Source organism: Nocardia tengchongensis, assembly GCF_054781395.1.
Genome location: NZ_BAAGUM010000017.1, coordinates 571,954 through 685,414, shown reverse-complemented (window position 1 = coordinate 685,414; position 113,461 = coordinate 571,954). Strand labels below are relative to the sequence as shown.

General features: G+C 69.5%; 102 protein-coding genes (2 of these 102 running past the window's edge). 42 read left to right on the top strand and 60 right to left on the bottom strand.

The window, feature by feature from the left end; translation table 11 throughout:
* A protein-coding gene (locus ACYVKL_RS34170; RefSeq protein WP_379166905.1) for an NAD(P)H-dependent oxidoreductase crosses the window boundary here: on the bottom strand, positions 1-355 show its 5' portion. 212 nt of this gene lie to the left of the window's left edge; 355 of the gene's 567 nt are visible here — the first part of the coding sequence; its start codon is at positions 353-355; the stop codon falls past the left edge of the window.
* Positions 356-565: 210 nt separating this feature from the next.
* Here ACYVKL_RS34170 and ACYVKL_RS34165 point away from each other — a divergent pair, with 210 nt between their 5' ends.
* Positions 566-1,144, top strand: a complete 579-nt coding sequence (locus ACYVKL_RS34165; RefSeq protein ID WP_379167902.1) for a TetR/AcrR family transcriptional regulator — start codon at positions 566-568, stop codon at positions 1,142-1,144.
* A gap of 29 nt (positions 1,145-1,173) precedes the next feature.
* A complete protein-coding gene (gene nadE / locus ACYVKL_RS34160) occupies positions 1,174-2,010 on the top strand; it encodes an ammonia-dependent NAD(+) synthetase (RefSeq protein ID WP_379166907.1) in 837 nt (278 codons plus the stop codon).
* A 34-nt stretch (positions 2,011-2,044) separates the two neighbouring features.
* On the opposite strand, the gene ACYVKL_RS34155 is transcribed toward nadE, so the two are convergent.
* The 3 genes from ACYVKL_RS34155 to moaA form a co-directional block, all read right to left on the bottom strand.
* Positions 2,045-2,443, bottom strand: coding sequence for a DUF1003 domain-containing protein (locus ACYVKL_RS34155; RefSeq protein ID WP_379166909.1), 399 nt, complete (start codon positions 2,441-2,443; stop codon positions 2,045-2,047).
* Between the two features lie 90 nt (positions 2,444-2,533).
* Positions 2,534-2,776 (bottom strand): MoaD/ThiS family protein, encoded by a 243-nt coding sequence (locus ACYVKL_RS34150; protein WP_379166911.1) that lies wholly within the window; start codon positions 2,774-2,776, stop codon positions 2,534-2,536.
* Positions 2,769-3,827 carry a GTP 3',8-cyclase MoaA gene (moaA, locus tag ACYVKL_RS34145; RefSeq protein WP_379166913.1) on the bottom strand — a complete coding sequence of 353 codons (1,059 nt, stop codon included), beginning with the start codon at positions 3,825-3,827 and terminating at the stop codon, positions 2,769-2,771. The genes ACYVKL_RS34150 and moaA overlap by 8 nt, the downstream gene beginning before the upstream one ends.
* Before the next feature lie 107 nt (positions 3,828-3,934).
* Between moaA and ACYVKL_RS34140 the strand changes: the two genes are divergently transcribed.
* From ACYVKL_RS34140 to ACYVKL_RS34130, 3 genes are read left to right on the top strand one after another with little or no spacing between them, the layout of a single operon-like run.
* On the top strand, positions 3,935-5,140 hold the full coding sequence (locus ACYVKL_RS34140) for a molybdopterin molybdotransferase MoeA (RefSeq protein ID WP_357193219.1): 1,206 nt from the start codon (positions 3,935-3,937) through the stop codon (positions 5,138-5,140).
* A 33-nt stretch (positions 5,141-5,173) separates the two neighbouring features.
* The gene (moaCB, locus tag ACYVKL_RS34135; protein ID WP_379166916.1) at positions 5,174-6,202 is read left to right on the top strand and encodes a bifunctional molybdenum cofactor biosynthesis protein MoaC/MoaB; all 1,029 of its coding nucleotides are present in this window, start codon (positions 5,174-5,176) and stop codon (positions 6,200-6,202) included.
* The gene (locus ACYVKL_RS34130; RefSeq protein WP_379166918.1) at positions 6,195-6,614 is read left to right on the top strand and encodes a molybdenum cofactor biosynthesis protein MoaE; all 420 of its coding nucleotides are present in this window, start codon (positions 6,195-6,197) and stop codon (positions 6,612-6,614) included. The genes moaCB and ACYVKL_RS34130 overlap by 8 nt, the downstream gene beginning before the upstream one ends.
* 69 nt (positions 6,615-6,683) lie before the next feature.
* Here ACYVKL_RS34130 and ACYVKL_RS34125 read toward each other — a convergent pair whose 3' ends face one another.
* Positions 6,684-8,030: a nucleobase:cation symporter-2 family protein gene (locus ACYVKL_RS34125; RefSeq protein WP_379166920.1), complete on the bottom strand. Its 1,347-nt coding sequence runs from the start codon at positions 8,028-8,030 to the stop codon at positions 6,684-6,686.
* Positions 8,031-8,188: 158 nt separating this feature from the next.
* Here ACYVKL_RS34125 and pucL point away from each other — a divergent pair, with 158 nt between their 5' ends.
* The gene (gene pucL / locus ACYVKL_RS34120) at positions 8,189-9,109 is read left to right on the top strand and encodes a factor-independent urate hydroxylase (RefSeq protein ID WP_379166923.1); all 921 of its coding nucleotides are present in this window, start codon (positions 8,189-8,191) and stop codon (positions 9,107-9,109) included.
* Here the strand turns inward: pucL and ACYVKL_RS34115 are convergent.
* Positions 9,091-10,791, bottom strand: coding sequence for a helix-turn-helix domain-containing protein (locus ACYVKL_RS34115; protein WP_379166925.1), 1,701 nt, complete (start codon positions 10,789-10,791; stop codon positions 9,091-9,093). The genes pucL and ACYVKL_RS34115 overlap by 19 nt on opposite strands.
* 61 nt (positions 10,792-10,852) lie before the next feature.
* Here ACYVKL_RS34115 and ACYVKL_RS34110 point away from each other — a divergent pair, with 61 nt between their 5' ends.
* The 3 genes from ACYVKL_RS34110 (at position 10,853) to ACYVKL_RS34100 (ending at position 16,432) form a co-directional block, all read left to right on the top strand.
* On the top strand, positions 10,853-11,935 hold the full coding sequence (locus tag ACYVKL_RS34110; RefSeq protein WP_379166927.1) for a CobW family GTP-binding protein: 1,083 nt from the start codon (positions 10,853-10,855) through the stop codon (positions 11,933-11,935).
* 604 nt (positions 11,936-12,539) lie between these two features.
* A complete protein-coding gene (locus tag ACYVKL_RS34105) occupies positions 12,540-13,103 on the top strand; it encodes a putative glycolipid-binding domain-containing protein (protein ID WP_357193207.1) in 564 nt (187 codons plus the stop codon).
* Between the two features lie 83 nt (positions 13,104-13,186).
* Entirely contained in the window at positions 13,187-16,432 is a 3,246-nt protein-coding gene (locus tag ACYVKL_RS34100) for a carboxyl transferase domain-containing protein (protein ID WP_379166929.1), read from the top strand.
* Positions 16,433-16,454: 22 nt separating this feature from the next.
* Here ACYVKL_RS34100 and ACYVKL_RS34095 read toward each other — a convergent pair whose 3' ends face one another.
* From ACYVKL_RS34095 to ACYVKL_RS34070, 6 genes are all read right to left on the bottom strand, one after another.
* On the bottom strand, positions 16,455-18,029 hold the full coding sequence (locus ACYVKL_RS34095) for a flavin-containing monooxygenase (protein ID WP_379166931.1): 1,575 nt from the start codon (positions 18,027-18,029) through the stop codon (positions 16,455-16,457).
* Between the two features lie 154 nt (positions 18,030-18,183).
* Positions 18,184-19,179: a sulfate/molybdate ABC transporter ATP-binding protein gene (locus tag ACYVKL_RS34090; protein WP_213557256.1), complete on the bottom strand. Its 996-nt coding sequence runs from the start codon at positions 19,177-19,179 to the stop codon at positions 18,184-18,186.
* Complete coding sequence (cysW, locus tag ACYVKL_RS34085; RefSeq protein WP_213557257.1) at positions 19,176-19,985, bottom strand: sulfate ABC transporter permease subunit CysW; 810 nt, start codon at positions 19,983-19,985, stop codon at positions 19,176-19,178. Before cysW ends, ACYVKL_RS34090 begins: the two co-directional genes overlap by 4 nt.
* Entirely contained in the window at positions 19,986-20,885 is a 900-nt protein-coding gene (gene cysT, locus ACYVKL_RS34080) for a sulfate ABC transporter permease subunit CysT (protein WP_379166933.1), read from the bottom strand.
* 35 nt (positions 20,886-20,920) lie between these two features.
* Positions 20,921-21,958: a sulfate ABC transporter substrate-binding protein gene (locus ACYVKL_RS34075; RefSeq protein WP_379166935.1), complete on the bottom strand. Its 1,038-nt coding sequence runs from the start codon at positions 21,956-21,958 to the stop codon at positions 20,921-20,923.
* 189 nt (positions 21,959-22,147) lie between these two features.
* Entirely contained in the window at positions 22,148-22,237 is a 90-nt protein-coding gene (locus tag ACYVKL_RS34070; RefSeq protein WP_343223262.1) for an Ms4533A family Cys-rich leader peptide, read from the bottom strand.
* A gap of 126 nt (positions 22,238-22,363) precedes the next feature.
* On the opposite strand from ACYVKL_RS34070, the gene ACYVKL_RS34065 reads away from it, so the two are divergent.
* The gene (locus ACYVKL_RS34065) at positions 22,364-23,410 is read left to right on the top strand and encodes a M48 family metallopeptidase (RefSeq protein WP_379166937.1); all 1,047 of its coding nucleotides are present in this window, start codon (positions 22,364-22,366) and stop codon (positions 23,408-23,410) included.
* 55 nt (positions 23,411-23,465) lie between these two features.
* Here the strand turns inward: ACYVKL_RS34065 and ACYVKL_RS34060 are convergent, their stop codons facing one another.
* Positions 23,466-23,717, bottom strand: a complete 252-nt coding sequence (locus ACYVKL_RS34060) for a hypothetical protein (RefSeq protein WP_379166939.1) — start codon at positions 23,715-23,717, stop codon at positions 23,466-23,468.
* A gap of 128 nt (positions 23,718-23,845) precedes the next feature.
* Positions 23,846-24,082 (bottom strand): hypothetical protein, encoded by a 237-nt coding sequence (locus ACYVKL_RS34055; RefSeq protein ID WP_213557261.1) that lies wholly within the window; start codon positions 24,080-24,082, stop codon positions 23,846-23,848.
* A gap of 171 nt (positions 24,083-24,253) precedes the next feature.
* Here ACYVKL_RS34055 and ACYVKL_RS34050 point away from each other — a divergent pair, with 171 nt between their 5' ends.
* Complete coding sequence (locus ACYVKL_RS34050; RefSeq protein ID WP_379167904.1) at positions 24,254-26,152, top strand: glycoside hydrolase family 15 protein; 1,899 nt, start codon at positions 24,254-24,256, stop codon at positions 26,150-26,152.
* Between the two features lie 58 nt (positions 26,153-26,210).
* Here the strand turns inward: ACYVKL_RS34050 and ACYVKL_RS34045 are convergent, their stop codons facing one another.
* The 3 genes from ACYVKL_RS34045 to lepA all read right to left on the bottom strand — a co-directional run bounded on the left by ACYVKL_RS34045 (position 26,211) and on the right by lepA (position 32,615).
* On the bottom strand, positions 26,211-28,025 hold the full coding sequence (locus ACYVKL_RS34045; protein ID WP_460773848.1) for a P-loop NTPase family protein: 1,815 nt from the start codon (positions 28,023-28,025) through the stop codon (positions 26,211-26,213).
* Positions 28,022-30,259: a hypothetical protein gene (locus ACYVKL_RS34040; RefSeq protein ID WP_379166943.1), complete on the bottom strand. Its 2,238-nt coding sequence runs from the start codon at positions 30,257-30,259 to the stop codon at positions 28,022-28,024. The genes ACYVKL_RS34045 and ACYVKL_RS34040 overlap by 4 nt, the downstream gene beginning before the upstream one ends.
* A 505-nt stretch (positions 30,260-30,764) precedes the next feature.
* A complete protein-coding gene (lepA, locus tag ACYVKL_RS34035; protein ID WP_246598032.1) occupies positions 30,765-32,615 on the bottom strand; it encodes a translation elongation factor 4 in 1,851 nt (616 codons plus the stop codon).
* 157 nt (positions 32,616-32,772) lie between these two features.
* Between lepA and ACYVKL_RS34030 the strand changes: the two genes are divergently transcribed.
* Positions 32,773-33,354, top strand: coding sequence for a type II toxin-antitoxin system PemK/MazF family toxin (locus tag ACYVKL_RS34030; protein ID WP_379166945.1), 582 nt, complete (start codon positions 32,773-32,775; stop codon positions 33,352-33,354).
* A gap of 64 nt (positions 33,355-33,418) precedes the next feature.
* On the opposite strand, the gene ACYVKL_RS34025 is transcribed toward ACYVKL_RS34030, so the two are convergent.
* The 4 genes from ACYVKL_RS34025 to ACYVKL_RS34010 all read right to left on the bottom strand — a co-directional run bounded on the left by ACYVKL_RS34025 (position 33,419) and on the right by ACYVKL_RS34010 (position 37,765).
* On the bottom strand, positions 33,419-34,198 hold the full coding sequence (locus ACYVKL_RS34025) for an aquaporin (RefSeq protein ID WP_379166947.1): 780 nt from the start codon (positions 34,196-34,198) through the stop codon (positions 33,419-33,421).
* Between the two features lie 63 nt (positions 34,199-34,261).
* Positions 34,262-35,104 (bottom strand): transglutaminase family protein, encoded by an 843-nt coding sequence (locus ACYVKL_RS34020; RefSeq protein WP_379166949.1) that lies wholly within the window; start codon positions 35,102-35,104, stop codon positions 34,262-34,264.
* Positions 35,101-36,072, bottom strand: a complete 972-nt coding sequence (locus tag ACYVKL_RS34015) for an alpha-E domain-containing protein (protein ID WP_379166951.1) — start codon at positions 36,070-36,072, stop codon at positions 35,101-35,103. The genes ACYVKL_RS34020 and ACYVKL_RS34015 overlap by 4 nt, the downstream gene beginning before the upstream one ends.
* Before the next feature lie 73 nt (positions 36,073-36,145).
* Positions 36,146-37,765, bottom strand: coding sequence for a circularly permuted type 2 ATP-grasp protein (locus ACYVKL_RS34010; protein ID WP_379166953.1), 1,620 nt, complete (start codon positions 37,763-37,765; stop codon positions 36,146-36,148).
* 208 nt (positions 37,766-37,973) lie between these two features.
* On the opposite strand from ACYVKL_RS34010, the gene rpsT reads away from it, so the two are divergent.
* A complete protein-coding gene (gene rpsT, locus ACYVKL_RS34005) occupies positions 37,974-38,237 on the top strand; it encodes a 30S ribosomal protein S20 (RefSeq protein WP_213557269.1) in 264 nt (87 codons plus the stop codon).
* A gap of 220 nt (positions 38,238-38,457) precedes the next feature.
* On the top strand, positions 38,458-39,207 hold the full coding sequence (locus ACYVKL_RS34000) for an LGFP repeat-containing protein (RefSeq protein WP_246598033.1): 750 nt from the start codon (positions 38,458-38,460) through the stop codon (positions 39,205-39,207).
* 18 nt (positions 39,208-39,225) lie between these two features.
* Here ACYVKL_RS34000 and holA read toward each other — a convergent pair whose 3' ends face one another.
* From holA to ACYVKL_RS33945, 11 genes are all read right to left on the bottom strand, one after another.
* Positions 39,226-40,200 carry a DNA polymerase III subunit delta gene (gene holA / locus ACYVKL_RS33995; RefSeq protein WP_379166956.1) on the bottom strand — a complete coding sequence of 325 codons (975 nt, stop codon included), beginning with the start codon at positions 40,198-40,200 and terminating at the stop codon, positions 39,226-39,228.
* Between the two features lie 49 nt (positions 40,201-40,249).
* Positions 40,250-41,809 (bottom strand): ComEC/Rec2 family competence protein, encoded by a 1,560-nt coding sequence (locus tag ACYVKL_RS33990; protein WP_379166959.1) that lies wholly within the window; start codon positions 41,807-41,809, stop codon positions 40,250-40,252.
* Entirely contained in the window at positions 41,806-42,981 is a 1,176-nt protein-coding gene (locus ACYVKL_RS33985; protein WP_379166961.1) for a ComEA family DNA-binding protein, read from the bottom strand. The genes ACYVKL_RS33990 and ACYVKL_RS33985 overlap by 4 nt, the downstream gene beginning before the upstream one ends.
* Before the next feature lie 114 nt (positions 42,982-43,095).
* Complete coding sequence (locus tag ACYVKL_RS33980; RefSeq protein ID WP_379166963.1) at positions 43,096-43,938, bottom strand: DegV family protein; 843 nt, start codon at positions 43,936-43,938, stop codon at positions 43,096-43,098.
* A complete protein-coding gene (octT, locus tag ACYVKL_RS33975) occupies positions 43,935-44,738 on the bottom strand; it encodes a diglucosylglycerate octanoyltransferase (protein WP_379166965.1) in 804 nt (267 codons plus the stop codon). The genes ACYVKL_RS33980 and octT overlap by 4 nt, the downstream gene beginning before the upstream one ends.
* Positions 44,728-45,378: a histidine phosphatase family protein gene (locus tag ACYVKL_RS33970; protein ID WP_357195808.1), complete on the bottom strand. Its 651-nt coding sequence runs from the start codon at positions 45,376-45,378 to the stop codon at positions 44,728-44,730. Before ACYVKL_RS33970 ends, octT begins: the two co-directional genes overlap by 11 nt.
* Positions 45,379-45,383: 5 nt before the next feature.
* Entirely contained in the window at positions 45,384-45,806 is a 423-nt protein-coding gene (gene rsfS, locus ACYVKL_RS33965) for a ribosome silencing factor (protein WP_213557273.1), read from the bottom strand.
* Positions 45,807-45,855: 49 nt separating this feature from the next.
* The gene (gene nadD / locus ACYVKL_RS33960) at positions 45,856-46,488 is read right to left on the bottom strand and encodes a nicotinate-nucleotide adenylyltransferase (RefSeq protein WP_357193171.1); all 633 of its coding nucleotides are present in this window, start codon (positions 46,486-46,488) and stop codon (positions 45,856-45,858) included.
* 95 nt (positions 46,489-46,583) lie between these two features.
* The gene (locus tag ACYVKL_RS33955) at positions 46,584-48,035 is read right to left on the bottom strand and encodes a vWA domain-containing protein (RefSeq protein ID WP_379167906.1); all 1,452 of its coding nucleotides are present in this window, start codon (positions 48,033-48,035) and stop codon (positions 46,584-46,586) included.
* A gap of 49 nt (positions 48,036-48,084) precedes the next feature.
* The gene (locus tag ACYVKL_RS33950; protein WP_379166969.1) at positions 48,085-48,969 is read right to left on the bottom strand and encodes an AAA family ATPase; all 885 of its coding nucleotides are present in this window, start codon (positions 48,967-48,969) and stop codon (positions 48,085-48,087) included.
* Between the two features lie 71 nt (positions 48,970-49,040).
* Complete coding sequence (locus ACYVKL_RS33945) at positions 49,041-50,309, bottom strand: glutamate-5-semialdehyde dehydrogenase (protein ID WP_379166971.1); 1,269 nt, start codon at positions 50,307-50,309, stop codon at positions 49,041-49,043.
* Positions 50,310-50,369: 60 nt separating this feature from the next.
* Here ACYVKL_RS33945 and ACYVKL_RS33940 point away from each other — a divergent pair, with 60 nt between their 5' ends.
* The 6 genes from ACYVKL_RS33940 to ACYVKL_RS33915 all read left to right on the top strand — a co-directional run bounded on the left by ACYVKL_RS33940 (position 50,370) and on the right by ACYVKL_RS33915 (position 55,448).
* On the top strand, positions 50,370-51,887 hold the full coding sequence (locus tag ACYVKL_RS33940) for an MFS transporter (RefSeq protein WP_379166974.1): 1,518 nt from the start codon (positions 50,370-50,372) through the stop codon (positions 51,885-51,887).
* Positions 51,884-52,231 (top strand): GNAT family N-acetyltransferase, encoded by a 348-nt coding sequence (locus ACYVKL_RS33935; protein ID WP_379166977.1) that lies wholly within the window; start codon positions 51,884-51,886, stop codon positions 52,229-52,231. Before ACYVKL_RS33940 ends, ACYVKL_RS33935 begins: the two co-directional genes overlap by 4 nt.
* 15 nt (positions 52,232-52,246) lie before the next feature.
* A complete protein-coding gene (locus tag ACYVKL_RS33930; protein ID WP_379166979.1) occupies positions 52,247-53,116 on the top strand; it encodes a ribokinase in 870 nt (289 codons plus the stop codon).
* 43 nt (positions 53,117-53,159) lie between these two features.
* Positions 53,160-53,690, top strand: a complete 531-nt coding sequence (locus ACYVKL_RS33925; protein ID WP_213557277.1) for a PadR family transcriptional regulator — start codon at positions 53,160-53,162, stop codon at positions 53,688-53,690.
* 131 nt (positions 53,691-53,821) lie between these two features.
* On the top strand, positions 53,822-54,685 hold the full coding sequence (locus tag ACYVKL_RS33920) for an SDR family NAD(P)-dependent oxidoreductase (protein WP_379166981.1): 864 nt from the start codon (positions 53,822-53,824) through the stop codon (positions 54,683-54,685).
* A gap of 16 nt (positions 54,686-54,701) precedes the next feature.
* A complete protein-coding gene (locus tag ACYVKL_RS33915; protein ID WP_379166983.1) occupies positions 54,702-55,448 on the top strand; it encodes a short-chain dehydrogenase/reductase in 747 nt (248 codons plus the stop codon).
* A 3-nt stretch (positions 55,449-55,451) separates the two neighbouring features.
* Here ACYVKL_RS33915 and ACYVKL_RS33910 read toward each other — a convergent pair whose 3' ends face one another.
* Complete coding sequence (locus ACYVKL_RS33910; RefSeq protein ID WP_379166985.1) at positions 55,452-56,027, bottom strand: TetR/AcrR family transcriptional regulator; 576 nt, start codon at positions 56,025-56,027, stop codon at positions 55,452-55,454.
* A 113-nt stretch (positions 56,028-56,140) separates the two neighbouring features.
* Here ACYVKL_RS33910 and ACYVKL_RS33905 point away from each other — a divergent pair, with 113 nt between their 5' ends.
* Positions 56,141-57,859, top strand: coding sequence for a nitroreductase family deazaflavin-dependent oxidoreductase (locus tag ACYVKL_RS33905; RefSeq protein ID WP_379166987.1), 1,719 nt, complete (start codon positions 56,141-56,143; stop codon positions 57,857-57,859).
* Between the two features lie 52 nt (positions 57,860-57,911).
* Here ACYVKL_RS33905 and ACYVKL_RS33900 read toward each other — a convergent pair whose 3' ends face one another.
* Positions 57,912-58,280 (bottom strand): nuclear transport factor 2 family protein, encoded by a 369-nt coding sequence (locus tag ACYVKL_RS33900; protein WP_357193151.1) that lies wholly within the window; start codon positions 58,278-58,280, stop codon positions 57,912-57,914.
* Between the two features lie 123 nt (positions 58,281-58,403).
* Here ACYVKL_RS33900 and ACYVKL_RS33895 point away from each other — a divergent pair, with 123 nt between their 5' ends.
* The 3 genes from ACYVKL_RS33895 to ACYVKL_RS33885 all read left to right on the top strand — a co-directional run bounded on the left by ACYVKL_RS33895 (position 58,404) and on the right by ACYVKL_RS33885 (position 62,959).
* Positions 58,404-61,670 carry an ATP-binding protein gene (locus ACYVKL_RS33895; protein ID WP_379167908.1) on the top strand — a complete coding sequence of 1,089 codons (3,267 nt, stop codon included), beginning with the start codon at positions 58,404-58,406 and terminating at the stop codon, positions 61,668-61,670.
* Positions 61,654-62,055: an SRPBCC family protein gene (locus ACYVKL_RS33890; protein WP_379166989.1), complete on the top strand. Its 402-nt coding sequence runs from the start codon at positions 61,654-61,656 to the stop codon at positions 62,053-62,055. The genes ACYVKL_RS33895 and ACYVKL_RS33890 overlap by 17 nt, the downstream gene beginning before the upstream one ends.
* Before the next feature lie 64 nt (positions 62,056-62,119).
* On the top strand, positions 62,120-62,959 hold the full coding sequence (locus tag ACYVKL_RS33885; protein WP_379166992.1) for a class I SAM-dependent methyltransferase: 840 nt from the start codon (positions 62,120-62,122) through the stop codon (positions 62,957-62,959).
* On the opposite strand, the gene ACYVKL_RS33880 is transcribed toward ACYVKL_RS33885, so the two are convergent.
* From ACYVKL_RS33880 to ACYVKL_RS33855, 6 genes are all read right to left on the bottom strand, one after another.
* Positions 62,950-63,981 carry a zinc-binding dehydrogenase gene (locus ACYVKL_RS33880; protein WP_379166994.1) on the bottom strand — a complete coding sequence of 344 codons (1,032 nt, stop codon included), beginning with the start codon at positions 63,979-63,981 and terminating at the stop codon, positions 62,950-62,952. The two genes, ACYVKL_RS33885 and ACYVKL_RS33880, sit on opposite strands and share 10 nt — an antisense overlap.
* 41 nt (positions 63,982-64,022) lie before the next feature.
* Positions 64,023-64,901 (bottom strand): VOC family protein, encoded by an 879-nt coding sequence (locus ACYVKL_RS33875; RefSeq protein ID WP_379166996.1) that lies wholly within the window; start codon positions 64,899-64,901, stop codon positions 64,023-64,025.
* Between the two features lie 37 nt (positions 64,902-64,938).
* Complete coding sequence (locus ACYVKL_RS33870) at positions 64,939-66,021, bottom strand: 2Fe-2S iron-sulfur cluster-binding protein (RefSeq protein ID WP_379166998.1); 1,083 nt, start codon at positions 66,019-66,021, stop codon at positions 64,939-64,941.
* Between the two features lie 133 nt (positions 66,022-66,154).
* Positions 66,155-66,400, bottom strand: coding sequence for a hypothetical protein (locus tag ACYVKL_RS33865; RefSeq protein ID WP_213557288.1), 246 nt, complete (start codon positions 66,398-66,400; stop codon positions 66,155-66,157).
* 11 nt (positions 66,401-66,411) lie between these two features.
* Positions 66,412-67,557 carry a 3-ketosteroid-9-alpha-monooxygenase, oxygenase component gene (locus ACYVKL_RS33860; RefSeq protein WP_379167000.1) on the bottom strand — a complete coding sequence of 382 codons (1,146 nt, stop codon included), beginning with the start codon at positions 67,555-67,557 and terminating at the stop codon, positions 66,412-66,414.
* Positions 67,558-67,666: 109 nt separating this feature from the next.
* Positions 67,667-68,161 (bottom strand): flavin reductase family protein, encoded by a 495-nt coding sequence (locus ACYVKL_RS33855; protein ID WP_379167003.1) that lies wholly within the window; start codon positions 68,159-68,161, stop codon positions 67,667-67,669.
* Between the two features lie 247 nt (positions 68,162-68,408).
* Between ACYVKL_RS33855 and ACYVKL_RS33850 the strand changes: the two genes are divergently transcribed.
* The 4 genes from ACYVKL_RS33850 (at position 68,409) to ACYVKL_RS33835 (ending at position 73,180) form a co-directional block, all read left to right on the top strand.
* Positions 68,409-69,242, top strand: a complete 834-nt coding sequence (locus tag ACYVKL_RS33850) for an IclR family transcriptional regulator (protein WP_343223264.1) — start codon at positions 68,409-68,411, stop codon at positions 69,240-69,242.
* A 37-nt stretch (positions 69,243-69,279) separates the two neighbouring features.
* Positions 69,280-69,897: a PadR family transcriptional regulator gene (locus ACYVKL_RS33845; protein ID WP_357193134.1), complete on the top strand. Its 618-nt coding sequence runs from the start codon at positions 69,280-69,282 to the stop codon at positions 69,895-69,897.
* Positions 69,898-69,999: 102 nt separating this feature from the next.
* Positions 70,000-71,808: an MFS transporter gene (locus tag ACYVKL_RS33840; RefSeq protein WP_379167005.1), complete on the top strand. Its 1,809-nt coding sequence runs from the start codon at positions 70,000-70,002 to the stop codon at positions 71,806-71,808.
* Between the two features lie 151 nt (positions 71,809-71,959).
* Positions 71,960-73,180 (top strand): bifunctional 3,4-dihydroxy-2-butanone-4-phosphate synthase/GTP cyclohydrolase II, encoded by a 1,221-nt coding sequence (locus tag ACYVKL_RS33835; protein WP_379167007.1) that lies wholly within the window; start codon positions 71,960-71,962, stop codon positions 73,178-73,180.
* Here ACYVKL_RS33835 and ACYVKL_RS33830 read toward each other — a convergent pair whose 3' ends face one another.
* The 3 genes from ACYVKL_RS33830 to ACYVKL_RS33820 are packed head-to-tail and all read right to left on the bottom strand — an operon-like array spanning position 73,181 to position 76,016.
* A complete protein-coding gene (locus tag ACYVKL_RS33830; protein ID WP_379167009.1) occupies positions 73,181-74,230 on the bottom strand; it encodes a hypothetical protein in 1,050 nt (349 codons plus the stop codon).
* A gap of 29 nt (positions 74,231-74,259) precedes the next feature.
* Complete coding sequence (locus tag ACYVKL_RS33825; RefSeq protein WP_379167011.1) at positions 74,260-75,402, bottom strand: erythromycin esterase family protein; 1,143 nt, start codon at positions 75,400-75,402, stop codon at positions 74,260-74,262.
* Between the two features lie 17 nt (positions 75,403-75,419).
* Complete coding sequence (locus tag ACYVKL_RS33820) at positions 75,420-76,016, bottom strand: TetR/AcrR family transcriptional regulator (protein WP_379167013.1); 597 nt, start codon at positions 76,014-76,016, stop codon at positions 75,420-75,422.
* Positions 76,017-76,070: 54 nt separating this feature from the next.
* Here ACYVKL_RS33820 and ACYVKL_RS33815 point away from each other — a divergent pair, with 54 nt between their 5' ends.
* Complete coding sequence (locus tag ACYVKL_RS33815; protein WP_379167016.1) at positions 76,071-76,919, top strand: alpha/beta fold hydrolase; 849 nt, start codon at positions 76,071-76,073, stop codon at positions 76,917-76,919.
* A gap of 76 nt (positions 76,920-76,995) precedes the next feature.
* Positions 76,996-77,925, top strand: a complete 930-nt coding sequence (locus ACYVKL_RS33810; protein ID WP_379167018.1) for an alpha/beta hydrolase fold domain-containing protein — start codon at positions 76,996-76,998, stop codon at positions 77,923-77,925.
* A 3-nt stretch (positions 77,926-77,928) separates the two neighbouring features.
* Here the strand turns inward: ACYVKL_RS33810 and ACYVKL_RS33805 are convergent, their stop codons facing one another.
* A complete protein-coding gene (locus ACYVKL_RS33805) occupies positions 77,929-78,300 on the bottom strand; it encodes an MmcQ/YjbR family DNA-binding protein (RefSeq protein ID WP_379167910.1) in 372 nt (123 codons plus the stop codon).
* Between the two features lie 156 nt (positions 78,301-78,456).
* Between ACYVKL_RS33805 and ACYVKL_RS33800 the strand changes: the two genes are divergently transcribed.
* Complete coding sequence (locus tag ACYVKL_RS33800) at positions 78,457-80,760, top strand: ATP-binding protein (protein WP_379167020.1); 2,304 nt, start codon at positions 78,457-78,459, stop codon at positions 80,758-80,760.
* 32 nt (positions 80,761-80,792) lie between these two features.
* Entirely contained in the window at positions 80,793-81,422 is a 630-nt protein-coding gene (locus ACYVKL_RS33795) for a hypothetical protein (protein ID WP_379167022.1), read from the top strand.
* On the opposite strand, the gene ACYVKL_RS33790 is transcribed toward ACYVKL_RS33795, so the two are convergent.
* From ACYVKL_RS33790 to ACYVKL_RS33765, 6 genes are all read right to left on the bottom strand, one after another.
* Positions 81,423-81,947 (bottom strand): DinB family protein, encoded by a 525-nt coding sequence (locus ACYVKL_RS33790; protein WP_379167024.1) that lies wholly within the window; start codon positions 81,945-81,947, stop codon positions 81,423-81,425.
* 88 nt (positions 81,948-82,035) lie between these two features.
* Entirely contained in the window at positions 82,036-82,890 is an 855-nt protein-coding gene (locus ACYVKL_RS33785; protein ID WP_213557303.1) for an alpha/beta fold hydrolase, read from the bottom strand.
* Entirely contained in the window at positions 82,890-84,050 is a 1,161-nt protein-coding gene (gene hsaA / locus ACYVKL_RS33780) for a 3-hydroxy-9,10-secoandrosta-1,3,5(10)-triene-9,17-dione monooxygenase oxygenase subunit (protein WP_379167026.1), read from the bottom strand. Before hsaA ends, ACYVKL_RS33785 begins: the two co-directional genes overlap by 1 nt.
* Positions 84,051-84,167: 117 nt before the next feature.
* Positions 84,168-85,955, bottom strand: coding sequence for an alpha/beta hydrolase (locus tag ACYVKL_RS33775; protein WP_379167028.1), 1,788 nt, complete (start codon positions 85,953-85,955; stop codon positions 84,168-84,170).
* Positions 85,956-86,253: 298 nt separating this feature from the next.
* Complete coding sequence (locus ACYVKL_RS33770; RefSeq protein WP_379167030.1) at positions 86,254-87,204, bottom strand: LysR family transcriptional regulator; 951 nt, start codon at positions 87,202-87,204, stop codon at positions 86,254-86,256.
* A gap of 87 nt (positions 87,205-87,291) precedes the next feature.
* A complete protein-coding gene (locus ACYVKL_RS33765; protein WP_379167032.1) occupies positions 87,292-88,800 on the bottom strand; it encodes an FAD-dependent oxidoreductase in 1,509 nt (502 codons plus the stop codon).
* 166 nt (positions 88,801-88,966) lie between these two features.
* On the opposite strand from ACYVKL_RS33765, the gene ACYVKL_RS33760 reads away from it, so the two are divergent.
* The 5 genes from ACYVKL_RS33760 (at position 88,967) to xylB (ending at position 96,043) form a co-directional block, all read left to right on the top strand.
* Positions 88,967-91,357, top strand: a complete 2,391-nt coding sequence (locus ACYVKL_RS33760) for a PEP-utilizing enzyme (RefSeq protein WP_379167034.1) — start codon at positions 88,967-88,969, stop codon at positions 91,355-91,357.
* Positions 91,358-91,509: 152 nt separating this feature from the next.
* The gene (locus ACYVKL_RS33755) at positions 91,510-92,424 is read left to right on the top strand and encodes a tyrosine-protein phosphatase (RefSeq protein ID WP_379167037.1); all 915 of its coding nucleotides are present in this window, start codon (positions 91,510-91,512) and stop codon (positions 92,422-92,424) included.
* A 96-nt stretch (positions 92,425-92,520) separates the two neighbouring features.
* On the top strand, positions 92,521-93,528 hold the full coding sequence (locus ACYVKL_RS33750) for a glycoside hydrolase family 172 protein (protein WP_379167038.1): 1,008 nt from the start codon (positions 92,521-92,523) through the stop codon (positions 93,526-93,528).
* A 103-nt stretch (positions 93,529-93,631) separates the two neighbouring features.
* The gene (locus ACYVKL_RS33745) at positions 93,632-94,639 is read left to right on the top strand and encodes a zinc-dependent alcohol dehydrogenase family protein (protein ID WP_379167040.1); all 1,008 of its coding nucleotides are present in this window, start codon (positions 93,632-93,634) and stop codon (positions 94,637-94,639) included.
* Between the two features lie 15 nt (positions 94,640-94,654).
* On the top strand, positions 94,655-96,043 hold the full coding sequence (xylB, locus tag ACYVKL_RS33740) for a xylulokinase (RefSeq protein ID WP_379167042.1): 1,389 nt from the start codon (positions 94,655-94,657) through the stop codon (positions 96,041-96,043).
* Here the strand turns inward: xylB and ACYVKL_RS33735 are convergent.
* Complete coding sequence (locus ACYVKL_RS33735) at positions 96,034-96,204, bottom strand: ribbon-helix-helix domain-containing protein (protein WP_213557310.1); 171 nt, start codon at positions 96,202-96,204, stop codon at positions 96,034-96,036. The genes xylB and ACYVKL_RS33735 overlap by 10 nt on opposite strands.
* 169 nt (positions 96,205-96,373) lie before the next feature.
* Between ACYVKL_RS33735 and ACYVKL_RS33730 the strand changes: the two genes are divergently transcribed.
* On the top strand, positions 96,374-96,889 hold the full coding sequence (locus ACYVKL_RS33730; protein WP_379167044.1) for an OsmC family protein: 516 nt from the start codon (positions 96,374-96,376) through the stop codon (positions 96,887-96,889).
* A 27-nt stretch (positions 96,890-96,916) separates the two neighbouring features.
* The gene (locus ACYVKL_RS33725; protein ID WP_379167046.1) at positions 96,917-98,224 is read left to right on the top strand and encodes a bifunctional o-acetylhomoserine/o-acetylserine sulfhydrylase; all 1,308 of its coding nucleotides are present in this window, start codon (positions 96,917-96,919) and stop codon (positions 98,222-98,224) included.
* Positions 98,225-98,296: 72 nt separating this feature from the next.
* Here the strand turns inward: ACYVKL_RS33725 and ACYVKL_RS33720 are convergent, their stop codons facing one another.
* From ACYVKL_RS33720 to ACYVKL_RS33695, 6 genes are all read right to left on the bottom strand, one after another.
* Positions 98,297-99,946 carry a hypothetical protein gene (locus tag ACYVKL_RS33720; RefSeq protein WP_379167048.1) on the bottom strand — a complete coding sequence of 550 codons (1,650 nt, stop codon included), beginning with the start codon at positions 99,944-99,946 and terminating at the stop codon, positions 98,297-98,299.
* 119 nt (positions 99,947-100,065) lie between these two features.
* On the bottom strand, positions 100,066-100,335 hold the full coding sequence (locus tag ACYVKL_RS33715; RefSeq protein ID WP_379167049.1) for a TMEM175 family protein: 270 nt from the start codon (positions 100,333-100,335) through the stop codon (positions 100,066-100,068).
* Positions 100,336-100,368: 33 nt separating this feature from the next.
* Positions 100,369-101,844 carry an FGGY-family carbohydrate kinase gene (locus tag ACYVKL_RS33710; RefSeq protein ID WP_379167051.1) on the bottom strand — a complete coding sequence of 492 codons (1,476 nt, stop codon included), beginning with the start codon at positions 101,842-101,844 and terminating at the stop codon, positions 100,369-100,371.
* A gap of 1 nt (position 101,845) precedes the next feature.
* Positions 101,846-103,264: an L-fucose/L-arabinose isomerase family protein gene (locus ACYVKL_RS33705; RefSeq protein WP_379167053.1), complete on the bottom strand. Its 1,419-nt coding sequence runs from the start codon at positions 103,262-103,264 to the stop codon at positions 101,846-101,848.
* A 106-nt stretch (positions 103,265-103,370) separates the two neighbouring features.
* Positions 103,371-104,210: a glycoside hydrolase family protein gene (locus ACYVKL_RS33700; RefSeq protein ID WP_379167055.1), complete on the bottom strand. Its 840-nt coding sequence runs from the start codon at positions 104,208-104,210 to the stop codon at positions 103,371-103,373.
* An 82-nt stretch (positions 104,211-104,292) separates the two neighbouring features.
* Entirely contained in the window at positions 104,293-105,012 is a 720-nt protein-coding gene (locus ACYVKL_RS33695) for a TSUP family transporter (protein ID WP_379167057.1), read from the bottom strand.
* Between the two features lie 213 nt (positions 105,013-105,225).
* On the opposite strand from ACYVKL_RS33695, the gene ACYVKL_RS33690 reads away from it, so the two are divergent.
* Both ACYVKL_RS33690 and ACYVKL_RS33685 read left to right on the top strand, forming a co-directional pair.
* Positions 105,226-106,677 carry an HNH endonuclease signature motif containing protein gene (locus ACYVKL_RS33690; RefSeq protein WP_379167059.1) on the top strand — a complete coding sequence of 484 codons (1,452 nt, stop codon included), beginning with the start codon at positions 105,226-105,228 and terminating at the stop codon, positions 106,675-106,677.
* Positions 106,678-107,181: 504 nt separating this feature from the next.
* Positions 107,182-108,207 carry a winged helix DNA-binding domain-containing protein gene (locus ACYVKL_RS33685; protein WP_379167061.1) on the top strand — a complete coding sequence of 342 codons (1,026 nt, stop codon included), beginning with the start codon at positions 107,182-107,184 and terminating at the stop codon, positions 108,205-108,207.
* Here ACYVKL_RS33685 and ACYVKL_RS33680 read toward each other — a convergent pair.
* Together ACYVKL_RS33680 and ACYVKL_RS33675 are read right to left on the bottom strand one after the other, a co-directional pair.
* A complete protein-coding gene (locus ACYVKL_RS33680) occupies positions 108,204-108,977 on the bottom strand; it encodes a tyrosine-protein phosphatase (protein ID WP_379167062.1) in 774 nt (257 codons plus the stop codon). The genes ACYVKL_RS33685 and ACYVKL_RS33680 overlap by 4 nt on opposite strands.
* A gap of 16 nt (positions 108,978-108,993) precedes the next feature.
* The gene (locus tag ACYVKL_RS33675) at positions 108,994-111,159 is read right to left on the bottom strand and encodes a pyruvate, phosphate dikinase (RefSeq protein ID WP_379167064.1); all 2,166 of its coding nucleotides are present in this window, start codon (positions 111,157-111,159) and stop codon (positions 108,994-108,996) included.
* A 500-nt stretch (positions 111,160-111,659) separates the two neighbouring features.
* Here ACYVKL_RS33675 and ACYVKL_RS33670 point away from each other — a divergent pair, with 500 nt between their 5' ends.
* Complete coding sequence (locus ACYVKL_RS33670) at positions 111,660-113,270, top strand: FadD3 family acyl-CoA ligase (protein WP_379167067.1); 1,611 nt, start codon at positions 111,660-111,662, stop codon at positions 113,268-113,270.
* On the opposite strand, the gene ACYVKL_RS33665 is transcribed toward ACYVKL_RS33670, so the two are convergent.
* A protein-coding gene (locus tag ACYVKL_RS33665) for a Dabb family protein (RefSeq protein ID WP_379167069.1) crosses the window boundary here: on the bottom strand, positions 113,271-113,461 show its final stretch. Its footprint extends 409 nt past the window's final position; 191 of the gene's 600 nt are visible here — the last part of the coding sequence; the start codon falls outside the window, past its right edge — the gene reads right to left on this strand; its stop codon occupies positions 113,271-113,273.

Sequence of the window (113,461 nt, the reverse complement as noted above, 5' to 3'; positions counted from 1 at the left end):
TGATGGACGCCGACACCACGGCGACCGGCAGGCTCTTCAGCGCGCCCGCGCCGTACGGCCGCGACGCCCAGTCGATGGCGTTCTTCAGCACGGCCGGCAGGGTGCCGTTGTATTCGGGGGTCACCAGCAGGGTGGCGTCGGACGCGGCGACCGCGTCCCGCAGCGCCTGCGCGGCGGCCGGGACCTGGCCCTCGACGTCGAGGTCCTCGTTGTAGAAAGGAATGTCACCGAGGCCTTCGTAGATGGAGAGCTCGACGCCTTCGGGGGCGGTCTGCACCGCGGCCTCGGCGAGGCGGCGATTGATCGACGCGGCGCGAAGGCTTCCGACCAGAACGAGGATGCGGGTCTGCGACATGATGATCACTCCAAGGGTTACTGATTCAGCGGTGGATCTTTCGATAGACTGTAACCGGACCTCAGTCCGCTTACATTCCCGGGTAGGAGCCGACAGCCTGTGACACGCGACACGTCCGCCGATGACGTCGTACCGGCACTGCCGAACATCGCGCTGCCGATCGAAGCCGTCGGCACCCAGCGGCCACCGCCGCACTCGGTCCCGCTGCTCATGCCCGGCAGCAGCCACGAACGCAGCGACGCCGCCCGCAACCGCCAGCTCCTGCTCGACGCCGCCGAGACCCTGGTCCGCGAACAGGGCGCCGACGCGGTCACCATGGACGCGGTCGCCAAACTCGCCGGGGTCGGCAAGGGCACCGTCTTCCGGCGCTTCGGCAACCGAGCCGGGCTGATGCTGGCGCTGCTGGACCAGTCCGATCAGAAACTGCAGTGGGCCTACATGTTCGGGCCCCCGCCGCTGGGACCGGGCGCGCCCGGCGTCGAGCGGCTCATCGCCTACGGCCGGGCCCGGCTGGCCACCGTCGAGGTGGAAGGCGACGTCCGCAAGAACGCCGCGATCGGCGGACAGTACGGCGGCCCGCCCTACAACATCGCGAAAACCCATGTCTCCCTGCTGCTCCGGGAGGCCGGAGCCCCCGGCGACATCGGCCTGACCGCGGACACGCTGCTGGCGACGCTCGACGCCGGACTGGTGCTGCACCAGATTCGGCAGCTGCGCTACACGCCCGAACAGGTCGGCGACCACTGGGAGACCCTGGTCCGGCAGGTGACCGCGCCCATCGATCGGTAGTCGCGACGCCCGTTCAGTAGAGTGTGCCCATGGGGAACCTGCGCGCACAGATCATCGCCGAATTGGGCGTCCTGCCGTCGATCGAACCGAAAACCGAAGTGCGGCGACGCATCGACTTCCTCAAGGAGTACCTGAGTTCCACCCCCGCGACCGGCTTCGTGCTCGGCATCAGCGGAGGCCAGGACTCCACCCTCGCCGGCCGGCTCTGCCAGCTGGCCGTTGAGGAACTGCGCGCCGAGGGCCGCGACGCCACCTTCGTGGCGGTCCGCCTGCCCTACGGCGTCCAGTTCGATGAGCAGGACGCCCAGATCGCCCTGGAATTCATCCAGCCGGACCGCTCGGTCGTGGTGAACGTCAAACCCAGTGCCGACGCCGCCGCCGGGGAAGCCGCCACCGGAATCCTGGAGCTCCACGAGGAACCCCGCCTGCGGGACTTCGTGCGCGGCAACATCAAGGCCCGCGAGCGGATGCTCCTCCAGTACGCCATCGCGGGCCAACTCAACCTGCTGGTCGTCGGTACTGATCACGCAGCCGAAGCCGTCACCGGCTTCTTCACCAAATACGGCGACGGCGGCGTGGACATCACCCCGCTGACGGGTCTGACCAAGCGCCAGGGCGCGGCGCTGCTGCAGGAACTCGGCGCGCCGCCGAGCGTGTGGCAGAAGGTCCCCACCGCTGACCTGGAGGACGACCGCCCGTCGCTTCCCGATGAAGAAGCCTTGGGTATGAAGTACTCCCAGATCGACGATTACCTGGAGGGCAAGCCCGTCGGTCCCGAGGTCTCCGAGAAGCTCGAGACCATCTTCCGCAATACGCGCCACAAGCGCGCTGTCCCGGTGACCCCGCTCGAGACCTGGTGGAAATAGCTCCCCGGCGAATGACTCGAGCAGCGCGAGCGGCTCATTTCTGGTCCTGGTCCTCGACGAGGCGGCGGTGCAGTTCCGCCGTCATGACGTGAATCGCCCGGGTCAGTTCGGTATTGGTCTTGAGTTCGAGTTCCTGCTCCCGGAAATCGTGATCGGCCTTGGCCTGCTGGAAGTCGGCCTGGCGGTTCTGGCCGATCATCACGAAGGTGGACAGAAAGATCGCTTCCAGCGACACCACCAGGGTCAGGGTGGGCCAAGGGCTCTTCTCGATGACGATCATCCAGACCGCGAAGCCGACCGCGTGCAGGTAAACGAAGTTCATCGAGCCCGCGAACTTGGTGATCCAGTCGGCCACGCGCAGCTGGACGCTGGCAGCGCGCTCGGCCTGGGCCTTCTCGAAGGCGGGGTGCCGGAGTTTGGGGGCGTGCGTCATTCGGATGGGTCTCCTGGCGAGCGCGTGCGGGGACCGGCGAATACTAGCGCCCAGCAGTGCGATTCACCGCAGTGCGCCGCCGCGTGATGACTAGCCGCCGGCGAAGGGCGGTAGGACGTCGACGCGCGAGCTCAGCGGTGTGGCGGCGTCCCGGGTGAGTTCGTCGCCGATCAGGTAGGCGCAGACCTTGAGCATCGGGTCCAGCTTGGGGCCGTAGGCGGCCGAGAGCGTGGTGCGCAGATCCGCGATGGTCGCCCCGGACGGCAGGTCCAGGGTTTCCTTGTCCTTGCCGACCGCATCGGCGATCGCGGCGAAATAGCGGACCTCAACCACCGATGGCTCCCATCGTTCGGGTGGGCGGGACGAAGCCGGCGGCGTCGATACCGTGCCCGGCCGATTTGTTCCACATGGCGCCGCGCCACAGGGCGGCGATATCGGCGTCGGTCGCGCCGGACCGCAAGGCGCCGCGAATGTCGTACTCCTGATCGCTGAACAGGCAGGACCGGATGCGGCCGTCGGCGGTCAGCCGGGTGCGGTCGCAGTCGCCGCAGAACTTGCGGGTGACCGAGGCGATGATGCCGACGGTGGCGGGGCCGCCGTCCACCAGCCAGCGTTCGGCCGGGGCGGACGGGTCCTCGCGCCCGGTCTCGACCAGGGAGAAACGCTTGCCGAGCACGTCCAGCAGTTCGGCCGCGGTGATCATGTTGGCGCGCGCCCACTCGTGATCGGCGTCGAGCGGCATCTCCTCGATGAACCGCAGTTCCGCACCCACCTCCAGGCACCACTGCAGCAGATCGGCCGCGCCGTCGAGGGTTTCGCGCATCAGCACCGCGTTCACCTTGAGCGGGGTGAGCCCGGCGGCGATGGCGGCGCGAATGCCGGCCTGCACCGAGGCGAGGCGGTCGCGGCGGGTCAGGCGGTGGAAGCCGTCCCGGTCCACGGTGTCGAGGGAGATATTGATGCGCTTCAGTCCGGCATCGGCCAGCGCCTGGGCCCGATGCTCGAGCCCGACGCCGTTGCTGGTCATGGCCAGCGGCGTATCCGGCAGTGCCGCATGGCATCCGGCGATGATGCGTTCCAGATCGCGGCGCATGAGCGGCTCGCCGCCGGTGAAACGCACCTCGTGTACGCCGAGTTCGCGCACCGCCAGCGTCACCAGGCGCACGATCTCCTCGGGAGCGAGCAGTTCGTCGGCGGGGATGGCGGGCAGGCCTTCCTCGGGCATGCAGTAGGTGCAGCGCAGCGAGCACTTCTCGGTGATGGACACCCGCAGATCCCGCGCCACCCGGCCGAAGCGGTCGAGCAGGACGGGGGTGTCCGGGCGGCCGTCGATGTCGGGCCGCCCGGTTCGCACAGCGGGCATACCCATCGCGACCACGGTCATTGGACCATTATTGCCTGGTCCGCAAGTCTTCGTAGATTCCTACGAGCGGGGCCCCCTGATCAGCCGGTCACGGCCTGGAGGATCCACCCGCGTATAGGCTCACGACTATGAGTTCCCGGCACGCGACCGCCCCGGCCCGACCCGTCGACGACCATCGCCGGCGCATCGAGGACGCGCTGCGCCCGCTGGCCGGTCGGGTCGCCGAGACCGTCCCGATCGCCGCCGCGTTGGGCCGGCGGCTCGCGGTCGACGTGTCCGCGCCCCTGGATCTGCCGGTGTTCCGGAACTCGGCCATGGACGGCTACGCGGTGGCGGCCGAATCGGTGGCGATCGTGCCCGCGACCCTGCCGCTGGCCGGCGTGGTCGCGGCCGGGAACACCGAGGGGCTGGTCCTGCCCCCGGGCGCCGCCGTGAAGGTGATGACCGGCGCGCCCGTGCCGCCCGGCGCGGACTGCGTGGTGCCGGTCGAGCACACCGAATCCGACGGCGTCACCGTGACGATCCGAACCAGCCGTGCCACCGGCGATTTCGTGCGCGAGCCCGGCACCGACGTGCGTGCCGGACAGTTGCTGGCCGCCGCGGGCACCCTGCTGCGGCCCCGGCACATCGCGGCGCTGGCCGCGGTCGGGCTGGGCGAGCTGTCGGTGACGCGGCGGGTGCGGGCCGCGGTCCTCACCACCGGCGACGAACTGCGCCCCGCGGGCGCGGTGCTGCTGCCGGGACAGATCTTCAACTCCAATGGCATCGCGCTGGCCGCGGCCCTGTCCGACAACGGCGTCGAGGTGGTGTCGGTGGCGCATTCCACCGACGAGCACGCCGAGTTCCGGCTGCGGCTGGCCGAGGCGGTGGCGCAGGCCGACGTGGTGTTCACCTCCGGCGGCGTCTCCATGGGCGACTTCGAGGTCGTGAAGGAGGTGCTGTCGGCCCAGGGCGGCGAATTCGGTTCGGTGGCACTGCAACCCGGCGGCCCGCAGGGCCTGAGCACGGTCGACGGCGTGCCGGTGCTGAGCTTCCCGGGGAATCCGGTGAGCACCATGGTGTCGTTCGAGGTGTTCGCCCGCCCGATCCTGCGCGAGCTGGCGGGCCTGCCCGCACTGCCGATCACCGAACTACCGCTGCTGCAGGCGGTCCGCTCCCCCGCCGGGAAGCGGCAGTTCCTGCGCGGCAAGCTGACCGAGGGCGGGGTTGCGCTGGTGTCGGGTCAGGGCTCGCATCTGATCGCGGCCATGGCCCACGCCGATGTGCTGATCGACATTCCGGCCGCCGTCACCGAAGTGCCCGCGGGCACGATCGTCGAGGTCCGGCCGCTGTGAACACCCCCGATCCGCTGTGCCAAGGTGGTGGACATGAGTGAGTTGTCGCATGTCGACCGTGAGGGTCGCGCCCGCATGGTCGACGTGAGCGCGAAGGCCGACACCGCCCGCATCGCGGTCGCGGCGGGTGAATTGCAGACCACCGCCGACGTCATCCGCCTGGTCCGGGCCGACGACATGCCCAAGGCCGACGTGCTCAGCACCGCCCGCATCGCCGGCATCAACGGAGCCAAGAAGACCTCCGAACTCATCCCGCTGTGCCATCAGCTGGCGCTGTCGTCGGTCAACGTGAGCTTCGGCTTCACCGACACCACCATCACCATCGAGGCCACCGCGAAGACCAAGGGGCCCACCGGAGTCGAGATGGAGGCGCTGACCGCGGTGGCGGTCGCGGGACTCACGCTGCACGACATGGTGAAGGCGGTGGATCCGGCGGCCACGCTGAACGGGGTCCGGCTGGTCACCAAAGAGGGTGGCAAGCACGGACATTGGGTGCGACCCGAAGCCGAACAGCACGCCGGGCACCACCACGAGAAGCACGCGGCGCACGAGAAGGCCGCTGTCTCGAAGGCTCCGCTCGCGGGCGAGGGCCGCACAGCCGCGGTCGTGGTCGCCTCGACCGGTGTCGCCGCCGGCACCCGCACCGACACCACCGGCCCAGTCCTCGCCGAATGGCTTGCCGCGCAGGGTTTCTCGGTGCGCGGACCACTGGTCTTCGCGGACTCCGACATCACCTACGGCCTCGAGGACGCCCTGTCCCGGGAGCCGGACCTGATCGTCACGACCGGCGGCACGGGGGCTTCCCCTACCGATGCCACCCCGGAAGCGACGCTCGCCCTGCTGGATCGGGAACTGCCGGGGGTGGCCGACGCCATCCGCCAGGCGGGGACCGCGAAATTCCCGCTCGCGGCGCTGAGCCGGGGCGTGGCCGGACTAGCCGGGCGCACCGTGATCGTCAATCTGCCCGGTTCGCCGGGCGGGGTGAAGGACGGCATCGCCGTCCTGACACCGCTGCTCGAACATCTGCTGGCCCAGGTGGCCGGAGGAGGCAACCATGAGTGAGCTGCTGGCCCGGATCAGCGATCAACCGCTGAATCCGGCCGAGGTCGAGCAGGCCGTGGACGGTCCGCACCACGGGGCGGTCGTCGTGTTCACCGGCAAGGTGCGCGATCACGATGGCGGGCAATCGGTTTCGGCACTGGAGTACTCCGCCCACCCGCAGGCCGAACAGTTCCTGCGCAAGGTGTGCGAGGAGGTGGCCCAGACCTCCGGCCTGCCGGTCGCCGCGGTGCACCGCGTCGGCGACCTGACCATCGGCGACCTCGCGATCGCCGTGGCCGTGGCCGCCCCGCACCGCGCCGAGGCCTTCACCACCTGCGCCGAACTGGTGGACCGCATCAAGCACGAGGTCCCGATCTGGAAGCGTCAGATGTTCGCCGACGGACTCTCCGAATGGGTCAACGCCTGCGGGTAGGACAACTCTCGTAGCTCTCAGGGGCTTCCCTGAAACCCCTGTCACGAGACTCCGGGGCTTCCACCCGGTTCACGGTGCGTGTGCTGGAGCCGCGGGTGCTGTTGCACCGCGGGCGATCTCACCCAACCTGGAGTGGTTGAAGAGCAGGTTCAGGGTGAAGGCCGTGGCCGCGGCGAGACTGATGCCGCTGTTGAGCAGGATCTGGGCCGATGACGGGAACTTGTCGAACATGCCCTTGGTGAGGACCGGCACCAAGCCCACACCGATCGAGACGGCGATGATGGTCAGGTTCACGCGGTCGGTGAGATCGGCCTTGCGCAGGGTGTCCACGCCGATCACCGCGATGGTCGCGAACAGCACCAGGCCGACGCCGCCCACGACCGGCTGCGGGACCGCGGCGACCAGCGCGCCGAAGCGCGGCACCAGGCCGAGGATCACCAGGATCGCGCCGCTCACCGCCGTCACGTAGCGGCTGTGCACGCGGGTGGTGGCGACCGCGCCGACATTCTGGTTGAAGACGGTGTCCACGAAGGAATTCAGCACGCCGGCCAGCACCGCGGAGAGACCGTCGCCGACCAGGCCGCGCGCCACATCGGCTCGGGTCAAGGACTTTCCGGTGATCTCGCCCAGGGCCAGCATGCTGGCGGTGGACTCGGCGAACACCACCGCCATCACGATGGTCATGGCCACCACGGCGGTGACCGGGAACTGCGGGGCGCCGAAATGGAACGGGTGCGGGGCGCCCAGCCACGCCGCGCGGGATACGCCGTCGAGCTTGACCAGGCCCATGGGAATGGCGATCACGATGCCGACGATCAAGGCGATCAGTACGCCCAGCTGCGACCACACGCCCCGCCCGAGCACCGTGCACACCAGCGCCACCGCCAGCACCGCCGCGGCCAGCGCGATCCGGGAGGGCGCGGCGAAAGTCGCAGCCTTGGGATCGCTGCCCACGATCAGGCCGCCCGCCACCCCGATCAGCGAGATGCCGACCACGGTCAGCACGGTGCCGCTCACCAACGGCGGGAAGAATCGCACGATCGACGCGAACGGCCAGGCCAGCGCGATACCGATGACGCCGCCCAGCAGCATGGACCCGTACATCGCCTGCAGCCCGTAATCCTTGGCGATCAGGATCATCGGGCTCATGGCCACGAAGGTCGCGCCGGTGACGATCGGCAGCCGCGCACCCGCGAGCTTCCCCAGCCCGAGGCTCTGCACCACGGTGATGATGCCCGCGACCAGCAGGTCGGCGCTGATCAGCAGGGCGACGGTCGGCTTGTCGAGCTTGGCTGCCGCACCGAAAACCAAAGGCACCGTGACGCATCCGGTGTACATGATCAGCACGTGCTGCAGGCCGAACACGAGCAGGCGATGCCAGGGCAGCCGTGTGTCTACGGGATGTGGCGATGTCATGGTTCGTCACGCTAGGTAGTCCCCCGTGCGCGGGCCTTTGTCCGTTCGGCCAAACGTCGCGGTCCCGGCGTCCGGTGTTTTGTCCGCCGAACCAGCGTGTGCGGCGGTCCCGGTGGGTCATGGTGAGGCACAGTGATCAGCGACCACGGGAGGCGTCCATGACCGAAACCGGCGGCCGGATCGTGCTCGGCCCGCATCAGTACGGGAAGGCCGAGAACCGGGTGGTGCGGATCTACCGCGACACCGCCCGCCACGAGATCCGGGACCTGAACGTGTCCTCGTGCCTGCGCGGCGCGTTCGACGACGCGCACACCGTCGGCGATCAGGGCTCGGTGCTGCCGACGGATTCGCAGAAGCAGACCATCTACACCTATGCCAAGAGTCACGGCGACGGCAGTATCGAGGACTACGGGCTGGCGCTGGCCCGGCATTTCGCCGACGAGTTCGAGCCGGTGGAATCGGCCCGCATCGAGATCGAAGAGTATGCGTGGCAGCGGGTTCCGGTCGGCGGCAGCGGCCACGACCACACCTGGACGCGGGTCGGGCCGGAAGTGCGGACCGCGGCCGTCACGGTCGGAGGGAGCGGCGCGGACCGCCGCGAATGGGTGATCGGCGGCGTCAAGGACCTGGTGATCCTCAAGTCCACGGGCTCGGAGTTCGCGGGCTTCCTGACCGATCCGTTCACCGTGCTGGAACCCGCCTACGACCGGATCCTGGCCACCAGCCTCGACGCCCGCTGGCGCTTCGCCACCGCGCCCGGCGACTGGGACGCCGCCTACCACGGGATTCGCGCGGCACTGGTGGAGACGTTCGCGACGCTGCACTCGAAAGCTTTGCAGCAGACCCTGTTCGAGATGGGCAAGGCCGCGCTGGAGGCGTATCCGGGCCTGGCGGAGATCCGGTTCTCGGCCCCCAACAAGCATCACTTCGCGTACGACACCGGGCGTTTCGGCGTGCCGAACAACGGCGAAGTGTTCCACGCCGACGACCGCCCCTACGGCCTGATCCAGGCCAGTGTCCTGCACGAGGGCGCACCCGACGCCGGGATCGCCTGGGACGCCTACACCGGCGCGGTCTGACCCGACAGCGTCCGCACCGCCAGGTACAGGTCCAGCCGATCGTCCATGCGCCCGAGATCGCGCCCGGTCAGCTCCTCGATCCGGCCGATCCGGTAGCGAACGGTATTGAGGTGCACATGCATTCGGTCCGCCGCCTGCCGCCAGGACCCCTCGCTGCCGAGGAACGTCTCCAGCGTCTCCAGCAGTCCGGCCCCGTGCAGCCGGTCGTATTCCAGCACCGGACCCAGCACCCGTTCCGCGAACCGCCGCTGCAGCCCGCCCGGGACCGCGGTGAGCAGGCCCACCGCCGAATCGATGTCGGCGACCCGCACCGCGACCGGGCCGCTGTCGTCGCGGGCCGCGGTGGACGCGGCGGCCGCCGCGCCGATCGCACCCGCCAGACTCTCCTCCGGCTGCCGCGCGCTCACCCCGATGGCCAGTCGAATACCGCTGAGCGCCGGGGCGATTCGACCGATTCGCCGCCGCACCACCGCCGCCACCCCGGCTTGCGGGGCGGCCGTCACGCCGACCAGCCTGCCCTCGCGGTCGAGCGCGGTGACGAGGTCCGGCAGCGCATCGTGCATTGCCGTGCGCACCGCCATCGATCCGGCTGCCGTGTCGGTCCCATCCCATAACCGGTGTGGGGCAGTGGAACTCGAGTCGGTGACCGAGCCGACAGCGAATCGCGAATCCCGACCCTCCGTCGTGGTGCCCGGCGCGGCAACCGGCGCACCCGCCCGGTCGATGGCGCCCGCGACACCGCCCGGGCGCACGCGACGCTGCGGCGCCACGGGTTTCGGCTCGGCCTCGGCGACGTGGATCTCGCACACGATGGCCGACTCGGTGCGGCCGGGCTGCTCGGTGAACGGCATCGGGAAGCGGTCGGCCAGTTCCCAATCCAGGTGCTGCCGGTCGGCGCGGCGCTGGCGGTAGAGCTCGGCTACGGCGGCCAGGTCGGCGCCATAGGGGTCGAGTTCGGGGGCGGAGGGGCGGATCACCAAGTACCAGGCGGTGATTCGATCGCCCGCGCCCACCTGGTGGACCCGCAGGGCCCCGGCGGTGACGGCGGGCAGGCGGGGTGCGGTGAGGGCGGTGGCGAGGATGCGGTCGATCTCGGTCTCGGCGAGTTCGCCGGTGCCCGCGAGCACGGTGCCGGTCGCGGTCAGCAGCCAGGCCGAGACCTGTTGTTCGGTGGCGAAATCCGCGACCAGGGTCTCGATCGCGGCTCCGGCGGCGACCGCGGAGAGCAGCTTCCGCTGGCGGTCGGCCCGCGATTGCACGCGCCGCCAGCGCACTTCGGCCGCCTGCTCGGCCAGGTATTCGATGATCCGGCTGAAGGGCACGCTCTGCGGCGCGGACAGCAGCGGCAGGCCGTGGCGGCGGCAGGCCTCGACCACGTCCGGCGGCACCAGGCCGTGCAGCGCCTGTCCGGCCACCACGCCGGCGACCCCGGCCCCGGCCAGCAGGCCCACGTAGCGGTCCGAGTCGGTGGCCGCCTGCCGCCACACCAGGCCGGTGCAGACCAGCGCGCCGGGCGTCACGAACGGCCGGGGATCGGGCATATCCGTCGCGCAGACTCGCGCGACCGGCCGATCCAGCTCCCCCTCGTCCCCGTGCAGCAACCGCATGCGCAGTTGCGGCGCATCGAGAATGTCGCGCACCCGCACGGCGCACCTCCCGTGGTCGGTCCGAATGTTCGTCACGGTAGAAGCCGGTTGTTGCCACCCCGTTTCCGGTGAATCACACATCGGTAGGGTGGTCGCCGTGAGTCGGCGCATTCCAGTACTGATCGTGGCCGGGTTCCTCGGCGCCGGGAAGACGACGCTGCTCAACCGGCTGTTGCGCACCCGCAACGCGCGGATCGGGGTGGTGGTCAACGACTTCGGCGCGGTGAACATCGACGCCATGCTGGTGGCGGGGCAGGTCGACGCCATGGTGTCGCTGGGCAACGGGTGCGTGTGCTGTGCCGTCGACGTGAGCGAACTGGACGGACTGTTCGATCGGCTGGCGCATCCCAAGCAGAAGATCGACGTCATCGTGGTGGAGGCCAGCGGGCTGGCCGAACCGCGGAATCTGATTCGCATGGTGGTGAACAGCGACAACCCGCGGATCCGCTACGGCGGACTGGTCGAGGTGGTCGACGCCGAGCACTTCCCGCAGACCCGGGAACTGCATCCGGAACTGACCACGCACCTGCGCATGGCGGACCTGGTGGTGCTGAACAAGTCCGACCGGGTCGAAGCCGACGCGCTGGAACGACTCCGGTCCGAGATCGCCGAGCTGGTCGGACCGGTGCCGGTGTACCCGACCAGCCGCGGGCGCATCGACCCCGGCCTGCTGTTCGACCTGCCGAACCGGCCGGCGGGCGCCCCGCGGGTCGGCGAACAACTCAGCTTCGACGAACTCCTGCTCGACGAGACCGCGCACGACCACGGCGACCACTGCCACGACGGCTGCTCGCACGAGCATCGGCACCTGCACGACGACTACGACAGCGTGTCCTTCACCTCCGACACCGACCTCAACCCGCGCGAACTCGTCGCGCTGCTGGAGAATCCGCCGTCAGGACTGTTCCGCGCCAAGGGCGTGCTGGCCTTCGCGGTCCCCGAGGACCCGCGAAAGTTCGTGCTGCACATGGTCGGCCGCCACATCACCCTCGAGCCCACCGGCTGGGCCCGCCACGAGCCCCGGGTCAGCAACCTGGTCCTGATCGGCTCCGGCCTCGACGGCGACGACGTCACCGCCCGGCTGCGCGCCACCGTCCACGCCGCCGCCGACCCCCTCGACGATCACGCTCTCCTCCCCGTCTGGCGCTACGTCGACCAGGCGCTTGTCGGCGAGAGCTGATTCGGCTTCCAGTTCCGCCCGCAGCTCGGCCACCTCGGCGGCCAGCTCGTCGCGCATCACCTCACGCTCGGCCAGCGCGGCCCGCATGGTGTCGACACTGTCGTTCATGGCCGCCAGCCGCTGATCGGCGCCCTTCAGCAGCCACTCCACCACGTCCCGGCGACCGACCGCGGCGCTCGCGGCGCGCACCCAGTCGACCGCGAACTCCACCCACTCCTGCGGCTTGGGCACGTCCTTGGGTTCGTCCCACCCCTTGCGCTGAGCCGCCTTGGTGGACAGCACCAGCTGCGCCTTCTTGCCCCGGCCCGGCGAGTTCATCTCCGCCATGGACAACTTGCCCGCGCTGGTCACCACGGCGGTGAACCGGTACTTACCCGCGAGGTGCATGCGCAGTTCGGCGGTGCCGCGGCCGTCGGAGTCCATGGCCCCCAGCCACGGCCCGTCCGCCGCCTCGATGATGGCCGCCAGAATCTCCAACTGCCCGACACCGCGGCGCAACCGCGCCGCGGCGGTCCGCAACGCGCCCGGCGTGGCCGTCATCTGATCCCAATGCATGCCCCGAACATATCCCCACCGCAGGACGCCGCCGTGATTGACTGGCCGAGTGAACGAGTTCCCGGCAGTGGCCTCGTGGCGGCATCGCGGCGCCCGGACCGGATTCGAGGTCGCGTTCTTCGGCGAGGACGAACGCGGGCTGCTGGCCCGCGGCACCACCACCGCCACCGAGAACGGCGAGTCCTGGATCGTCGATTACGTTGTGCTGCTGGACGCCTCGTGGACTACCCGATCGGCCCGCATCACCGGGCGCGGCGCGCACGGCGTCCGCGTCGTGGAACTCGAGGCCGACGGGCGGGGACGGTGGACCGTCGACGGCACGCCCGCGCCGCACCTGAACGGATGCCTGGACCTGGACCTCGAATCCTCGGCCATGACCAATACCTTTCCGGTGCACCGGCTGCGGCCCCTCGGCGACAGTCCGGTGGCCGCGCCCGCGGCCTACGTCCGGGCCGCGGATCTGACCGTGACGCGACTCGAGCAGACCTACTGCCGGATCGGGGCGCGCCATATCGCCTACACCGCGCCCGATCTGGACTTCGCCTGCCGACTGACCTATGACGCGGACGGGCTGATCTCGGACTATCCGGGTATCGCGGCCCGGGTCCAGTAACCGGGCGCGGTAACCGAACCCAGGAAACAAGCGAGGCGGCTCGTTTTCGCCGCGGGCGGGCGCCGGTGCCCTAGCCTGGCGGCGTGCGAGTTGTGGTGGCGAATCGTGGTGAGGTCGCGGTCCGGGTGGTGCGGACGGCGCGGGAACTCGGATACCCGACGGAGGTGCTGCACACCGCCGCGGACACCGCGAGCCTGGCGGTGCGGCTCGCCGACCGGGCGCTGGCGGTGCCAGGCAGCGGGGCCGCGGGATACCTGGACATCGATTCGGTGGTGCGGGCCGCGGCCGCCTGCGGGCCCGACGCGCTGGTGCATCCCGGCTACGGGTTCCTCAGCGAGAGCGCCGATTTCGCGGCCGCCTGCGCGGCGGCCGGACTCACCTTCGTCGGGCCGTCGCCGGAGGTGCTGCGGATCTTCGGCGACAAGGTCGCCGCCCGCGCGGCAGCCGAACGCGCCGGAGCGACCGTCCTGCCCGCGACGCCGGCGGGCGCCGGAGCCGACGAGATCGCCGCCCTACTGGCCGGCCACCCCGGCGGCGTCATGGTGAAGGCCGCGGCGGGCGGCGGCGGACGCGGCATGCGACCGGTGACCGACCCGGCCCGGTTGACCGAGACCATCGAACGCTGCCGCGCCGAGGCGCTCGCCGGCTTCGGCGACGACCGCGTCTACGCGGAGGCGCTGGTGACCCGGGCCCGCCACATCGAGGTACAGGTGGTGGCGGACGGGCTCACCGCCGTCGCGCTGGGTGACCGGGACTGCAGCGTGCAGCGGCGACGGCAGAAGCTCATCGAGATCGCGCCCGCCCCGGATCTGCCCGCGGCGGTCCGGGATCGGATACAGCGCGACGCGGTGCGCATCGCCGAGACCGTGGGCTGCCGCGGCGTCATCACCGTGGAGTTCCTGGTGGAGGGCCCGAATGTGTGGTTCCTGGAGGTGAATCCGCGACTCCAGGTCGAGCACACCGTCACCGAGGCGGTCACCGGCGTGGATCTGGTCGCGCTGCAACTGGAGCTGGCGCAGGGCCGGACCCTGGCCGAACTCGACCTGCCCAAGAGCGAGCCGCGCGGCTACGCGGTGCAGGCGCGAGTCAACGCCGAACTGCTCGCCGCCGACGGCGCGGTGTGGCCCAGCACCGGCGTCATCGACCGCTTCGACGCCCCGACCGGCTCCGGCGTGCGCGTCGACACCGCCGCCCAGGTGGGAATGCGCCAAGGCGTGCAATTCGATTCACTGCTCGCGAAGATCATCGCGCACGCCCCGACCCACGACGCCGCGCTGCGCCGCTGCTCGGACGCACTCGCGGAAACGGTGATCGGCGGCGTCGACACCAACCTGCACCTGCTGCGCGCAGTCCTGGCCGAACTGCGCGAACTCGGCGCACCGGGTGACGCGAGCGGTACCGTGACCACGGAGTGGTTCGAGTCGCGGCTCGGCGATTTACGCTCGCGCGCCGAGACTTTCGAGGACCCGACCGCGCCCGGATCGGTGGATGCCGCACCCGGTGCGGAGCCCGCCACATCGCACGACTCCGCCGGTATCGCCGCCGCGGCCGGATTCGAGCTCGCCGACGGAGAGCAGGCATTGCGGTCGCCGATGGGCGCGACCGTGGTGTCACTGGCGGAACCGGGGACGGTCGTGGCCGCCGGAGCCGAGGTCGCGGTGCTGGAAGCCATGAAGATGCAGCACGTGCTGCGCGCGACCGAGCCGCTGCGGGTGCTGCGGCACGCCGTCGCGCCCGGCGAGGTGGTGGACCCGCACGCCGTGCTGCTCACCTGGGTGGCGGCCGATCACGACGGCTCGGTCGTGGAATCGACCGTGGTGGACCTGGATTCGATCCGGGCCGACCTGGCCGAGGTCCTGGACCGCCACGAGATCACGCTGGACGCCAGGCGGGAGACCGCCGTCGCGAAGCGGCATCGGCTGGGGCGGCGGACGGCGCGGGAGAACATCGCGGATCTGGTCGACGCGGACAGCTTCGTCGAGTACGGGGCGTTGGCGGTCGCCGCGCAGCGCAGTCGGCGCGGGCTCGACGATCTGATCGCCAATACCCCGGCCGACGGATTGATCGCGGGGGTCGCCACGATCAATGCCGATCGATTCGGCCACGATCGCGCCCGCGCGCTGGTCATGTCCTACGACTACACGGTGCTCGCGGGCACCCAGGGCATGCGCAATCACGCGAAGACCGACCGCATGCTGGAACTGGCTCGGGAGCAGCGGCTTCCGGTGGTGTTCTGCACCGAGGGCGGGGGCGGACGGCCCGGCGACACCGACCACGGCGGCATCTCGGGGCTGGACGTCACCACCTTCCGGGCCATGGGCGCGTTGTCGGGGCAGGTGCCGCTGATCGGCATCGTGTCGGGGCGCTGCTTCGCGGGCAATGCGGCGCTGCTGGGCATGTGCGATGTCGTGATCGCCACCCCCGACGCGAATATCGGCATGGGCGGTCCGGCGATGATCGAGGGCGGCGGGCTGGGGGTGTACGCGCCCGAGGACATCGGGCCGATCGAGGTGCAGCGGCGCAATGGCGTGGTGCACGTCGTGGCCGCCGACGAGGCCGAGGCGGTTGATGTCGCCCGCCGCTACCTGTCGTATTTCCAAGGGGCCGCGGCGGAGTGGGAGGCCCCGGACCCGCGCCTGTCCCGGCACGTGGTGCCGGAGAACCGGCTGCGGGCCTTCGACATTCGCGCCGCCATCGCCTCGGTGGTGGACGTCGGCTCGGTGCTGGAACTGCGCCGGGACTGGGGCGTGGGCATCGTGACCGCGCTGGTGCGGGTGGAGGGCCGCCCGTTCGGGCTGATCGCCAACGACTGTCATCACCTGGGCGGGGCCATCGACGCACCGGCCGCGGACAAGCTCTCGGCCTTCCTCCAGCTGTGCGGCGCGCACGGCCTGCCCATCGTCTCGCTGTGTGACACACCGGGTTTCATGGTCGGCCCCGAGGCGGAGGAGCACGCCACCGTCACCAAGTTCAGCCGCCTGTTCATCGACGCCGCCGCCCTGGACGTCCCGTTCGGCACCGTGATCCTGCGCAAGGGGTACGGACTGGGCGCGCAGGCCATGGCGGCGGGCTCGTTCCGCGCGCCGCGGTTCGTGATCGCCTGGCCCACCGGTGAGATCGGCGGCATGGGTTTGGAGGGCGCGGTCCGGCTGGGCTTCGCCAAGGAGCTGGCCGCCATCGAGGACCCGAGTCAGCGGCAGGCGGCGTTCGAGGCGCTGGTCCAGGCTGCCTACGACGCGGGTAAGGCCCTCACCGCCGCAACGGTTCTCGAACTCGACGATGTCATCGACCCCGCCGACACCCGGCGGTGGTTGCGGACGCTGCGCTGAGCATCCGCGCTGTGCCCGACGCTCACGCGGATCCCCCGAGTAAACGCCGCAGGCAGGCGTAGACGACCGTGAGCGTGGCGACTCCACCGAGCGAATGGCCCGCGCTCACATAGCGCGGACGGCGCAGGCGAAGCCTCCCGCGGCGGGCCTCACGCGCCCGCAGGCGTTCCTCGGTGAGGTCGGCGTAGCGGCCCGGCAGGAAGGTGTCGAAGTACTCGGACACGAAATTGTCGGTGCGCCGCACCGGCAATCGCATATCGCCCATCAGGTCGTCGATGTGGTGGGAGACGTAGGGCCCGACGTAATAGCCTTCCGGCCGCGCCGGCATGACCTCGGCCAGCCAGGCGGCGACCCGGTCGATCTCGCGATGCATCTCGGCGGCGGGCGGCAACTCGAGCTCGCCGAGGAAGTGCTGGGACAACCAGTGCGCGGACACCTCCGCGGAGAGCTGGCAGGCGGTGGAGGCCCCGTACCCGACGAATCCGAGGCGCGGATGCTCCGGCGGCAGGATGTGCCGGTACAGCAGGAATCGGCCGTCGGCGCGGACGTCGGTGCGTAGCTCGCGGTCCAGGAACGGCAGCGACTGCCGCCAGCCGGTGGCGAACACCACCAGGTCCGCGGCCAGTCGTTCACCGCTGTCGAGGGCGAGCTCGGCGGCGCCGGTGCAGCGCGCGATGTGGCCGCGCCGCAATCGGATCCGGCCCCGTCTGGCCTCCCGGTAGAACTCCTCGCACACGCCGCTGTTCTCGATACCGCCGGGCAGCGGCGGCTCGGGCACCATGATCCGGGGCATCCGCAGCGACAGCCGCATCAGCAGTTTCAGGTACCGCCAGAACAGCTCGGTGAGTGGTCTGCCCGGGCCGTGCAGCAGCCGCTCCACCCGGTTGAGCCGGTGATAGCGGAAGAACGCCTCGGAGAACCGATTGAGGTACAGCTGATCCGAGGGCTGCCCGCCGATGAACCGCGGCAGCATCGGATAGGGCTTGCGGAACACCAGGGTGCAGTCGCGGGCCTGCCCGGCGGCCCAGGTGGCGCAGTCCAACGCGGATTTGCCCGCGCCCACGACCACCACGCGGCGGCCTGCGAAGGCGGCGGGCTCCAGGGCCTGACTGGAGTGGGCGATCACGCCGCGAAAGAGGTTGCCGTCCCGAATATCTGGAATGTTCGGTTCGGAGAAGGTGCCGGCGCACACCACCACGAAATCGAACGACAGCATCTCGACCCCGTCGGGCCCGACCACCTCGACCTCGAACCCCTTACGCGCCTCGGACACCCGGATCACTTCGGTGCCCAGGCGTAGGTACCGGTTCAGTCCGAAGCGGTCCACATACGAGGCCAGATATGCGCGCACCTGCCCGGCGGTGGGGAAGACATCGGCCGATTCGGGGTACGGGTGATCGGAGTAGGCGTAGGTGGCCCGGGAGTTGTTGGTGCGCAGGCCCGGATAGGCGCGCGACTCGATCCAGACACCGCCCGCGGCGGTCTCCTTGTCGAAGACGACGACGTCGAATCCGTCGTCCCGCAGCACCTTCGCCGTCACCAAGCCGGCGATACCGGCCCCGATGATCCCGACCCGTCCGCCACCCGCACTCGTCACGTCCGCTTTATCCCCTCTGGAACGAACAGGCACAGCCGGGCCACACGCTACGGCAGCGTGTGACCCGGCGTGCCTTCGCCAGAGCAACTCGCCTGGTTTGCGACGAGTTGGGCGTGTCGCGACTTCTGACCGAAATCGCTTATACGGGACGCATTTACGAGACCGGGAGCTCCGGGATCCGGGTGGCCCGGGCGTACACCGTCTCGCCCTCGGCCAGGTGCAGCGCCTCCGCGTCACCACGGGTGACCTGCGCGGTGAACAGATCACCGGTGGCCGCGTTGCGCAGCTCCACGCGCACCTCGAAGCCCAGCCGCACCACGCGCTCGACCGTGGCGCGGGTGACGCCCGCGGAATCCGCGGTGCCCTCGTGCGCGGCCAGCGCCATGCTCGGATCCCGGCCGACGCGAATATCGTGCGGCCGCACCAGATGACCGTTCAGCTTGGCCACCGCGCCCAGGAACGACATCACGAATTCATTGGAGGGCCGGTCGTACACGTCCTCGGGGCTGCCGACCTGCTCGATGCGGCCCTTGTTCATGACCGCGATCCGGTCGGCCACGTCCAGGGCCTCCTCCTGGTCGTGGGTGACCAGCAGGGTGGTGACGTGCACCTCGTCGTGCAGCCGACGCAGCCAGGTCCGCAGGTCCGCACGGACTTTCGCGTCCAGCGCACCGAACGGCTCGTCGAGCAGCAGCACCTGCGGGTCGACCGCCAGCGCGCGGGCCAGCGCCATGCGCTGCCGCTGGCCACCCGACAGCTGCGCCGGATACCGGTGCTGGAAGCCGTCCAAGCCGACGATCTCGAGCAGGTCGTCGACCTTCTTCTTGATCTCGCCCTTGGGCCGCTTGCGGATCTTGAGGCCGAAGGCCACATTGTCGCGCACCGTCATGTGCTTGAACGCCGCGTAATGCTGGAAGACGAAACCGATATCGCGTTTCTGCGGCGACACATTGGTGACGTCGCGGCCCGCGATGGTGACAAGGCCGCCGTCGAGCGTCTCCAGCCCCGCGATCGAGCGCAGCAGCGTCGACTTACCCGAACCCGACGGGCCCAGCAGCGCGGTCAGCTCACCCGGGCGGATGTCGATGCTGACATCGTCGAGCGCGGCGAAAGTGCCGTACCGCTTGTTCGCATTGGTCACGGTGATCATTTGGCAGTGCCCCGCTTGCGTTCGAGGAGGGTCATGAGCAGAAGGACAACGAGGGCGATGCCCATGAGCAGGGTCGCCGCGCAGTACGCGCCGAAAGTGTTGTGATCGTTCACATAACGCCCGTTCACCAGCAGCGTGAGGGTCTGTGACTTTCCGGGCAGACCGGTGGACACCATGATCACCGCGCCGAACTCGCCGAGCGCACGCGCCACGGTGAGCACGATGCCGTAGGTCAGGCCCCAGCGGATGGCCGGCAAGGTGATGCGCCAGAACGTCTGCCAGCCCGACGCGCCCAGGGTGGCCGCGGCCTGCTCCTGATCGTCGCCGATCTCGTGCAGCACCGGCTCCACCTCGCGCACCACGAACGGCAGCGTCACGAAGATGGTGGCGATCACCATGCCCGGCAGATTGAAGATGATCTTCAGCCCGTGGCTGTCCAGCCCGCCGAACCAGCCGTGGGCGCCCCACAGCAAGATCAGCGAAACACCCACCACCACCGGCGAAGTCGCCATCGGCAGATCGACCACGCCCTGCAGCAGATTGCGGCCCGGGAACCGGCCGCGCACCAGGGCCAGCGCCACGATCACACCGAAGATCACATTCACCGGCACCGTGATCGCCACGATCTGCATGGTGAGGTTGAACGCCGAGATGGCAGCGGGCGTGGAGATCGAATCGAAGAACGCGCCGATGCCGTGCTCGAAGGTGCGCATCAAGATGATCCCCAGCGGCACCACCAGCAGCACGAAGATGTAGGCCAGCGCCACCGTGCGCAGCGAGATCCGGGTCCAGAAACCGAGTTTCATCTACGACTCCCGATCCCGGCGCGCGAGCCGTTCGGAGGTGACCCGCAGGACGAACAGCGTGGCCAGCGAGATCGCCAGCAGCACCACCGACACCGCCGCCGCGTTCACCGGACGATCCACCTCGATCTGCTGCTGGATGTACTGCGAAGCCATCTGCGTCTTCTTCGGAATGCCGCCGCCGATCAGCACCACCGAGCCGTACTCGCCGATCGCGCGCGCGAAGGCCAGGCCCGAACCGCTCACGATCGCCGGCGCCAGCGTCGGCAGGATGATGGTGCGGAAGGTGGTCCAGTTGTCCGCGCCCAGCGACGCGGCCGCCTGCTCCACATCCTTGTCCGCCTCGATCAGCACCGGCTGCACCGCGCGCACCACGAACGGCAGCGTCACGAAGGCCAGCGCCACCACCAGACCCGGCTGGGTGGCATTGAGGTGGATGTCGAACGGCGACTGCGGGCCGTAGAGGGCCAGCAGCACGATGCTGGCCACGATGGTGGGCAACGCGAACGGCAGGTCGATGAGCGCGTTCACCACACCCTTGCCCGGGAATTCGTCGCGGACCAGCACCCAGGCGATCAGGGTGCCCATCACCACGTTGATCAACGTGACGACGATCGACACCAGGACCGTCACCTTCAGCGCGTCCAGGGCCGCGGGCGCGGTCACCGCGTCCCAGAAACCGGACCAGCCGTTCTCCAGGGACTTGGCGGTCAGCGCCGCCAGCGGCAGCAGCACGATGATGCTGAGCCACAGCACCGAGGTGCCGATGCCGAGCGGACCCACCGACCCGGTCACCCGGAACCAGGACCGAATCCGGCCCCTACCCGCCGTCGGGCGGGGTTTGTCGTCTACCGAAACGCCGGGACCGCCCTCGGTCCCGGCGTTCGAGCTGCTGTCACTCACAGTGTCGAGTATCGCTTGTGTCGCAGGTCACCCGGCTACTTGGTGGCCTTGTCGTAGATCTGCGCCACCGAACCGGTGTTCGGCGTGAACAGCTCCTTGTCCACGGTCTTCCAGCCGCCGAGGTCGTCGATGGTGTACAGCTTCTGCGGAGTCGGGAAGCTCTTGGCGTTGTCGGCGCGCACCTGCGGGTCGACCGGACGGAAACCGGCCTCGGCGAACGCCTTCTGGGCGTCCTTGGTGTAGAGGAAGTCGCGGAAGGCGATGGCGTTCTTCAGGTTCTTGGAGTTCTTGAGCACCGCGACCGGGTTGTCGATGCGGAAGGTGGTGTCGGGCACCACGTGCTCGATCGGGTCACCCTTCGTCTCGGAGAAGATGGCCTCGTTCTCGTAGCTGAGCAGCACGTCGCCGGTGCCCTGCAGGAAGGTGTCGGTGGCCTCACGACCCGACTTGGGCTGCACGTGCACGTGGCCCAGCAGCTGGGTCAGGTAGTCCAGACCGGCCTGCGCGTTCTTGCCGCCCTCGCTCTTGGCGGCGTAGGGGGCCAGCAGGTTCCACTTGGCCGCACCCGAGCTGAACGGGTTGGGGGTGACCACCTCGATGCCCGGCTTGAGCAGGTCGTCCCAGTTCTTGATGCCCTTCGGGTTGCCCTTGCGGACGGCGATGACGACCACCGAACCGAACGGGACGCCCTTGTTGGCGTCGGCGTTCCAGCCGGCGTCCACCTGACCGGAATCCACCAGGCGGGTGATGTCGGGCTCGACCGAGAAGCTCACCACATCGGCCTCGGCCCCGTCCTTCACCTTGCGGGACTGATCGCCCGAGGGACCGTAGGAGGCCTGGAACTGGGTGCCCTTGCCGGCGTCGGTCTTGTTGTAGACCGGAATCACCTTGTCGTAGGCGGCCTTCGCGACCGAGTACGCGAACAGGTTGATGTTGCCGCCGCCACCGGCCGCCGCACCCTCGTCCTTGGTGTCGGATGCGCCGCCGCTGCACGCGGTGAGCACGGTGGCCGCGACCGCGGTGAGAGCGACGGCGAAAGTAGATCGGCGAGAGAGACGAATATTGCGGGACATCGGCGTGGACCTTTCGGGCTACCCGCCGGTGGGACCTCGACCGGCGGGAATGAACGTTGCCGTAGACCCGTCGCGGAGGGATTCCAAGACGGTGGCGCTCCGGCCCTGAGGCCGCCGGGGGGACGAACACGAACTGCGAAAATGCGCGCGCCAAGTCTACTCAGACGTGCAGCAGTGCCCGATCGGCGATCAGCGACAGTGAATGTCCGCGACCGCGAGGCAGCCCACAGCGATCAACGCCAATTCATGGCGGATCTGGGGAACAACGCTCGACAGCACTCCGCGACTTTAACAGAGCAGCACGTCAGGCCGCTAATCTCCGGCGGTTTGAAATCGTCTCGAGCGCAACCCTGGTCGCACACGGCAGACTGTATCGAGTCGCTACCGAATCCGACGGGGGAATTCATGACCGCGCCCGCCCGCATCCGCCGGGAGTTTCCCGGCATCTCCACTCGCGCCTGGGAGCACCCGGCCGACCGCACCGCACTGGTCGGTCTACGGCAGCTCAGTGGCTTCGACACGCTGCTGCGCACGCTGTCCGGCCTGCTGCAGGAACGCCAGCACCGGCTCATGTACCTGGCGACCGCGGTGCGGGTGGACGAACGGCAGTTCAAGAACATCGACCAGCTGCGCGCGGACGCGGTGAAGATCCTCGACGCGCAGCGCACGCCGGAGATGTACGTGCTGCAGGAGCCGAACGCCAACGCCTTCACCATCGGCATGGACCGCCCCTTCATCGTGCTCACCACCGGCCTGCTGGACCTGCTCGACCCCGAGGAGCTGCGCTTCGTGGTCGGCCACGAGCTCGGGCACGCGCTGTCCGGGCACGCGGTCTACCGGACCATGCTCATGCACCTCATGCGGATCGCCGACGGCATCGGCTGGATGCCGGTGGGCGGCTGGGCGGTTCGCGCGATCGTGGCGGCGCTGATGGAGTGGAGCCGCAAGTCGGAACTGTCCGGGGACCGGGCGGGGCTGCTGGTCGGGCAGGACGTGGAGGCGTCGGTGCGGGTGCACATGAAGCTCGCCGGCGGCTCCCGGGTGGACGAGATGAGCCACGCCGCGTTCCTGGCCCAGGCCGACGACTACGACCGCGCCGGCGACCTGCGCGACGGCGTGCTGAAACTGCTGAACCTGGAACTGGCCAGCCACCCGTTCTCGGTGCTACGGGCCGCCGAACTGCGGCGCTGGATCGCCAGTGGCGAATACAACCGGGTCCTCGACGGCCAGTACCCGCGCCGCGAGCAGGACAAGGAAGCCCGCATCAGCGAGGAGATCAAGCACGCGGCCCGGTCGTACAAGGAGAGCTTCGACCAGTCCGAGGACCCCCTGATCCGCACCGTGCGCAACCTCAGCCGCGATGTCGGGGCCACGGTCGGCACCGTGGGTCAGGAAGTCGGAGAGACACTCTCGAAGATCGGGAAACGGATCCGCGGCCAGGCATCCGAATGAGATCGGGGTCCGGGGGCAAGCCCCCGGACCCCTGCCGGTGCAGCCCGTGGGCTGCTTACTCGTCGCCCTCGACGACGGGCGGGGTCTCGAGCAGGTCGAGGATCCATTCCTCGGTCGCGCTCTCGGCATCGTCCTCGTCGGGGCGGATGCGGTTGCTGAGGCGGACGCCCAGGCCCAGCGCCTGGGCGGCCTTGACCATCTCGAGGGCCTCTTCAGGACCGCAGTAGTGGGTGGCGATCAAACGGGGCTCGTCCTCGAATTCATCTTCGGACAGCACCAGTTCCAGGCCTTCATCGGTAGTCGACATGGGTCAGCACAGTACGCCCAGAGTTCGCCGACGCGGTACCGAAACTCGCTCAGCGAGTGAACAACCAGGCGACGAGTACGAGAACAAGCAGTGCGATCAGGGCGAGCTGGACGCGTGAACGCGGCATATCAGGCAGCTTCCTTCCGGATGCGGCGCGGCTGCGCGGCGGGGACCGTGGCCTCACGGGCGGCGATCCGGTCGCGGCCGAGCACCCGCAGCACCAGCCGCAGCGTCCGGTCGAGCAGATAGGCGATGGCCAGGCAGACCGGCACCATGGCGGCCAGCACCACCGCGAACTGGGGAACGAATGGCAGCCCTGCCACCCACAGTTCCACGCCGTCCCACCATCCTGCGATCGCATGCACGACCCCAGCCTAGGCCGCGAACATCATGGTGGACGATTCGGGCTGTTCGGAACGATCATTGATGCTATGGAGTCGTACGACGAACCCGAGTCGACCGAAGCCCCGCGGGACCCGCTGGCCACGACGGACCCATCTCCGTCCGACGCCTTCCTGCCTTCCGCGGTGGGCGGCATGCATCATTCCGTGTATCCGCCCATCGACGACTACGCCTTCCTGTCCGACTGCGAGACCAACTGCCTCATCGCCCGCAACGGCGCGGTGGAGTGGATGTGCGTGCCGCGCCCGGACTCCCCCAGCGTCTTCGGGGCCATGCTGGACCGCAGCGCCGGGCACTTCCGGATCGGCCCCTACGGCCGCAATGTGCCCGCCGCGCGCCGCTATCTGCCCGGCGGCCTGATCGTCGAGACCACCTGGCAGACCGAGACCGGCTGGCTCATCGTGCGCGACGCGCTCGTCCTGGGCCCGTGGCACAACAATCGCTCACGCAGCCGCAGCCACAAGCGCACCCCCATGGACTGGGATGCCGAGCACATGCTGCTGCGCACCGTGAAATGCGTCAACGGTGTCGTCGAGCTGGAGATGAGCTGCGAGCCCGCATTCGACTATCACAACGGCCCGGCCCTCTGGGAGTACAGCGGCAACGTCTACGAACAAGCAAGTGCCAGTAGCAATATCGAGGGCTGCCCGACACTGACGCTGACCACCGATCTGCGACTGGGCCTGGAAGGCCGGGAGGCGCGCGCCCGGACCCGGATGAAGGAGGGCGACGAGGTCTTCGTCGCACTGTCCTGGTCGGATCTGGAACCACCGCACACCTTCGCCGAAGCGGCGGACAAGATGTGGCAGACCACCGAATGCTGGCGTCAGTGGATCACGCTGGGGCGCTTCCCCGATCATCCGTGGCGCGGGTACCTGCAGCGCAGCGCGCTGACACTGAAAGGCCTCACCTACGCGCCGACCGGGGCGCTGCTCGCCGCCGCCACCACATCGCTCCCGGAAACCCCTGGTGGCGAACGGAATTGGGACTACCGCTACACCTGGGTGCGCGACTCGTCGTTCGCCCTGTGGGGCCTGTACACCCTCGGCCTGGATCGCGAGGCCGACGACTTCTTCGCCTTCCTGCACGACGTCACCACCGACGACGAGGGCAAACCCACACCGCTGCAGGTGCTCTACGGCATCGGCGGGGAACGCGAGATCACCGAATCCGAACTCCCCCACCTGTTCGGCTACGACGGCGCGCGGCCGGTGCGCATCGGCAACGGCGCCTACAACCAGGAACAGCACGACATCTGGGGCACCATCCTGGATTCGGTGTACCTGCACGTGAAATCGCGGCAGCAGGTGCCGGAAACCCTGTGGCCCATGCTCGAACGACAGGTGCACGCCGCGATCGAGAACTGGCGCAACCCTGATCGCGGGATCTGGGAAGTCCGCGGCGAGCCGCAGCACTTCACCTCCTCCAAGGTCATGTGCTGGGTGGCCCTGGACCGCGGCGCGAAACTGGCCGAGCTGCATGGGGAAATGGACTACGCCAAGAAATGGCACGACATCGCCGACGAGATCCGCGCCGACATCCTCGACAACGGCGTCAACGCCGAGGGCGTGTTCACCCAGAGCTACGGCAGCGACACCCTCGACGCCTCACTGCTGCTGGTGGTGCTGACCCGCTTCCTGCCGCCGAGCGACCACCGGGTGCGCGCCACCGTGCTCGCCATCGCCGACCACCTCACCGAGAACGGCCTGGTGCTGCGCTACCGCACCGAGACCACCGACGACGGACTGTCCGGCGAGGAGGGCTCGTTCACCATCTGCTCGTTCTGGCTGGTGTCGGCGCTGGTGGAAATCGGTGAGCTGCAACGGGCCCGGCAGCTGTGCGAGCGGCTGCTCGGCTACGCCAGCCCGCTCAAGCTCTACGCCGAGGAGATCGACTCGCGCACCGGACGGCACCTGGGCAACTTCCCGCAGGCGTTCACCCACCTGGCGTTGATCAATGCCGTCATGCACGTGATCCGGGCCGAGGAGTCCCGGCACACCGGACAGTTCCATCCGGCGCACCCGGGACGCTGAACCGCCCTGCGGGACAAGGGAATCGGCCGCACCCGCGGCCGATTCCATTCTTGCCGAGTCAGTACGCGCGATGCTCGCCGATGGCGTCGGCGTGCTCGCGGATGTCGCGCAACCGGACCAGCGCGCGGTCGATCTCGGTGAGCCGCGCCTCGCGGCCCGCGCCGGAACCCACCGTGGCCGCCTCCTCCGCCGCGCGCAGCGAGGCGTCCACCGAACGCAGGGTGGCCGTGGCGATCTCGGTGAAGTGATCGCGCAGGCTGCGTTGCACCGCGCGCAGCCGGTAGCGGGATTCCTTGCTCACCTGGAAGATCACGTCGTCCATCAGCCGCGCCACCGCCACCTTGGCCTCGGACTGGCGGCGCTGGCGGCGGGCCTTGCGGTCGTCCCACAAGGCGTTGAGGCCCAACAGGATCGCCGCGCCGCCGGAGTACCAGTTCACCAGCGACATGTGCAGCAGGCTGGTGATCAAGCCGACCATGAGCAGGCCGCCGTAGGAGCCGCGCAGCGCGGTCAGCACCTGACCGGTGATGCCGCGTTTGGCGCTGTCCAGCTTGTCCAGCGCGGCCACCGGTTCCAGCACCGCGCCGACGTCGCCGGGATTGTCCAGCTTGAGATCCGGAGTCGGGATACCGCTCTCGGGGAACTTGGCGGCCACCTGCTCGGCCAGCTCCACCGACCGGTAGTGGGCGATGACGAAGTTCTCCTCCACCGCCTCGCAGATCTTGGCGTCCAGATCGGCGCCGAAGTCGTTCCAGCCCTTGGACGGATCGCCCTTCATGATGTCGGCGTCGGCGTCGCGGATCAGGCTGCGCAGCCGGTGCCGCAGATCGTGTTCGGTGTCGGCCATCAGCTCGCCCGCACCGTCGGCGAGGGTGACCTGCCAGTTGGCGGTGCGCTGCCGCAGCTGCTCGGCCTCCTCGCGGGTGCGGCGCAACTGCTCGGTGACGACGGTCAGCCGGCGCGGATCGCGCAGCGTCTCGGCCTCGCTGCGCAACGCCAGCGACAGATGGTCGGTGATGAGCCCGATATCGCGCACCGCGGCCTGCACCGCGACCGCGTCGGCGCGGCCCAGCACATGCGAGCGCAGATGGTCGAGCAGTTGCGGCACACCGGATTCCAGATCCAGCTGCCCGTCGCCGGTCGCGACGGCGTGCGCGTGCACCCGCGCCGAGGCAGGGGCGACCGCGAAGGCCAGCGCGGCGTCGTCGAGCAGCTGCCGGTCGTGCTGCTGCACCTGCGGCCACTGCGGATACTGGTCGATCTTGTTGAGCACGCAGACGACCGTCGGGCACACCTGCTCGATGCGCTGCAGCTGCTCGATCTGCGCGGGCGTGAACGGGGCGCGCGCGTCGGCCACGTACAACACCGCGTCCGCGGCCGCGATCAGCGACCAGGTGGCCGGGGAATCCCCGGGCGAGCCCGGCGCGTCCAGCACCACGAAGCCCTCGGCCAGCAGCGGACTAGGCTGCGTGAACTCGGCCCGGATGACCTCACCGGAGGCCAATTCCGCCAGCGCCGCATGCGGATCCACCGCGGTGCGCTGCGCGGTACCACCCGCACCGGCCCGCACCAGGGTGGCCGCGGGCTGCGGACCGTACTCGGCGATCACCGGGACACTGGCCTGGCCGTCGGTGGCGCTCACCGCGGCCCCGACCAGGCTGTTCACCAGCGTGCTCATCCCGGACTTGGATTCGCCCACCACGACCAGCCGCACCCGCGGATCGGCCAGGCGCGCCCGGGCGATGCCCAGCCGCCCCGAAAGATCGAGGCGACCGGACGCGTGGGTCAGTTCCAGCAGCCGATCGAGCAACTCGACCAGCGGACCCAGCGCATCGGTATTCTTCACCGCTACCTGATGACTCGCCGCGCTCACAGGAGCAGCATGTGATCGCCCGGACCGTGCGCCGGGACACCGGCATCGGCGTAACCGGCGTCCACGCCGAGACCGGAGAACAGACCGGCGGCGTGCAGGCCCCCGTCGTGCACGGTCAGCAGCGAATCATGCACCGCGAGCGGCGCATCCTGCACCGGCAGCACCGAATCATGCACCGGGACGAAGGCGGAGATCGGCTGCGCGTGCAGACCGGAGTCGGTCCGGTCCGCCATCGGCTTCACCTGGGCGGGCGGATCGATGTGCGGCGGGGTGGTGATCGGCGACGGCACGTTCGGAGCCGGAGCCACCGTCGGCGCGGGCGCGACCGAAACAGTGGGCTGCCCACCGTGATCCGGCACGCTCGGCACGGTCGGCGCCACCGTCGGGACGGTCGGGCGCGGCGCGACGGTCACCGTCGGCTGATGTGAGCCGGGATCGTCACCGGGCACGGTGACCGGCGGCACGGTGGGACGGGTCCCGGTGTCGTCGATCGGGGTGTGCGGCTTGGGGGTGATATCGGTGTCGCCGGTGTTCACCGGCGGGGTCACGGGCGCGATGGTCGACGGCGAGCCCAGGCCCTTGGTCAGATCGTCCAGACCCGGAATCTTGGTCGGGATCGCGGGCACGGTCAGCGCCGGGCCGGGATCGGCCTTGACCGGCGTGGGGGCGTGCGGCGCGGCGGTCACCGGGGTGGGCGCGGGTACCGGCTTGTTAGCCAGCGTCGTCGGATGCTGACCCGGGGTGCCGGGGTCACCGGCGGCGAGCACCGGCGCACGACCGTGGTCGAACAGCGCGGGGGCCACCGACGCGGGCGCGGTCAGCGGCGACGGACCACCGTGCGACAGCAGATTCGCGATCGGCTGGTTGGCGGCGTCGGGCTGAATGGTGGTCTGCAACGGCGTCACCGCGACCGGCTGGGCCACCGTCACCGGCGCGACCGGGACCGCGGCGGCGGGCGGCGCCGACACCGGCGGCACCGCGGCGGGCACCGACGGCACCGGCTGCGGGGCCGGCGCGGGCGCGATCGTGGTGAGCGCGATCGGATTCGACGGCGCGGGCGCGACCGGCGCCGCGGCCGGCAACCCGGACGCGGGCGACGACGCCACCGGAGCGGTCGAGGACGCCAGCGGCGTACCCGACGGCGCGACCGGCGAACCCGTGCCCGGCGCACCGGAACCGGGCGCGACACCGGACGGCGCATCGGAAGACCCGTGTGCCGGAACAGCATTCACCGCGGCGGGAGTGGCGGCGCCGGACTTGTCGGCGGGCTGACCGGACTGCGCCGCGGGCGTACCCGGCACGGCGGACGAACCGCCGCCGTTGGGCAGGGTGGTGTTCTCGGGGATGTGCGAAATCCCCTGTCCCAGTTGCTGGTTGTAGGAGTCGAGCTGGTGCCCGACCGCACCGACACCCAGGTCGGCCTTCAGATTGGAGTGGAACCACACGCCGTCCAGGCCGATGTGCGCGTCGAAAGCCCAATCGGTGCCGAGGAACACGCCGGTGCCCTGTCCGGCCGTCGCGCCGACGCCGTCGAACGCGCCGGAGTGGTCGGGAAGCGCGGTCTGGTGATCGGGTACCAGACCCGTCGCGCCCATCCCGGGCAGGTGCATGGCGTCGGAGCCGGGCAGCGCGAAACCGGGCAGACCCTGACCGAAGCCGGGCAGGCCGAATCCGGGCTGCTGCGGCTGCTCCAGCGACGGCAGTTCCGGACGATCCTGGGCCGGTTCGACTTCGGCGGCCGGGTCGCTGTCCATCGGCAGCCCCCAGCCGGGGCGCGGGCCGTAGGTCGGGAAGGCGGACAGGCTGGAGTCGGCGTCGGGCAGGCCGATGCCGTGGAACCCGCCGCCCGCCGGCGTGCCGCCCGGGATCGCATCGAAGGACAGACCGGCATCGGTGCCGTGGTATTCGCCGAGCGGGCCGAAGACGCCATTCACCGGCGCGACCACGGGACCGTGGTGCTGGGGCAGGGAATCCACGGTCAGGTCCGGGAAGGTGACGGTCGGGCTGGGCACGTTCGGCTGCGGGTCCTCGGCCTGCGACCAGCCCACGTTCTTGCTGTCGTGATCGATGGCCGGAGTTCCGCCGCGACTGCCGCCGGCCGCGATGAGCGCGCCGCCCGTGACGTACGCGCCACCCCGAGCCACGCGCGCGACGCCGTTGGCAATGCGATAGGCGGCGTCCCCATCGTTGTCATCGGCACCGGAAGCATCGTCGAAGGGCAGATCACGTGTCATGCTGGCTCCGCTCTCAGGGCTCCGGCGGCACCGCACGCGGGCCACCGAACCAAACTCGTTTCACACCCTATTTCCGGATAACCGGTCTGTCACATCCACCAGGTAGGCGATGGTGTGCTCAACGGTGTGCCACACAGCTTGTCATCCGGCATATCTGTACGGAAGCCCCATTTTCGGTGTGCATACCGAACCTTGCATCTGAGCGGCCGCCCCCGACTTCCCACACCCTAACCCCAACCCGCCCTTATCCAACACGAACTCGGCGTGCCGACACGGTCGGGGTCGCCCAACCGCCGTGATCGCAACCGCCATCGCGGCCGGGTCCGGGGCCGCGGCCAGGGCCAGGGCCGGGGCCGGGGCCGGGGCCGGGGCCGGGGCCGATGATCGCGTGGCGTCGGCGATGCCGGCCTCGCGCACGCGACCGAGCACGGACACCCACCCGCACCTAGTACTGTGCCCCGCTCCCAAAGGGAGTGGGGCACGGGAGCCCGGAGAGTCGGGGCTACTACTTCTTCTTGTTGTCCGACGCCGAGTCGGTCGAGAGCGCGGCCACGAAGGCTTCCTGCGGCACCTCCACGCGACCGATCGTCTTCATCCGCTTCTTGCCTTCCTTCTGCTTCTCGAGCAGCTTGCGCTTACGGCTGATGTCACCGCCGTAGCACTTGGCGAGCACGTCCTTGCGAATCGCCCGAATGTTCTCGCGCGCAATGACCTTCGAGCCGATGGCGGCCTGGATCGGCACCTCGAACTGCTGGCGCGGGATCAGTTCGCGCAGCTTGGTGGTCATCTTGTGGCCGTAGGCCTGGGCGGCATCCTTGTGCACGATGGCCGAGAAGGCGTCGACCGCCTCGCCCTGCAGCAGGATGTCCACCTTGACCAGCGCCGACTGCTGTTCGCCCGCCTCCTCGTAATCGAGCGAGGCGTAGCCGCGGGTGCGCGACTTCAGCGAGTCGAAGAAGTCGAAGATGATCTCCGCCATCGGCAGCGTGTACCGCATCTCGACGCGGGTCTCCGACAGGTAGTCCATGCCCAGCAGCTCGCCGCGGCGGGACTGGCACAGCTCCATGATGGTGCCGATGAACTCGCTCGGCGCGATCACGGTGCAGCGGGTGACGGGCTCGTAGATCTCGCGCACCTTGCCCTCGGGCCAGTACGACGGGTTGGTGACGACATGCTCGGTGCCGTCCTCCATGACCACGCGGTAGATCACGTTGGGGGCGGTGGAGATCAGGTCGAGGCCGAACTCGCGCTCGAGCCGCTCGCGGGTGATCTCCATGTGCAGCAGGCCCAGGAAGCCGCAGCGGAAGCCGAAGCCCAGGGCGACAGAGGTTTCCGGCACATAGGTCAGCGCGGCATCGTTGAGCTGCAGCTTGTCCAGCGCGTCACGCAGGTTCGGGTAGTCCGACCCGTCGACCGGGTACAGACCGGAGTAGACCATCGGCCGCGGTTCGCGGTAGCCGGTCAGCGCCTCGGTCGCGCCGTCGCGCTGCGAGGTGATGGTGTCACCGACCTTGGACTGCCGCACGTCCTTCACACCGGTGATTAGGTAGCCGACCTCACCGACGCCGAGGCCCTGGGTGGGCTTGGGTTCGGGCGAGACGATGCCGATTTCCAGCAGTTCGTGGGTCGCGCCGGTGGACATCATCTTGATCTTCTGGCGCGGGGTGAGCTTGCCGTCCACCACACGCACATAGGTGACGACGCCGCGGTAGGTGTCGTACACCGAGTCGAAGATCATGGCGCGCGCCGGGGCGTCGGCCTCGCCGACCGGCGGCGGCACCACGCGGACGGCCTCGTTCAGCAGTTCGGCCACACCGACACCGGTCTTGCCGGACACCCGCAGCACGTCCTCCGGCTCGCAGCCCACGATGTGGGCGAGCTCGGCGGCGTAGCGGTCCGGGTCGGCGGCCGGCAGGTCGATCTTGTTGAGGACCGGAATGATCGTCAGATCCTTGTCCATGGCCAGGTAGAGATTGGCCAGGGTCTGCGCCTCGATGCCCTGCGCGGCGTCGACCAGCAGGATCGCACCCTCACAGGCCTCGAGCGCGCGGGACACCTCATAGGTGAAGTCCACGTGCCCCGGGGTGTCGATCAGGTGCAGAACATAGTCCTCACCGTCGACATTCCACGGCAGCCGCACGTTCTGCGCCTTGATGGTGATGCCGCGTTCCCGCTCGATATCCATGCGGTCCAGGTACTGGGCGCGCATGGCGCGCTCCTCGACCACACCGGTGAGTTGCAGCATGCGGTCGGCCAGGGTCGATTTCCCGTGGTCGATGTGCGCGATGATGCAGAAGTTCCTGATCCGGCTGGGATCGGTGAACGTCTTGTCGGCGAAGCTGCTAATCGGAGTCACTCCTCGGCATGGCGAAACAGCGGCATGTCAACCAGCAAGTCTACGGTGCTGGACGGGATGTCCTCGCCCCGGTGTTCCCCGCGCGCGAACGACGCGTCCCCGCAGGCGAATCCGGTGCGGATGAGATTCGGCTTGTCCGCCGTTAGGCTGCGGGACTATGGCCGGAAGGTGGAACGCTCTGGGGAAGCAGTTGGGGATCGTGGCTAAGGAGCAGGGTGCTCAGCTCGTCACGCAGCAGGCCCCGAAGTTGATCGGACGGGTGCGGCAGTCGACGATGTGGGGTCGTGCGCTCGAAGCGGTGGGGGCGCCGCGCAAGGGGCCGGGGGTGAATGTGCGGCCGACGTCGTCGGCGGGGGTGCCGTCGCATGAGCGCGCTCGCATGATCGTCTACAGCCCGCAGCTGGACGGGCGGGCCGACCCGGGCGAGATCGTGTGGACCTGGGTGCCCTACGAGGAGGACCCGGACAACGGGAAGGACCGTCCGGTGCTGGTGGTCGGCCGCGAAGGCGGCACCCTGCTCGGGTTGATGCTGTCCTCCAATTCCGATCACGCGCATCACGGCAACTGGGTGGGTATCGGCAGCGGCGCGTGGGACCACGACGGACGCGACAGCTGGGTGCGGCTGGATCGGGTGCTCGACGTCCCCGAGATGGGCATCCGCCGCGAGGGCGCGATCCTGCCCCGCAAGACCTTCGACAAGGTGGCGCACCGGTTGTGCGCCGAATACCACTGGCACTAGCGCCTTCCCGGAAAACGCACCGGCCCCCGCTCCGGAACGGAACGGGGGCCGGGAACGATCCGGCTCAGCTGATCATGTTGCGGGAGCGGCCGAACATCAGGCTGTAGACCAGGGCGCCGAGCGCGCCGCCGATCAGCGGGAACACGATGAACGCCCACAGCTGCGCGGCCGCGCCGTCCTGATAGAAGGCCACCGCGATGCTGCGGGCCGGGTTCACCGAGGTGTTGTCCACCGGAATCGAGATCAGGTGGATCACGGCCAGCGTCAGGCCGATCGACAGACCCGCGAGCGGCACATCCGACAGCTGATCGGTCGACGCCAGCACCACGAACACCAGCAGCGCGGTCAGGATCACCTCGACGGTGATCGCCGCCGCCAGGCCGTAGCCGTTGATGGTGATCTCACCGAGCGTCAGCTTGGACGGGCTGTGCGCACCCCAGCCGTTCGCGCCCAGGCCGTCCTTGGCGCGGTCGTAGGAGGGCAGGTTCTTGGCGACGGCGTAGATGACCGCGCCGCCGATCAGGCCGCCGATGATCTGCGCGACCCAGTAGGCCGCCGCGACCACGATCGTCACCCGCCCCAGCAGCAGCTGACCGACGGTGACCGCCGGGTTCACGTGGCAACCCGAGATCGGTCCGATCGAATACACCAGGAACAGCAGCGTCAAGCCGAAGGCCAGCGCCACACCGAGCGCACCGACCCGGCTCCCGGCCAGCACCGCGGTGCCGACGCCACCCAGGACCAGCACGAAGGTGCCGAGCGCCTCGGCGAACACCTTGCGCCCCAGGGTGGGTGGTTGTAGATCGGTTAGGTCCTCGGCTACTTCCTGAGCTGTGGGAGACATCGGCTACCTTCCGCTTGCATGGACAACGCACCGACAAGAGCAAGCGGCGCGCGCCGGAAAACGTCAGGCCAGGCGGGTTATTTCCACCACCACTTCGAGATCCGTCGAGCCGCTTCCGCTGAAGATACCTTTCAAGGGGGGCACATCCGCGTAATCACGTCCGACACCAACTGACACGTGTTGCTCCGTGACGGCGATGTTGTTGGTCGGGTCGTAGCCCCACCACTGCCCGGTCCAGGCCTCCACCCAGGCGTGCATCTGGCCCGCCACGGTGTGGCCGACCTCGGCCGCCGGATCGGGATGCAGATAGCCCGAGACGTACCGGCTGGGAATCCCCATGCCGCGCAACAGCAGCAGCGTGAGGTGCGCGTAATCCTGGCACACGCCTTGCCGTTCGGCGAAGGCCTGCACCGCGGACGTGTGCACCGAGGTCGTCCCGGCCAGATAGTTCATCTCCCGGTGCACCCACTCCGCCGCCCGGACAACCGCTTTGGCCGGCGGCACGCCGCGGGCCAGCTGCTTGGACACCGTTGCCAGCCGGCGATTGCGGGGCACGAACTCGGTCGGGTTCAGCAGTTCGTCGAAGCGGTCGCCGATGCCGTCGTCGCGCAGTTCCTCCCAGGACAGCTCCTCGGGCGGGCCCGCGAACGGCTCGGTCTCGACCACGGACGCGCTGGTCACCTCCAGTTCGGTGTGCGGGGCGTGCAGGTCGAAGGCGGTCACCGCGGTCCCCCAGTAGTCGATGTACCGGTAGGACCGGGTCGAGGGCACGGTGTCGACGCGATTGAGGATCACGTTCTGCCTGCTGTCGGCGCGCGGCGTGAGCCGGGCCTCGTTGAACGACCGGGCGACCGGCGCGTCGTACACGTATCCGGTGGTGTGCACCACCCGCATGCGCCAGCTCATGCCGGTTCCTCCATCCGCTCGGAGTTGCGGCCGTGCAACCCCGTCCACGCCACCCACGATTCGGCGTGGAAGTACTGCAGCGCCACGGCTTCCCCCACGTCGCGGCAGGTCTGCTGCAGCCACAGCAGCCGGCTCGGCAGGTCCTCGAGCAGCACCGTCGAGGGCAGGAACTCCAGTTCGCTGCGCGCCCGGCCGAGCAGCCGATGCGCCTCGTGGCGGGCCGCGAACCGGCTGTTGGGCCGCTGATCCAATTCCTGCAGGCACGCCTCGGCCACCCGCAGCGAATGGAACACCGACCGCGGGAACAGGCGGTCCAGCAGGATGAACTCGGCGATCTGATTGGCGTCCAGCACGCCGCGGTGGGTGCGCAGGTAGGGGTCGTGGGCGCCGGCCGAACGCAGCACCGTCACCCAGGCCGGGGACGAGGTGCGGTCGCCGGCGCGCGAATGCAGCAGGCGCACGGTCATGTCGACGCGTTCGATGGACCGGCCCAGCAGCAGGAACCGGTACCCGTCGTCGCGACTCAGGGTGGAATCGGAGAGTCCGACGAACATGGCGGCCCGGTCGGTGATGTAGTGGCAGAACTGGTGCGGCCCCAGCGCCCGCGCCGCCCGCTCGGCCGCGGCCAGGCCGTTGAAGGTGGTGTTGAGGCACTCCCACATCTCGGTGGAGGTGACTTCCCGTGCGCCCCGCGCGTTCTCGCGGGCCCGGCCGATGGAATCGACGATCGAGCCGCCGTCGCGGCCGAAGGCGACCAGCTCGGTCACCGACCAGACATCCAATTCCTGCTCGACCTCGGGCGGCTCGATGCCCAGGACCCGCAACAGAACTCGCGAGGTCCGATCCGGATCGACGGTCGCGTCCTCCAGCAGTTGATGCACCGCGACGTCCAGAATGCGCGCCGTGTATTCGGCACGCTCGACATATCGCCCGATCCAGAACAAGGATTCGGCATTGCGCGCCAACATGATCCGACCACCTAACGCTGTAACCACCTGCCGAGCGCCATTGCCGCCGATGTTCTCGATTACCTGCTGTTATCTACTGTTGCTGTTGTTTGGTCCGGACGGAAGAGACCTCCCGGGACTGATCGCGTTCCGGGGCCAGATGCAATTCGCCGACGAGCTCCGAGCCCGCCAATTCCCGTTGCGCCACCGAGGTTCTCGGGGCCAGCACCCAGGTGTCCTTGCTACCGCCCCCTTGACTGGAATTCACGACCAGAGAGTTCGCGGGCAACGCCACCCGGGTCAGGCCGCCGGGCAGCACCCAGATGTCGTCGCCGTCGTTGACCGCGAACGGGCGCAGGTCCACGTGCCGGGGCGCGAGGCGGCCGTCGATCTTGCTGGGCACCGTGGACAGCTGCACCACCGGCTGGGCAATCCAGCCGCGCGGATCGGCCCGCACCTTGCGCCGGGTCGCCTCGAGTTCCCGGGTGCTCGCCGCCGGGCCGATCACGATGCCGTACCCGCCGGAGCCCTCCACCGGTTTGATCACCAGTTCGGCCACCCGGTCGAGCACCTCGTCGCGTTCGGCCGGTTCCCAGCAGCGGTAGGAGTCGACATTGGGCAGGATCGGCTTCTCGCCCAGGTAGTACTCGATGAAGGCGGGCACGTAGGTGTAAACGAGCTTGTCGTCGCCTACCCCGTTGCCGACCGCGTTGGCCAGCACCACCGTGCCCGCGCGGGCCGCGTTCAGGATCCCGGCCACCCCCAGCATCGAATCCGGCCGGAACTGCATGGGATCGAGGAAGGTGTCGTCGATGCGGCGGTAGATGACGTCGACCTGCCGCTCCCCCGCGGTGGTGCGCATGTAGACGACGTTGTCGCGGCAGAACAGGTCGCGGCCCTCGACCAGTTCCACGCCCATCTGCCGGGCCAGCAGCGAATGCTCGAAGTAGGCGGAGTTGTGGACGCCCGGCGTCAGCACCACCACGGTCGGGTCGGCCTCGTTGGGGGCGGCCGCGGCGCGCAGGGCGCGCAGCAGGTGGGCCGGGTAGTCGCCGACGGCACGCACCCGGTGCGAGGCGAACAGGTCCGGGAACACGCGCGCCATGGTGCGGCGGTTCTCCATCACATAGGACACACCCGACGGTGAGCGCAGATTGTCTTCCAGCACCCGGAAATCCCCGTGCTCGTCGCGCACCAGGTCGATGCCGGCCACGTGGATGCGGACCCCGTTGGGCGGCACCAGCCCCGCGGCCTCGCGGTGGAAGTGCGCGCAGGAGGTGACCAGGCGCTTGGGGATCACGCCGTCGCGCAGGATGGTCTGCTCGCCGTAGATGTCGGCGAGGAAGGCTTCGAGGGCGCGCACCCGCTGTTTGATGCCGCGCTCGAGTTTGGACCATTCGGTGGCGGCGATCACCCGCGGCACCAGGTCGAGCGGGAAGGGTCGTTCCTGCCCGGACAGCGAGAAGGTGATGCCTTGATCGACGAAGGCGCGGTCGAGCGCCTCGGCGCGGGCGGCCAAATCCTCGGCGTCGATGGTGGCCAGCGCATTGAATATGCCCCGGTAGGGCGCGCGCGGGCGGCCCGCGGAATCGAACATCTCGTCGTAGGCGCGGTGATAGCGGCCCGGCTGATAGCCGGTGAATACGCCAGATTTATCCGATTTCTCGCGCTCGAGCCCGGTGGGAGCAACTGTGGCGGGAGTGCGCGCGGCCATGCAAAAATGGTCCATCACGCAGGGGCAACGCGCAGTTGGACGGCGATAAATTTCTGGTTTCGGCCATGTGGCGGACCGGGCCGATTTCATACCTCGACCCGTAGCCTGGTAACCTCGACGGTCGGTGCTGCAACTGCCGATCTCGTAGTGCGCACGAAGACTTTGCATCCCGCATACACACCAAACGAAGGAACACGAGGAAACAGGCGTGGCCAACATCAAGTCCCAGATGAAGCGGATCCGTACCAACGAGCTTGCGCGCCAGCGCAACCAGTCGGTCAAGTCCGCGCTGCGCACCTCGATCCGCAAGTTCCGCGAGGCCGCGGCTGCGGGCGAGAAGGACAAGGCGCTCGGCCTGATGCAGTCGGCGAGCAAGAGCCTGGACAAGGCCGCCTCGAAGGGTGTCATCCACGCCAACCAGGCTGCCAACAAGAAGTCGGCGCTGTCGCTGGCCTTCAACAAGCTCGGCTGACCTGCTCCGGTAGCACTACCGGACATCATGCTTTCGAATAGCCGCCGTGGCCACGATGACCACGGCGGTTTTTGTCGTACCGGGCCTCGTGTTGTGACCGCCGTAACGGATTCGGCCGCTATGTCGACTGTGTCGGCAAGACTTGCTCACTCCGGCGGCACACAGCAGGATGGCTGCGACACCGTCGGGGTGAAATCGAAACCTGTACTGGAGAGTTCTCTTGGCATCGCTGCGTGACAACCGTTCCTACTGGACCCGCGGCACCCTGGCCGCCAGCGTGGCCGCGGTCGCGCTGACCACCGGAATGGGTGTCGCGACCGCACGACCCATCGGGCCGTTCGAGGTCGGCGGGGCCATCGAGGCCGAATACGACCGCGCGGGCGGGCCCGACGCCTTCGGCGACCCCACCACCCCCGAGACCGATGCGGCCGGCGGCGGCAAGAAGCAGGACTTCGTCAACAACGCCTCCATCTACTGGACCCCCGCCACCGACGCGCACGCCATCGGCGGCGCCATCCGCGACAAGTGGCGCGGCACCGGCTCGGAGTCCGGCTCGATGAAGTACCCGGTCACCGACGAGGGGCAGACCGGCAAGCCCGGTCGCTTCCAGCACTTCCAGGGCGGCTCGATCTACTGGTCGATCGGTTCGGGCACCCATGTGCTCAGCGGCGTGATCCGCGACAAGTTCGCCTCCGTCGGCTGGGAGAACAGCCCGCTGGGCTTCCCCATCGCGGACGAGAACAAGACCAACAGCTCCACCACGCACATTCAGTTGTTCGAGGGCGGAGCCATCTACTCCACCGCCAAGACCGGCACCCACATCGTGTGGGGCGCGATCCGCGACACCTGGGTGCGCAACGGTGCCGAGAACGGCCGCTACGGCTTCCCGACCGGCGACGAGTACGACTACGAGGGCGGCAAGGCCCAGGACTTCTCCGGCGGCAAGATCGTCTGGAAGCCGGAGAGCTAACTCTTCGGGAGCGAGCTCCTAGGTGGCACTCTCGCGCAGCTCCAGAATGCGCGAGAGGGCGTGCTCCAGCGCGTAATTCGCGTCGGCCGCCTGGCCCTTCACCTCGCCGTTGAGGGCGGCCACCACCTGCAGCGCCGCCCCGATGGTCGCCCCGGTCCAGCCGCGGGCCTGGCCCTGGGCCTTCTTCACCTTCCACGGCGGCATGCCCAGATCGCCGGCCATCTTGAACGGGTCACCGCGCCCGGCCGAGCCGACCCGTGCGATGGTGTGCACCGAATCCGCGAGGGCGTCGGCGAGCAGCACCGCCGGGACACCGCGGTCGATGGCCCAGCGCAGCGCCTCCATGGCCGCGGGCCGATCCCCGGACACGGCCAGATCGGCGACCTCGAACCCGGTCACCTCGGCCTTGCCCGAGTAGTACTGGCGCACCGCCGCGATATCCACCTTGCCGCCGGTGTCGGCCGCCAACTGCGAACTGGCGGCGGCCAGTTCGCGCAGGTCCGAGCCGACCGCCTCCAGCAGCGCCTGCACCACGTCGGCGGACACCTTCACGTTCGCGGCCCGGAACTCGTTGCGCACGAACTCGATCCGCTCGCCCGCCTTGGTCAGCTTCGCGCAGTTGTGCACCACCGCGCCCAGCTTCTGCAAGGCCGGCGCCAGCGCCTTGGCCCGGCCGCCGCCGCTGTGCAGGACCACCAGCACCGCGCCCTCCGGGGGCGAGGACGCCGCGTCCTGAATCACCGCGACCGCGTCCTTGCCCGCCTCGGCCGCCGACTCCAGGACGATCAATCGGTCCTCCGCGAACAGCGAGGGACTCAACAACTCCGCCAGCTCCGGTGTGCTCGCGTCCCCGGCCCGCCGCCGATCCACCGGCAACGAACCCGGATCCGCGGAGGCCGCGCGGGCCTGCGCGGTAATCCCCGCCACCGCCCGTTCGATCAGCAATTCCTCTTCACCGAGCACGAGATGCAGGGGCGCGGGTCGCTGGTTCACGCCCCGATCCTACGAGTCCGCCCCGACACCCCTCGCATCCCGCACCCGCTCAGCCGGAGCCCGCGCCCTCCGGGTCCGCGCGACCACGCGGCCGCAGACCCGCGATCACCAGGGCGCACACCACCGCGGCGACCAGACCCGACCGCAACCCGGTGGGCAGCGCGACCGACGCGCCGAGCGCGGCCGCCCGGTCGGCGACGGTCAGCAGCCACCACAGCGGCGGGGCGGTGCAGTGCAGGACCACGGCGGCGGGCAGCCACCACACGACGGCCAGCGCCGCGCCCAGCGCGCCCAGAATCGTGATGGGCGCGATCACCGGCTCCACCAGCATGTTCACCACGATCGCGACCAGACTCAGATGTCCGGTCAGGGCGACGACGAGCGGCGTGGTGACCACGAAGGCCGCCGCGGCGACCGCGAAGGAGTCGGCCGGAATCCGCCACCAGCCGTGCGCGCGAAGCCATTCCGACCATCCCGGCGCGATCACGATCAGCCCCGCCGTGGCCAGCACCGACAGCGCGAACCCGGCATCCACCGCCAGCCCCGGTGACCAGGCCAGCAATCCGAGCACCGCGGCGCACAGCGCGGGTAGCGCCTGCTTCCGGCGCCCGGTGCACAGCGCGAGCAGCGCAATGGCTCCCATCACCGCCGCTCGCAGCACGCTCGGCGACGGCCGGGCCAGGATCACGAACATGACCAGCGCCGCCCCCGCCGCGATCGCCCCGATCCGCGGATCCACGGTGAGCGCGCGCATCGAAACCAGCACCGCGCCCAGCAGGATGGTGATGTTCGCGCCGCTGACAGCGGTCAAATGGGCGAGATCGGTTTCTCGGAAGTTCTCCTGAACGTGCTCGGTCAGCCCGGAGGTATCGCCGATCACCAGCCCCGGCAACAGGCCCGCCGCATCCTCCGACAGCGCCCGATGGGCCGAGCTCCCGAAGGCGCTGCGCACCAGCCCGGCGGCGCGCTGCCACCAGGGTGGCGCACTCGCCGAGACCGGCGCCCCGTCGGCGCGCAGCACGGCCACCGTCAGGTCGGATCGCCACGGACGCGCCACGCGCGCACCGAATTCCACCCGCTGCCCCGGCAGCAACCCCCGCCACCCGGCGGCCGGCGCCACCACCGTCACCGCCCCGCCGGAGCGCACCACGCGGCCACCCAACCGGTATTCCACCAACCCGGCACGCACCATGACCTTCGGACCCCCGAACGACTTGGCCGACACCCGCTTCGGGTCATCCCCCACCTCCACCACCGCCACCACCCGCTGCCCGGCCCGCACCGCCCCCAGCGGATGCGCCTGCACCCGATGCGCATGCCACGCTCCCGCCACCCCGAACCCCGCCCCGATCAACAAGGCCCCCAACACAACCCACACCACGCCACTGACCCGCCCCGTCCGTGCCCGCCGCAGGGCCAACGCCAACACCCCCGCCCCTGCCGCGACACACCCGGCAGCCACACCGACACCCGCCTGCCACCCCACCACCAGCGCCACCACGGTTGCGCCCCAGCCGCACACAGCCGCCGGCACCAGCCGTGCATCCAACACCTCGGATGCCTCGATCGACCCACGCGCGCCGGCCTCGGCGCGTTCGGTGGCGGTCATACCGTCACCCGGTCGCGGAGGCGGGTGAGGCGGGAATGGCCGATGCCGTCGATTTCGGAGAGTTGGTCGACGGAAGTGAAGCGGCCGTGGCGGGCTCGCCAGGTGAGGATGGCTTTGGCGGTGACGGGGCCGACGCCGGGGAGCGTGTCGAGTTCGGTTTCGGTGGCGGTGTTGAGGTTGACCTTCGCGGCCGGGGCGGTGGGGCGGGGTGGGCCTGGCGAGGAAGGTGAAACCGCAACGGGGTGAGCGGAATTCACTATGGTGCTGCCGGACTGTTGGGGCGTGGGGCGGGCGGCGGTGCGGGCGATGACGATCTGGTCGCCGTCGGTGAGGGGCTGGGCGAGATTGAGGGTGGACAGGTCGGCTTCGGGGCGCGGAACCGCTGCGCGCAGGGCGTCGGCTACCCGGGCCCCGGAGGGGAAGCGGCGCAGCCCGCCGTGCTCGACCAGGCCCACCACACTGACGACCAGCTCGGCGGATACGGCGGTGCCGGCCGGCACGGCGGTTGCGGTGGGACCGGCCGGGTTTCGCCCCGGCTGAGGGGCGTCGGCCCGGCCCGGCACTCGCAGCGGGGTAGGCGGGGACGCGGCGGCTCCGGGCACCACGGTCACGGGCGAACCACCCAACGGCACGGTGGCTCCGGGCGGCGCAACGGGTCCGGGCACGGCCGCGTCGGGTGCGGCGGGGTCCACCCCCGGGGCGGCAGCAGCGCCGGCCGGGGGCGAGCCCTGGTCGGCGGGGACCGGTTCGGTGAGGGCGGCGATGGGCGGAACCGGTTGGGACACAGGCGTTTCACGCAGCGAGACGTAGCCCGCGATCAGGATGGCGAGGAGGCCGAGCGCGGCGATGACGAGGACACCGCGGGGACCGGGATCCCAGCGGGTACCGCGGAAGCGTTCGGGGACGAGTCGTTCGTGCCAGAGGGAGACCGGGCCGCACGGCTCGGACAGCCAGACGGGCGGTGCGGGTTCGGAATGCTCACGGACGGGGTCGGAGTGGTTCGGCTCGAGCAGATGGTCGAGGGACTCTTCGTCCCAGCGCGCGGCGTGCGGCTCCCCTGCCGACGCGAATGGTGCTGGGCCAGGTCCGGTTTCGGCGTCCGCGCGGCGGGGTTCGAAGCCGGCGCGGGAGCTGAGGCGCTGGAGTGGGGTGCGTTCGTCGAGTTGCGGCATGTGGCTCACGGTAGGAGCCGCTGCGGTCGGGCCGGATTGCGCGAGCTGGGATTTCACTCGGCCTGTGGATAGCGGATTGCCCTGTGGACAACCGAGTTTCCGCTGGCTGCCGGGCTAGCCGCAGCCGCCCGGGACCACCAGGGCGCCGACGGCCCCCACGCCCAGGTGCACGCCGAGGGTCGGGCCGAATTCGCTGATGATGACCTCGCGGATGCCGGGGATCAAGTCCCGGAGCTGACCCGCGATGGTGTTGGCGGCGTCGGCGGCGCCCAGATGCTGGACGGCGACGGCCGCGCCGTCCTCACCGGCCGCGTCCACGGCGGCGGCGATGAGTTTTGTGAAGGCCTTGGATCGGGTGCGGGCCTTCTCGCGCAGTTCCAGACGGCCGTCGACGATCTGCAGGATCGGTTTGGTGACCAGTTCGGAGCCGAAGAAGGCTGCGGCGGAGGTCAATCGGCCGCCGCGGCGGAGCTGCTCGGTGCGGTTGACGACGATGAAGGCGCGGCCGCGGCTGGCCGCGGCGACGGCGGAGTCGTAGACGACGTCGAGGGGCTCGCCGGAGCGGGCGCGGCGGGCGGCGGCCAGGACCGGCAGCCCGGTGCCGAGTCCGGCGCTCAGCGAGTCGACCAGGCGGATGCGGTGGGCGGCGTCCATGTCGCGCACGGCCTGCCGTCCGGCCTCCCAGGTGCCCGACAGCTGCCGCGAGATGTGCACGGCCACCACGCCGTCGCCGTCGCTGAGCTCGAGCGCACGCTCGTAGACCGCGCGCAGGTCGCCCGGCGAGGCGGCGGAGGTGGTGACCTGCGAGGACCCGTAGTCGATATCGCAGTCGTCGATGCCCTCGCGGATCTCACGGTCGTCGACCAACACGTGCAGCGGTACCGCCAGCACACCCAGGTCGGCGATGAGGTCGGCCGGAAGACTGGCCGACGAATCGGTCACCACCACCACGGTCATGCAGTGTGAACCTCGTCGGCGGTCACCTCGGTCAGCACCTTCACCATGGCCCGGGCGACCGCGGTGTGCCCTTCCCAGCCCCAGTGGATGCCGTCGGGGTTGGCGGGGCCGTTGAACACGTTGTCGCGCACGGCTTCCCCGAGATCGACCAGCGGCACGTCGTGCTCGGCGGCCCAGGCCGACACGGCCCGCACCATGGGTTCGCGCCCGGTGTGCACCTCGGCGTAGGCCTCGCACTTGTGCACCGACGGCAGCACCGCCACGAACGGCAGTTCGGGCCGCAACTGCGCCAGCGAGTTCCGCGACTGCTCCAGGTAGTCGACGCTCACCGCGGGCGGCAGCGCCACCGGCCACCCCAGCGGGGACAGGCGCGGCTGCAGCCAGTTGTAGGCCTCGCGCACCCGGCGGCGCAGCCCGGCAGGACGCGTGTAGCGGATCAGTTCGCGCAGCGCGGTGGGCAGCGGCGAGGGCAGCGAGTCCATGCCCGCGGTGGCGAACACGACCGCGCCGGCGTTCGGCACGGCGGCCCAGATGCGCGGGTCGCCGATCAGCGCCCAGTAGGCGTCGCGGCAGGTCCAGCCGATCCGCGCCACCAGCTCGACGTCCCAGTCGAGTTCGGCGGCAACGAGATTGGGCCAGATGCGGGGATGGTTCGCGGGCAGTCCGCCCTTGGGTCCGAAGTAGGACAGCGAGTCCGCGACCACGACCAGCACCTTGCGCTGCGGCACGGCCTCGATCACCGAATCATCCTGCGCCGCTTCGGTCTTGGACTCGGCGACGCCATCGATTTCAGAGGGCATCGGGAGCCGCCTTCGCGACCGCGTTCCAGACGTCCAGGCGCCAGCCGGGCTTCTCGATGCCGGGGCCGTGGCTGGTCAGCTGCACCCAGCTGGTGTTGGCCAGGCCGCCCAGGGCGGGCCAGCTCGCCTCGGGCAGGTCGAGCAGGGCCGCGGTGAGCGCGGCGATGAGCCCGCCGTGCGCGACCAGCATGACGCTGCGGCCGGGCCAGTCCTCGCGGGTGGCGAAGAGTTCCTGCACCACGGGCAGCGCTCGCGCGCCGACCTCGAGCTTGGATTCGCCGCCGGGCGGGGTGAATCGGGCGTCGAGCCGCCACGCCTTGCGGGCGCCGGGGAACTCGGCGTCGACCTGGCGGTGGTCCATGCCCTCCCAGTCGCCGAGATTGGTCTCGCGCAGGCGGGTGTCGGTGACGACCGGCATGGCGGCGCATTCGGCGACGGCGAGCGCGGTGTCGTGGGCACGCTTGAGATCGGAGGAGACGATGGCGATCAGATCACTGGTCGCCATGTCGGGCGCGCAGTCCTTGGCCTGGCGTCTGCCGATGTCACTGAGTTCGGTGTCGGTCTGGCCCTGCATGCGGTCGGTGGCATTCCATTCGGTCTGCCCGTGCCGCAACAGAATCAACCGGCGGACGCCGGCCATCTTGCTCACTCGTCGTCCCCGGCCTTGTCTTCTACTGTCGTGGCGTCCGCAGCCGCAGTGCGCGGGTCGCCGATCCCCTCGACCGCCACCTGCGGGCAGTCCTTCCAGAGCCGCTCGAGGCCGTAGAAGTCGCGCTCGTCCTCGTGCTGGACGTGGATCACGATCTCCACGTAGTCGAGCAGCGCCCAGCGGCCCTCACGGGTGCCTTCGCGGCGCACCGGCTTGTATCCGGCATCGCGGAGCTTGTCCTCGATGTTGTCGACGATCGCGTTGACCTGGCGCTCGTTGGGCGCGGACGCGATCACGAAGCAGTCGGTGATGACCAGCTGCTCGGAGACATCCAGCACGACCACGTCGACGGCCAGCTTCTCGTCGGCGGCCAGTGCGGCCACCGTCGCCATCTTGACCGCTTCGACCGATGCTGTCACCCTGCTACCTCTTCCCTGCGTACTTTCACATTGCACGCTCCTGGCACCTTCACGATGCGCTGTCCTGCGGCACGTAGAGGTGCCGTTTCGATATGTATTGGACGACCCCGTCCGGGACGAGGTACCACACCGGGCGGCCCTCCCCCGCCCGTCGCCGGCATTCGCTCGACGAGATGGCCAGGGCCGGGATCTCGACCATCGTGACCGTGCCCTCGGGGTAGTCCCGAAGGAAGTCGGCGAGATGGTCGATATTCAATTCGTACCCCGGACGGGTCACGCCGACGAATTTCGCCAGCTCGAACAGTTCGGACCAATCCTGCCATGTGAGGATGCTGGCCAGCGCGTCCGCTCCGGTGATGAAGTACAGATCCGCGTCGGGATGCAGTTCGGCCAGGTCGCGCAGGGTGTCGACGGTGTAGGTCTCCTTGCCCCGGTCCACGTCGACGCGGCTGACCGAGAACCGCGGGTTGGAGGCGGTGGCGATGACCGTCATGAGGTAGCGGTCCTCGGCGGCGCTGACCGGCCGGTCGCCTTTCTGCCAGGGTTGACCGGTGGGGACGAAGATCACTTCGTCCAGGTCGAACCGGTTGGCGACCTCACTGGCCGCGACCAGGTGCCCGTGGTGGATGGGGTCGAAGGTGCCGCCCATCACGCCCAGCTTGCGGCGGCCGTTCGTATGCACGAAAAGCGAGCTTACCGGGGGCTATGCCGGTGCTCGCGCACCGGCGGGGCCGGAACGGACCGGCCGCCCGGAATCCTGGCGGCCATCGGCCCGTGTCACACCGGCAGCAGGCGGCCGACCAGCGCCGTCAGCTGCCGGGCGGACCGGCATTCGTGCATGTCGATGATGTCGGCGTAGCGGTTGGCGGCGGAATCGCCGGTGCCCCACATCTTCTCGGCTTCCGGGTTGAGCCAGTGCGCGTGCTTGGCGGTCTCGACCAGCTGCCGCAGCGTGTCCAGGGCCGGGTCCCGGTAGTTGGTGCGGGCGTCGCCGAGGATCAGCAGCGAGGTGCGGCTGGTGACAGCGTCGGGGAACCGTTCGGCGAAGCCCTCCAGGGCCGAGCCGTAGTCGGAGTGGCCCTCGATGCCGACGACCTCGGCCTCGGTGAAGATGCGCCGGGTCAGCTGGTCCAGCGGGGTGGCCGCGTCGAACAGCCCGGTGACCTCGTCCACCCGGTCCACGAACGCGAAGATGCGGACCCGGGAGAACTGCTCGCGCAGGGCGTTTACCAGCAGCATCGTGAAGCTGGAGAATCCGGCCACCGAACCCGAGATGTCGCACAGCAGTACCAGATCCGGGCGGCCGGGCCGCGGCTTACGGGTGACCAGGTTGACCGGAACGCCGCCGGTGGACATGGATTTGCGCATGGTCTTGCGCAGGTCGATCTCGCCGCGGCGGGAGCGCCGGCGGCGCGCGGCCAGCCGGGAGGCCAGCACCCGGGCCAGCCGCTGGCTGCCGCGGCGCAATTCGTCGAGTTCGGTCTGCGAGATGCGCAGGAAGTCGGCGTCCTCGGCTTGGCGGGCGACGCCGTAGGTGGCGACGCGTTCGCGGCCGATGCGTTCGGCGACCCGGCGGCGGGTCTCGGCCTCGACGGTGCCGCGGAAGTTCTTGATGCGCTGACGCGCCGCACGCCGGGCGACCTCGGTGTCGAAGTCGGAGTTGTCCATACCCTGCGCGAGCCCGGCGAGGATCTTGCTCACCAGCAGTTCGGGCTGGAGGTCCTTGAGCGTCTGGTAGGCGGAGAAGGACGGCCCGCCCGCGGCCTGGTACTGGCCCATCTGGTCGACCATCTGTGCGGCCAGCGCCTGCAACTGCTGCGCCTGTTCGCCGGAGGGGTCCTGAACCAGCAACTCCGCCAGCATCTTCCGCAGTTCGAGGATGTCGATATTGCCGTCTGGTTTGACCGGCAGCTCGACCTCCTCGGCGCCGATCCGTTCACCGAGCGCGGCCGGGAACCACAGGTCGAACATGCCGTCGAAGGTGGCGCGCTGGGTGGTGCGGCGCAGCAGCGCGCACGCCAGACCCTCGCGCAGAGCCTCCCGGTCCATCAGGTCCAGAACGGTGAGAACCTGTCCGGCGTCCACGGTTTCGGACGGCCCGACCGGAATTCCCCGGCGGCGCAGCGCTTCCACGAAGCCGACCAGGTGTCCGGGCAGCCCGTGCTCGGCCGTCGGTCCCGGCACGGCCACCGGCTCGGCCGGGGTGCCACTGCTGGTGAAGGCCCGCATGGCGGCCGAAACCAGTCCGCGCGGCGCGTTCTCGCGGCCCGACATGGCCTCAGGCCAGCTTCAGCTCGGCCTGCGCGCGCACGTGGTCGGCCTGGTGCTTGAGCACCACTCCGAGCGTGGCCCGCACGGTCTTGTCGTCGAGGTCCTTCGCGCCCAGCGCGAGCAGGGTGCGCGCCCAGTCGATGGATTCCGCGACCGAGGGCAGCTTCTTGAGCTGCATGCCGCGCAGCACGTGCACGATCCGCACCAGCTGCGCCGCCACCGCGGGCTTCAGCTCCGGGACCCGGCTGGCCAGGATGCGGCGCTCGAGCTCCTCGTCGGGGAAGTCGATGTGCAGGTAGAGGCAGCGGCGCTTGAGCGCCTCGGACAGCTCGCGGGTGGCGTTGGAGGTGAGCACCACGAACGGCTTGCGGGTGGCGCTGATGGTCCCCAATTCCGGCACGGTGACCGAGAAGTCGCTGAGCACCTCGAGCAGCAGGCCCTCGATCTCGACGTCGGCCTTGTCGGTCTCGTCGATGAGCAGCACCGTCGGCTCGTCCCGCCGGATGGCGGTCAGCAGCGGGCGTTCCAGCAGGAATTCCTCGGTGAAGACGTCGGCCTTGGTTTCGGCCCAGTCGTTCTCCGAGGAGGCCTGGATGCGCAGGATCTGCTTGGCGTGGTTCCACTCGTAGAGCGCCCGCGCCTCGTCCACGCCCTCGTAGCACTGCAGGCGCACCAGTTCCGCGCCCGCGACCTGGGCGACGGCCTTGGACAGCTCGGTCTTGCCGACACCGGCGGGACCCTCGATGAGCAGCGGCTTGCCGAGCCGGTCGGCGAGGAACACCGAGGTGGCGGTGGCCTTGTCGGCCAGGTAGCCGGTATGGGCGAGCCGCTCGATCACGTCGTCGACCGACGAGAAGATCGGCTCCTGGATGGGCGCGGTGGTCGGAGCCACGGGCGGTCCTCCTGATTCGGGGGTCCGGGGAAAGCCCCGAGACGCCAATTCCAACCGGCGAAGCCGGGTTACTACACGGGGCGAATCTGCCCGTCGCCCCAGACGATCCACTTGGTGGAGGTCAGTTCGGGCAGGCCCATCGGTCCGCGGGCGTGCAGCTTCTGGGTCGAGATGCCGATCTCCGCACCGAAGCCGAACTGCTCACCGTCGGTGAACGCGGTCGAGGCGTTGACCATGACGGCGGCGGCGTCCACGCGGGCGCTGAACTCGCGGGCGGCCTTCAGGTCGGCGGTCACGATGGCCTCGGTGTGGCCGGTGCCCCATTCGTTGATGTGCTCGACTGCGGCGTCGAGATCGTCGACGACCTTCAGCGCGATGTCGAGGGACAGGTATTCGTCGGCCCAGTCGGTGTCGGTGGCGGGCACCAGACCCGGCAGGTCGCCGTGGATGGTGACGCCCTTGTCCTCGAGGGCCTTGATCATGCGCGGCACGGCCACCTCGGCGATGGCGCGGTCGATCAGGACGGTCTCGGCGGTGTTGCACACCGAGGGCCGCCGGGTCTTGGCGTTGATCAGGATGGACTCGGCCATATCCAGATCGGCGTCCTTGTGCACGAACACGTGGCAGTTGCCGGTGCCGGTCTCGATGGTCGGCACCAGGGCGTCGCGCACCACCGCGTTGATCAGGCCGGCGCCGCCGCGCGGAATGACCACGTCGACCAGGCCGCGGGCCTGGATCAGGTGGGTCACGCTGGAACGGTCCTCCGAGGGCAGCAGCTGCACGGCGTCGGCCGGAAGTCCCTGCGCCGCAAGGGCTTCACGCAGCACCAGCACCAGCGCCGCGTTCGAGTGCGCCGCCGAGGACGACCCGCGCAGCAGCGCGGCGTTGCCCGACTTGAGCGCCAGCCCGAAGGCGTCGACGGTGACATTGGGGCGCGCCTCGTACACCATGCCCACCACGCCGAGCGGCACCCGCACCTGGCGGATCTCGAGGCCGTTGGGCAGCGTCTTGCCGCGCACCACGTCGCCGATCGGATCCGGCAGCGCGGCGACCTGACGCAGTCCGGCCGCGATCCCGTCGATCCGGGCCTCGGTCAGCCGCAGCCGGTCCAGCTGGGATTCGGCGGTGCCGGCCGCCTTGGCGATCTCGATGTCCTCGGCGTTGGCGGCGAGGACGGCGTTCTTGGCGGCGAGCAGCGCGTCGGCCGCGGCGTGCAGCGCGGCGTCCTTCTGCGCGGTGGTGAGCTGAGCGAGCGTCCGCGACGCCACCCGGGCCCGGCGCGCCGCGTCGTGCACCGCCTCGCGGACGGCGTCCCGGTCGGTGGTCGTGGCAGCAGTCATACCGACAGATTACTGACCGCGTTCCGACGCCGGTCACGGGCAGGTTGTTACCTTGGACGCATGACCGCGAGCATCCGGTTGTCTTCGGGCACCGGTCGATGGGTTCTACTCGCCACCGTCCTCGGCTCGGGGATGGCCATGCTGGACGCCACCGTCGTGAATGTGGCGCTGCCACGGATCGGCGACGAGTTCGGCGCCTCCATGGCCGGCCTGCAATGGACCGTGAACGCCTACACGCTCACTTTGGCCGGGCTGATCCTGCTCGGCGGGTCGCTGGGCGACCGGTACGGGCGGCGGCGGGTGTTCCTGATCGGGGTGGTGTGGTTCGCCATCGCCTCGGCGCTGTGCGGTGCGGCGCAGGACATTTCGATGCTCATCGCGGCGCGCGCCCTGCAAGGTGTGGGCGGCGCGCTGCTGACGCCCGGGTCGCTGGCCATCATCCAAGCCTCGTTCCGGCCCGAGGAGCGGTCGCGCGCGGTCGGGGCCTGGTCCGGGCTGGGTGGCGTGGCCGGCGCGATCGGGCCGTTCCTGGGCGGCTGGCTGGTCGAGGCCGCGGGCTGGCGCTGGGTGTTCCTGCTCAATATCCCGTTGGCCGCCTTGGTGATCGCGGTGACCGTCAAGCATGTGCCCGAGACGCGGGATGCGACCGCGCACGGGCGCTTCGACGTGCTGGGCGCGGTGCTGGCGGCGCTGTGCCTGGCCGGGCTCACCTACGCGCTGACCATGGCCCCCGAACACGACGCGAATCGAATGCTGGTGTGGGGCAGCGCGATCGCGGGAATCGCCGCAGGCGTGGCGTTCGTGGTGATCGAGCGGCGGCGCTCACACGCGGACGCGGACCCCGCGGCCATGCTGCCGGTGAATGTGTTCTCCTCCAAGCAGTTCACCGCCATCAACGTGGTCACCTTCGTCATGTACGGGGCGATGAGCGTGGTGTTCTTCCTGCTGGTGCTGACCTTGCAGGTGGTGGCCGGGTTCAACCCGATCGCCGCGGGCACCGCCATGCTCCCGGTGACCGTGCTCATGCTGCTGTTCTCGGCCCGCTCGGGCGCGCTGGCCCAGCGCATCGGCCCGCGCCTGCCCATCACGATCGGCGTGCTGCTCGCCGCGGCGGGCATGCTGCTGATGACCCGCGTCGGCGTGCACACCTCTTACCTGCGCGATGTGCTGCCCGCCGCAATGGTTTTCGGTCTCGGCCTGACCCTGGCGGTGGCTCCCCTGACCGCGACCGTGCTGGCCACCGCCGACGAACGGCACGCGGGCGTGGCCAGCGGCGTCAACAATGCGGTCGCCCGCGCCGCGGGCCTGCTCGGCGTCGCGGCCATCCCGCCGCTCGCGGGCCTCACCGGCGCGGCCTACACCAACCCGCCCGACTTCGCGCACGGCTTCCATCTGGCCATCGTCACCTGCGCCGTCCTCATGGTGGCAGCGGCCGCCCTGGCCTTCTTCACCGTCCGCGACGACGCCCTGCGCACCGCCCCGGCCTCCTGTGAACCGGAATGCCGCACCTTCTCAGCCGTCGCCAGCCCCCCGCTGGAACCCGACCATCACACCCCGACCGAAAGCGAGCCCGCATGACCACGCCCGAACCGACCGTCACCCAGGTCACCGACACCGTCCCTCAGCATTTCGCCATCAAGCTCGGCGATACCCGCGCCGGCCTCACCGCCTACGTGGACCACGGCGGCCAGCGCATCTTCTTCCACACCGAGATCGGTGACGCCTACGCCGGTCAGGGCCTCGCCTCGAAGCTCATCGGCGCCGCCCTCACCGCCACCCGGGCAGCGGGTAAACGCATCGTCCCCATCTGCCCTTTCGTGAAGGCCTATGTCGAGAAGCATCACGACTTCGACGACATCCTCGACCCCGTCACCCCCGAGGCCGAGGCCGCCGTCGAATCCGCCCTGGGCCGAGCGCGCTGAACTAGGGTCGCGGCCATGGCGCGAATCACGGTGGTGGGCAGCATCAATATGGATCTGGTGACGACCGTGGGGCGGCGGCCGGACGCCGGGGAGACGGTGTCCGGGGACGGGTTCGCGCTGGTGCCGGGCGGGAAGGGGTCCAATCAGGCGATCGCGGCGCGGCGGGCGGGCGCGGAGGTCGAGTTCGTCGGGGCGGTCGGGGCGGATGTGTTCGCCGACGGGCTGCGGAAGGTGTTGCGGCAGGACGGGGTCGGGGTCGACCGGCTGCGGGAGGTCGACGGGCCGTGTGGGATCGCGACGATCGTGGTGGACGGGGGTGGGGAGAACACGATCATCGTGGTGGCGGGGGCCAACGGGCGGATGACGGAATTGACGGCGGCGGATCTGGATACGGTGGCGGGGGCGGATGTGCTGTTGTGCCAGTTGGAGATTCCGGTCGCGACGGTGTTCGCGGCGGCCCGGCACGCGCGGGCGCACGGGACGGTGGTGCTGTTGAATCCCTCTCCGGTGCGGGACCTTCCGGACCAGGTGTGGGCCGAGGTCGACATCGCGGTGGTCAACGAGGGTGAGGCCGTCCGGCTGGAGTCCGCGTTGGCGGTGGTGCCGCACGTGGTCACCACACTGGGCGCGGCGGGCGCGACCTATCGGGGTCCCGGCGGGCTCGCGTTCACGCATCCGGGTTTTCCGGTGCGTGTGGTGGACACCACCGGCGCGGGCGACGCCTTCACGGGGGCGCTCGCCGCGCACTGGCACGAAGGCCCGGAGGCCGCGCTCGCCTGGGCCTGCGCGGCGGGGGCGCTCGCGACCACGACCTTGGGCGCGAGTGCGTCGATTCCCGAGGCGGCGCGGATCGAGCGGATGCTCGCGGCGGCCGGGGCGCGATAGCCGAATGTGATGATGGGGTGAGGCTTCGACGAAAGGGTGTGGCATGTCGCTGCGGCACGGGTTGCTGGGATTGCTGGCGGAGGGGCCGGCCAGCGGGTACGACCTGGCGCAGCGGTTCCAGGAGGCGCTGGGGCCGGTGTGGCCCGCGCGGCATCCGAAGATCTACGCCGAACTCGGACGACTGTCCGAAGCCGGGATGATCGAAATCGACAGCGAGGGCGCGCGGGGGCGCAAGGCGTACCGGATCACCGAGTCGGGGCTGACCGAAGTGCGGCGGTGGCTGGTCGAGGAGGAGGTCGATCACACGCTGCGGGTGGAGCCGCTGCTGCGGTCGTTCTTCTCGTGGCTGATGGATCCGGCGGATCTGGACGAGCATCTCGAGCGCGAGGCCAAGTTCTTCGGCGACACCGCGGCCATGTACCGGGAGCTGGCGCTGGCCAAGGATCGCGGCGAACTGGGCGACGACCCGCACGCCAAGTCCAAGCGGATCACCGTCGAGGCGGGCATCCGGCTCTACGAGGCGCTGGCCGAGTGGGCGGAGTGGGCGCGCGACGAGATCGGCGAGGATCGGTAAAACACCGGCACCGCATCGGAATTGGAATCGACAGGGGCACTCGCACCCGTTGACATGTCCCTTGGGACATGTACTCTTGTTCATGTACCCGGGTATATGCGAATCAACCGCGACTCGATCCGAGGCTTCCCATGACAGCACCCACCAACGGGCGCGCCATCCTGCTGACCGGCGCGAACGGCGGCATCGGCCGCGCCTGCGCACAGGCCCTGGCCGCCAAGGGATTTCACGTCTACGCCGGCGTCCGCACGCCGGCGCCCGAGCTCGATGCCACCGGCATCACCCAGATCGTCCTCGACGTCACCGACTCCGGCAGCGTCGCCGCGGCCGCCGACCAGGTGGCGAACCACCGCGACAGCCAGGGCCTGCACGCCGTGATCAACAATGCGGGCGTCCTGGTGCAGGGCCCCACCGAACTGGTGCCGATCGACGAATGGCACCGCCAATTCGAGGTCAATGTGCACGGACCGGTCCGTGTCATCCAGGCGTTCCTGCCGCTGCTGCGCGCCGGCGGCGGCCGGATCGTGAACGTCAGCGCGGGCAGCGCCCGGGTCGCGTTCCCGTTCCTGGGCCCGATCGGCGCGAGCAAGTCCGCGCTGGAGTCGTATTCGGAATCGCTGCGGGTCGAGCTGGCCCCGTGGCGCATCCCGGTGTCGATCGTGCAGCCCGGGGCCATGCGCACCGAGATCTTCGCCAAGTCCACCGCGTCCGCCGAAGCCGCACTGGCGGAGGCGGATCCGCGCACCGTCGCGCTCTACGAACGTCAGCTCGTCGCCTTCGACACCGCCGCCGCCGGGCAGCGGTACGCCCCGCCCGAGGTGGCGGCGGCGGCCATCGTCCGCGCCGTCCAGGCGCGCCGGCCGAAGGCGTTCTACACGGCCGGATCCGATGCGCGACTGGCGATCTGGCTCGCGCGTATCCCGGCCCGGCTGCGGGACCGCGTCTTCCAGCGCGCTCTCGGCCTGTCCGGCATCGAACCCGCTCTCGCCCACTGAATCAGGAAACGAGCACATGGATCTGGGACTCACCGGGCGGACCGCCCTCATCACCGGCGCCTCGGCGGGCATCGGCGCGGAGATCGCGCGGGTACTGGCCGCCGAGGGCTGCCGGCTGCATCTGGCCGCCCGCGGCAAGGAACGACTCGAGGAACTCGCCGAGCGGCTGCGCGCCGTGCACGGCGTGGAGGTGCACACCCACCCGGCCGACCTGCGCGTAGCCGCCGATATCGAGCGGCTCGCGAATATCGATGGGCCGCTGGACATTCTGGTCAACAATGCCGGGGACGTGCCCGGCGGTTCCCTCACCGCCGTCGACGAACAGGCGTGGCGACAGGGCTGGGAACTGAAGGTGTTCGGCTACATCAACCTGAGCCGCCTCGTCTACGCCCGCATGAAGGACCAGGGCAAGGGCGTGGTGGTGAATGTGATCGGCGCGGCCGGTGAACGCCCCGACGCCGAGTACATCGCGGGCAGTACCGCCAATGCCGCGCTGATGGCCTTCACCCGCGCGCTGGGCAGCCGCAGCTGGCGCGACGGGCTGCGGGTGGTCGGCATCAATCCGGGGCCGGTGGCCACCGCGCGCATCACCGAACTCATCGAGAAGAATGCCCGCTTCGCCGAGATGGCCGCGGACTTCCCCTTCGGCCGTCCGGCCCATCCGCGGGAAATCGCCGATATGGCAGCGTTTCTCGCGTCGGACCGGTCGGGTTACACCACCGGGACCGTCGTCACCATCGACGGTGGTCTCAGCCTGATCTGAGGCTCAGACGGCCGGCGTCGTCGCCGTGTGCAGGGCGACGAGGTCGGCCATCTGCCGGCCCGCGCGTTCCAGGGGTGCGGTCGACCGGGTCGCCAGCGACATCACCACCGCGCCCTCGACCGCGGCGATGATGGTGGTCGCCAGCGAGCGGGCGGTCTCGGGATCCACGTGTTCGGCCTCGAGGCGGGTGGCGAGAATGGTCTCCCACTCCTCGAAGGTCTCCCCCGCCACGTCGGCGGCCTCCGGCGATTCGGCACGACCGAGAGCGGCGGCGGTGATCGGGCAGCCCGCGGCGAAATCGCTGGAGACCAGGACCTCGCGCCACAGCGCCGGGAAGGCCGCGATGGCGCCGGCCAGGTCGGTGCCGGAGGTGACGGTGCGCATGAGGGCGCTGGTGGCCGAGCCGGCGGTGCGGGTGGCCTCGGCGATCAGTTCGGACTTGCCGCCGGGGAAGTTGAGATAGATGGACCGGCGGGAGATGCCGCTGTGCTCGAGCAGTTGGGCGATGCCGGTTCCGGCGATGCCGTTGCAGCGCATCAGGGCGATGGCGCTGTCGATGAGGCGGTCGCGCGCACCCATGGACGGTTCCTCCTTGCTCGTATACCGATCGGTGTACTACCGTGACGGATATACCGATTGGTCTACCAAGTGTAGTCCGCCGTGCACAACTTCGACTAGGAATCGGGGCACCCATGCCGACGGCAGCCGCTCAGCCCACCCTGCACGATCCCCTGCCGCTGGCCAGCGGACAGGTTCTCCCCAATCGCATTATGAAGTCGGCCCTGAGCGAGGGTCTGGCGAATGGCGACAACGCCCCCGACGCGCGGCTGGAACGGCTCTACGCACGCTGGAGCCGCGGCGGCTACGGCCTCATCGTCACCGGCAATGTCATGGTCGACCGCCGCCACTGCGGCGAACCCGGCAATGTGGCCATGGAGGACGAACGACACCTCCCGGCCCTCACCCGCTGGGCCAAGATCGCCAAGGACGGCGGCGCGAAAGTCTGGGTGCAGCTGAATCATCCCGGACGGCAGGCCAATCCGATCGTCACCCGCACCCGCGCGGTCGCGCCGTCGGCCATCGCCGTGGGCATTCCCGGCATCCCCGCCCCGCGCGCGCTGACCGAGGACGAGATCGTCGACATCATCGCCCGCTTCGGCGCCGCCGCCCGGGTCGCCGAAGCCGCCGGATTCGACGGCGTCCAGATCCACGGCGCGCACGGCTATCTGGTGTCGCAGTTCCTGTCCCCGCTGTCCAACCAGCGCACCGACGCCTGGGGCGGCGACGCCGAGCGACGCCGGCGCTTCGTGCTCGAGGTGGTGCGCAGTATCCGCGCTGCGGTGCGCCCCGGGTTCGGGGTGGGCATCAAGCTCAACTCCGCCGACTTCCAGCGCGGCGGCTTCTCCGAGGACGAATCGCGCGCGGTCATCGAGCAGCTGTCCGCCGAACAGGTGGACCTCATCGAGATCAGCGGCGGCAGTTACGAATCCCCCGCCATGCTGGACCGCCCGCGCACCGTGTCGACCAGCACCCGCGCCCGCGAGGCCTACTTCCTCGACTACGCCGAGACCGCCCGCCAGGCCGCGGGCGCGATCCCGATCGCGGTCACCGGCGGGTTCCGCTCCCACTCGGCCATGTCCGCGGCGCTCGCGGACGGCACCTGCGACCTGATCGGCTTGGGCCGGCCGACCGCCGTGATCCCCAGTGCCGCGGCCGATCTGCTCGGCGAGCGCACCGCCACCCTGCCGACCCCGCACATCACCCTCGGACTGCCGCCTCGACTGGCCGCCAACGGCGGGCTCAAATCCGCCGATGGCGCGCTCGACCTGCAATGGCACACCGACCAGCTGCACCTGCTGGGCGCGGGCAACGACCCCGACCCCGACCGCTCGCCGTGGCGCACCGCGGTGACCATGCTGCGCCGCAACGGTTTCGACGCCTTCCGCAGCAAGCGCTCCGCCGCACCCCGCAGTGCCGCCGACCGGGCCGCCCGCAAGTTCCGCACCGAGCGGGCCGTGGGCCGCTACGTGATGAACCCGACCGTGCGGGCCCTGGGCAAGGTCGGCATCCGCACCGCCTTCGCCGGCGAGATCGAGACCGTCGGCCGCAAGTCCGGCGAGGCGCGCCGGGTGCCGGTGTCGCTGCTCTTCGACGACCAGGGCGCCTGGGCCATCTGCCAGCACGGCCTGCGCTCGGGCTGGGGTCTCAACATCTCGGCGAACCCGAATATCCGTGTCCGCCAGGGTGATCGCTGGCGCACCGGCACCGCGGTCCTGCTCCCGGACGACGATGTGGTGGCCCGCACCCGCAGCTTCGCCCCGCATCCAGCCCTGGCCCCGTTCGCGCGCGGCGTGTTCGCGGCGCTGGAGAGCGATCCGGTGACGGTGCGGATCACGTTCACCGACAACTGATTCCGGCGAGTGACCGGGCAGCCGCACCGAGCCGCCCGGTCACTCGGGCTGGTCACTCGTCCCAGACCTGGACGCCCACCTCACGGACGATGTATCCGCCGGCGACGTGCAGGGTGGCGAGGCACAGCACGCGGCTGCCGCCGGGGTATTCGCAGTTCTCGGTGAAGGCGATCCGGTCGCCTTCGGTGGTCAGGTGCTCGACCCGATGGGTCATGTCGCGAGCGCAGACGTCGTCGAGGTACTCGCCGATCTGTTCCCGCCCGCGCAGGATCTTCGGGTTGCTGGGTGGATGCAGGAGATCGACCAACCGTAGTTCGGCGTCCTCGGCGTACAGCTCGACGAGCCGCGCGGCGTCGCGCTCCTCGATGCCGCGCCGCAGCGCCTCGAGGTCGAAGTGGGTGGGGGCTTGCATGGTGCTCATGACGCTTCTCCGGATCGGGGCCGCGGCTCGCGGCCACTGACCCGAGCATTGACCGGGTCCGTCATTTGATCGTCAACGCCGAGACAGACGGGGTGCGCGGCTACTACCGTCTAGTCCTAGGTGATGTTGCTCATGCTGCGGATTCACGCGTTCGGTGAGCTCGAGGTCGACCTGGACAGCGATCCCGTGGCGCTGCCGCGCGGCCATCTGGTCCGGTCCCTGCTGGTGTGGCTGGCCCTGCACCCCGGCCCCCATCCACGCGCCCGCCTGTGCGGCCTGTTCTGGCCCGACGCGCCCGACGGCAAGGCACGCGCCAGCCTGCGCAGCGCGGTGTGGGCCCTGCGGGTCGCACTGGGGTCTGCCGCGGAGTTGCTGTACACCGATCGCGACGTCATCGAACTGCGTCGCGACGAGGTCTGGGTGGACGCCCTCGAATTCGACCGGCTGCGCGCGGCCGGCCGGCTCGAGCAGGCGGTGACCATCTGCCGGGGCGAGTTGCTCGCCGCCCACGACGAGGACTGGGTACGGCGTTCCCGCGACGAATACGGCCGGCGGCTGGGCGTGGCGCTGGCCGGACTGGCCGCGGCGGCCGAATCCGGCGGCGAACTCGCCCGCGCCCTGGACTGGGCGCGCCGGCGGGTCACCGTACGGCCGCTGGACGAAGAGGCCGGACGCGAACTGATCCGGCTCTCGGCCGCGGCCGGCGACCGGGCCGCGGCGCTGGCGAGCTTCGACCGCCTGCGCGACACCCTGCGCGCCGAGCTGGGCATCGATCCGTCCCCGTCCACCCTCGCACTGGTGGAAGCACTGCTCCCGAGAATCGACGATGACACGACGGCCCTGGGCTCCGGGACACCGGCATCGGCGGCAGCGCCGTCGATGCCGCCTTCGGCGTTGGCGGCGCCCTGGGCCGCGACACCACTTTTCGGCCGCAGCGACGAATTGCATCGCCTCCTGGACTGCTGGCATCAGGTGCGCGCGGGCACCGGCATGGTGGTGGAGGTGACTGCGGAGGGCGGTCTCGGCAAGACCCGGCTCGTCGAGGAGGTCGTCGACGTCGCGGGCCGGGACGGTGCCCGCACCGCGATCGGGGCGCCGGGCGCGCTCGGCGGCGCACCCTACGAGCTGTGGTCCGAATTGCTGGCCGAGGCGCTCGAACCGGGCGAGCGGCTGCCGGGCGACACGCTGTGGGCCGACGATCTCGCGCGGCTGCTGCCCGGTGTCGCAGCCCATTGGGCGGCCTCGTCACCGGTGGCGGCGGCCCCGCAGCACGATCAGATCCGGCTGTTCGAGGCCGTGGTCGAGTTCCTCGGTTTCCTGGCCGCGCGCCGGCCCTTGGTCGTCGTGCTCGAGGATCTGCACAACGCCGACCCCTCCAGCCTCGAACTGCTGCGTTACGCGGGGCGGCGGCTGTGCCGGATCCCGGTGCTGATCGTCCTGACGCGCCGCCCCCTGCCGCCGCGACCATCGGTCGACGGCACGCTCGCCGCACTGCGCGCGAGAGGCTCACTGCGACTGGAACTCTCGTTGCAACCGTTGTCCCCCACCGCGATTCGGAACATCGTCCGGCAGGAGGCGCGGCTGCCGAAATCCGTGGAGGCCCGGATCGTCGCGGCGGTCGACGGCAATCCGCTGCTCGCCACCGAGACCGCGCGGCACGTCGCGCACGGGGCGGGCGACCCGGCCGACGGGCTGCGCATCGCGACCGGTTCCGCGCTGGCGCGGCTCAGCGGGGCGGGCCGGTTGTTCCTCGAACTGATGGCCGCGGCGGGCCGCGACCTGAGCCGGGCCGAGATCGCCGAGCTGCCGCTGCTGGCCGACCCGGCCGCGGCGGCCACCGAAGCCCTCGGCAGTGGTCTGCTCCGCGTCCGTGACACCGCCGTCGGCTATCGCCACGAATCGCTGAGACAGGCTGTCTACGAAGACATTCCGCCGCTGTCGCGGGCGCGGCTGCACGATGCGCTGGCCGCGAACCTGGCCGCGCGGGACACCTCCGGCCGGCGCCGCGCCGCCGAACTGGCCCGGCATCTGCGGCTGGCCGGGCATCATCACCGCGCGGCCGTCGAATTGCGGCATGCCGCCGCGGCGGCCCGGGAAGTGGCGGCCATGGCCGAGGCCGCCGAATACCTGGGGCAGGCCGTCGAATTGGATCCCGACCCGGCCGATCCGCTGCTCGAACTCGCCGAGGTCGAGGCATGGCGGGGCCTGCTGGCGGAATCCGATGCCGCGTTCGAGCGGGCCCTGACGCTGATCCCGGCGGCCGACGCCGACACACTGCTGGACGCCTGGCTGCGCCGCGGGCGCTGGCTGCGCGGTGGCATCTGCCATCCGCGGGAGGCGCGGCGTTCCTATCAGGCCGCCCTCGATGTCCTGGACCGGGTGCCCGGCGCGGACCCGTGGATCCGGGTCGAGGCCCTGGCCGGCATGGCCTGGGCGGAAGCCGTGGCCGGTGATCCGGAGCAGGCGGCGGCGCTGCTGCGCGAGGTGGATCCGTTCACGCGCGGCCGCACCCTGCCGGATCTGATCGCCCACGACATCGGTGTGGCGCGCGGCCACGCGCTGTTGCGCAGTGGGGAATTCGCGTCCGGTTACGGCCCGTTGATCGCGGCGGCCTCGGCGGCCCGGCGGGCCGGGCGGCCGGACATGGCGTATTCGGCGCTGGCCAGTGCCGCCGGGGCCGCCGCCTGCGCCGGTGACTTCGCGCGGGCCCTGGATTTCGTGGAACGGTGCCTGCCGCTGGTCGCGCCCACCGGCCTGACCCGCCTGGCCGTCTACGCCTACACGGGTCAGGCCGCCGTGCTGCGCCGCCTGGGCCGGACCGGCGAGGCCGCCGACGCGCTGCGCCTGGCCGCCGATGCCGCGAATCGACTCGGGATCACCGCCTTCGAGGGCCTGGTGCACGCCGAAGAGGGACAGCTCGCCCTGGCGGGCGGCGAGTTCGACACGGCCGCAGCGGAATTCCGCGCGGCCCTGGCCGCGGAGGCGCCGATCAGCAGGCCCTTGACCCGGCTGCGGCTGGCCGAGGCCCTGGCCCGGGGCGGGCACGGGGCCGAGGCCGAATCCGAGATCGAGGCGGTCGCGCTGGAACCGGTGTCGGACAGCGATTTCCCCGACACCCTGGTGGCCAGGATGAACCGCGTCCAGGGCCTGCTGGCGGCCGCCACCGGCGACCATGCCCGCGCGGTCGCCCGGCTGCGGGCCGCGGCCGCGGGCTGGCAACGCCGCACCTCCGCCGCCACGATCGGCCGCCGCTATGCCGCCAACATCATCGACCTGGGCCGCCCGCCGCTGTCCGGACTGGTCGAGCCCGAGCGCGAATATCAGCTCGTGACAGCCGAATTGGCTGCCCTCACCCACCCCGCGGGGAGTCCCCATGCCCACCTTCGATGACCATGCCCACACCACCGCGTCACCGGCGGCGGTCTGGAAGCTGCTCTACGACCCGAACCGCTTCACCGAATGGTGGATCGGCGTCGGCAGTGTCGACGCGACCGCCGACGGCTCGGACTACACCATGTACCCGGACGGCTATCCGGACTTTCCGATGCCGCAGACCCTGCGCGCCGACGGCAGGCAGGCTCAGGTGACCATCTCCTGCCTGGTCTCCGACCTCCGGTTCGTCTGGCAACTCATGCTCGGGGAGGACGGGCAGTCCACCGATATCCATGTGCACGTGGATATTCCGGAGGCCGAGGCGGCGCGGCTCGACACGCAGCGGGAAGTCATTCACGGATCGCTCACCCGGCTGGCCGCGCTCGCCCGAGTTTCGTTATAGGCGTGTTATTTGCATGTGATATGGTCGAAGCAAATTCGAATTTCTTTGTCTACCATCGTGTCTCATGAATGACACCGGCCCGAGTAGAACCGCGATGATGGCCGCGGCCGCTCGCGCGGCCCATTTGATCGTGGACGACGCACCCCATCTCTTCCACGACACCGTGGCCGAGACCCTGCTGGGAGAGCGCGCGGCGGAACTCCTGTCCTACCATCGCAATTCCGGCGATCACCCGGTGCTCAGCGGCACCCGATCGCAGGTGAGCGCCCGCAGTCATTACGCCGAGGACCGGCTGGCGGCCGGTGGTTTCGAGCAGTACGTCATCCTGGGCGCGGGCTTGGACACCTTCGCCTACCGTTCGCCGCTGGCCGAGCGGGTCGCCGTCTACGAGGTGGACCATCCGGCCACCCAGGACTGGAAGCGGGAGTTGCTGGCGGCGGCCGGATTGGGCACGGCCACCGTCGCGTTCGCGGGCGTCGATTTCGAAAGCGACGACCTGGTCGCGGCACTGACCGGGCAGGGCTTCGACCTGACGCGTCCGGCGCTGGTGAGCTGGCTGGGCGTCACGATGTACCTCACCGAGCCCGCGATCGCGGCCACTCTGGACACGCTGTCACGGCTCGCGCCCGGCAGCGAGCTGGTCATGGAATACGCGTTGCTGCCCGAGCTGTACGACGAACCCGGCCGAGTCTTCGCCCAATTCGCCCGCCTGGCCACCGCCCAGCAGGGCGAGCCGATGCGCAGCTTCTTCTCCCCCGATTCGGTGACGGCGCTGCTGCATCGGCACGGATTCACCGCGGCCGAGCACATTTCGCAGCGCGAGGCGGTCGACGCCGCCCTCTGGCAGCGCACCGACGGCCTACAGCCGGTCGACTTCTGCCGGATCGTGCGGGCTCACAACTGAGGGCGCACCAGAATCTGGATGTGATCCTCGGGATTGCGCAGTGACTCGATCGCGCCCGCGACACCGTCCAGGCCCACCTGATCGGTGATGAGGGACGCGGCGTCGACGGTGCCGTCGGCGATGCGGCCCAAGGTCTTCGCGTACTCCTCCTGCGGATAGACCATGCACATCTGCAAGGAGATGTCCTTGTAGATCCCGACGACGGGCCGGATCACGTCGTCGGTCATGACCGCGCCGATCTGCAGGATGGCCGTCTCGCGCGGAACCTTGTACATGAGGTCGTTGAGCAGGCCGGGCACCGAGGCGCAGACCCACACGTGCAGTTTCTGGCCGGGCGCGGCCAGTTCCTGCCAGACCTCGACCGGATCCTCGGCGGCCGGGTCGACCACGCGGTGCGCGCCCAGGCGCAGCGCGGCCTCGCGGCGCAGCTTCGACGGGTCGGAGGCCACGATGGGCGCGACGCCGCGCTCGGCCAGCGCGGCCACCGCGCCCAGACCGACCGGGCCGCAACCGATCACGATGCCGGTGCCGTCGGGCCCGATGCCGGTGCGGGCCACATTGCCGAAGCCGACGGCCAGCGGCTCGGTCAGGGCGGCGACGTGCGGCGGCACGTGCTCGGGGATGGGTTCGAGGGCCATGGCCTGCAACACCATGCGCTCGCCGAACCCGCCGGGGAACTGGTTGGAGTACCCGATGCCGTGGATGCCGCCGGCGGTGTCCAGCGCCCAGGGCAGCGCGACCACGTGCTGCCCTTCCACGTACAGCGTGTCCGGTCCCGCGCCGATGACCCGGGCGGCCAGCTCGTGGCCCAGCACCAGGTCCCGGCACGGGTCGAACAGGAAGGTCGGCACGCCGCTGTCGCGCGACGCCTGCAGGAACTCGTCGGTGTGGTCGAGCGCCTGCTTGTCGGAGCCGCAGATGCCGCAGGCGATGGTCTCCACGAGTACCTGCCCGGGTCCGGGGACCGGTTCCGGGATCTCGTCCACCACGAGCCGCCGGTTCCGCATGACTACCGCGCGCATGTCACTTCCCAGCCTCGGGTCGCTGTCGCGAACTCAGTGTCCTAGCCGCGGGCCCATTCGTGGCCCCAGTAGCTGTCGGCGGTCATCTCCTCGGCGACGTAGTCCTCGCCGACCAGCATTCCCTCGCAACCGAATTCGAGATCCCAATTGCCGGGGGTGCGGACGTAGAAGGAGATCATCTTGTCGTTGGTGTGGCGGCCCAGCGTGGAGGACAGGTGGTAGCCGGCCTTGTTGACGCGGTCCAGGGCGCGGCCCACGTCGTCGAGCGAGTCGACCTCGACCATGACGTGCACGATGCCGGGGCCGTCCGGCCGCGAGCCGGGGATCAGCGCCAGGCTGTGGTGGCGCGGGTTGACGCCCATGAAGCGGATCCAGATCGGGTGCTCGGGCGGGCCCACCCGGAACGAGCCGCGCGAGGCGAATCCCAGCACCTCGGTGTAGAACTGGCGGGCTTCCTCGATGTCGCGCACCGGCAGCACCACGTGGCCCAGGCCCAGGTCGCCGGTGACGAAGCGGTTGCCGAACTTGCCGACCACGGGGGTGTGGTCCAGCAGCGGGCCGTGGAAGACCTCGATGGTGAAGCCGGACGGGTCGACGAAGGAGATGGCCTCCTCGACGTGGCGGTTCACGGCCTCGGCGACCGACAGCTCCGTGACTTCGATCTTGGCCTGCTCCAGGATCTCTCGCACCAGGTTCAGCGAGCGGCGGTCGGCGACCTGCCAGCCGACCGCGATGACCGCGTCGCGGTCGCCGGGCACCAGTTCCAGGCGGTAGGTGTGCTCGTCGACGCGCAGGTAGATGGAGTCCGGGTTGGGGCCGGTGCCCTCGGCGAAACCGATGGTGTCGAAGGCGAACGCGCGCCAGGCGTCCACATCGGCGATGTGGGCGCGCACGTAACCGAGCGAGGCGAAGGCAGCCATGGTGATACTCCTCGGGAGATTCGGGATTATCGGGATGTCAGGAATAGGTGACGGTGACGTCGTCGGTGACCGGAACGGCCTGGCAGGCGAGCACATAGCCGTCGGCGATGTCCTCCTCCTCCAGGATCTCGTTGCGGCGCATGCTCACCTCGCCGGAGACCACCCGGCACACGCAGGCGCTGCACGCGCCTTCCTTGCACGAGTAGGGGGCCTCGAGGCCCTTGGCGAGCATGGTGTCGAGCAGGGTCTGCTGTCGCGGCCAGGTCAGTTCGTGGTTCTCGCCGTCGAGTTCGACGCGCGCGACGGCGGCGTCACCGTCGTCGATCACGACGTCGGCGGCGGCCGGGTCGATCTCGAACGGGTTGCCCGACAGGGACACGAACTTCTCGGCGTGCACGCGCTTGCGGTCCGCGCCGAGTTCGGTCATGGCGGCGGCGACCGCGTCCATGAACGGGCCGGGACCACAGACGAAGACCTCCCGGCCCGCCCACGGCCGGGCCAGCGCGGCCAGGCCGGCCACGCTCGGCAGGCCCTGCACGGACTGCAGCCAGTGCAGCACCAGCAGCCGATCCGGGTGCGCGGCGGCCAGTTCCGCGAGTTCCTCGGCGAAGATGACCGAGTTCTCGTGCTGGTTGGCGTAGATCAGCGTGCAGTGGCCGGTGCCCTGCGCCAGCACGGATTTCAGGATGGAAAGCACCGGGGTGATGCCGCTGCCGCCCGCGAAGAGCAGCAGATCGGTGTCGAGCGTGTCCGGGGTGAAGATGCCGGCGGGCGGCAGCACGTCCAGGGCCAGGCCCTCGGCGGCGTTGTCACACAGCCAGTTCGAGCCGTAGCCCTCGACGGTCCGCTTGACGGTGACCTTGAGCGGGCCACCCTCGTGCGGGGCGCTGGACAGCGAGTAGCAGCGGCTCACCGAGCCGGTCAGGTCGCTGGGGATGCGCAGGGTCAGGAACTGGCCCGGACGGTAGGAGAACCGTCCGGCGTGTGCGGCGTCCGGGACGAGCTCGAGCGACACCGCGTCGGCGGTCTCGCGCACCACGCGCACGATCGTCGCCGATGTGATCCCGCTCACCTGAGCGGTTGCCACGGCCTCGTCTACCTCGAAGTCTGTGACGGTCATCCGTTCCACCAGTTCCATTCCTGTGCTATCCGTTTCGAGCCCGCCCGGGCGGGTATCCAGTAACCGGGGCCGACCGCCGACGACGTCGGAAGGCCCACCCGGCGGATGCCGGCCCGCGGGCCGGCAACCCCTCTCAGTCCACGGTCCGCCCGCGAGTGCGCACGTCCACGTCCCGCGTGCTGACGGTCAGCGCACCCGAGGCGACGGCCTCGTCGATGCTGGCCCGCAACTCACGGCAGGTGTGCGAGCGCAGCCCGGTGGTCTCGAGTTCCGTGCAGGCGGTCTGCGCGTCCTTGTTCCACTGCACGCTGGTGTGCTGGTCGCTGAACTTCTCCACCAGCACGCAGGTCCCGCAGGACCGGCACGAAACCTTGTCCATGGCAATGCCTCTCAGGCGTTCGCGGCGGCGTCGCGCTTGGCCAGGTTGTCGGCGACCTCGGCCTCCCAGGCGGTGACCGCGCGGGTGGTGTCCACCTCGAACTCGAAGCGGTCGGTCATCTCGTCCGCGACCTCGGCGGCGTCCACGTAGAACTGCTCGTACCAGCGACGCAGCTGGTAGACCGGCCCGTCCTCCTCGCACAGCAGCGGGTTGTTGATGCGCGACTTGCGCTTCCAGATGGCCGCGTCCTGCTCGAAGCCCTTGCCCAGGCCGCCGACGAACTTGGCGGCGATCTCCGCGGCCTGCTCGGCCGGGACGCCGTCGGGCCGGCGGGCGATGGCGCCGTACATGAGCACGAACTGGTTCTCGTTGATCGGGTAGTGGCAGTTGATCAGGTAGCCCTCGACCACGAGACCGTTGGGGCTCTCGCTCTTCAGGTAGTCGATCATGTAGGACGGCCCGTAGTAGGAGGCCTCCGACTGCAGCACGTTCTTGCCGCCCAGCGCCTTGGCGGTCTCGCCCATCATGTCCTCGCGCGAGACCGAGGTCATGTACTGGCTGGCGGTGTGGCCCTCGAAGACGTTCTTGAAGAAGGTCGGGAAGCCGTAGTGCACGTAGAAGAAGTGCGCCATGTCGACCACGTTGTCCACCACCTCGCGGCAGTTGGCGTCGACGATCATGGAGTTCCAGGTCCAGTCGGTCCACTGGTCGTCGAAGGCGGCGTCGATGCGCGGGATGGCCAGCTCGGCGGGCGGCTGCTTGTTCTCCGGGTCGTGCCAGACGAACAGCTGCTTGTTCTCGACCATGGTCGGCCACGCCTTGGTGCGGGCCAGCGGGGGCACGCGGCGCGCGTAGGGGATGCCGGTGCACTTGCCCTTGCCGTTCCAGCGCCAGTCGTGGAACGGGCAGGCGATGGAGTCGCCCTTGACGGTGCCGTCGGCCAGGTTGCCGCCCATGTGGGGGCAGTAGGCGTTGAGCACGTTCAGGTCGCCGTTCTCGGTCGCGAACACCACGATCTCGGTGCCGAAAGCCTTGACGGTGTGCGGCTTTCCGTCGCGGAAGGAGTCGGCCAGGCCCAGGCAGTGCCAGCCGCGCGCGAATCGAGTCGGGGGCTTCCCGGCATCGATGACTCGCACCTCACTGTCCGTGGTGGTCATGTGTATTCCTCTCCCTTGCCTTGCTTCGATGGTTGCGGCCGGTGTGACGGCGACGACAGCGCAGTCTCACTGGCCGGGCGGTGACTACTGATAGTCGAGACGGCTCCGTTTACGGATGCTCGAGACGACCGAACGCGGCGCGGTAGAACAGCAGCGGCTTGGCTTCGGAATGTTCATTCAAGCAGGTCACGCGTCCGATGACGATGGTGTGGTCGCCGCCGTCGGCCTCGTCGTAGAGCTCGCAGTCGATCGAGGCCATGGCCCCGGCCAGCAGCGGCGAACCGTTGTCCGAGGGGGCCCACTCCACCCCGGCGAACTTGTCCGGGCCGGGGCGGCCCAGCTGCCGGCACAGCTCGGCCTGGTCGTCGGCCAGAATGTTGACACAGAACTTCCCGATTTCGCGGATGCGCGGCCAGGTGCTCGAGCTGCGCGCCGGGAAGAAGCTCACCAGCGGCGGGTCGATGGACAGCGATGCGAACGACTGGCAGGCGAAGCCGAGCGGCTCGTCCTCGTCGAGGGCGGTGATCACGGTGACCCCCGAGCAGAAACGCCCGAGGACGGTCTTGAAGGCCGTCGCGTCGATGGCCGGGGACTGATCGAGCACCGGCTCCTCCTTATTTCGATCCGAAATATAGCTAGCAGTCATGACAGCAGGTCGTGCGCAGGAGGCGTCAACACGGTGGTTCGGTGATCGGGACGCGGATCCGTAGGTTTTACGTAGTTCTCCCGATTCCGCAGGTTGTGGCGTGCGGCACTGTGATGGGTAGCACAAGCTCCGAGCTAGGTACATGCCTAATCGGAATAGCCCCATCCGATACACCCAGCCCGGATATGAACCAACGGAGGTACATATGTCCGTCGCCATGCTGCCGCCCGCGGATACTCGGCACCCCCACAACCCCATGCGCGCCAAGGAATCTCGCGCCAGTGCCGAGGTCCCCGTCTCGATGATCGAGCGCATGACGCTGATCCTGGACGCTTTCGACGCCTCCACCCCCACCCTCACGCTGCTCGGTCTGGTCGAGCGCACCGGGCTGCCGCGGTCCACCGTGCACCGGATCCTGGACCAGATGATCAAGCTGCGCTGGCTGGCCCACACCTCGGGCGGCTACCGCCTGGGCATGCGCGCCCTCGAGCTCGGCGGACTCACCGCCGACCACAACGAGATCCGCGACGCCGTCTCCCCGCTGCTGCACGAGCTGAGCCAGCGCACCGGCATGGTCGGGCACCTGGCGGTGCTCGACGGCCGCGACGTGGTCTACCTGGACAAGGCCGGCGGCCGCTTCGCCGCGAGCCTGCCCACCCGCCTGGGCGGTCGGATGCCCGCGCACGCAACCGCTCTCGGCAAGGCCATGCTGGCCTGTCTCGAGCCCAATATCGCCGAGGCCGCGCTGCGCACCCGCCTGCCGCGCCTCACCCCGCGCACCATCTGCGAGCCCGAGGCGCTGACCCGCGAGCTGCAGCAGATCCGCCTGCGCCAGGGCGTGGCCATCGACCGCGAGGAGGCCATCGCCGGAATCGCCTGTGTCGCCGCGCCGCTGCGGGGCCGGGGCACCGCGCCGGCCGCGCTGTCGCTGTCGGGCCGCGCCGAGGGCATGAGCTACGACCGGCTGGCCCGCGTCGTGCTCGAGGTCGCGCACGAGGCCGGCCGCACCCTGTTCCCGCGTCGCGCGCACTGGCGTTGAGCGGAGCGGGCAGATGCCGGGGCGATACAGTTCGATGATGATCGATGGCGTGCCGTCCGCGGAGGCGCGGGCGATTCCGGACCTGCCCACGACGGCGTGGGCGGTGCTCGGAATGCTCTCGCATGCCGAGGAACTCTCCGGATACGACCTCAAGAAATGGGCCGACTGGAGTCTGCAGTTCTTCTACTGGAGCCCCTCGTTCTCCCAGATCTACGCCGAGCTCAAGCGTTTGGAGAAGCACGGGTACGCGGTGTCGCGAACCGTGGTCTCCGAGGACGGCATGCGCGGTAAGCGCATGTACGCCATCACCGAAGCCGGGCGCGAGGCCGCCTCGGAGTGGGTCAACCACTCCCCCGTCGAGGCCCCGGTGCTCAAGCACAGCGTGATGCTGCGGGCCTGGCTCGGACATCTGGCCGAGCCCGACCGCATGCGCGAGATCCTGCATCAGCACATCGAATACACCGAGACCATGCGCCGCCGGGCCCAGGCCGACGCCGAGGGCGCGGATGTGAATCCGGATTGGGCCTACCCGAGCGCGGTCTTGCGTTGGTGCGTCAAGCATTACGAGGCGGAGAAGGAATTCGCAGAGGACTTGCTGTCAGATTTGGACAAACTGGCGAGGCAGCGTAGCCGCCGGAAGACCACGAAGAAATAGAATTCCGGTAATTCCCACTGACCGGACTTTGTGATGGGCAGCACTCCCCGGGCGTGACACGGTTCACAGGATCGTGTTACTACCCACCCTGGAGGACGCACTATGTCCACCTCCGTCGACACCGCGGTGCCGCCCGGAACTGCGCCTGACGACTCGGGTCGTCTCGATGGCGCATCGAACCTGAGGATCTGGTCGGTCCTCGCAATCATCGTGCTGTTCACCGAGATCTCTCCGATGCAGTACGTCATGGTCGCCTCGGCCCTGCGCCAGATCGCGCCCACCTTCCCCGAGCAAGGCGCGAACATCAACTGGGCCATCATCGTCTTCGGCATCTTCGGTGCCGCGGTGTCCCCGCTGATCGGCAAGCTCAGTGACATCTACGGCAAGAAGCGGATGTTCCTGGTCTGCGCCGGGCTGTTCCTCATCGGCACGGTCATGTGCGCGCTGACCAGCACCTGGGCGATCTTCCTGGTGGGCCGCGCGCTGCAGGCTTCGGCTATCGCGACGACCGTGGTGTCCTACGGTCTGATCCGCGACCTGATGCCGCGCCGCATGGTTCCCATCGGCCTGGGCATCGCCTCCACGGGTCTGGGCGTCTCCGCGCTCGCGGGTCCGCTGATCGGCGGCTACATCACCGATCACACCAGCTGGCGCGGACTGTTCTGGTTCCTGTTCATCTTCACCCTGGTGATGACCCCGCTGCTGATCCTGTTCGTGCCGGAGTCGAAGCTGCGCACCCCGCAGCGCCTGGACATCATCGGCGCGGTGCTGCTCGGCGCGGGCGCCACCCTCACCCTGCTGTACCTGGACAAGGGCCAGGACTGGGGCTGGAGCAAGCCCTCCACGCTGGTGTGGCTGATCGGCGGCCTGGTGCTGCTGGCCCTGTTCCCGATCGTGGAGATGCGGGCCAAGAACCCCATCATGGACATGAAGCTGCTGTTCAACCCGCGCGTCAGCGTGGTGCTGTTCATCGGTCTGCTGGCCTCGTTCATGATCGGATACCAGTCCTACGCAACCGGTTACATGACCCAGTCGCCGCCGTCCTCGGCGGTGGTCTCGCAGGTCAAGGACGCCACCTGGGAGCAGGTGAAGTCCGGTGCGCTGGCCCAGGCCCAAGCCCAGGCGCTCACCCAGGCGCGGGCCCAGGGCCTCGCTCAGGCCGAGGCACAGGCCAAGGCCGCCATGCCGCCGGGCATGGACCTGCCGCCGGATCTGGTCAAGCAGTTGACCGAGAAGGTGAATGCTCAGGTGACCCCGGAGGTCGTCAACGCTCAGGTGCCGCCGGAGATGGTGTACCAGCACCTGCCGCCGGACATGGTCAAGGTTGATCTGGAGCCGGGCTACTCCTACGGCGACAACTTCACCCTGATGAAGTACGCCACGCACGTCACGCTCGCCCAGTCCTTGATCGCCATGCTCTTCGGCTTCCTCGGCGGTCTGTGGATCCGGCGCTCCGGTGCCCGCTGGCCGCTCATCACGGCCCTGACCATCTCCGTCGGCTCCGGTCTGGCCTACGCGGCCATGTCGCACGGGTGGCAGACCATCACGCTGATCAGCGCGGTCTACGGTGTCGCGTTCGCGTTCTACTACGCGTCCACGCCGAACCTGATCGTGGAAGGTGTTCCGGCGCAACAGCAGGGCATCAGCGCGGGCATGCTGGGCGTCATGCAGGCCATGGGCGCGGCCATCGGTCTCGCGGTGGCCACCGCGTTCCTGACCGCCAACCCGGTCAAGGCCGTGGTGTCGGTGACGGGCGCGCCGCCGGTCACCAAGGAGATCCCGATGCTCTACGCCGACAAGGGTTACGAGATGGGCTTCTACTTCGTGGCGGCCTCGGCCGCGGTGGCGCTGGTCGGAGCGCTCATCATGAAGCACGGGCGTACCCCCGCTACGGGCGGTGCCGCGCACTGATCGCGAGGCACTGATCTGAAGGGAAGACGGCCCGGAGGCATTCGCCTCCGGGCCGTCTCGTGTATCGAGCACCGTCGTGCCCGCTGAGCGAGATCTGACCTGGCTGTTCTCCGCCAGTCATATTTCTATTGGTAATAGGAGGTGGTCGACGATGACCGGTGAACTCGACTCCATCGCGAGTGCGGTGGCGGCGGTGGCCCGCGGCGGCATGGTGTTGGTCGTGGACGATGAGAACCGCGAGAACGAGGGCGATCTGATCCTCGCGGCGGAGCACGCGACCGCCGCCGATATCGCCTTCCTGGTCCGCCACACCAGCGGCGTCATCTGTGTGCCCATGACCGGCGAGGACTGCGACCGGCTCGGACTGCCGCCCATGACCGCGGTCAACGAGGACCCCAAGGGCACCGCGTACACCGTCTCGGTGGACGCCGTCACCGGTGTCAGCACGGGCATCTCGGCCGCCGACCGCGCGCACACCATGCGCCTGCTGGCCGACCCGCGCACCACCGCCGCACAGCTCTCCCGCCCCGGCCACGTCTTCCCGCTGCGCGCGAACGACCGTGGCGTGCTGGGTCGTCCGGGCCACACCGAGGCCGCCGTCGATCTGATGCGCCTGGCCGGACTGCGGCCCGCCGGGGTGATCGCCGAGGTCGTCAATGACGACGGCACCATGGCGCGCCTGCCCGATCTGCTGATCATGGCGAAGGAGTGGGACATCCCGCTGGTCTCCATCGCCGACCTGATCGAGTACCGCAAGCGGTTGGAGCACGGCATCTCCCGGGTGGTCGAGACCCGGCTGCCCACCCGCTTCGGCGATTTCCGCGTCTACGGTTACGCCGACGAGCACACCGGCGCGGAACACCTGGCCTTGGTCCTGGGTGATCCGTCGGGCGAGAACGCCTTGGCCCGAGTACATTCCGAATGCCTGACCGGTGACGCGTTCGGGTCGCTGCGCTGCGACTGCGGCGAGCAGCTCGACGCCGCGCTGGAGGCCGTCGCCGCCGCGGGCCGCGGGGTCGTGGTCTACCTGCGCGGCCAGGAGGGTCGCGGGATCGGGCTGCTCAACAAACTGCGCGCCTACGAACTCCAGGACGGCGGGGCGGACACGGTGGACGCCAATGTCCGGCTCGGACTGCCCATCGACGCCCGCGACTACCGGGCCGCCGCGCGGATCCTCGCGGATCTGGGCGTGAATTCGGTTCGGCTGCTGAGCAACAACCCCGCCAAGCAGTCGGGGTTGCAGGCCAACGGCATCGCGGTGCACGCCCGGATTCCGTTGCAGACCCAGCCGACCGAGCACAATGTGCACTACCTGGCCACCAAGCGGGATCGGATGAGCCATGAGCTGACCGAGATTCCGGCGGTCGGCTAGTCAATCCTCGTCGGGCCGCTGCTCGTCCCAGCGCAGCCCGAGCCGGAAGGCCTGCAGGGCGGGTTGCGCCGGCGACAGCCAGGCCTGAAAACGCAAGTCCGACGGGTATTTCGCGCCCGATCGGCGGATCGCCGCCTTGGTCTCGGCCGCCATCCGGCGGGCCGCGGCGACCCCGTGGTTGTACATCTGCCCGCGCGCGTGGTCGTCCTCGCGAACCTCGAGCCGGGACTGCGCATTGGACGCGAAGAAGCCCTGCGCCACCCACTGCGGGCGATCGGCCTGGGTGATCACCCAGATCGCGTGCGGGACAAGCGGATGCAGCACCGGCAGATCGACGGCCAGCGACAGGAACAGCGCGTCGATGTGCTCTTCGAGCTCCTCGAGGGTGGCGGCGTCGGGTTCCTTGTGGCCCAGCGCCCCGATGTCCCAGGCCCGCGACTCGTCCGGCCATGCCAGCCAGCACTCCCCGGGCCAGTGGTCCTCGTGGTACTCCCAGTCGAATTCGCGCTCGGTCTCGCGCGGACCGCGCGGCTCGATCCGCAGGCTGACCTCGATCGGCCGGATCGACCGGCCCAGCGTCACGATCTCCCGGTCGCGCCACCACATGGCCTGGGCGCCGGGGCCGCCGACGAGATCCGGTGCGCCCAGGACGGCGATGCATGCGGCCAGCGCTGTGGTGAAGACGTGGTCGACGAGGGCGGATTCGCAGGGGTAGTACACATTCAGTTGTTTGAACTCGCCGTATCCGAAGCCCGGCGCGGTGACCGATCGGGGCGTCTCGATCGCGACCAGCTCAACGCCGTCCCCGGTCGCGACGATCCGCCCGGCGGCGTCCCCGTCGGATTCCCATCCCAATTTCGCCTGGACGCCCTCGATCTCCCGCCGCGACCAGTCGCCGAACTCGTGGGCCACCAGGACCGCCAACGCGTCCCCGAACGGGCCGAGCTCCACCCGCCGTCCGTAGTTGCGCGCCCACCACGCGTCCGCATCACGTTGCCGCCGTTGCTCTTCCGTCGGCTGCCGGAAGTCTTCCCCAAGGTCTTCACTCACCGGCGCAGCGTATGCGAGGTGGGGTGGGTTCAGGGCAGCCACCGTACAGCGGTGACTTCGCGCAGGTGAATCAGGAGGTCGAAGGCGGCGGGCAGATCACGAATCGCCAAGTGCTCGTCGGCATCCCGGACCGGGTCGTAGACGCCGCTGATCACCCGCAGCTTGGCCGGACCGGGGATCGGATCGACGCGCAGATCCCGCCAGAGCCGCGCCGGTCCCGCCGCGCCGAGCCGCGCGTCCAGGAAATCCGGTGCTGGAGCGGGGATCTCGGCCACCCCGAGATCGCCGTGATGGAATCCGATCGCGACGGCGGCATAGTCGCTGCCGAAGTGCTCGCGCAGGACGCTGCCCACACTGGCGGTCGAGCCCTGTCCCCCGGCCAGGCCGATCGCGGCCGGCGCGGCGGAGACATGGGAGATGCCGTCCCAGTACACGGTGCGCAGCCCGGTGCGCCGGTAGTGGTCGAGGATCGATACCGCCCACAGCTCGGCCTCCCCGGCATAGCTGCCCCGGCCCGCGACGCTGTGCCGATGGAAATCCTCGATCAGAGCCATTCGGGCCCGGACGTTTTCGCCGATCCCCGGAATCGAACTCACCAGTGCCGACGCGTCCCGGGCGTGCTCGGCGAAGGGACGCCCGGGGTGGACGCCACGGGCGCGCTGGACGTGCTCGTCGAGGGTGTGCGCGGTCCGGATGGGGTCCAGGTGCGCGGCCAGCTCGGCCGCGCGGCCGGGAGCGTGGGCGCGGACCGCCTCGAGCACGGTGTCGTAGTCCTGCGGCTTGGCCTGCACGGGTTTGACTCCGATGACGCGGACCTGGTCGTCGGGGTGGGCCTGATTGAATTCCCGGATCCAGGTCAGGGCCGCCACCATTTCCGTTGTGCGCCAGGGCCGCCAGGCCGCATCGAGGGCCGAGGCCGCGGTGCCCACGCCCTGGCGGACGTACGCGTCGAGCGTCTCGCCGACATCGGCGCTGTCCTGCACCGCCAGCGCGCGGAAGCCGTGGCGCTCGACCAGATTCCGGAAGATCCGGTCCCGCACGGTGAAGGTCTCGTGGGCGAAGCGCGTCGATTCACCGATGCCGACGACGACCGCGCCGGACAGTGAGTGCGCCGAGGTCTCGATGGTCGCGGCATCGAAGGGCGTGACTGCGAGGGTGGTTTCGATCGACATGACCCCACCCAACAACCTCAACCAATGTTCATGTCAAGCAGCGCGTCGACGCGCGCCCCCAGCGCCTTCCCGGCCGCCAGCAGCGGTTCGGTCGAGCGCAGGGTCCTGCTCATGACGAATGCCCCTTCCAGCGCACACAGAATGGCCACCATCAATTCCCGGGCATCGGCGTCGCCAAGGCCGCGGCGCACGAAATAGCTTGTCCCCTCGTCGATCCACGAATTCATGACCTCGGCCGCCACCTCACGGATCCGGGGTTCGCTGTCACCGACCTCCCCGGCCACGGTCGCGACCGGGCACATGTTCATCCAGCCGCTCTGCTCGATGGTCTCGGCGGCGGCCGCGAAGGCCGCCGGAACCGCTTCACGCAGATCGGCGTGCGCGTCCATCAGCAACGGCAGCAGCTGGATGTACACCGCGCCCGAAGTACGCAGCGCCTCGGCGGCGATGGCCGATTTCCCGGCCGGGAAGTGGTGATAGAGCGAGCCCATCGGGGCCCCCGACGCGGCGGTGATCTGTTTGACGGTGATCGCGCTGTAGCCCTGCGCGCGCATGAGTTCGGCGACGGCGGTGACCAGGCGGTCGCGGGTGGTGGTTGACAGTTTCTCGGGCACGGGTCCAGACTAGAGCAAACGCACTAGAGCGTCTACTCTAGAGGGGAGAGGGCCATGCCTGTAGTCGAGGTCAGCGCTGGACGGGTGCACTACACCGAGCGGGGCGAAGGGCCGCCGGTGGTGCTGCTACACGGCCTGCTGATGAACCACACGGTGTGGGACGAGGTGCTCGGCAAGCTGCCCGGAGGCTTCCGCTACGTACTGCCGGATCTGCCGCTCGGCGCGCATCCCGAACCCCTGCGCGCGGACGCCGACCTGACCATGCGGGGACTGAACCAGCTGGTCGCGGAATTCCTGGCGGCGCTCGATCTCCGCGATGTGACCCTGGTGCACAGCGATTGGGGCGGCGGGCTGTTCCTCACCGCCTACGGCCTGGACGAGCGCGTCGCGCGCTTGATCGTGCTGCCCTGCGAGGCCTTCGGGAACTTCCCGCCCGGGCTGCCCGGCAAGACGGCCGTCCTCGCGTGCGCGGTGCCCGGCGGAATCACGCTGGCGCTGCGGCAGTTACGGGTGCCGTGGCTGCGGTCCACCCCGGTGATGTTCGGCTGGATGGCGCGGCGCCGCCTCGACGACGACCTGGTCCGCGGCTGGACCGAACCGGGCCTGCGGGACAAGCGGATTCAGCGGGACCTGCTCGCCTACGCGCGCTCGCACCGCTCCAAGGCCGAGTTCATCGCGAATACCGAAGCGCTGCGCGATTTCCCGGGCGAGGCGCTGATCCTGTGGTCCTCGGCGGGCAAGGTGATGCCGCGCGAGCACGGCCGCCGCCTGGCCGAACTGATCCCCAAGGCCCGGCTGGTCGAGATCGACGACGCCTACGTGCTGTCGATGCTCGATCGACCCGAGGCCGTGGCCGCGGCCATGTCGGCCTTTCTGACCGGGGCGGTCGTCGAACCCGGATAGGGCGGGTCCGGTTTCGGTATCGTCGGCGGGACGGGCCGCACAACGCCGTGTCGGCACTCGAACAGAGGGAGACACGATGCCCAGCGCGCTCAGCCGGATCGTGCCCTGGTACCTGCGGGTCACCCGCGCCAACCGGCCCTTCGTCACCGCGGCGGGCGCCCGGCAGCGCATTCGTGAGCGCACGCTGCGACCGCTGCCCTACGGCCCGCCGCGCCGGCTGCGCTCCGATGTCGAGATCACCGTGCGCCAGGATTCCGTCCGGCCCGTCTACACGCTGACACCGCGCTCCGGTCGCGCCCGCGGCAATGTCGTCTACGCGCACGGCGGCGGCTGGGTCAACGAGATCGCCCGGCAGCACTGGCAGCTGGCCGCCGAGATCGCGGCCCGCGCGGAAACCACTGTCACGCTTCCCATCTACCCGCTGATTCCGTTCGGGACCGCCGATCGGGTGATACCGGCCTTCGCCGAACTGGTGCTGGCCAACCGGGCCGAATACGGCGAGGTGTGCCTGGCCGGTGATTCGGCCGGCGGGCAGATCTCGCTCTCGACGGCGATCCTGTTGCGCGACGAATACGACGTGATCCTGCCACGCACGGTGCTGATCTCGCCCGCGCTGGATCTGTCGCTGAGCAATCCGGAGATCGCCGACGTGCAGCCGCTCGACCCGTGGCTGGGCCGCGCCGGCGGCCTGGTGCTCGGCGACCGCTGGCGCGGGCCGCTGCCGATCACCGACCCGCGGGTCAGCCCGCTGTTCGCCGACTTCGCCGGGCTCGGGCCGCTGACCGTCTTCAGCGGCACCCACGACATCCTGATGCCGGACGTGCGGCTGCTGGTCGGCAAGGCCCGGGCCGCGGGCGTGCGGGTCGACTATCACGAGGAGGCGGAGCTGGTGCACGTTTATCCGCTGACGCCGACACCGGAAGGCCGTAAGGCGCGCGCCGTCATAATCAACAGCTTGCGCACGGCGCTGACCCGGCCGAACAATTCGGAGCCCTCGGCTCGCTGAGCGTCAGTCCGTCCCGGGCCCTTGCTCGGCGAGCCACTTGCGGGCGCGGGTGGCCGAGGCGCGCGAGAGCCAGGCGTCCTGCACCACTTCGGTCAACTCCGCCAGCGTCAGCTCGGGAATTCGGGTGCCGCGCACCAGAACCGACAGGTGGCCGTCGAAGTGTGGCGTCGTGAAGAAGGGCGAGCCCGGGTCCTGGGTCAAGGCCAGTTTGTCGTCCTCAGAAGGCACCCAGAGGACGATGACGTCGTCGTAGCGTTCCCCGGTCTCCGGGTCGAAGGCGTCCGGGCGCGGAGTGCGGAAGAAGATGAAGGACTTGCCGCCGACCTGATAGACCGGATTGCTCGCGGGCCCTTGGACGACGGTCACGTGCGGCATGGCTTTCGCCAGCGCGTGGACGTCGGCGAGGCGGGCGCGGCGGGTTCTGCTCGGCACCCGGTCGAGTGTATCGCCGCTCACCTTCATGAAGCCCGCGAGCTGCGTTTATGCGAGCCTGCTGGCACTGAATGCGGCAAATCACATAGGTTGGACGCCATGGCGCGGCGTGTCAATGGAAACCTCCCCGAGGAGGTCACTTCCTTCGTCGGCCGTCGAGCGGAGTTGGCAACCGCCAAGCGACTCCTGCCCACGACCCGCGTGCTGACCTTGCTGGGTCCCGGCGGCATGGGCAAGACCCGCCTCTCGCGGCAGATCGGGCATCTGGTGTCGCGTGCCTTCCCGGACGGAGTGTGGCTGGTAGAGCTGGCCGACGTCCAGGATCCGGGACTGGTCACGCTGAGTGTGGCGGAGGCGCTGGATCTGCGCGACGAGTCCACCGCGCCGCTGCCCCGGCTCACCGAATTCCTGGCCGACAAGCGGCTGTTGCTGATTCTGGACAACTGTGAGCATCTGATCGAGGCGTGCGCCACGCTGGTCGGCCGGATCATCGCCACCACCCCCGATGTGCGGGTGCTGGCGACCAGCCGCGAGGTGCTCGGCATCCCCGGCGAACAGGTGATGCCGGTGCCGCCGCTGACCGTGTCCGACACCCCCGGCGAGGAGGGCGACGCGCTGCAGCTGTTCGTCGAACGCGCCAGCGCCGCCAATCCCGGCTTCGAGGCCACCACCGCCAATCGGGCGGTGCTGGCCGAGATCTGCCGCCGGCTCGAGGGCATGCCGCTGGCGCTGGAGCTGGCGGCATTGCGGCTGCGCATGTTCACCCCCGAACAGATCCTGGACCGCCTCGACGACACCATGGGGCTGCTCAGCGCCGGACCGCGCACCGCCCCGCAGCGGCAGCAAACCATCGAGGGCGCGATCCGCTGGAGCTACAACCTGTGCACTGCGGCCGAACAGACGCTGTGGGAACAGCTTTCGGTCTTCGCCGGCGGCTTCGACATCGACGCCGCGGAGGCGGTGTGCGAACTCGCGCCGGGCGCGCTGATCGAGGCGCTCACCGGACTGGTGGACAAGTCGGTGGTGATGCTGCGCTTCGACGGGGACGTGGCGCGGTACTCGATGCTGGAGCCGATCCGCCAGTTCGCCGCCGACCGGCTCGCCGAACGCGGTACCGCACAGCAGGTTCGGGCCCGCCACCGCGAGCACTACCGGCAGCTGGCCATGCGCGGGCAGACCGCGTACTGGACCGGCGAGGACGTGGACTGGTTCCGCGAACTGAGCCGCGAGCACGCGAATCTGCGCGCCGCGCTGCGTTCCGGTCTGGAAGACGATCCGTTGCGCACCATGGCCACCGTCACGGTGCTGCGGCCGTTCTGGGAGCACAACCGGTTCCTGTCCGAGGGCTACCGCTGGCTCACCGATTCGCTCAGCCGCAACCCGGAGCGCACCGCCGAACGAGCCAAGGCGCTGTCCTCGGCGGCGTCGCTGGCGGCCCTGCTCGGTGATCAGGAGTCCGCGGCCCGGCTGGTGGCCGAGTGCATGGAATTGGCCGCCACCCTGGACGACGACGACATCCTCGCCGAGGTGGCGCTGGACCGGTCCCTGCTGGCTTTCGCCTCCGACCGCGAGCGTTCCCTGGAACTGGGCCGCAGCGCCATCGCGCTGGCGGCCGAGCACGGGCAGCGCGCCATCGAAATGGACTCGCACGCCTTCTCTTTCATGGCCGCCATGGTGCTCGAGGCGCCCGGCCGCACCGAACTGGCCGAACGCTTCCTGGAACTCACCGACCACTCCGGCTCCCACCTGCTGGGCGGGCTGGCGCTGTGGACGGTCGGGATCGACCACTGGCGGCGCGGCGAACTCGAGGCCGCCGCCGAGTTCCACGGCCGCGCCATCGAGCAGCTGGCCCTGTTCGAGCGCTGCATCTGGCTGTCGTCGGCCTTCGAGGGCCTGGCCTGGACGGTCTCCGCGGGCGGCGACCACGAGCGGGCCGCGCGCCTGCTGGGCGCGGCGGAATCGCTGCAGCGCAGCACAATCCGGCTGGCGCACACCATCACCGTCGCGGTCGGCGAGAAGGAACGGCTCAAAGTGCGGGAAGCCCTGGGCGAGGAGGCTTTCCGCACCGCATTCGGCGCGGGCGCGAGCCTGCCGCTGAGCGAGGCCATCGACTACGCGCTCGGCCACACCGCCGCACCCGAACCCGAGCCCGTCCCCGCGCCGCCCGCCCTCAAGCGCGCCGCGCGCTCGACGACCGCGACGCTGTCGGAGACCAATATGCTGACCCGCCGCCAGAAGGACGTGGCCCGGCTGGTCGCGGCCGGGCACAGCAACAAGCGGATCGCCGCCGACCTGGTCATCTCGGTGCGCACCGCCGAGACCCATGTCGAGCACATCCTCACCAAACTGGGCCTGACCTCCCGCACCCAGCTCGCGGCCTGGGCCCACGAACACGACCTGTAGGTCCCGACCAGCATCCCGGAGGACTTGCTCGCATGACTTCCATCGACGACTACCGCCAGACCCGCGAAAGCCTGCACGCGGTGGCCGAACAACTGCTGGCCGGACCGGAATACGCGCGCAGCAAGACGATTCGGCTGATCCCGGTGCCCGGCGGATTCGCCACGGTGCAGGAGCCGCGACTGGCGGTGCGCGCCGATGTCCTCCTGCTCGACGACCTGCCGATCGGAAAGCTGGACGGCGCGACCATCGCCGAGCTGGCCACCGCGGCGGGCGTCGAACCCGGGATGCCGGAGGGCGTGTACGCGAGCCGCACGACGTTCGACCCGAACGCGCCCCTGTTCGTCGACGCCAGGCAGTCCCGGATCCTCACCAGCGCTTACGGACTCGGCGATGCCGCCCTGCGCGCCCTGGCCCCCGACCGCACGCCGGTGCTGTGGCCCGAGCATTTCGATCTCGGGATCGACATCGACGAAGTCAATTACGGCGTCTCGCCCGGCGACGCCCTGATCGGCGAGCCCTACGCCTATGTGGGCCCGTGGCGGCCGCGCACCGGCGACTTCTGGAACCAGTCGTTCGGCGCGGCCCGGACCATCGCCGAACTCGGTGACCTCGACGCGCTCACCGAATTCTTCCGCGAGGGCCGCCGCCGCGCCGCGGAGTGATCACTGGTAGCCGGTGGCCCCGTCGATGCGTTCGCGCAGCAGGTCGGCGTGTCCGGCGTGACGGCCATACTCCTCGATCATGTGCAGGTAGATCCAGCGCAGGGACAGGTCCTTGCCGGTACGAGGGTGCAGGGCGGTGTGGTCGAGGGGGAGGTCGGCGATTGCCTTGTCGCACAGGGCCAGTTCCTCGAGGAAGCGGTCGTAGTCGGCTTCGGCTCGCTCCGGGTCGGTGTCGTCGAAGTCGCCGTCGCGATTGATCTCGTCGGAGTAGATGTAGGCGAGATCCGCACCCGCCGCGCGCATCCGGAACCAGCCGCGTTCCACCTCGGTCATGTGCCGGATCAGTCCCAGCAGCGACATGCTGGACGGTTCCACGCTGCGGGTCGCGAGCTGAGCGCCGGTGAGGCCCTGGCATTTCCACAGCAGGATCTCGCGGCCGCGGGTGAGCAGGGAGTGCAGCACGGCGCGCTCGTCGCCGACGAGCAGCTGCGGGGAACGGGTGACCTCGGGCGCTGTCCACGTCATGGTCGGACTCTAGCGTCGGGCCCGAATCCGGGAAAACGAAATTCGGGGGTGGGAAATCTCCCACCCCCGAATCACGGGAAACCGCTTGCTACAGACCGTTGTTCAGGAAGTCGATCACCGAACGCTCGAAAGCGTCCTTGCGCTCCACCATCACCCAGTGGCCGCAGCGGGCGAAGGTGCGCAGGTCCGCGTTGGGGATCTGCCGGGCCGCGAAGAGCGAGCCCTCCACCGGGGTGACCCGGTCGTCGCGACCCCACAGGATCAGCACTTCCTGCTTGATGCCCTTGAGCCGCGCCCACAGCGGAACCGGTTCGGCCAGCTTCGGGTTGTAGAACGTGGCGTAGGCGTCGCGCAGCGCGGCCTGGCCCTTCGGGTCGGCGGCGGCCTTCAGGCGCTTGGCGACGAGTTCCTCGGTGAGGGTGGCCGGGTTCGAGACCATGGCCCGCAGGAAGCCCATGGCCTTCTCGTCGCTGGGGTTCATGTTGAACTCCATGAGCCGGTTGATGCCCTCGGACGGTTCGGGTCCGAGGATGTTCACCCCGACCCCACCGGGGGCCATCAGCACCACGCGGTCGACGCGGCCCGGGTGCTCGAGCGCGAGCAGGGTCGCGACCGTGCCGCCCATGGAATTGCCCAGCACGTGCGCCTTTTCCAGACCCAGCTCGTCGAGCAGACCGATCACCGCGTCGGCGGCGATGCGCAGGTAGTTGCGCTCGTACACCTCCGGGCGGCCGCTCTCGCCGAAGCCGGGCTGATCCAGGATCAGGCAGCGGAAGTGCTGGGCCAGCACCGGCAGGTTCTCACCGAAGTTGGCCCAGCCGGAGACGCCCGCGCCGGAGCCGTGCAGCAGCACCAGCGCCGGACCCTCGCCGGCCTCGTGATAGCGGAGCTTGTGACCGTCGACGGTCACCCACTTGGTGGTGCTCTCCGCGGTGAGGGTCATCAGAGCATCCGATCCGCGACCTCGAGGCCCATGGCGCCCTTGCCGTACATGGCCAGCGCGCGCTCGACGTCGTTGATCACGTGCACGCTGCCCGCGTGGGCGTCACGCCAGTTGCGCTCGATGATGTTGGGCTGGCGGATGGCGTGGCCGCCGGAGTTCTTGAACAGCAGGTCGATCGCCTCGAGCGCGCGCTCGGTGCCGCGCACCTGGTCACGGCGGGTGGCCAGACGCAGCTCGAACGGGATCTCCTCGCCGGCCTGCGCGAAGCGCAGCTGCTCGGACATGTTGCGCTCCATCTGGAGCACGGCGGCGTCGATTTCCGAAGCGGCGCGGGCGATCCGGACGTGGGCGAAGGGATCCTCGGACACCTTCTGGCCGCCGTAGGACAGCCGCACCCGCTCCCGCTGACGCTCGATGTGCGCGTCGTAGGCGCCCTGCGCCGCACCGATGATGGGGGCGGTGATGGTGTTGGAGAACAGCGCGCCGAACGAGATCTTGTACAGCGGGTTGGTGTTCACCGCCTGGCCGGGGCCGATCAGGTTGGCCTGGTCCGCGGCCGAGTAGGCGCGGTAGGCCGGGACGAACGCCTTCTCGATGACGATGTCGTTGGAGCCGGTGCCGGCCAGGCCGGACACGTTCCAGGTGTCCTCGATGCGGTAGTCGGTGCGCGGCACCAGGACCGTGTAGTAGTCCATGCCGGTGGCGGTCGGCACCAGCGCGCCCAGGAACACCCACTGGCCGTGGTCGCAGCCGGAGGAGAACTGCCAGCGGCCCGACAGCTCGTAGCCGCCGTCGACGACGGTCAGCTTGCCGGTCGGCGCGTAGGAGGACGACACCAGGGTGTCGGGGTTCTCGGCCCACACGTCCTGCTGGGCCTGATCCTCGAACAGGGCCAGCTGCCACGGGTGCGCGCCCAGCACCGAGGACACCCACGCGGTGGACGGGCACACGGTGCCGATCGCGCGGATCACCTCGTAGAAGGCGACCGGAGACTCCTCCATGCCGCCGAAGCGGGCCGGCTGCAGCATGCGGAACACACCGGCCTCGGTGAGCTCGGCGATGCTGGCGTCGGGGACCCGCCGCTGCTCCTCGGCCTGCACCGCGCGTTCCCGGATCGCGGGCAGCAGATCGCGGACCCGATCGAGCACCTTGTTAGTCATGCGGGCGTTCCTCCTCGTGCCAGAGTTTCCTGCCCTCGAAGTTATGGCCAACCGGGTGTTTCGAACCGAAATAGTCCCGATCATCGGAATCTCGGTTCCGCGGACAGGCCGGGAGACCTATTTGTGGGCGTACTCCCAGGTGATGTCCTCGTCGAGGGCCTTGCGGACGGCGGTGTCGAGGTCGGGGGTCCAGTCGGTCGGCTGAGCGACCGCGACCCAGCCGTCCAGCACCAGATCGCCGTAGCGGTGGCCGTGTCCCGACGGCACGCCCTGGGCATTGGCCAGGTCCGCGCTGATCTGCCAGAAGGTGACGATCGGCCACCAGCGGATGGATTTGGAGACGTCCGCGCCGCGCGGCTCCTTCAGCCAATCCGGTTGGGTGAACAGCAGATCCGGTGACCACCACACGATCGGGTCGGAGGCGTGCTGCAGGTAGACCACGCGCGGGTCGATCCACTGCCGGTCCGGGCGGCCCAGATCCGGTGCGGTGGCGGCGAAGCGGACGATCAGGCCGTCGGCGTAGGTCGGCAGGATCTCCGGTGTCCCGGGGTCCCGGCGCGCTTCGAGCTGACTCCAGATGCGGTTCGAATTGGGCGGGCCCACCCACAGCACCCCGTCCACCAGGCTGCGGATGTCGTCGATCCCGCTGAACGCGCCCTCGGAACCCTGCGAGCCCAGACTTTCCCCGTACACCAGCAGTTTCGGCCGGTGTTCGGGCGGCAATTGGGCCCACCGCTGGTGGACGGCGTGGATGACCAGCCGCCCGGACTCGGTCGCCTTCTGCCGGTCGGACAGGAACGAGATCACGCTCGGCAGATAGGAGTACTGGGTGGCGGCGATGGCGCTGTCGCCGCCGTACATGTACTCGATCGCGGCGGCGGTGGTGGAGTCCACCCAACCGGTGCCGGTGGTGGTCACCACGACCAGCACCTTGCGGTCGAAGGCATGGGTGCGGTCGAGTTCGCGCACCACCAGGTCGGCGATGTCCTCGGGCTCCTTCGCCGAGTCCAGGCCCGCGTAGACCCGAATCGGTTCGCGCGCAGGCCTTCCGGTGACCTGTGCGATCCGGTCGGCACCGGGCGCGGTGGCCACGAACCACCGCCCCTCGGAGCCGAGGGTGTCCCAGGCGGCGAACGACTGTGGGCTGCCCGACCTTTCGGGCAGCTGCGGCTGGATCGCGCTGGGTGAGGTCTTGCCGTTGCGCAGGCTGAACGCCGAATTCGCGGTGGCGAAGAAGGCTTTCGCCAGCACGCCCTGGAACAGCAGCACGGCCAGCACCGCGACCACGAGCACCGCGCCCGGATAGGCGACGCTGCGCGGGATCCGCAGGTCGAGGTTGAGCAGGCGCACGATGAGCCGGATCAGCCACCGCACCACGCGATAGGCGGCGATCACCAGGGCCAGCGTCGCGGCGGCCAGCAGTTCGGCGCGCAGGTAGCTGGAGGTGGTGGTGGGCTCCATCCCCATCAGCACTTCGAGATCGCGCTGCCAGCGCGCCGACCGGGCCAGCACCAGCGCCGCGCCCACGATGGTGCCGACCAGGATCACCACCTTGCCCACGGCCCGGGTGGTCTCGCTCGGATTCCAGAGTTTGGCCAGACCTTCGGCGGAGTCGGGCAGTCGGGGTTGTACCCACTTCTCGAATGCCCAGGCCAGCACACAGCCCACGCCGTAGCCGATGGCCGCGCTGATCCCGCAGACCAGGCCCTCGAACAACCAGGTGCGCGGCAGCAGCGACGGCGAGACCGCCCAGAGGAAGAAGATCCACGCGACTATGAGGCCGGGGTAGTTCGGATCGATCGCCCGTTCGATCCGGGCGATGACCGCCCAGATACGGGACGCGACCGACGGGGGCCGCGGTTGGTCCACGTCGGGCTCGTCGATGTGCTGACCCTGCGCCGTCATGCCCCCGAGTCTGGTCGCCCGGACTCGCCTGTCCGGCAACGACACGCGCGGACGACACCGACGCCGCCGGACCCCGGGGGCTCAGGCCGGGATCCGGCGGCGCCGGCTATCCGAGATCTCCTCATCGGGCAATGAGGGGACCAGCCTCATCAGGGAATGAGGCTCCACGAACCGCAGGGAGGTTCGCGGTGGACGACGCAGCCCCCCGCACCGTCCGCCCACGTTCAGCAACGTTAGAGCGCCCCACAAAGGAAGTGAAACAGCAAATTTTCGGTGATTGACAAGGCGCCCTTGTGAATCAGAGGTGGGCCGGCAGTGTCCGATCCGCGAAATCGGGTCGTTCCAGCAGCTCGACCAGCTCCGGGCGGGCGGCCCGGACCTCGCGGGCGATATCGACGAACGAACGCACCAGCGGTGTTTCGTGCTCGCCGTGCCAGGCGACGGTTACCTCGCTGATCGGGGCGTCGACAATCGGCAGCAACCGGACCCGCGGGAAGGGCATCCAGCGCGCCGACGCGACCGTCAGCACGATGCCGACGCCCGCCGACACCTTGTGCAACTCCTCGAGCAGCGACTTCGACCGCGACACCACCGGGGCCGGGCTGCCGTCGCGGTGATCGTGCAACTCCCAGAAGGCATTCCACACCGGGTCGGTGGTGTCCGCGCCGAGCAGCGGCTGGTCCAGCAGATCCCGCACCCGCACCTCGGGCAGTTCGGTCAGCGGATGCGCGGCGGGCACCAGCGCCACCACCGGCTCGGCGAACAGCGGTTCGACCCGAATTCCGTCCGCGCGGAACGGGAGTCGCACGAAGGCCACGTCCACGGCGCCGTCGGCCAGTCCGGCGGCGGGATCCTCGTAGGTGAACTGCCGCATATCGACGGTCACGTCGGGATGTCGTTCCCGGAAGGCGGCGAGGATCGGCTCGGTGAGGGTGAGCGCCGCCCCTTCGAGGAATCCCAGCACCAGCCGATCCGACTCCCGCCGCTGCGCCACCCGCGCCTGCTCGACCGCCAACCCCAGGGTGGTCAGTGCGCTGCGCACACCCTCGAGCAGCGCCTCCCCCGCGGCGGTGAGTTCGACGCTGCGCGTGGTCCGGGTGAACAGCACCAGGTCCAGCGCCTGCTCCAATTGCTTGATCTGCGCACTCAGTCCCTGCTGTGCCACGTGCAGCCGCTGCGCGGCCCGCGTGAAACTGAGGTCCTCCGCCACCGCGACGAAATACCGCAACTGCCGCGAGTGCACATCCATAGCGAGCGAGTCTAAGACCAACCCGCGGGCCCGATTCCCACTCTCGCGAATCAACTGGACTATTGACCAACCCGATTCGAGCCCGGGTCAGGCGCGGCGGGCGGCTGCAGTGCCGGCTCGGCGGCCGAAGAAGGTGCCGTCGCCCAGGGAGGTGCCGGAGATGTAGCCGAAGCCGTGCAGGCCATTGGCGGCGCGGCCCGCCGCGTAGAGGCCCGGGATGGGTTTGGCGTCGTGATCGAGGACGTGGCCGTCGAGGTCGGTGTGCAGGCCGCCGAGGGTGAAGACCGAGGCCCCGGTGCCGCGGCGGTCGCCGGCCTCCGACGGCGGCCGGACCCCCGCCTTCACGTCGATGGCGGCCAGCGGCCCGGTGAGTTCGCGCAGCCAGCGCGAGGCCTTGTGGTGGTCGAGATCGATACCCGCGCGGGCGAATTCGTTGTAGCGCTCGATGCCCGCGGTCAGCGAGCCGACCGGCAGGCCGGTCAGGGCCTCCAGCTCCGCGGCGGTTTCGGCGACGTGGGTCGGGCGCACGCCCCAGCGCTGGGGTTCGGGCACGTCCTCGAAGCCGTCCTCGTCCACGATCACCCAGACCGCGGTGTCGTCGCCCGCCCAGCTGCCGCCCATGTTCTGGCGGTAGAGCGCGTGCTGGCCGATGCGGCCGGGGTAGGTGTCCTCGTTGACGAAGCGGCGGCCCAGGGCATTGACCACCATGCCGCGCACGGCCAGCCCGGGGATCAGGGACATGCCGACCTGCCCGGCGGACATGTGGCGCACGGCCGCGCCGAGGGCCTGCGCCATGCGGATGCCGGACCCGTCGTCGGTGCCCGCGCTGACCTTGGTGTGACCGAGCAGCTGCGGCGCGTGCGCGGCGAGCATGTCGTCGTTGTCGACGAATCCGCCGGTGGTGAGCACGATTCCGCGGTGGGCGCGGATGGTGATCTCCTTGCCGTACCGGCGCGCGACCGCGCCCGTCACGACGCCGTCCGCGTCCACGATCAAGGTGGTGGCGTAGGTGTCGAACAAGGCTGTCGCACCGGCGGATTCGGCCGCCGCGGTCAGGCATTCCATCAGCAGCTTGCCGCCGAAGTCGTTGGCGGTGGGCCGGTGCCCGCGCGGGGCGGGGTGCGCGAGTTCGGTGAAGGGCCAGCTGTTCTCGCCCAGCCACATCAGGCCGTCGTCGGTCGGCGGCACCCAGGTGGGGGCGTCCCACATGGTCGGCTTGAACGGGACGCCGCGATCGACGAGCCAGTGGAAGTGCTCGACGCTGCCGGCGCAGTACTCGTCGATCTTGTCGGCGTCCGCGCCCGCGCCGAGCGCGGCCTTCAGGAACGCCGCCATCGCCTCGGGGGTGTCGTCGAAGCCGCAGGCCACCTGGATCGGGGTGCCGCCGCCGAGGTAGATCTCGCCGCCGGAGTTGGCCGACGCGCCGCCGGGCCCGCCGGCCCGGTCGATCACCAGCACCCGCGCGCCCGCGTGCGCGGCCTCGAAGGCCGCCGACGCGCCCGCGGCGCCGTAGCCGACGACCAGCACATCGGTCTCGATGTCGTAGTGGCCCACCTCGCCGGCCGCCCGCGGCGTGACCGAATTCCGCACTGTCATGCCTGCACGGTGCCCGCTCCGACCGCCATCACTTAGCGGTCCATCTTGCTGACCGATTCACCGATCCCGTTCAACGGGACTGCGACCCGTCACACCCTCTTCCAATAGGGATGGTGTGTGAACGGCGTCACTGTGGTTGGGGTCGCCTGCACGAGGAGGAGAGTCAATGCGGATTCTGGTCACCGGTGTCACCGAGCCGAGCGGCCGCGCTGTCGCGCGCATGCTGCTGGCGGCCGGCCACGAGGTAACCGGTCTGGACCGGCAGCGTCACCGCTACGTGGACCCGCGGGTCCAGGTGGCCGTCGGCGACCTGGCCGACGCGCAGGTGTGCGCGCGGGCCGTCGCCGGGGTGGACGCGGTGGTGCACCTGGCGGGCGCCGCGGTCGCGGCGATCGCGAAGGCGGCCCAGGAATCCGGTGCGCGCCTCGTGGTTCCCGTTGCGGCGGGCTCCGATTCGAGCATCGAGAAGATCGTGGCCGGCAGCGGCGCGGACGCCCTCGTGGTACGCACCGCGCTGGTGGCGGGCCGGCGCGTCGACCACGGCGGCTGGCGCACCCTGGAGAGCCTGGCCGGCGGCGGCAAGGGCAGCATCCAGGTGCTGCACTACGACGACCTGGAACGCTTCCTGGTGCAGGCCGCGCTGTCGCAGCGCTCCGGCGTGGTCGAACTGGCCGCGCCCGGCGAGGTGTCCAGTGCCGACGTCAAGCGCATCCTGGCCGACGCGGGCGTGAAATACGGTGCGTGGCTGCCCAAGTCGTCGGTGAACCGGACCAAGGTGGATGCGAGCGCCGCCCGCGAGGAGTGGGGCTTCCGCTACGGCTGGACCGCCGCCGAGGTGATCACCGATACCGCGCGCGGCCTGCACGGCCGCAAGACCGGCGGCTCCGGCTTCCGCAGCCGGCGCGGCGCGATCCCGCTGCCCACCCACGTGGTGCCGCAGAACGCTCCGACCTCCGACGGCTACGCGCTGAAATCGGCCGCGCCCGAAGGACTTCAGGGCGAGTTCGACGATCTCGTCGACGACCGCATCCCGGTCTACACCGCCACCAACACCTCCGAGGCGCTGCCCGGCCCGCTCACCCCGCTCACCATCGACCTGCAGGCCGGAGCGATCCGGCTCGGCAACGAGGCGATGGGCCACATGATCGCCATCGAGGGCATCGCGCTCGAGCACTGGGTGTCGCGCGTGACCAGCGTGCTGGGCCACCACATGTACATCAACGCCTCGATCGGCGTCTTCTCGGCCGAGAACATGCCCGGCTGGGACGAGGAGAGCGTGCGCCGCGACGTCTACGGCACCATCGGCGACCTCGAGCTGCATCCCAAGGGCCGCCCGGCCATGCCGACCGGTATGGCCGCCCGCGCGGGCACCTTCAAGGCGCTGGGCCGGGTCGCCGCCACCGCCCTGAGCTACTCCAAGACCGCCGAGCTGATCAATGCCGCCTCGCACGCGGAGGCGCTGAACCGCGACCAGATCTCGGATCTCAGCGACGAGCAGCTGCACGCCCGCGCCCTGCTGTGGCGCGACCGGCTCAACCAGGCGTGGCAGGCCGCTTCCATCGGCGTCATGATGACCGGTGCGGCCACCGCCGCTCACAAGGGCGAGGTCAAGATCGACCTGAACCGCCTGGAGTCCGCCAAGACCATGCTGGCCGTGGAGCGGCTGGCGGGCCTGTGCCGCAAGGACGCCGGGCTGCAGGCGCTGGCCAAGACCGGTGACGTGGGCGCGGCGCGGGAGAAGTCGCCGGAGTTCTCGAAGGCCCTCGACCAGGAGCTGGCCAAGATCGGTCATCGCGGTCCGGGCGAGTGCGAGCTGATCAACACCACCTTCGGCGACCGCCCCGAACTGCTGGTCACCGCCGCGGGACGGGCTGCGGAAATGCCCGCGCCGCACCGCGAGCCGGTGCCGGAGCCGACCAGCCGTACCGCCAAGATGGCCGTCGGCGCGACCGTCTACCGCGAGCGGGCCCGCGACGCGGTCGTGCGCATCACCAACTGCCTGCGTCTGGCCACCCAGGAGCGGGCGGCGCGGCTGGTGAAGGCGGGCAAGCTCACCGAGATCGAGGACTCGGTGTTCCTGAACCTCGACGAGATCCTCTGGGCTCCCGCGGATCTGCAGGAGCGCGTCGCGCGTCGCCGCGCCGAGCGCACCCGCTTCCAGGCGATTCGCATGCCCGACGTGGTCAACGGACCGTGGGAGCCGGAGGAGATCTCGGGCGCGATCGCGGTGGGCGAGACCATCACCGGCCTGGGTGTGAGCCCGGGCGTGGTGGAGGGCACCGTCAAGCTGGTCTTGACTCTCGACGACGACATCGAGCCGGGCGACATCCTGGTCGCCTCGGTGACCGACACCGGCCACACCGCGATGTTCGCCTACGCGGGCGCGGTGGTCACCGACATCGGCGGCGCGGCCTCGCACGCGGCCATCGTGGCCCGCGAGTTCGGCGTGCCGTGCGTGGTGGACGTCAAGACCGCCAGCACCGGTCTGCGGGACGGCCAGCGAGTCCGGGTGGACGGCGCGGCGGGGACCATCACGTTGCTGGCCGACGCCGAATAGGCGGGCCCGCAACCGAATCCGCCCCGGCCGCGCCGCGCTCGCGTCCGGGGCGGCTCGATCTCAAATCAATACCAACCAGTCTCCCCGCAAAGCCCTCATGCCCGGACCGGCCACACCCACTACCCGGTCCGTGATCGAAAGGAAAACCCCTAGTGACGATCTCGCGCGCCGTACGCGGCACACTCACCGGTGTAGCCGCCGCGCTCATTGCCATCACACCGATCGCGGTCACCCCGGCGTTCGCCGCGCCCGTGCCGGTGCTGCAGTCGCCCAAGGGCGTCTCGCTGGACCTGCCTACCGCCCCGAATGCCCGTGACCTGAGCGGCATCCCGACCCAGGGCGGCGACGGCAAGGTCAAGGCCGGTTCGGTCTACCGCACCGACGCGCTCAACAAGCTCAGCGAGGCCGAGCAGCAGCAGCTGGTGTCGGCGGGCATCGTCGAGATCATCGACTTCCGCAGCCCGACCGAACGCGGCCAGAACCCGGACAAGCTGCCGGCCTCCATCCCCGCGAAGTCGCTGCCGGTCTACGACCCGAACAATGACTTCTACCTGTTCTTCGCAAAGGCCGTGCAGGGCGGTCCCGCCCTGCAGCAGCAGCTGCTCGGCGACGGCAAGGGCCGGCAGTTCATGATCGACTACTACAAGTGGATGGTCACCGACTCCGCCGCCCGCGGTCAGTTCAGCGCTGCTCTGAAGGAGATCGCCGCCGCCAACGGCCCGGTGCTGTACCACTGCACCGCGGGCAAGGACCGCACCGGCTGGATGTCGGCCATCCTGCTCAGCGCCCTGGGCGCGCCGAAGGGCCAGATCTACAACAACTACCTCGAGTCCAACGACAACCTGGCCGCCGCCAACAAGGCGACGCTGGACGGTCTCGTCGCCTCGGGCCGGGTCACCGACCCGTCGCTGTTCGAGCCGGTGCTCGGCGTCGATCGCGCGTTCCTGGACTCCTCCTTCGACGCGGTTCAGGCGAACTACGGTTCCATGGACAACTTCCTGTCGCAGGGCCTGGGCATCGACGACGCGACCATCGCGACCCTGAAGTCCAAGCTGGTCGGCAAGTAATTCCCGGAATGCCGGCGCCGTGTGTGGGACGGCGTCGGCATTCGCATGTCCGCCCCATGTCCGCTTCACTTTTCCGATCTCCGTGCGAAAATTCCGATGGTGCACGAGATCTGGCAGCTGGACGGGCGGCGCACCCGCTCGGTGAGCGCGGAGAACCCGACCGGTGAGCCCGGTGGGGGCGGACGAGCCATCTCCGGGACCGGTGCATACGCGGCCGCGGGGCTGGGGCGGGGCTGGAAGGTCTCGCCGTCCATCGATCTGCGGCCGGGTGAAACCGCCACGCTCGCCGATATTTCCGGGCCGGGCGTGATCCGGCACCTGTGGCTCACCACCGATCGCGCGCTGCTGCGCGACTTCACGCTCCAGATGTATTGGGACGATGCGCCCGAACCGGCCGTCGCGGTGCCGCTGGGCGACTTCTTCTGCAACGGCTGGCAGCAGCTGGCGCTCGTCGATTCCGCCATGGTGGTGGTCGCGCCCGCGGGCGGGCTGAACAGCTACTGGCCCATGCCGTTCCACGACCGCGCGCTGATCACCCTGCACAACGGGTCCGAGCAGGCCGCGCCGGTGTACTACCAGATCACCTATCTGGAAGAGGAGTTACCGGGCGCCGCCGGGTATCTGCACACCCGGTGGCGCTGCTCCGATCCGCTGGGCACCCCCGCCGAGCATCCGATCGTCGAAATCGACGGCGGTCCCGGGCGGTATGCCGGAACGTATCTGGCCGTGCAGCCGCGGGCGACCGGCTGGTGGGGCGAGGGCGAGCTCAAGTTCTATCTCGACGACGACACCGAATTCCCCACCCTGTGCGGCACCGGGACCGAGGACTATTTCGGCGGCGCCTGGAATTTCGATCTCGACGGCGCTTATCGCCCCTACTCCACCCCCTATCTGGGCATGCCGCAGGTGCTGCCGCCGCATCGAATCTACGAGCCGCACCAGCGATTCGGCATGTACCGCTGGCACATTCCCGACCCCATCTGTTTCGAGTCCGGCCTGCGCGCCACCGTGCAAGCGCTCGGTTGGCGCGAGGACGGGCATTACCTGCCGCTGGACCAGGCCCACGTGGCTTCCACCGCCTTCTGGTATCAGGCGCGCCCCTGATACCCCCGCTGTTCCCCGTAACGATTGCGGGACAGCAGAAAGAATGCGATTGCTATTGCGTAAAACGCGTCGAGGTCGGGGCGCGCGGGTGCATGGTATTGCTATGCGCGCCTTGGTCGTCGATAAGCCCGGACAGTTCTCGGTCGAATCGGTGCCCGATCCGCTACCCGGCACCGGTGAGGTGGTGGTCCGGGTGGACGCGGTCGGCATATGCGGCACCGATATCCATATCGTCGAGGGTGAATTCCCGCCGACGCCCTATCCGATCGTGCCCGGACACGAATTTGCCGGGGAGGTGGTGGCGCTCGGCGCGGACGCGGCCGGGGTGCGGATCGGCGATCGGGTCGCGGTGGATCCCTCACTGTTCTGCGGGCGCTGCCACTATTGCGCGATCGGGCGCGGCAACCTGTGCGAGAACTGGGGCGCGATCGGCGACACCGTGGACGGCGCCATGGCCGAGTACGTGAAAGTGCCCGCCGCCAACTGTTATCGGCTGCCGGGCCATCTCTCGCCCGCGCACGGCGCACTGGTGGAACCGCTCTCGTGCGCGGTGCACGGATTCGACGGGCTGCCACGGCGACTCGGCTCGCACTACCTGATCTACGGCGCGGGCACCATGGGGCTGCTCATGCAGCAGTTGGCCATCGCGGCGGGCGCGGCGTCGGTGTCGATGGTGGACACCAATGCCGACCGGCTGGCCATCGCCCGCACCCTGGGCGCGGACGCGGCCACCGTGTCCGCCGACGACATGGACCGGCCCGAGGGCTGGGAGATCGTGATCGATTGCAGCGGAACGGTGGCCGCCATCGAGGACGGGCTCACCCGGGTCCGGCGCGGCGGCACCTATCTGCAGTTCGGGGTGGCCCCGGCGGCCGCGCGGGCGAACATCTCGCCGTTCCAGATCTACAACGACGAGATCACCATCGTCGGATCCATGGCGGTACTGCACAGTTTCGGCCGGGCGGTGGACCTGCTCGGCGAGGGCGTCATCGACGCGGACACCGTGATCACCCATGATTTCGCGCTCGAGGAATTCGACGAGGCCCTGCGGACCTTCCGCGCGGGCACCGGACGCAAGATCCAGCTGCATCCCGGACGGGCGGCACGATAGAGGGTAGGCGGACCAATGACGGTCGTTGCCGGAGTGGACTCGTCCACTCAGTCCTGCAAGATCGTGGTGTGCGACGCCGATACCGGAACGGTATTGCGCCAGCGCCAGATTCCGCATCACGAGGGGACCGAGGTGCCGCCCGGCATGTGGTGGGAGGCGTTGCGAGCGGCGTGTGATCGGATGATGCGCGATGTCGAGGCCATCGCGGTGGCCGGGCAGCAGCACGGGCTGGTGGCGCTCGACGCCGCCGGGCAGCCGGTGCGGGACGCCCTGCTGTGGAACGACACTCGCTCGGCGGAGGCGGCCGGGCAACTGGTCGGTGAGCTGGGCGGTCCGCAGGCCTGGGCGGACGCGGTCGGCAGTGTGCCGCTGGCCGCGCACACGGTGGCCAAGCTGCGCTGGTTCGCCGACCACGAACCCGAGCTGGCCGACAAGACGGTCCGGGTGCTGCTCCCGCACGACTATCTGACCTGGCAGTTGCGGGGCGGCGATCCGGACACCGAGCCGACCACCGATCGGGGTGACGCCTCCGGTACCGGGTACTGGTCCCCGGCGGCCGGCGCCTACCGGCCCGATCTGCTGGCCCTGGCCTTCCGTGGCCGCAGTCCCGCGCTGCCGCGGGTGCTCGCGCCCGCCGAGATCGCCGGGCACACGCCGGGCGGGCGGCTGGTGGCGGCGGGCACCGGCGACAATGCCGCGGCCGCGCTCGGTCTGGGCATCGGCGACGGTGATGTGGTGGTGTCGCTGGGCACCAGCGGCACCGTCTTCACCCGCGCCACGCACCCCAGCGCCGATCCGTCGGGCGCGGTCAACGGCTTCGCCGACGCCACCGGCGCGTTCCTGCCGCTGGTCTGCACGCTCAATGCCGCCCGGGTGCTGGACGCGACCGCGGTGCTGCTCGGCACCGACGTGTCGGGTCTGGAAGTGCTGGCCGCCCAATCCCCCGCGGGCGCGGACGGTCTCACCCTGCTCCCCTATCTCGCCGGCGAGCGCACCCCGAATCTGCCGCACGCCACCGGCAGCCTGCACGGCCTGCGGGCGCACACCATGCGGCCGCATCACCTGGCCCGGGCCGCGATCGAGGGGATGCTCTGCAATATCGCCGAGGCGCTGGACCTGCTGCCCACGGTGCCGCATCGAATCCTGCTGATCGGCGGCGCATCCCGCTCCCGCCTCATCGCGCACGCCGCGGCCACCATTTTCGGCCGTACCGTGACGGTGCCCAACCCGAGCGAGTACGTCGCGCTGGGAGCGGCCCGGCAGGCGGCCTGGGCGCTGCGCGGGGGTCCGCGACCACCCCGGTGGCCCACGCCGGCCGGCACCGAATTCCATACGCTGGCAGCGGGAGTCGGCGCGGCCGTTCGCCAGCGCTATGCCGAGATCAGAGACACGTATTACCCGTAGACGACGGGCGGATCCGACAGATAGTCATCCCACGTCTTGTTGCGCGTGATGTAGTTCCGGATGGCGTCGCGGGCGATCTCCTGTTTGGATCGCCCTTCCATCGCCGCCTGCGCACCCAGCGCAGCTTCTTCGTCCTCGCTGAGCCGCAAAGTCCATGCCACCGCGAATTCATATCACCCCGGGGTCACCCTGTCTGCCGAACGACCGTCCAGTTGGTAACTGTCACACGAACAGACAGGTTGCCAGGGACCCGGATCCGGCACCGCGATTGCGCTCACGTCGAGCGTAACCATCGTCCACAGCGGTGGCCGAGTCGTAGCTTCAGCCGTTATGACGACCGAGTTGAGCACCCCGTTGAACGATATCGTCGAGGCGACCGGACGAGCCGTGGCGGCCGATCCCGCGCAGGCCACGGTCGTGTTCCGGGCCGCGGGAACGCCGGAGGGCACCGTGGGCAGCGCGATAGCGCTGGGCCGGTACACGGTTCGGGTGGACGAGCCGCCCGCCCTGGGCGGTGACGGGTCCGCGCCGAATCCGGTGGAGGTGTATCTGGCCTCGCTGATAGCCTGCCAGGTCGTGACCTACCGGTTCTGGGCCCAGCGGCTCGGCGTCACCATCGACGATCTGGCCATCGAGGCCGAAGGCGACCTCGACGTGCGCGGCTTCTTCGGCCTCGACGACACCGTCCGCGCGGGATTCCAGGCGGTGCGCGTCACCGTGCGGGTCACCGGCCCGGAATCCGCCGAGCGCTACGCCGAACTGCAGCGGGCCGTCGACGAGCACTGCCCCGTCCTGGACCTCACCACCGGCCGCACCCCGGTCGAGACCACCCTCATCGCCCAGTAACCGCACACCACTCACCGGAGGCCCCCCATGACCGAATCCGCGCTGCCCGAAGACCCCACCGCCACCTGGAGTTTCGAGACCAAGCAGGTGCACGCCGGGCAGCAGCCGGACGCCGCGACCGGCGCCCGCGCGCTGCCGATCTACCAGACCACGTCCTACGCCTTCCGCGACACCGAGCACGCCGCGGCGCTGTTCGGGCTGACCGAGCCGGGGAACATCTACACCCGGATCATGAATCCCACCCAGGACGCGGTGGAGCAGCGGATCGCCGCGCTCGAGGGCGGTGTGGCCGCGCTGCTGCTGGCCTCGGGTCAGGCGGCGGAGACCTTCGCGATCCTGAACCTCGCGGGCGCGGGCGATCACATCGTGTCCAGCCCGCGGCTGTACGGCGGCACCTACAACCTGTTCCGGTACACGCTGCCGAAGCTGGGCATCGAGGTGAGCTTCGTCGAGGATCCGGACGATCTCGAGCAGTGGCGGGCGGCGATCCGGCCGAACACCAAAGCCTTCTACGGGGAGACGGTGTCCAACCCGCAGAACCATATTCTCGACATTCCCGGCATCGCCGAGGTCGCGCACGGCTCCGGCATTCCGCTCATCGTCGACAACACCGTCGCCACCCCGTACCTGATCCAGCCGTTCGCGCACGGCGCGGATATCGTCGTGCACTCCGCCACGAAGTATCTGGGCGGGCACGGTGCGGCGGTCGCGGGCGTGATCGTCGACGGCGGCAGCTTCGATTGGCGGAGTGGACGTTTCGCGGGATTCACCGAGCCCGATCCCAGCTACCACGGTGTGGTCTACGCCGACCTGGGCGCGCCCGCCTACGCGCTCAAGGCGCGCGTGCAGCTGCTGCGTGACCTGGGTTCGGCGATCTCACCATTCAACGCCTTCCTGATCAGTCAGGGGCTGGAGACGCTCAGCCTGCGCCTGGAACGCCATGTCGCCAATGCCGCGGCGGTGGCCGAGTTCCTCACCGAGCGCCCCGAGGTCACGGCCGTCTCCTACGCCGGTCTGCCGTCCTCGCCCTGGTACGAGCGCGGAAAGCAGTTGGCGCCCAAGGGTGTCGGCGCGATCATCGGCTTCGAGCTGGCGGGTGGCGTCGACGCGGGCAAGCGTTTCGTCGACGCTCTGACCCTGCACAGCCACGTGGCCAATATCGGCGATGTCCGCTCGCTGGTCATCCACCCGGCCTCCACCACCCACTCGCAGCTGACCCCGGAGCAGCAGCTCGCGGCGGGCGTCACGCCGGGCCTGATCCGCCTGGCCGTGGGGATCGAGGGCATCGACGACATCCTCGCCGACCTGCGCGCCGGATTCGCCGCCGCGGCATAGCCGGACAGCAGACGTCCGCCGCCGCATCCGGGACGCATGGTCCCGATGCCGCGGCGGACGCCGAGTGCCGTCCTATTTGGTGAGTTTGGCCCGGAACGGGCCGGAAATGCTGTTGAAGATCAGGTCCCCGTTCGGCGCGAACTCGATGAGGGCGTACGCGCCGTTGCCGCGGTTCGACTGACCGAAAATGGTGCGGTGCACGGTTTCCCCCGTGTTCCAGTCCATGCCGGTGACCTCCCAGCCGTCGGCTTTGCTGTAGCCGTTGACGAAGACGATGCCCGAACCGCGGCTGACGGTCGGGACCATACTCGCCGAGACCACGTCGCCGCGCTCCCACACCGAAGCCCACTTCTTGGCCTTCGGATCCCACTCGAACCGCTGCATTCCGGTCGGGGCCTCGTCGATCGGGCCGCCGGACAGCACATCCACGAGACGGTTGGGATCGCCGCCCGAGTGCATGTTGTCCACCACGAACGCGCCGTAGCCGTTGACGACCACCGACTGCTCGGACTGAATGAACTCCGGTAGCGGATCGGTCTTGCCGGCGGTCACCTGGATCTGATCAGCGATGCGCTCGGACTTGGCACCGGGCTTCGCAGTGAAGCCCTCGGGAATCTTGTTTCGCCAGAACGCGACCAGCTTCATGTGGTCCGCGCCGTCGGTGATCACCACCAGTTGGTCGGTGTCCTTGCCGAATCCCATCAATGTCGGGGTGGATCCGGTGCCGGAACCGAATTTGACCGTCGGCGGCTGGCGGCCGAAGTCATAGGCGGACGACCAGGCGCCGTCGGCATCGTCGGTCGACAGTTTGGACCCGGTCCACACGAGCTTGCGCATGACCTTGTCGCTGGCCGCATAGATGCCGCCGTGCTCGTCGATGGCCATCGAGTTGGTGACCAGTTCGTCGTCGCCGAAGCGGACCCGCTGCACGTCGCCGCTGAAGTCGCGGTTGAGCACCGCAACACCCTTGCTGGACAGCACGACCAGATGACCGTCATAGGTCATGTCGAGCCCGACCATCGTTTCGGGCGCGCCCTCGAACCCGGTGCCGCCCAGGTACGGCTTGAAGTCGAAGGTCCTGACGATCTCTATGCCGTCCTCGGGCTTGTCCTTGTTCTTCAGCCCGAACACGACGATATCGCCGGCCGTGGTGTTGTAGTACAGGCGATTCTCGTTGTCGACCAGCACGTAGACGCCGTTGGCCATGGACGATTTCCAATCCAGGCCCCAGGAGTCCACCGCGGCATGAACCTGGGCCGAATCGTGGAGGGTCTGATCGACCACGGCGTCGACCTGAGCCGGCGCAAGTACTTTCGCGCCGGGCGCGTCGATGGTGGCCACCTGCTTGAAGCCACCGTCACGGACATCGACGTAGCGCACACCGTCGGTGGAGACCACCCACATGTAATCGGAGGTGGTCGAGGCCAGGGTCATGTAGTTGATCGGACCGCCCGCGGCGCGCGGTTGCTGGGCCGGGTCGACGTGGAAGGTTCCCCGTGCGACGGAGTAGGGAATGCTGTCGGACTGCCCTGGGTCGACATGGGTCACCGGGTAGATGTCGGCGGACAGGTATGGATTGCGGGGCGGCCCCTCCGCCTGTGGCTTCGACGCGTTGGCTGAACTCGTCGAGCCGGAATCGGAGGACGAGTTGCCGCTACCGCACCCGGCCAGCACGCCCGCGGTGGTGGCCGCCGCCGTCGCCAGTGCGATTCCCGTCCACACGCACCGATGTTTGCCCACAGCTGTCTCCTGTTCGGTTCAGCCAAAGTAACTGCGAGATAAAGAGGTGTGAGATGCGAGAATATCCGAGCGCATGTAGTTTGCTAGAAATTATCCACACCCTAGACAGTGGTGGCTCTCGCAGGTAACACATGCCGCAACGGACCGGGCCGAGCCCGATGACGAGGCGGGCCGACGTGGGTGGGGGCGTGCCGGACGGGGTCCTCGTCCGACGCCGCGCCGGCGGTCCACAGGGCGCGCTCGTGCCAGGCCCGACTCGCGGGCACGTGCAGCTCCAGCACGAGCAAAGTCATTGCGACCGCGAATATTCCGTCGCTGAGCACGCCCAGCCGCCCCAGGTCCCGTGCCGCGATCCGGTGATATCTGGTCATCTGCCCGCCTCCCGCGTCGGACCCTGGCCGATATCAGGTGGCGGCGCGGCGCTGCTCTCGGGCGAGGAAGTGGGCGGTGGATTTCGTTGTCTCGTAGAGGGATCGGTAGTGGCGGTAGTAAGGGCCATAGTGGGCATGGACCTCGTGGTCGGGTTCGACCGTGGTGATGATCGGATTCCAGGCGGAGGTGTCCACGCCGAGCGCTTCCGCGGCGAGCAGCGCGTCGCCGAGGGCCGCGCCGACCGTGTCGGCCGGAAGTTGCTGCGGCAGACCGGTGATGTCGGAGACGATTCGGGTCCACAGGCCGCCCTTGGTGCCGCCGCCGACCGCGACCAGGCGGGTGGCCGGGGTGCCGGCCGCGGCCATCGCCTCCAGGTTGTGGCGGACCCCGTAACCGATGCCTTCCAGGACGGCTCGATACAGGTCGGCGCGCTGATGGGTGAGGGTGAGGCCCGCGATGACGCCGCGGGCGTCGGGATCGAACAGCGGGGTGCGTTCGCCCGCGAAATAGGGCAGCACGAGCAGGCCGCGCGAGCCGGGCGGGACGTGGGCGGCCTCGTCGACGAGTTCGGTGAAGTCGCTGCCGGTGAGGGTGCGCAGCCAGTCGGTGACGGCGCCCGAGGTGGCCATGCCGGCGGCCGAGGTGTAGGTGCCGGGCCAGGTTCCGCAGGTGGTCCACAGGCCGGGCTGGGGGTGCGGGTCGGTGAGCACCTGGGTGAGGAACATGGTGGTGCCGTACATGATCATGCAGTCGCCGGGGGCGCGGACGCCGACTCCGGCGGCCTCGGCCCAGGCGTCGATGGTGCCGGTGGTGACGGGGAGCCCGGCGCGCAGGCCGGTGGCCGCGGCGGCCTCCGGGGTGATGTGGCCGACTATCTCGGTGGGCCAGGCCAATTCGGGTAGTCGCAGGCCCGGGGCGACGGATTCGGCCCAGTCGGTGGCCCAGTCGCGGGCCGTCAGGTCGTACATGGGCACGCATTGACTGGCGGACTGGTGGTCGAGGACGTAGCGGCCGGTCAGGCGGTGGACGAGAAACGAGCTCGCCATCAACAGCAGGCGGGTGGCGGCCCACACCTGCGGCTCGTGCCGCATGAGCCAGCGGAGTTTAGGGCCGACGGCCTGGCTGGTGAGCGGTGACCCGCAGCGTTCCAGCACCGTGTGCGCACCCAATTCCGCGTCCAGTTCCGCGATTTCGACGGTCGCGCGGGTGTCGACGCCGTAGAGGATGGCGGGCCGCAGCGGGCGTCCGGACGCGTCGGCGGGCAGCAGGCAGGGGCCGATGCCGCTGACCGCGAGCGCGTCGACGGGTTCGCCGTCGGCGGCGGCCAGCAGTTCGCGGGCGATCGCCGTGAAGTCCGCCCACCACACGGTTTCCGCGTCGTGTTCCACCCAGCCGGGCCGGGGCGTCGACACCCCGTGCGGGCGTTCGACTCTCGCCGCGACCAGCCCGTCGCGGCCGACCAGGACACCTTTGGATCCGGAGGTGCCGATATCGATGCCGAGGAGCATGTCAGCTCGCCCTGGTGAATTCGTCCAGGCTGACACCGAGTAGTTCGCAGGCGGCGCGCACGGTGGCGCGCTGATCACCGGGGACGGCGTGAATGTGGTTGGCGCCGAAGCGGGACAGGAACGTTCCGGCGTCGGCGTCCAGGCGGGCGAAGGCGTGCGGCCATTCCGGGGTGGACTGTTTCATCAGCGCTTCGTTGGTGGCCTGGTCGTAGGTCTCGAACGCGCCGAGCATCAGCTGCATGCGGTAGGCGCCGTCGCGGCGGGTGAGGCGGGCGAAGGTCATCTCCCCGGGCGCGGCCAGGTGGTGCACGGACGCTCCGCCGGCGGGGAAGAAGAACACCTCCGGGTACAGGTGGACGCGCCCCAGGTTCTCGGCCGGGTCGTCGCTGCGGGCCGCGTACCAGGTGGCGTGCTGGCCGGAGTTGCACAGATCCCAGATGTCGCGGTCGGCGTGATAGTGGCGGACGTCGGCGAAAAGCACCGGGGTGCCGGTGATCTGCTTGAGCAGCTGCATGGTGAGCGCACCGTCCATGTCGGCTTCGGTGGCGCACACGTGCGGCTGTTTGGGGCCGTTCCAGTCGTAGGGGTCGTTGAGGAACGCTTCGGTGATGTCCATGGTGGCGAAGTACTGGGTCAGTTCCGGTTGCCCTTTGATGCCGGAGAAGTCGAGCCGCCATTCCGCGATCAGGTCCCGCACCGCCAGATACGAGCGGAGCTGCCGTTCCAGCAGTTCCGGGGTCAATTTGACGCCGTCGTAGTGGACTCCGGCGGTGGTGCGCTCCAGCCATTCCCGCGCCGCCCGCGCCTCACCGGCGTCGGCGAGTTCGGCGCGGCGCACGATCTCCCACTGGTCGATCTCCTCGACGTCGACACCGAACACCCGCTGCCACTGATCGGTATTGGCGACCGCCGTGTTCATCCCCATCGGCCGCCCGCCGAACCGCCCGAACGTACTGCCGCGCAGACTCGCCACCGCCGCCGCGGCCCGCGCCCGCACCCCGATCGCCGCGATCAGCTCCGGGTCGGCCGGATCACCCCACAGCCGGGCATGCTCACGCCCGACCTGATCCAGCGCCCCACCCGCCGCCAGCATCCCCACCATCCCCGGCTGCACCGGATCGATATTGGACAGCAGCAGCAACGGCCCGCTCAGCGCGCCCGCCGCCAGCATGGTGAAGTGCGGAAACGCCCACACCGCATAGTGCAGCACGGTCAGATCCACCCCCGCCGCCTGCACCTGCCGGGCCACCGACACGGCCTGGTCGTTCCGGCCGACCGGTTCCACACCGCGGATCACGGTGTGCCCCGCCGCGGTCAGCTCGGCCACCAGCCGATCCTCCGCGGTTCGAATGAATCCGACGATGCCGCCGTGCACATAGTCACGGCCGTCGGAAAGACTGATCACGCCGATTCGGGCCATCGTGCCTGCCTCCCCGCAACGTTCTACTCGCCTGGGTGGGACTCTCGACTGCCCGTCCAGAATCCCAGTTCAGACCGCACGCCACGCCCGAAATCGGATTTTCGCGTCAGCCGGGGAAATACAAGGGAGCCAGCGCCACTCCCCCCTGCCCCCAGCCCGCATGAGTGACCCAGTACGCGCCGCCGTGCACGATCACCTCCGCCGCGTGGGCACGCACATGTCCCACGCGGTCGGACGTGTCGAAATGAAATGGGTTGTCACTGCGGAAGATGTCGGTGCCGACGTAGTCCGGCCGCGGACCGATGAACAGATACCAGTGCGCGCCGTGCCGCACGACGAACGGCGATTCGGTACTGCCCGCACCCGTGCCCGTCGTGGGATCGGTATAGGCGATGCGCCGGTCACTCCAACGCAGCAGATCCATACTCGTGCGGTAGGCGACGACGTGGTTCCCGCCGGTAGGAGCACTGGTAGCGCAGTAGTACATGACCCACCGATCCCCCACCCGCAACACCATCGGGTCCCGCGCGTCATAACCATCACGGAACACCGGACTCGCCGGATGCCGAACCCAATGGAACAGATCGGTGGAAACAGCCAGCCCCATACCGGTTGCCGTGCGGTCGCTTCCGCCACCGTCATAGAACATCCAGTACAGGTCCCGATCCCGCACCACGAACGGCGCCCACAGATGCCGTTCCCCCCGCCCCCGATCCACCGTCAGCACCGCAGGCTGCTTCACCCACGGCCCATGCGGATCCTCCGCGACAGCGTGCGCGAACTCGGTCTCATCGAAGGGATCGGCCGGCTCCAGATGCGTGATCCCGAACAGATGCCACCGCCCCACCTGATCCCGAATCATCGTGTGATCGTTGATATACCAGCGCCGATCCCCCTCACTCGGGTCATAGATGCGCCGAAACTCCCCCGCTGTGATCCCAGCCAATCCGCGTCCTCCACCGATTCGCCATCGCTACTTGATCAGTCGACGCGCCACGACGTAGATCAAGGCGGTGAGCCGCAAGCCATTACGCGGACCAGGCGACAACACCCCGAACCACCGTACCGAGCGCGCCGAGCAGCGCGAGCATTACCACCACTTGTCGCGCAAGTGCCGAACCGACCCAGGGGGCGAGATAGTTGCCGACCAGCAGTCCACCCAGCAATGCCCCAACCAGCATCGACAGTCCGGCGGCCGGAATAGCGGGCAGCCCTTTCAACGAGAGTGCGGCGACCGCTTGCGCCGCGAAGCAGCACTGACTGGTCGCCGCGAATGCCTTCTGATCCCAGCGCGTAGCGACCGCGTACGTCGTGAGCGCGGGGCCACCGACACCAGCGGTCGCAGTCATGAACCCTGACACCAGTCCGGTGCCGACTGTTGTCATCAGACTGGGGGCAAAACGGGCCCGTGCAACCAAGAGCACCGATCCCAACCCGAGCAGAATCATCGAACCGACGAAGACCTGCAACGGTCCAGACGGAAGCAGTTGCGCCGCAATGGCACCCGGAAACACGCCGAGCACCCCGGCCGGCGCCAGCCGCACGAGCTTGTCGATATCCACATCGCGCCAGGTCATCGCCAACACCACCATGGCGACTATCAGCGCTAGCGAATTCGCGAGAACAATGCCCTGGAACGGACCGGCCAGCAACACCAGCATCGGTGCCGCCACCAGCGCGAAACCTAACCCTGTCACGCGTTGGAGTGCGGCCCCCGCGAACACGGCAAGCCCGAGCCAGACCGACACCCATGTCACCCTAGCTTCGGCTATCGGCCGAACCGGAAGGTGAGTCCGACGACCCGCCGCAATGAATGCTCTCGGGCATCGATCGAGCAGGACATGGCGCCGGGAAACGGAGGCAGCCCTCGCAACCATCAGAAGAACGCATTAGCCTGAATCATCTTGTATCACAATGTAATTCGTCTTCCGATCGCGGTTGGGCAGGCGTAGAATTAGCACATGGATTCGAATGGGGTGACACTCGACGACTGCGGTATCGCTGAACTGGCGGCCGCGGTCTCGACCCTTTCGAACTCCGTTCAGAACTCCACGATGGCTCAGTTCTCCGACGACGATGTCGTCGCCTTGATGCAGCAACTCGAAGCCTGCAAGCGGCAACTGGCCGCGCTGGATACACGGCTGATCATCGAAGCCGGGGAACGTTCGCTGCACGCGCGTTCCGGAGCCGGGAAGATGGTGCCGTTCCTGCGGCACACCCTCGGCCTCTCACGCTACGACGCCGCGTTGCGAGTGAAGGTCACTCATCACTGCGGGGAATTCTTCGAACCGAGCGGACACCTGCGCCCAGCAGTGCTCCCTGTTATGGCGGAAGCGTTTGCCGCCGGGGAGATTTCCCGGGATCACGTCCGCAACATCATGGACGTGATGGACCACCTCCCGACCGACATCCCCACCGAAGCCCGCGTAGAGGCCGAGGAGATTCTCGTCGACTACTCCCGTGAGGGCTGGCCCGATGACCTGCCCAAGATCGGGCGCGACATCCTCGCCCGACTGGACCCGGACGGGAAGGTTGTCTCCGATGCCGACCGTCGGCGTCGGCGTGGGATCACCCTGTGCCGCCCCGGTGTGGATGGGATGTCCCGCATTGAAGGCTGGATTACTCCCGAGCTGCGGGCGTGCCTGGATGCTGTGTTCGCCAAGCTCGCGCGGCCCGGTATGTGCAACGTTGAAGACCCGGAAAGCCCTTCTGCCTCTGGTGGGTTCATCGCTGACAGTGTTCTCGATGCTGCCGCGCGCCGGGACGGGCGTGATGTGGGGCAGCGGACCCACGACGCGCTGATGGCGCTGGTGCAGCCGGGGGTGAACATGCGTGCGCTGGGGATGCACCGTGGGCTGCCGGTCGAGGTCGTTCTCACTATGAGCCTGTCCGACCTGGAGAACGGGACCGGGGTGGCCACCACCAACACCGGTACCCAGATCTCGATCAACGAGGCGCTGAAGATGGCCGAGGGAACCCACCCGGTGATCGCGGTTCTCGATGGCGACGGAATGCCGCTCTACCTGCGGCGCTCCCGCCGCACCGCCGACCGCGCCCAACGCCTCGCACTCATCGCCCGCGACAGAGGATGCACCCGCCCCGGGTGTGAACAACCAGCCAGTATGTGCGCCGCCCACCACGTGAATGACTGGGCAAAAGGCGGACCCACCGATATCAACAACCTGACACTCGTGTGCGATCACTGCCACGCGTTGATCAACGACGGGCCCGATGGGTGGAAAACCGTTGTGATGGGCAAAGACTCACCCCATCGGGGCCGAACGGGATGGATTGCTCCGAAAAGTGTTGATCCCACAGGCACGCCGAGGGTCAACGATCGCCATCACGTCGGGCAGGCGATCGCCGCTGCGATCGATTCCAGTTGCCGAAAGTGGCGCTCACGGGCTGCGTGAAACCCAGCTGCTCGTGTCCTGCTGGCGTGCGCAAAACTACATAGAGTGTGGTCGCCTCGCCTGCCCTACCGGACCTGGGCTGACGCCAAGCCGGGAGCCGTAACCCGCCGATCCCAGCGCACGGACTGCACGGATCACCTTCTCGAGACAAAGACCCAAAGACCCAGACACTCGAGACGACCTTCGAATCTTCTTTCCTCCCGGCACCTTCACGGTGCGTGTACCTCGACAACTTCAGAGTGTTTGTACCCCACACCGGGCCGATCCACGGCCGAGCCGTAATGAGGCCGGAAGGTGAGCGAGCCTCCCAACCCAGCCAGCCCCTCTCCCTTCTCCAGGCGTCTTTTATCTTTTAGTCCGTCCTTGTCTTTTGCCCTTCTCTCGAAATCTAGGACCGAACCAGTCCTAGATACCTTCGACAATGGACTCATGCCGGAACAACTCTCGCTGCGAACTCTCAACCGCACCCTCCTACTGCGTCAGAGGTTGAACGAGCGGGTGGATATGCCCGCCGCCGAGCTGATCCGCCACCTCGTCGCAGTGCAAGCGCAGGAGCCGAACTGGCCGTATGTCGGACTGTGGTCGCGGCTCAGCAGCTTTCGGCCGGATGAGCTGTCGGGGCTGCTGGAGGATCGAACCATTCTGCGTGCCACCACGATTCGACGAACCGTCCACCTGACAGACGCTCAGGATTACCGCTGGCTGTATCCGACGGTCCGGCCGGCCATCGAACCCACACTGCGATCGGTCCACCTCCGGGATGCGACGGAGGGGTTGGATATCTCCGAATTCACCTCGGCTGGACGAGAATTGCTGACCGGGGCCACTGTCTCCCGCCGCGACCTCGGCAAGCTGTTGTCGGAACGATTCCCCGGACGCGAGCCCCGCGACCTGGTCCATGCCCTCGGAATCATCCACCCGTTGGTGCACCACGCTGCTGCGGGCGCATGGGGCGCTTGGCGCGGCAGGTCGGTCTCGGTGTCGCTGGCCGAGGAGGTGGTGGGGGCACCGCTGGCGGATGGGCCGGAGCCGGAGATGTTGGTGCGGCGATATCTGGCCGCGTACGGTCCGGCTACCGCTGCCGACATTCAGGAGTTCGCGGGTGTCACGCGGCTCGGGTCGGTGTTGAACGGGATGCGGTCGAGTCTTCGAGTGCTGCAAGATGATTCGGGGCGGGAGCTGTTCGATCTTCCGGATGCGGTGATCGCGGAACCGGATCTTCCGGCGCCGGTCCGGTTTCTGCCCGCGTTCGACAACTCCTGCCTCGGGCACCGGGATCGACGTCGGATCATCGGGGACCAGGACCGCGCACGTATCGCGAAGATCGCTTCCGGCGGGGTGCCGATGTATCTGGTCGACGGTTTCGTGCACGGCCGTTGGGATTTGGACGGGTCGACCATTCGGGTCACGCCGTGGCATCCGCTCGCGGCCAGTGATGCGGACGCCCTGCACACTGAGGCTGAAAGACTGCTTCCCCTCCTCGCACCTGGCGAGAAGGGGAAGCTTGTGATCGAGAGGGTTGTCGCTTAGCCGACCAGAACTTCGCGGAGTCGCTGGAGTTCGGCGGGTGAAAGGTCGTTGGCGAGTAGCCATTCGGCGGCGCCACCGTGCTCGGCGTGCAGGTTTTGCAGGAAGCCGAGCATGACCTCCGGGGAGACGGCCAGGATGCCGGTGTTGGTCTGCGGCAGGCCCTCGTAGGAGGGGAGGGCGTCGAGACGGTCGCGGACCCGCTGGATGCGCTCGTTGGTGAGGGCGTAGTCGTGGGCGATCGCCTCGGCGGAGACGCCGACCGCATCCAGGAGGATGGCGGCCAGTACGCCGGTGCGGTCTTTGCCTGCGGCGCAATGGAACAGGACCGAGTGGCGGGCCGGGTCGATGATGAGGCGGACCGACTCCACGATGTGCTCGCCGCTGCCGCCGAGGAGCTGGCCGTACAGCTCGGTGAGGTCCACGCGGGTCTTGTCGGGGACCAGATCGCGGGCCGCCAAGGACGACTGCGGCGACTTGCGGATCGGCAGGTTCGCGATGTGCACCTCGGAGTCGCCGATCAGGCCGTAGCCTTCACGCTCCACCTCGTCGGGCAGGCGCAGGTCGATGACCGTGCGCAGGCCCAGCTTGTCCACCAGGTGCGACAGGTCATCGCAGGTGGCCTGCTGCAAGGTGCTCGAGCGGAGGACTACGCCGTAACGGGTGGCGCCGCCGCCCGCGACCGGGAGCCCGCCCAGGTCGCGAACATTGTCGATCTGGTCGAAGTCGATCCAGCGGCTGGTCACCGGCTCGGTCGTCGAAGGCTGCGACATCGAGTGCTGAGAATGATCAGTGGGCACGGCCGGCCGCCGCCTCTTCGGCGCGGGTCAGGCCGCACAGGCCGATCAGGTCTTCGTGCAGCTCGAACCAGACGGTGTGGTAGCTGTCCATGATGGGACGCGCCACGTAGGTGTGGTCGCCCTCGCCGATGCGCTCGACAGCGCGGTCGAGGCGATCCAGGTAGCGGGACAGGCGCGGGGCCAGGCCGCCCAGGCGGGCGATCAGCGGGCGCAGCGTCTGGTGGGTCCCGTTCAGGCGGGCCAGCACCGAGGCGTCGTAGTCGGCGTCGGCGTGGTCGTTGACCGTGGCCGGGTCCTTCATCTGCCAGTCGGTGATGATCACCTTGAGGTCGGCGTTGTAGACGCAGAACTCGTCGTAGGCGGCGGTCATGGCCGCGGCGTCCACGGTGCCGCGCTCCTCGGCGAGCAGCTGCTCCAGGCGCGGACGACCCTCGGGGGTGATGCGGAAACCGGCCGGAGTGGTGGCGCAGAAGCCCGCGGCCACCAGATCCTCACAGCAGGAAGCGATCTCGGCGGCATCGGCGAACAGGCTGGCCGCCAGATTGTCGGCGTTCACCCGGCCCTTGATGCCCACCAGCCGCAGCACGGCCAGTTCGGTGACGGGAGCCTGCACGGCGGTCACTTCCTCCTGCTCGATGTTCTCGGTTGCGGCGGAACGGTTTTCCAGACGCTCGGCCAGCTGTGCGCCCTCGACGCCGGCCCACTGGGCCAGCTGGCGCACATCGTCGAGCACCGCCTGCTCGACCGGCTTGGCGACGACCTCGCCGGGCAGCACCAGGCCGGCGCCGCCGTCGACGGTCACGGTCTTGCCGGTCAGCGCGGCGACCACACCGGGCCCGCAGCCGACCACACACGGCCGTCCGAGCTCACGGCTCACCAGCGCGGCATGCGAAGTGGTGCCGCCCAATTCGGTGACGATGGCCCGCGCGGCGATCATGCCGTGCAGATCGTCGGGGCTGGTGGTGGGACGCACCAGGATGATGTCCTCGCCCGCCTCGGCGCGGGTCTCGGCCTCGTCGGGATCGGTCACGACGACACCGGAAGCCAGTCCGGGGCAGGCGGATTCGCCGCGCGCCAGCGGCTCCTGGCCGGCGCTGTCACCGGAGGCCGGGCGCAGCACCTCACGCACCTGATCGGGGGTGACCCGATCCAGGGCCTCGTCGGCGCTGATCAGACCCTCTTCCACCATGGCGACCGCGGTACGCACCGCCGCCCGCGCCGACCGCTTGGCCGGACGCGACTGCAGCAGCCACAAGGTGCCGGATTCGACGGTGAACTCGATGTCCTGAAGATCGCGGCCGTCCCGCTCCAGCAGCTGCGCGGCGGCGATCAGCCGCTCGTGCACCCCGGGCTGGCTGACGGCCAGGTCGTCGAGGGGGCGCGGGGTCAGACGGCCGGACACCACGTCCTCGCCCTGCCCGCCGACCAGCCACTCGCCGTACACCGGGCCGTCGCCGGTGTTGGGGTTGCGGCTGAAAAGCACTCCGGTGCCGGAGGATTCGTCGAGGTTGCCGAACACCATGGCCTGCACGGTGACGGCGGTGCCCATGGTGTCGGCCAGGCCGCGGTGGGCGCGATAGGTCTTGGCGCGCGGGGAATCCCAGGACCGGAAGACGGCCTCGACCGCGCCGCGCAGCTGCTCCCACGGATCGGTCGGGACCGCGCCGTTCGCGTCGCCGAGCACGGTCTCGCGGTACTGGTGCACGAAACGGTCGCGGGTGTCCTGCGCGTAGCCGGGGTTGCGGGTCTCGGCGGCCAGCGCCTGCTGCACCGCGTCGGTCATGCCCAGGTTGAGGACGGTGTCCATCATGCCGGGCATGGAGATGGCCGCACCCGAACGCACCGACACCAGCAGCGGGCGATCCGCCGAACCGAAGCGGCGGCCCGTGCCGCGCTCGATCACGGCGATGCCGGCGAGCACCTGCGCCCAGATCTCATCGGCGATCGAGCCGCGCTCGGTGTAGTCGGCCCAGCCGTCGGTGGTGATCACGAACGCGGGCGGCACCGGCAGCCCGAGCGCCCGCATGTGATCGATGCTCCACGCCTTGCCGCCGATCTTGTCCCGCGACAGTCCACACGCGCCGTCGAGTTCGACAACGGTGGTCGCGCCCGCCGCAAGGTCCAGGCGCTGCGCAAGCTCCGTTCCGGCCGTCATGTCACTCCTTCGAGATTCTGGATTCATTCGCACTCCAGCGTTTTCCGCCGCTGATGGAGCGGCCTGCCGGGCAATATCCGTCCCCCCGACGGTTCCACTACAACGAGGGTGCCGTGTGACGCCCCGCACCCCCAAGTCCCATCCCGATGACCGGAACGGTGTTTAATTTGCCCCTCCGCTTCGCTCCGGGGCGGGTTCGCGGCGCTGGAGGTCTCGTTCTTCCCTCCCTCCGCTCCTCCGCTTCGCTCCCCCGCTCCACTCAGTCCAGAACAAGCGCTCCGCCTCCCCGCGCTTGCGCCGCGAACTATGGGCGCATCGATGTCGGCGGCTGATGCGTATGTCGGCGGCTGATGCGCCGCAGAGCGTATGGGCGCAGCGTTGTCGGCGGCTGATGCGTATGTCGGCGGCGGACGCACCGCAGAGGGTGTGGCACGCCCGGTCAGCGGGATGGCACGACGAAAGCGGGCAAGGGGGTGTGCCGGGTGGGGCAGGATGGGCGGATGGATCGGCGGCACTCGGGCGGCATCTCCGCGGTCGGACCTGTGACGACCATTCCGGCGCTGGTGGCGGATCGGGCGCGACGCTACCCCGAAGCGCTGGCCATCGCCGGGCCCGCCGGACGGCTCACCTTCTCCGAACTAGCCGACGAGGTGGCCGCGGTGACACGGGCCGCGATCGCCTCCGGGATCGAGGTCGGCGACCGGGTCGGCATCTGGGCTCCCAACAGTGTGCGCTGGATCGTGACGGCTCTAGGCATGCTCGGCGCGGGCGCCACCCTGGTGCCGATCAGCACCCGGCTACGCGGCCCCGAAACCGCCGATGTGCTGGCCCGCAGCCACGTCAAGGCGCTGTGCACGGTGCAGGAGTTCCTGGGCGCGGACTATCCGGCCATGCTCGCCGAATCCGGCCGCCCGCTACCGGATCTGGAACACCTCATCCTGCTCGACGACGCCCGCGGCGAGAGCGCCGCCGGCTGGGACATCAGCTCGTGGGCCGGATTCCTGGCCCCCGGCGCGGTGATCGACCCGCAGTCCGCGATCGAACGCTCCACCGGCCTGGACCCGGAGTCCATCTCCGACATCCTGTTCACCTCCGGCACCACCGGCGCACCCCGCGGCGTGCTCGCCACCCACCGCCAGACCCTCGAGGTTTTCGCGCAGTGGTCCGACACCGTGACCCTGCGCCCGCGTGACCGATATTTGCTGGTGAATCCGTTCTCGCACACCTTCGGCTACAAGGCCGGCATCCTGGCCTGCTTGCTACGTACCGCCACCATGGTGCCGATGGAACGCTTCGACGCGGTCCGCGCGCTGGAGCTGATCGAGACCGAGCGGATCACCGTGCTGGCCGGGCCGCCAACCCTTTTCACCGACCTGCTGGCCGCCGGCCACGAGGACTACATGCTCGGCTCGCTACGCCTGGCGGGCACCGGCGGCGCGACCATCCCCGCCGAACTGGTCCGCCGCATCCGCGAGGATCTGCGCATCCCCGCCGTGTTCACCGCCTACGGCCTCACCGAGTCGATCGGCGTCGTCTCCATCTGCGCACCCGGCTCCCCCATCGAACTCGCCACCGAGACCGTGGGAAAACCCTTGCACGGCAGCGAGATCCGCATCGTCGACCGCGAAGGCAAACCGCTGGAATCGGGCGAGCCGGGCGAGATCACCGTCAAGGGCCCCAATGTCATGCACGGCTACCTCGACGATCCGGAAGCCACCGCGGCAGCCATCGACGCCGACGGCTTCCTGCACACCGGCGACGTCGGCACCCTCGACGCGGACGGCTCCCTCCGCATCACCGACCGGCTCAAGGACATGTTCATCGTCGGCGGCTTCAACGCCTACCCCGCCGAGATCGAGCGGGTCCTGCTGCAACACCCCGATATTCGTGATGTCGCCGTCATCGGCGTCCCCGACGAGCGACTCGGAGAAGTCGGCCGGGCCTATATCGTCCCCCGCGCCGGAGCCCCCACCGACCCGGCCCCCATCCTCGAATGGTCCCGCACCCGGCTCGCGGGCTACAAAGTGCCGCGGGAGATCGTCTTCACCGACGACCTCCCGCGCAATGCCGGCGGCAAGGTGCTCAAGCAGCGCCTGCGCGGCCCGGCCTGATCAGCTCCCCAGCACCGGGTCCCGCGCCCACCGGTACAGGTGGGCGATCGCCGGTTCCACGATGGAGCCGGGGATCTCGGCGTCGAACCAGCGGTCCACATGCGTCCAGTGGTACGGGTGCAGCAGGTAGTCGCCGTTGAGCCCGTCCGGATCCGTGAACTCCTGCTCCCAGACGTGCGTCCAGCGGGCGT

What these genes read in the sequence shown, in the direction of transcription:
- ACYVKL_RS33955 (WP_379167906.1), bottom strand. Translation starts at nt 48,035, where the DNA reads ATGCGGGCCTTCACCAGCAGTGGCACCCCGGCCGAGCCGGTGGCCGTG.
- ACYVKL_RS33715 (WP_379167049.1), bottom strand. Translation starts at nt 100,335, where the DNA reads ATGACCAGATATCACCGGATCGCGGCACGGGACCTGGGGCGGCTGGGC.
- ACYVKL_RS33980 (WP_379166963.1), bottom strand. Translation starts at nt 43,938, where the DNA reads ATGACCGTGGTGGTGGTGACCGATTCGTCGGCCAGTCTTCCGGCCGAC.
- ACYVKL_RS33825 (WP_379167011.1), bottom strand. Translation starts at nt 75,402, where the DNA reads ATGTCGATCGAAACCACCCTCGCAGTCACGCCCTTCGATGCCGCGACC.
- cysW (WP_213557257.1), bottom strand. Translation starts at nt 19,985, where the DNA reads ATGAAACTCGGTTTCTGGACCCGGATCTCGCTGCGCACGGTGGCGCTG.
- ACYVKL_RS33930 (WP_379166979.1), top strand. Translation starts at nt 52,247, where the DNA reads ATGGCGCGAATCACGGTGGTGGGCAGCATCAATATGGATCTGGTGACG.
- ACYVKL_RS33725 (WP_379167046.1), top strand. Translation starts at nt 96,917, where the DNA reads ATGACCGAATCCGCGCTGCCCGAAGACCCCACCGCCACCTGGAGTTTC.
- ACYVKL_RS33915 (WP_379166983.1), top strand. Translation starts at nt 54,702, where the DNA reads ATGGATCTGGGACTCACCGGGCGGACCGCCCTCATCACCGGCGCCTCG.
- ACYVKL_RS34125 (WP_379166920.1), bottom strand. Translation starts at nt 8,030, where the DNA reads ATGACATCGCCACATCCCGTAGACACACGGCTGCCCTGGCATCGCCTG.
- moaCB (WP_379166916.1), top strand. Translation starts at nt 5,174, where the DNA reads ATGAGTGAGTTGTCGCATGTCGACCGTGAGGGTCGCGCCCGCATGGTC.
- ACYVKL_RS33835 (WP_379167007.1), top strand. Translation starts at nt 71,960, where the DNA reads ATGACCGGTGAACTCGACTCCATCGCGAGTGCGGTGGCGGCGGTGGCC.
- ACYVKL_RS33800 (WP_379167020.1), top strand. Translation starts at nt 78,457, where the DNA reads ATGGCGCGGCGTGTCAATGGAAACCTCCCCGAGGAGGTCACTTCCTTC.
- ACYVKL_RS33675 (WP_379167064.1), bottom strand. Translation starts at nt 111,159, where the DNA reads ATGACGGCCGGAACGGAGCTTGCGCAGCGCCTGGACCTTGCGGCGGGC.
- ACYVKL_RS33710 (WP_379167051.1), bottom strand. Translation starts at nt 101,844, where the DNA reads ATGCTCCTCGGCATCGATATCGGCACCTCCGGATCCAAAGGTGTCCTG.
- ACYVKL_RS33770 (WP_379167030.1), bottom strand. Translation starts at nt 87,204, where the DNA reads ATGGATGTGCACTCGCGGCAGTTGCGGTATTTCGTCGCGGTGGCGGAG.
- octT (WP_379166965.1), bottom strand. Translation starts at nt 44,738, where the DNA reads ATGCCCTCTGAAATCGATGGCGTCGCCGAGTCCAAGACCGAAGCGGCG.
- ACYVKL_RS34155 (WP_379166909.1), bottom strand. Translation starts at nt 2,443, where the DNA reads ATGACGCACGCCCCCAAACTCCGGCACCCCGCCTTCGAGAAGGCCCAG.
- ACYVKL_RS33805 (WP_379167910.1), bottom strand. Translation starts at nt 78,300, where the DNA reads ATGCCGCACGTGACCGTCGTCCAAGGGCCCGCGAGCAATCCGGTCTAT.
- ACYVKL_RS33870 (WP_379166998.1), bottom strand. Translation starts at nt 66,021, where the DNA reads ATGACCGTCACAGACTTCGAGGTAGACGAGGCCGTGGCAACCGCTCAG.
- ACYVKL_RS34165 (WP_379167902.1), top strand. Translation starts at nt 566, where the DNA reads ATGCCCGGCAGCAGCCACGAACGCAGCGACGCCGCCCGCAACCGCCAG.
- ACYVKL_RS33750 (WP_379167038.1), top strand. Translation starts at nt 92,521, where the DNA reads ATGGTGCACGAGATCTGGCAGCTGGACGGGCGGCGCACCCGCTCGGTG.
- pucL (WP_379166923.1), top strand. Translation starts at nt 8,189, where the DNA reads ATGACCGAAACCGGCGGCCGGATCGTGCTCGGCCCGCATCAGTACGGG.
- ACYVKL_RS33895 (WP_379167908.1), top strand. Translation starts at nt 58,404, where the DNA reads ATGTTGCTCATGCTGCGGATTCACGCGTTCGGTGAGCTCGAGGTCGAC.
- ACYVKL_RS33970 (WP_357195808.1), bottom strand. Translation starts at nt 45,378, where the DNA reads ATGGCCGGCGTCCGCCGGTTGATTCTGTTGCGGCACGGGCAGACCGAA.
- ACYVKL_RS33940 (WP_379166974.1), top strand. Translation starts at nt 50,370, where the DNA reads ATGACCGCGAGCATCCGGTTGTCTTCGGGCACCGGTCGATGGGTTCTA.
- ACYVKL_RS33775 (WP_379167028.1), bottom strand. Translation starts at nt 85,955, where the DNA reads ATGACGGCGCAGGGTCAGCACATCGACGAGCCCGACGTGGACCAACCG.
- ACYVKL_RS33670 (WP_379167067.1), top strand. Translation starts at nt 111,660, where the DNA reads ATGGATCGGCGGCACTCGGGCGGCATCTCCGCGGTCGGACCTGTGACG.
- ACYVKL_RS33690 (WP_379167059.1), top strand. Translation starts at nt 105,226, where the DNA reads ATGGATTCGAATGGGGTGACACTCGACGACTGCGGTATCGCTGAACTG.
- ACYVKL_RS33745 (WP_379167040.1), top strand. Translation starts at nt 93,632, where the DNA reads ATGCGCGCCTTGGTCGTCGATAAGCCCGGACAGTTCTCGGTCGAATCG.
- ACYVKL_RS34090 (WP_213557256.1), bottom strand. Translation starts at nt 19,179, where the DNA reads ATGATCACCGTGACCAATGCGAACAAGCGGTACGGCACTTTCGCCGCG.
- ACYVKL_RS33790 (WP_379167024.1), bottom strand. Translation starts at nt 81,947, where the DNA reads ATGACGTGGACAGCGCCCGAGGTCACCCGTTCCCCGCAGCTGCTCGTC.
- ACYVKL_RS34060 (WP_379166939.1), bottom strand. Translation starts at nt 23,717, where the DNA reads ATGTCGACTACCGATGAAGGCCTGGAACTGGTGCTGTCCGAAGATGAA.
- ACYVKL_RS33910 (WP_379166985.1), bottom strand. Translation starts at nt 56,027, where the DNA reads ATGGGTGCGCGCGACCGCCTCATCGACAGCGCCATCGCCCTGATGCGC.
- ACYVKL_RS33730 (WP_379167044.1), top strand. Translation starts at nt 96,374, where the DNA reads ATGACGACCGAGTTGAGCACCCCGTTGAACGATATCGTCGAGGCGACC.
- ACYVKL_RS33935 (WP_379166977.1), top strand. Translation starts at nt 51,884, where the DNA reads ATGACCACGCCCGAACCGACCGTCACCCAGGTCACCGACACCGTCCCT.
- ACYVKL_RS34015 (WP_379166951.1), bottom strand. Translation starts at nt 36,072, where the DNA reads ATGTTGGCGCGCAATGCCGAATCCTTGTTCTGGATCGGGCGATATGTC.
- ACYVKL_RS33905 (WP_379166987.1), top strand. Translation starts at nt 56,141, where the DNA reads ATGCCGACGGCAGCCGCTCAGCCCACCCTGCACGATCCCCTGCCGCTG.
- ACYVKL_RS34050 (WP_379167904.1), top strand. Translation starts at nt 24,254, where the DNA reads ATGCATCATTCCGTGTATCCGCCCATCGACGACTACGCCTTCCTGTCC.
- ACYVKL_RS33990 (WP_379166959.1), bottom strand. Translation starts at nt 41,809, where the DNA reads ATGACCGCCACCGAACGCGCCGAGGCCGGCGCGCGTGGGTCGATCGAG.
- ACYVKL_RS33920 (WP_379166981.1), top strand. Translation starts at nt 53,822, where the DNA reads ATGACAGCACCCACCAACGGGCGCGCCATCCTGCTGACCGGCGCGAAC.
- ACYVKL_RS34030 (WP_379166945.1), top strand. Translation starts at nt 32,773, where the DNA reads ATGGCCGGAAGGTGGAACGCTCTGGGGAAGCAGTTGGGGATCGTGGCT.
- ACYVKL_RS33840 (WP_379167005.1), top strand. Translation starts at nt 70,000, where the DNA reads ATGTCCACCTCCGTCGACACCGCGGTGCCGCCCGGAACTGCGCCTGAC.
- moaA (WP_379166913.1), bottom strand. Translation starts at nt 3,827, where the DNA reads ATGACCGTGGTCGCGATGGGTATGCCCGCTGTGCGAACCGGGCGGCCC.
- ACYVKL_RS34040 (WP_379166943.1), bottom strand. Translation starts at nt 30,259, where the DNA reads ATGACACGTGATCTGCCCTTCGACGATGCTTCCGGTGCCGATGACAAC.
- ACYVKL_RS33845 (WP_357193134.1), top strand. Translation starts at nt 69,280, where the DNA reads ATGATCGATGGCGTGCCGTCCGCGGAGGCGCGGGCGATTCCGGACCTG.
- ACYVKL_RS33890 (WP_379166989.1), top strand. Translation starts at nt 61,654, where the DNA reads ATGCCCACCTTCGATGACCATGCCCACACCACCGCGTCACCGGCGGCG.
- ACYVKL_RS34140 (WP_357193219.1), top strand. Translation starts at nt 3,935, where the DNA reads ATGAGTTCCCGGCACGCGACCGCCCCGGCCCGACCCGTCGACGACCAT.
- xylB (WP_379167042.1), top strand. Translation starts at nt 94,655, where the DNA reads ATGACGGTCGTTGCCGGAGTGGACTCGTCCACTCAGTCCTGCAAGATC.
- ACYVKL_RS34075 (WP_379166935.1), bottom strand. Translation starts at nt 21,958, where the DNA reads ATGTCCCGCAATATTCGTCTCTCTCGCCGATCTACTTTCGCCGTCGCT.
- ACYVKL_RS33760 (WP_379167034.1), top strand. Translation starts at nt 88,967, where the DNA reads ATGCGGATTCTGGTCACCGGTGTCACCGAGCCGAGCGGCCGCGCTGTC.
- ACYVKL_RS33865 (WP_213557288.1), bottom strand. Translation starts at nt 66,400, where the DNA reads ATGGACAAGGTTTCGTGCCGGTCCTGCGGGACCTGCGTGCTGGTGGAG.
- ACYVKL_RS33880 (WP_379166994.1), bottom strand. Translation starts at nt 63,981, where the DNA reads ATGCGCGCGGTAGTCATGCGGAACCGGCGGCTCGTGGTGGACGAGATC.
- ACYVKL_RS33680 (WP_379167062.1), bottom strand. Translation starts at nt 108,977, where the DNA reads ATGTCGCAGCCTTCGACGACCGAGCCGGTGACCAGCCGCTGGATCGAC.
- ACYVKL_RS33705 (WP_379167053.1), bottom strand. Translation starts at nt 103,264, where the DNA reads ATGGCCCGAATCGGCGTGATCAGTCTTTCCGACGGCCGTGACTATGTG.
- ACYVKL_RS33765 (WP_379167032.1), bottom strand. Translation starts at nt 88,800, where the DNA reads ATGACAGTGCGGAATTCGGTCACGCCGCGGGCGGCCGGCGAGGTGGGC.
- ACYVKL_RS33985 (WP_379166961.1), bottom strand. Translation starts at nt 42,981, where the DNA reads ATGCCGCAACTCGACGAACGCACCCCACTCCAGCGCCTCAGCTCCCGC.
- ACYVKL_RS33925 (WP_213557277.1), top strand. Translation starts at nt 53,160, where the DNA reads ATGTCGCTGCGGCACGGGTTGCTGGGATTGCTGGCGGAGGGGCCGGCC.
- ACYVKL_RS33900 (WP_357193151.1), bottom strand. Translation starts at nt 58,280, where the DNA reads ATGAGCACCATGCAAGCCCCCACCCACTTCGACCTCGAGGCGCTGCGG.
- ACYVKL_RS33815 (WP_379167016.1), top strand. Translation starts at nt 76,071, where the DNA reads ATGCCTGTAGTCGAGGTCAGCGCTGGACGGGTGCACTACACCGAGCGG.
- hsaA (WP_379167026.1), bottom strand. Translation starts at nt 84,050, where the DNA reads ATGACTAACAAGGTGCTCGATCGGGTCCGCGATCTGCTGCCCGCGATC.
- ACYVKL_RS34020 (WP_379166949.1), bottom strand. Translation starts at nt 35,104, where the DNA reads ATGAGCTGGCGCATGCGGGTGGTGCACACCACCGGATACGTGTACGAC.
- ACYVKL_RS34065 (WP_379166937.1), top strand. Translation starts at nt 22,364, where the DNA reads ATGACCGCGCCCGCCCGCATCCGCCGGGAGTTTCCCGGCATCTCCACT.
- nadE (WP_379166907.1), top strand. Translation starts at nt 1,174, where the DNA reads ATGGGGAACCTGCGCGCACAGATCATCGCCGAATTGGGCGTCCTGCCG.
- ACYVKL_RS33850 (WP_343223264.1), top strand. Translation starts at nt 68,409, where the DNA reads ATGTCCGTCGCCATGCTGCCGCCCGCGGATACTCGGCACCCCCACAAC.
- ACYVKL_RS33885 (WP_379166992.1), top strand. Translation starts at nt 62,120, where the DNA reads ATGAATGACACCGGCCCGAGTAGAACCGCGATGATGGCCGCGGCCGCT.
- ACYVKL_RS34130 (WP_379166918.1), top strand. Translation starts at nt 6,195, where the DNA reads ATGAGTGAGCTGCTGGCCCGGATCAGCGATCAACCGCTGAATCCGGCC.
- ACYVKL_RS34025 (WP_379166947.1), bottom strand. Translation starts at nt 34,198, where the DNA reads ATGTCTCCCACAGCTCAGGAAGTAGCCGAGGACCTAACCGATCTACAA.
- ACYVKL_RS33785 (WP_213557303.1), bottom strand. Translation starts at nt 82,890, where the DNA reads ATGACCCTCACCGCGGAGAGCACCACCAAGTGGGTGACCGTCGACGGT.
- ACYVKL_RS34010 (WP_379166953.1), bottom strand. Translation starts at nt 37,765, where the DNA reads ATGGCCGCGCGCACTCCCGCCACAGTTGCTCCCACCGGGCTCGAGCGC.
- ACYVKL_RS33810 (WP_379167018.1), top strand. Translation starts at nt 76,996, where the DNA reads ATGCCCAGCGCGCTCAGCCGGATCGTGCCCTGGTACCTGCGGGTCACC.
- ACYVKL_RS33860 (WP_379167000.1), bottom strand. Translation starts at nt 67,557, where the DNA reads ATGACCACCACGGACAGTGAGGTGCGAGTCATCGATGCCGGGAAGCCC.
- ACYVKL_RS33875 (WP_379166996.1), bottom strand. Translation starts at nt 64,901, where the DNA reads ATGGCTGCCTTCGCCTCGCTCGGTTACGTGCGCGCCCACATCGCCGAT.
- ACYVKL_RS33795 (WP_379167022.1), top strand. Translation starts at nt 80,793, where the DNA reads ATGACTTCCATCGACGACTACCGCCAGACCCGCGAAAGCCTGCACGCG.
- ACYVKL_RS33945 (WP_379166971.1), bottom strand. Translation starts at nt 50,309, where the DNA reads ATGACTGCTGCCACGACCACCGACCGGGACGCCGTCCGCGAGGCGGTG.
- ACYVKL_RS33685 (WP_379167061.1), top strand. Translation starts at nt 107,182, where the DNA reads ATGCCCGCCGCCGAGCTGATCCGCCACCTCGTCGCAGTGCAAGCGCAG.